The sequence below is a fragment of the Desertivirga xinjiangensis genome (assembly GCF_024436435.1).
GTDB lineage: Bacteria > Bacteroidota > Bacteroidia > Sphingobacteriales > Sphingobacteriaceae > Desertivirga > Desertivirga xinjiangensis.
This window is the reverse complement of record NZ_JAFMZP010000013.1, coordinates 1-115,343: the sequence shown is the minus strand read 5'-3', so window position 1 is coordinate 115,343 and position 115,343 is coordinate 1. Positions and strand designations below refer to the sequence as shown.

Below are 115,343 nucleotides of genomic sequence, written 5' to 3'. Positions count from 1 at the left end.
TAACATTACCTGCTTTTTTAAGTACATCCTTGTCATACAGAAAAAAGTAACCGGTTTGTTTCTGTACAGCAAGACATACTTGTTCTAAGCTTGTGTTTTTATACGACATACTTACTACCTGAGCAAGTCCTGAAGCGTTTACAGTAAGACATCCTGCGATCAATAAAAAGAGTGTTAGCCTCATAATCAATCCTGATTTTTTAATCAATAACATGCATGTCTCCCTGCTCATGCAGGGAAGAGTTTGTTTCATACCAATAAGGGGTGTTAAATTTTTATTTCTATTCTCATCATCCGGGCAACAGCATATTCCATCCCGCCATCCTCGAAAAATCATCAGGTCTGTTTCGGGGTCAGACCAAAGTAAAGTTAACTCATATTACACCCTTCCTTTCTTTTCTGTATACTCATCATACTTATTTTATGTTACTTAAAATCTATTTCGACAATTCTGTCATTAAGCTCAAAACTGGCTCCGCTTACCAGGTGGAGCATCTCTAAAACTTGTTGAAGGCTGGCCTGCATGCGGATAGTTCCGCTGAATTTGCGGTTGCCGGGATCGCCTTTCCATTCCGCCTTAACGTCGTACCAACGCTCAACCTTTTCCATAATTTCCCTTAAGTTGTCTTCGTTGAAGTAGAAGATGCCTTCTTTCCAGGCAATGGCTTTGTAAGTATCGGCTTCGGCGACACTAATTGCTGAACCGGAAGCGATGGCCTGGTAGCCAGGTTTCAGCAATTCGCTTTCTTTACCTTTGCTGATCCGCACTGATCCGTCAAGTAATGTGGTCTTACTTACTGGGGAGTAGGAATTAATATTGAAGCGGGTTCCGAGAACTTCAACCTCTGTGTTATTAAAGTTTATGATGAACGGAGCTTTTTTGTTGTCCTTCTTGTTCAGTATTTCTGCAACTTCAAAATAAGCTTCGCCTTGTAGTTCGATCCGTCTTTCAGCGCCAGAAAAACTTACAGGGTATTTAAGTACTGATCCGGAATTCAACCATACCTTTGATCCGTCGGGAAGGATCATTTTGTATTGACCTCCACGGGGAATGATAAGCGTGTTAAAAATATTGCCGGCTATCTTGTGACCGGCTTTGTCTTCATAAGACAATACACCTTTTTCACCATCTATAATGGTACCGTCTTTTTCCTTTAAGTGAACTTCGTTGTTCCCTAACTCAACCTGCGATCCGTCTGCAAGCTGAAGAATTGCTTTCTGGCCTCCGGCTTGAATGTCGACTGTTTTGTTTTTACGTGCTGTGGTGGGATTATTAGTAGTGTACTTATTTTTTTGCGACCACAAGCTTATTCCTAATGATAAGAGCAGAACAGCAGCGCTGCTGTAATACCAAAATCTGCGGGATTGATAAAACATTTCTTTACTATCAAACAGGCGATCTGAAAGCCCTTTCCATTCTGCATCAACATCGAGAGAATCAATAAAATCAATTTCTTTTTGAACTTTGGCCGTATCTCTGAAAGATTCCACCAATTCCCTGTTTGAAGGATCTTCATTGAGCCATTGCACGAAGGATTGCTCCTCCGATTCCGTCAGCTCATCCCTGAGATATTTTAAAATTTGTCCGGTTGTATAAACAACGTTTTCCTGCTTTTCCATGAAGATCTCTAAACTCTGATTCAATTGTACTCCAGATTAGCATCCAGTATCCGGGTCAATTTGTATATATAAAACTTGAAAAATGAAAGTGGGTGAAACGAAAGGAACTTTTTTTTTAAAAAAGTTCAAAAAGAGAGTTATTTTAGAAAAAAGAACAGAAAAATAGCGAAGCTGTCTGGGTTCATGCGCATTTTAAGCAACTGAAGTCCTCTTTTTTTCTGAGTTTTTACCGTATTTACTGAGATTCCCAGCTTTTCAGCAATCTGAGGATTTTTTAATCCTTCAAGATATCCCATTCTGAAAACGATCTGGCAATTAGGTGGCAGAGCGCTGATGTGTTTATGAATTTCACCAAGCACTTCTGAGCGAATAATGGAATTAAGAGCTACTGCATCTTCGGAAGGGTCGAGACTTTGCTTGTTGAGGTAGGTATGTTCCAGTTTCTGTCTTCTTAACCAGTTTAAGCAGGCATTTCGCACTGAAGCATATAGAAAGCCATTCGCCGACATATCTTCAGGCAAGGTGTCTTTGGTATTCCAGTAAGTAACAAATACTTCCTGAACGATATCTTTAGCTGAGTCTTCGTCCTTGATAAGCTGCACAGCGAAATAGCAAAGCTTTCGGTATTTGTCCCGGAACAATTCTTCAAACGAACCAATAGTGGTATGGGACATATTCAAAACCCTGCTCACCTAAAATTAATAGATCCTTAACTAAACCTATCAAAAATAATGTTTATCTGTCAGCAGAACAATAGGGGAAGGTTTTTCTGACAATTCTCTGGAACAGGTTAATTCATTTATTTGACTTCTTATAGTTTGAAGGTAATCACACGCGGCACGCGTGCGCCAGCAGGGCCTGCTATCCGAGTTTGCTAGCGCACGCGTACCCGCGTGTGCCATGGAATTGAGTTTCAGACTACCATAATAGCTACCAAACGACAAAATTCAATCACTGTTGTCCGGTAAAAGATTTTCGTAAAATGTTTACCGGACAGCCGGAATCAAAATGGCTGCGATATTCTGCGATAAAAACCTTTGAAAGTGCTGTATGGCAACCATAAGCGGTCAAACGCAGAAAAAAGGTGTGATTTGGTTAAATGTTTACCGGACAGCCGAATTTTAAATACGATTGTAATTTTTAAGATTTCGGGGGCTTGGAATCTAGTATGAACAAAAAAGGCCTCATTGGAGGCCAGAATAAGGGTTTTTAAATGCTACTTAAAACCTTACCGGACAACAGTGAAATTCAATAGTTATCGTCACTTCAGCTTCTCCATCATTTCGGCGGGCACGTTCTTCAGATCTAAAACCAGGAAACCATCCAGGCTATCTGAGAATTTAGGATCTATATTGAAACAGATAATTTTAGCATTTAAGGCTATGTAATGCCGAAGCAACACAGGAACTTTCATGTTTGAAAGTTCAAGTTCTGTGATCAGGCTATCCACATCCTTCAGCGTCTTTTTTGTTTCCAGCAGTACCTCCCCGTCTATCTTCGAAAAATCTGCTCTGAACTTTTTTCTGGGCTTAACTAATTTTGACAACTCTGCATCAAAATGATGCTTTAAGATATAGTTCACCATCAGTGACTTTGAGAAGCTAGAGAACTTGTTGCTTATGCTGACGGGGCCAATAAGATAGCTATAACGGGGATTGGCAAGCAGATACTTCATGATTCCTTTCCATAAAAGGAACATTGGAAGCGCTTTTTGCTGGTACTCCTTGCGCACCCAGGACCGCCCCAGTTCGAGGCTCTGGCTTAATAAAGGCAAGAGTTCCTTTTTTACCTTAAAAAGTTCTGCCACATAAAATCCTTTTTTACCCAGGCTATATGTTATTTCATTGCCTTTGCCAATACGGTAAGCACCTACCAGCAACTCAGCCTCCGAGTCCCAGATAAACAGGTGGTTATAATAAATATCGTACTTATCCAGATCTATCGACTTGTTGGTTCCCTCTCCAACTTCCCGGAAGGTAATTTCTCTCAGACGACCTATTTCCTGTAAAACAACAGGTATTTCTGATGCAGGTGAAATAAAGATCTCGTAATTTTTCTCCTGCATGACCTTTCTGAACGAGCGTAAGCCCTCTATCTCGGTCCTGAGTAAGCTGACATCCTGGGGTGGCACAATATCTTCTGGTTTCTTACGGATCTTAAACAAGTACTTATTACTAAAAAGGCGCTTCTGACCTTCCAGTCCTATGCCCAACACATAGGTCCGGGCTCTAAGATAATTTAACAGATCGCGGGCGTTTGTATGCTGTTCCTGTTCTGATGTCTGCACCGGTTTGCCAATCCTGAGCCTTATGGTATGACCCTGCTTGTTAAAAAGCTCAGAAGGAAGTTTGGCTGTACGCAAAGCCGGATGAATGAGGCCTAATAAATTAAACAACAAGCCATTATTTCCATGAAAATAAACGGGCAGCACAGGGACTCCGGCTTTGTTGATCAGTTTTCCAGCAACCGGATGCCATTGTTTATCTGTGATCTGCTGTACTCCGTGCTGAAAAGCAGAAACCTCCCCTGCAGGAAATATCGCAATGGGAACATCTTGATTTAACAACCTCAAAGCCGACTTTATACCGCTGATACTGGAGGGATGATCTATCTTATCAAAGGGATTTACAGCAATCAGATGTTTACTAATATTGGGAATTCGTTTTAACAGGAAATTGGCTATCAGCTTCGTCTCTGGCCGTATCATACACAAGACTTTCAAAAGGATTAATCCCTCAATGCCTCCATAAGGATGATTAGCTATTGCGATAAATGCCCCCGAAAGTGGTATGTTCTTTTTCAGCTCCTGCTCGTTCACTTCAATTTTTACCTGGAGGATTTCCAAAAGCTTGTCAATAAAGTCGAGTCCGTCCAGATGTCTCGTAGCGTTTAATACCTCGTTTACCTCATTGATCTTGGTTATTTCCATCAAAAATGAAGTGAGGCCGGCCAGTTGGAGCTTATCCAGATGAACAGCTTTCGCGAATTCCTTTTCAGTAATAACTTTCATGATTAAAAAGACTATTGTATATATTAAAAATGTAAAAATGATTTTACGCAAAAAGCACCCTTCCTAAACAGGAGGGTGCTTTTATGCGACTAAAATGCTTTAATCCTGCACAACTATCTTTTGTGAGCCAGCTCCTGCAACCGAAAGGATATATGTTCCCTGGCTGAGTTTCTGTTGTAATTTCAATTCTGCACGTCCGTTATTCGTATCCAAAACATTGCTATATATTAATTTTCCGCTTAAATCATAAAGGCTTACCGCACTCGTAACTTGCGAAGACTTTTTCAATTCCAGGTTCAGAGTAGTTCCCCTTAAAGGATTCGGATACACCACAAGAGCCTGCTGGTCCGCAAGCGATGCTACATTTATCCATTTAGTACGCGGCTCAGTTCGTGTACCGTCTTTATCGGTCTGGGTCAATCTATAGTAGTTTATTCCTGTTGACGGATTATGATCGGTAACCTGGTATTCCTGAGAGCTTTTTCCATCGCCTTTTGCCAGAACTTTTGCCAGCAAAACGAAGTTTTTACCATCGCTGCTCTTCTCAATGCTGAAGTAATCGTTATTTTGCTCCGATGCTGTCGACCATTTCAAAGTAACAACTCCGCTCTTTTCTAAATCTGCATCAAAGCTTAACATGTCGACCGGCAGTACAGAGCCACCCATTCCAAATACACTTACACTGCCACTTATCTCATTAGCTACCAGCAGATAAGGCTTGTTGTCAGGACTTTTATCTGCGGAGATATAGATGATTCCTTCCGGACCATGATCTCCAGCATAAGATGTAGTACTACGGTTATTTTTATAATCTACGAATTTGACGTTAGCCGGATCAGTAATATTATATACCATCACACCTCCGATACGCTCCAATCCAACAAAGGCATAAGTATTGCCTTGAATAGTTGCCACAGTTAGTCCTTCAGGCTCTGGTCCTTTTGAGCGACTTCTGTTCTTTAGTCCATTACTTTCACTGTCTGAATTAAACAAGCCTGCAAAGAGAGGGTGTTGCGAAGTGATCAGCTCAAAATCGTCTTTACTATCATAAACAATTGTCTTGGTATCGGCATCCCAAATGGAAAATGAGCGCGGTCCAACCATGATCAGTTCATCATAATCGCCATCATTGTCTGTATCTCCATTCAAACTGGTTATACGCAAGCGACCAATATTATGGGCTTCTTTTAATACTTCTGCGTTAGGAAAAGTGGCTGGATCCAGGTTTACGGCGCTTACCGTTGTACGCTCTTCAAAACCTTCATATTCTTTTTCATCGCCTTCATTGGCTGATACGAGGTAGGTTTTACCATTTGCAGTGAAGCTTGCAATAGCATCCGGCATAAAATATCCTTTAACAGGGTAGTTAGATATATGCACAAAGCCACTGTTATCAGATGCATCTAAGCCGCTGCCATTTACATTAAAATCTTTTTTACCCAATGGCCAGATACTGCTTATTGCATTGGTTTCAAGGTTGACTTCAGCTACCGCGTTGTTTTCCTGGAGTGTAACCCATGCTTTTTTAGAGTCTTCCGAAATAGTAATATACTCTGGTTCGAAATCCTGGGAAAGGGTACTGCTAGCTTTAGTTTTTCTTATTCCCGATGCGATCAAAGCAGCTTCCTGCGAATTAAAAGTAGTAAAATCAAGAGTAGTAACCTTGGATTGATCCACGGAAGACAAGCCGCCGGAAATATCGATGATACTGACAGAACCTTCAGGGTCGATAGAATAATCTGTGTTTGGCTGTCCTTCGTTCGCAGTCATAATTTTGTTCCCGTCGGGCGAAAACGTGATCATATCAGGCAGTGCACCTACTGTAACTTGATTTTGAAAATCGCCGTCAGTGTTAAAAAAGACCACCGATCCATTATTATGCTCAGGAGATGCGGGACTAGCTACAGCTACAATCCCATTTTTCACAGCAACACTAGTAACGCCTCCATAGCTGCTCATGTCAATATCCTTGATAAGTTTAATGGCAGCAGGGTCAGAGAAATCTGCAATGTCTAAACGATCCTGCACGGCACTGGTCATGAACAGACGTTGTGTTTGCGGATCGTAAACCACTATTTCGGTAGTACTTCCTGTGGTGCTGTTAGGCTTAAAGCTGTTTACATAGTTTAACTGGATTTCCTGAGTGGCCACAGGTGCCTTGCGATCGTTATCGCGGATATAAACGGTCAGATATTGGCTTCCTTTTAAACTTACACCGATAAGATCTTCAAGACTAAGTACAAAGTACTCATCCATCTCCTGAACATTGTCGTCATCTATTGAAATTGTGACGGTTTGTGTTGTTAAACTTCCAGCGCTGAAGTTAAGTGACTTGTTGCTGATATTGAAGTCAGACGCATCGGTAGTGCTAAAGGGTGCATCTTTTATCACCAGGCTTGCTGTTCCGGCATCCGGATTCTCCAGTAACAGTGTTACTGTAACCGAACCGGCCCCTTCGTCGACCGAAAGGAACTTATCTTTGAATGCGATAGTACTGGTATTTCCTGGTATTGAACTTCCCGGAAAAGCAAATGCAGGCCATGTTTGCGGCGCGGTGTCTTTATTGCTTGTCACCCAGTTTGCCGGATTTAAGATCAAAGCTCTTAGTTCGGCAGGGCTTCCCTGCTGAGCTCCGTTATAAAACGCATTTGCACTGACTCCAGCTGCATTACCCGGTGCAGAGCTTAACTGTATGGAGGATTTTCCATCCTCTAATGTTGCCGGGCGCATAGATTTACCGCCGGTACATTCCGTATTAGTTAGCTCCCAGTTGTTTGCACTCATTGCAGTTATATAAGTTGGGGTTTGCGCAGTTCCTGCATAGACAATAACCTGATCTCCGCCTGAACTCAATCCAAACTTCTTGCCGGCAATTGTTCCAACTGAAACCTTCGGTATATCATTTTCAATCCGTATAACATTGCCTGCACCTAAACCTGTCGCCGGCGCAGTCCACACCAAGCCTCCATCGCACTGGGCGATTGTATTAGCGGTGTATTTGGCGTCTGTAATAGTGATGGTTGTACCCGGCAGAATGTCTACCAGAGTTAAAAGTGCAATTTCATCTTCTGTACCCAGGGCGCTCATTCTGTAAGCAACAGGGACAAGATCTCCCGGCTGAAATTGAGTTTGAGCATGAGCATTCGCGAAAATGGAGCCAATAAAAAAGAGTAAAAGTTTCTTCATATGTTTTGGTTTGATTCTCTCATGTGTTTCAAGAGAGGTATTTAAGTTGGAACCGAAAGTATGGGTGAGAAATGTGATGAAAGTAAAGTTCAGATTATCTTTATGTAAATCGTGGGTTGGTTGGGAAGTTTTTCAACCACAGAGGTCACAGAGAAATGTTGGATAATCGGTAATCACCAGCCGCATTAAGCCTACTCACAAGACAGCTATGTCAATACGAAAATTTAAATCTTAACCTTCTTCGGTTCCATCAATTGCCTGCCGCGCAGCACAATCTTCATCCTTTGCCGTTTTAAGGATAGGTTTGTCGAAGCTTCGAGATCTTCCTTTAACTGTAACTTATAGGCGTTAAGTACTTCCTTGTACGTAAGGAGACCAATAACCACATTCTCTTCCGCAGGGGAAACTACCGGCAGGAACTCCTCTTCATAGCTCGACATCAACGCAACAGCCTTTGCTAACTAACAAATCAAAACATCATCGAATTATCTGGAAAAACCATCCGCATTCATAATGAGGAATTATTAAACGAAATCATAAAAGGGGCATAATTTGTAGAAACACAAAACTATTCGTTTCCAGATCTCTCCTGTATTTATTAGTTTTGTATAGACTAACCAAAATTCCAGGAGGAATTACCATTTTGACCACTAAACGAATAAACCGGACAGGCTACCTGATTCATTCATTTTTGATGATGCTGATGATTTTGGGCTTTAACGCTGTAAATGCACAAAATCAAATAAGTTTCGCACGGCTCACTATTGATGAGGGCTTATCACAGAATGCTGTTTTTTGTATCATACAAGACAGGCATGGCTTTATCTGGGCCGGCACTGAAGATGGTTTGAATAAATATGACGGTTATAAGTTCAATATTTATAAGCATGAGAACGCAAATCCCTCCACTTTAAGTAATAGTCAGATCAATGCGCTTCTCGAAGATAAATATGGTAACCTATGGATAGGTACCTCGGATGGCTTGAACATATTCAACCGGGAAAAAGAGACATTTACCAGAATCAATACCAGGGCTAATAGAATGTCAGAAGCCACTGATTTTATAACCTGCTTATTCCAGGATAGCCGTAATAACCTATGGATAGGAACCACAGAGGGCTTGAAACGCTTCGATTATAGAACAAAAAAGGTTAGTTCCTACAAACTCCCTGCCGCATCTAATGTAGCTGGAAGCAACAAAATACAAACCATTTATGAAGACAAGGATCAGGTCTTGTGGGTCAGTATCGGTAAAGATCTGAAACGCTTCAATCCGGTCGAGAAGAAGTTCGCCGATCTTCCGCAAGCCCTGGCTCAAAATAACGAACTTCGGAGAAGTACCGTCAGGGTAATACGGCAAGACACGAAAGGAAACTTCTGGTTCGGAACGGAAACCTCTGGATTGTTCAAATTTGATCCTCATTCGCTTTCTTTCCGGACCTACAAACACATTCAGGGAAACAATAACAGCCTGCCTATCAGCATTGTTCGGGAGCTATTTGTAGTTTCGAACAGCGAAATATGGGTTGGGACACGTGAAGGCCTGAGTATTTTTAATCCTGAAACAGAAGTTTTTTCAAATTACCAGTATAACCCTTATGATCCGAAGACGTTAAGCCACAACTCTGTTCGGAATATAATGAAGGATAAAGCGGGGAATATATGGATCGGCACCTTTGCGGGAGGTATCAATATATTTCATTCGAGCGGTAAAAATTTCTACCATATTGGCGAACAGGTGGGCAGACAGGCAGGCCTCAGCCACAGGGTTGTAAGCTCCATACTGGTAGCAGATAATGGTGTCTTATGGATAGGAACAGAAGGCGGGGGATTAAATTATATCGACAGAAAATCCTCCATTTACAAAAGTTACGTAATCAATAGCCGACAGCAGAATATCGTAAAGTCGCTGGCAAAAGATAAAAATGGTAACATCTGGATAGGAACCTACGACGGCTTAAGTCATCTTAATACGAAAACAGGAACATTCAAGAACTTTAATATCCCGGAGAACGATGAGAAACCGGGCAATAACCAGATCTATGCCCTGGCGGCAGATGAGGGCGGCGTATGGATTGGTACGGATGGCCGTGGGCTTAACTTTATAGACGAGCAAGGCAAGCAAAAAGCTACCTATGTGCACAATCCTAAAAACAAAGAAACGATCAGTAACAACAGTATTATCACCTTAAAAAAGGATAAGCAAAATAATATTTGGATCGGCACAGAAAGAGGCCTTAACTATTTCAACAAGAAAACCAAAAAATTCACCCAGTACCTGAATAATGTGAACGACCCTTATAGTCTCAGTCACAACTCCGTTATCTCCTTATTTTTTGACAATCAGAATCGGATGTGGATCGGTACTGAAGGTGGTGGTTTGAATTTGTATGATAGAGCTTCCAATCGTTTTTACTCGATTACAGAGAACCAGGGCCTTGCCAACAACGTGATTCATGCGATAAGACAAGATAAATCTGGCAGCCTGTGGTTAAGCAGTAATAAGGGCCTCAGCAAGATCTTATTTAAAGGGGCGAGTCTTCCTTTCCGGAAAGAGAACCTTGAAATTCTAAATTACACGGTAGAGGATGGTTTACAAAGCAACCAGTTTTCAACCGGTTCTGCCGAAGCGGGCAGCAATGGCGAGCTGTTCTTCGGCGGGATCAACGGCATCACTGCCTTTTATCCTGACAAGATCATCAAAAATCGCTTTAAGCCAAACGTTGTAATCACTGATTTTCTTATAAAAAACAATCCGGTAACTGTTGGTAAAAATAATTCAGGGGATTCGCCTCTCCAAAAACCGATAACAGAAACTGAAAGTATCACCTTAACACACGATCAGGCCTTCATCACCTTCAGATTTGCAGCACTGAACTATGAGAATTCGGATAAAAACGAATACGCTTATAAACTGAATGGTTTTGCCGACGACGACTGGCACTATGTGGGAAATCAGCGTACAGCCACTTATACTAATCTTGATGCAGGAAAATATGTATTTCAGGTAAAGGCTTCCAATAACGATGGTGTATGGAATGATGAAGTAAGAGAAATTACGATCCATGTTCTTCCGCCCTGGTGGAAAACCTGGTATGCCTACCTGATGTATACCTTGATCATCGCCGGCTTGCTTTACCTGTTCTATTATTACTCTCTTAAAACGGCTAAACTGAAAAACGACCTCGTTTTTGAGCACATGAGTCATGAAAAAGATCAGGAACTGGCACAACGAAAGCTGAGTTTCTTTACTAATATTTCGCACGAGATTAAAACTCCGCTCACACTCATCCTCGCTCCTATCGAAAAGCTGATAGGAATGGATGATGGCAATAATAAGATACAGAACCAGTTGATGCTGATGCAGCGTAATGGAGAACGTTTGATACGCTTAATTAATCAATTGCTCGACTTCAGGAAATTTGAGACGGGAAGTATGGCACTGGAGGCAGCCGAAGGCAATATTGTTCGCTTTATCAAGGAAGTACTCCTGGCCTTTGATTCTTATGCTAAAAATAGAAAGGTTAAAATATCGCTGAGCACTGAAAAAGACCGCATCCGTCTTTGGTTTGATCGCGATAAGATGGAAAAGGTTATCTATAACCTGCTTTCCAATGCGCTCAAGTTCACCCAGGAGAACGGCACAGTAAACGTTCGTATCAGAACTGAAAAAGGAGAAGACGGAGCAGGCTCTGTCATTATTGAGGTGGAAGACGACGGTGTGGGTATAGCTCCCGAGAACATCAAAAAAATATTTGATCCCTTTAATCATTTTGATCAAAGCGGCGTAAATCCTAACGGCACGGGTATAGGTCTATCCTTCTCGAAGGGCCTGGTCGAATTACATCATGGAGAGATCCGGGTTGAGAGCACGCCTGCGGTTGCCGGTGGGAAAGGATTAACCTGCTTTTCCATTAAACTTCCTCTTGGCAAAAAACACCTTGCAGAGACCGAGATTATACAAAATTATAAGGACAGCGAAAATATAAGCGCCTATTCTGAAACAGAAATACCCCTCAGTGCAAGTGTTAAACTGATTGAACGAAAGCAACATGTTACCAGCAGCAATGATAAAGAGAAGCTAATTATGCTCATTGTGGAAGATAACGAAGAAGTTCTAAACTTTGTAGGCTCGCACTTTGAAGACGATTTCGAGATACAAACCGCAACCAACGGGGTACATGGCCTTGAAAAAGCCCTTCAGTTTATTCCGGATATTATCATTAGTGACGTGATGATGCCTGAAATGACGGGGACAACCTTATGCACCAAGTTAAAGAGTGATGCACGCACCAGCCACATCCCTGTAATACTGCTTACTGCCCGTACTCCGCTGATATTTAAGATTGAAGGACTGGAAACAGGTGCCGATGATTATATAACCAAGCCATTTAACCTTAATATCCTCGAAGCGCGTGTATGGAATCTCCTGGAATCCCGGCAGCTTCTCCGTGAAAGGTATCGCAAAGAGATCAACCTGCAGCCTGTTAATGTGGCAATTACCTCTCCCGATGAGAAATTCCTGAGTAAGGCGATGAGTTATATTGAAAAGAATATCGCCGAATCTAATCTGAGTGTGGAAGATCTGGGAAGAGAAGTAGGCATGAGCCGGGTAACCTTGTATCGAAAGATCAAAGCGCTGACTAACCAATCGGCAGTGGAGTTTATCAGGACCATCCGGTTAAAAAGAGCTGCACAGTTATTGGAGCAAAACAAATTGAATGTAAGTGAAATCGCTTACATGGTTGGTTTTATGGATATCGACTATTTCAGAAGATGCTTCAAAGAACAGTATGGTTATACTCCGAAAGAGTATGCTCAGAATGCTGAAAAAGTATCATAAGTATTTAGCGTTTCAAGTGTTTTATTCGGTTTGATTCATTACTCAGGCTAATTTGCACGAAAACTCTGGCTGTAATGCGAGGAGTTGGAATAACTTTATATTTCAAAAATTGAATATGAAGTTTATTTCGTGGAGCATTTTATTACTATGTCTGACAGCGTCTGCACAACTGAAAGCTGCTAACTATTATATCAACAGCCGGACGGGTTCTGATTCTAACAACGGAACAAATAAAGACCAGGCTTGGAAAAGCTTACAAAACCTGGAAGAGCATAAGTTTCTGCCAGGTGATAGTATTCTTTTTGCTAAAGGCTCTTCTTATAAGGGTGGGTTTGTTTTCAGCAGTTCGGGTACCGAAAAAGCACCGATCGTTTTTTCATCTTACAGCGTAGGCGCGGATATAATTCTTAATACTGACCGCAAAGAACTGAGTCCTTTGTTTGAAAAATATGGCGCTGGTCCTGCTCCTTCGTTCACCAACCCCGATTGGAGCGTGTTAAACGGAAATATCTTCAGAATCCTGGGAAGCTATATTGTTATCGACGGTCTTTATTTCCATGACAACACCAACCCGCCCGGCTCAGATAAAAAAACAAAAAATGTACAAAAACTGGGTGCAGTATACTTCGCCCTGGGAACTCATCATAATACGCTTAAGAACTGCGAATTTTTCCATACTCCCGTAGGAGTTAAGGTGAAAGGCAATCACAATCTGATCACCCGCAATTACTTTCGCGACGCTAATATCATGATGGCTTATTCCTGGGGGCCTATTGCCATAATGATCGTAAAAGGAGACAACGAAATATCCTGGAACAAAATTGAAAATTATGGAGCTTATGGAGGGCCCTATGGCTCGGATGGCGGCGTTATTGAATTAGACGGTGTCGACGATGACTTCCAGGCCAACAATGTCAATATCCATCATAACATTTCGATCAATAACCACGGTTTTCTTGAGATAGCAGCCAGAAACGTCGAGAATATTACAGTCGCCTACAACCTCAGTGATGATAAAAACCAGTTTATTGGAGGCGGCTCTATGAAAAATGTCCGGGTGATCAATAATACGGTGATCAGAACCCGCGAACCGAATGTAGATCGCCATGTCTTCTGGACATTTTACCCGGAAGGCAGTAGCTATGTTGTCAGGAACAACATATTTGTGATCCCAAAAGACATGAAGGTCTTTGGTCCTTATAAAAAGCCTATTGGTCACGTACGCACACCGATCGGCGAACACCCTCATGATCATAATTTATACTACTCACCTGGAAATCCGGATCCGATAGGCATTTCTGCAGGTAAAGGCGATATCATTGCAAACCCTCTTTTTGCAGATCCTGAAAACCGGAATTTCCGACTGACCAAAAAGAGCCCGGCCAGAGGTAAAGGTGCAAAGCTGGGTTATACAGTAGATATCGATAATTACCCCGTTGAATCAGGATCTCCTGATATAGGAGCCTTTCAGTTCTAAAAAACAGAAATGATGATCAAAACCTCGTGTAGAAAACTTACTTCACATAGAAAACATTCCGGGCGCTCTTCGGCTGCATCGTTTCTGCTCCTGCTAAGCTGTATAAATCCAGGCTCTAGTCAGACCGGCACGAAAAAAAGCGATTCCCGGCCCAACATTATTGTCATCATGGCCGATGATATGGGCTATTCCGATCTGGGTTGTTACGGAGGAGAGATTAATACTCCCAATCTGGATTACCTGGCAAAAGAAGGAATACGATTTTCGCAATTCTATAATACCTCAAGATGTTGCCCTACCAGGGCTTCCCTCCTCACTGGTTTATACAACCAGCAAGCGGGAATCGGAAGTATGACCAGGGATCAGAAGCTTCCCGCCTACCGGGGCTATCTCACAGAAAATACAGTGACACTTGCCGAGGTTTTAAAGCAAGCTGGCTACCATACCGGCATGGTTGGCAAATGGCATGTTTCTAATACCATTGAACAGGACGGGCCACAAGAGCAACTTAAGTGGCTAAACCATCAGAGCGAGCATCCGGCGTTTTCACCCCTATCGCAATACCCTACTAACCGGGGATTTGAAAGGTTCTATGGAACTTTATGGGGAGTGATTGATTTTTATGATCCTTTCAGTTTAGTGAATGGTACGAAGCCGGTGAAGAGGCTTCCTGTGAATTATTATCATACCGATGCCATCAATGACACTGCTGCCTCTTACGTGAAGCAGTTCAGTGCCAGCAAGGCGCCTTTTTTCCTGTATGTAGCACACAATGCTCCGCATTGGCCGGTTCAGGCTTTGCCTGAAGATATTGAGAAATATAAAAATACCTATAAAGTGGGCTGGGATGCGATCAGGAAGTCCCGCTATGAAAAGATGCTTAAACTAGGGCTTATAAATGCTGATACTCATCCTCTATCCGCTGCTTCGTATGACATTGATTGGAACAACAACCCTCATAAAGAATGGGATGCCAGGGTGATGGCTGTGCATGCTGCCATGATTGACAGGATGGATCAAGGGATTGGAAGAATCATACAAGTTCTAAAAGAGACCGGTCGCCTGGAAAACACCCTCATTGTGTTTTTAAGTGATAACGGCGCCAGTCCGGAAGAAGCGCATACCCTGATTCCCGGTTTTGACCGTCCCGGAGAAACCCGGGATGGAAAGCCGATTGTTTATCCTAAAAATAAAGAAGTTTTGCCTGGTCCGCAAACAGTATTCGCGGGCATAGGGAAAGAATGGGCGAATGTTTCAAACACACCGTTTCGTTACTGGAAAAGGGAATCGTATGAGGGAGGAGTACGAACTCCCATGATTGCTTACTGGCCAAAAGGCATAAAGGATAAGTCGGGAAATAAAGTTAGCTCGCATTTAGGACATGTAATGGATTTCATGGCTACCTTCGTTGAACTGGCGCAGACAAAGTATCCGACAACGTATCAAGGCAGAAAGATTACGCCGACTAGCGGAGTTAGTTTATTATCTGCTATAACCAGCTCCCAACAGAAGCAAGACCGCACCTTATTTAACGAGCATGCTTACAGCAGATCTGTTAGGAGCTCCGATTGGAAACTAGTAAAACTTAAACCAGAAGATCCCTGGGAACTTTACAAGGCAGGCAGTACCGAAACGGTCAATCTGGCCGCAAAGTATCCTGAAAAGGTTAAGGAGCTTGAGGTTTTGTGGAATGAATGGGCGGTAAAAAATAAGGTATTGCCGAAGCCGGGGAAGTAAGGTATTCAACGCTCTACCATGTTGGCGCATGCGTGCCGCCTGTGCCTGAGAAATTGGATTTTAAGAACAAAGCTGGTTTTACAACTTTACCAGCTTAATAAAATAAATATCATTTTCCCTCAGCTCGAAAGACTTTTTGAAAGTACCATTCTTAACAGAGACTGTACTACTACTTACAGGTACTCCTGCAGAAGCTTTCTTAAGCTCTGCCATTTGAGCCAAAGAGACATCTGAAGGGCTGCCCATCTCAATGTACTTTGTAAAAGGATCGTTTATTTTATACCCTACCTGGTAAACTTCTGCCCGGTACTGGCCTTTATCCAGGTTTTCAATTTCAAAATACACCATTTCTTTTGCACGAGAGGGCTGATCTTTAATAAAATATCCCTGGTTATATTCTTTTTCAGTGCTTGCGAAAGTATAATTCCATATTAAAGCCTGTACATTGCTGTTATTTGATTTACATATATATGAAGACGCATCCGAATTCTTTAGCTCATTCTCTCCCAACTCATTCATAAATTTATACGCATAATAAGAAGGCTTCCGGATATCCTGAAGGTTCAGCAACCCGAAACCTCCATGAAAGGGAGTTGGTCCCGGACCAGCCTCTTCGAAGATATCGGTAAAGGTCCAGTACGACATGGAATTACTGTTCGCTTGAGCCTTTTTTAGCGTATTCAAAATGTAAGTGGCATTTTGATAAGTGTCATGAATAGGATCGCGGGAAGATGGAGAAGTGTTCCATTCAGTAAAATGCAATTCTGCATCTTTAAACTTCGAGGCATTGATCTGCTCGCGCACTTTTTTAACATTTATCGCAATGGTATCCTGATTATTTTTCAATTTCTGTTTCTTAGTTCCAAGCTCATCCAGAACAGAAGTAGTTCCATAATCATGGGTACTTACAAAATCGACAGGTAAATTATTGCTCTCACAATGCGCCAGGAAATCGCCGATCCATTTTGTAGCAGAAGTAGCGGGGCCTCCTACCCTGTAATCAGCCGATACACTTTTTACCGCTTTCACTGTATGAGCATACAATTCAAAATAATCTGCCTGGGTTGCATCAAAGAAACCTCTTAGATCCGGCTCGTTCCAAACCTCAAAGTACCAGGTTTTCACTTCATCTTTGCCGTACCTGTCCTGCCAGTGAGTAACGAGCCTGCGGATAAGTTCATCCCATTCATTATAAGATTTTGGTTTAGTTACATTTCCCTTCCACCAGAATATCGTTTTTGGTCCCGAAGCCAGGGCAGCAGGCATAAAACTGAACTCTACGAAAGGCTTCATATTGATACTCAGCAAGTAATCAAACAGCTTATCGACATATTGCCAGTTATAAATAAGTTTCCCCTGTTTATCCAAAGTATAAACAGCCATATCATCATGAAGCAGGCCATGAAAGCGAATATATCTGAACCCAATATCTTTTTTAACCATTGCCAGCTGCTGTTGCCAGTCGGCCCGAAGGCCTTCGTTAGCCCTCCCTGCACCGATACACTCATTAAAAACCGTAGACTTCTTTCCGGCAACCTGGTTTACGTTTGTCTTTATAATCCTTTCAGGAAGAGATTGCGCAACAGCCGCATTACTGAACAACACAGCCAGCAATAAATAGCAACAAATTCTTTTCATAAGTTAGTTTTTTGAAGGTAGATTTTTATACCTCATCATGGCCTCTACAAAGTAGTAATCGGCGTAAGTAAGCGGTACGTCGATCTTGTTTCCTCTCGGTAAATGACTCACACTGTGTTTTAAAAGATAACCTCCGTTTTCTCCTTTTTTTGCTTTATAGATTTCGCCTGACAAGGATCGTAAAATAGTTTCTGAAGTTTCAAGATAACGCTTTGAATCTGTCGCATCGCTGTATCCGGCCAGTTCAATTAAGGCAGATGCCATAATTGCTGCGGCAGATGCATCCCGGTAAGTATTTGGGATTCCCGGGGCATTATAATCCCAGTAAGGTATCTTATCTTCCGGAAGGTTTGGATGGGAAAGCAGGAAGTTGGCAATGTTCTTTGCTTGTTGCAGATACTCTGTTTTTCCAGTCTCCCTGTACATCATGGTATAACCATACAGTCCCCATGACTGCCCCCTGGCCCAGGCTGACTCGTCGGCCGCACCCTGAACTGTCTGTCTCCGGATCACCTCCCCTGTTTCAGAATTATAGTTTACCAGGTGATAGGTACTGTAATCAGGCCTGAAATGGTTCTTCATGGTAGTATTAGCATGAGTGATGGCAATATTAGCAAAGTACGGATCTCCGCTGGCTTTGCTTGCCCAGGTAAGAAGTTCCAGGTTCATCATATTGTCAATGATCACCCTGAATTCGCCGGGTTTGGATCCCCAGGACATGGTGCAACCTACATTTGGATTAAACCGTTTTGATAAGGTAGCTGCACTGGTAAGTAAAATATCCTTGTAAGGTGCCTGAGGTTTAATGCGATTGGCGTTGCCGTAGCTGCAGAACATCATAAACCCAATATCATGCGAATTGGCAAACTTCTGTTCCTCCAGAACTTTGAGTTTGCTCATCGCCTCGTCATACAAAGCTTTGTCTTTTGTAGCTTCATAAAGATAAAGTAAAGTACCCGGGTAAAACCCCGAGATCCAGCTTTTAGGCGGGTTACTGGTCCACTGGCCTTTTTCAAACGTTTCAGGAAGGCTGTCTTCTGGAATATGCGGCATCAGGATCTTGTATTGTTTGACAGCGTCCTTTAAATTCCGGTCGATGATTTTTACCAGATCCGGTTTTGCCTTTAATTTAGTCTGCTGTTGTGCAGAACTGATACCTGGTGAAAGTAAGAGAGCGACTATTAATACAGATACAGAACAATATCTCATATAATTCGATGGTTTGTGAAAGCAGGTTGATTAGTTGGTCTGATTAGCACTATTTGCCAGATTTTAATTTATGGTTGCTGGCAAGCTAAAGTTAACAAGCCCAATATTAAAGAAAACATGATGATTACTTCATTAGTACAGGATAAATGCTTCAAAAACTATCCAGCAGGAAACTGAGCCAAACTCTTTTGTCGACACAATTATCAGGCAAACTTGTACGATATGTCTTATAGGTACACTATTTCGTAGACTATCTTTACGGTTTAGCCAATCCATTTGGTGCGAGCACATCAAAATGGGTACCAAGCGATACTCACAAGGCAATGTGAATAGTATTGTTGGGCGAATCTTAGTTAACCTTTGCGCGCAAAGTTCGAACGGTTACTGTGTAACTACGAAGCCAATTATACTTGCCTCTTTTTATTAATAAATTATATGAGTAAGATTTTAGTTATTGGCAGTTCAAATACTGACATGGTTATTTTAACCGATCGTTTTCCTAAACCTGGGGAAACCATAATTGGTGGAACTTTTTTATTAAATCCGGGGGGAAAAGGTGCAAATCAGGCCGTTGCCGCAGCCAGGTTAGGGGCACAAGTTTCTTTTATTTCCAGATTGGGAAATGATCTGTTCGGAAAAACAGCTTTAGAAGGTTTTGTTAAGGAAGGTATTGATGTGACCCAACTGATTTTTGACACCGAGAAGGCTTCAGGTACAGCGTTAATAACAGTGAACGGCGAGGGAGAGAATACAATTGTTGTTGCGCCAGGAGCGAACGATTATCTGATTCCTTCCGATTTAACAACCCTGGACGAACAGTTATCGCAATGTGAACTTTTGCTCATGCAATTGGAAATTCCCTTAGAAACGGTAATGTACGCAGCAACTCTGGCAAAACACGCAGATAAAAAGGTGATTTTGAATCCCGCCCCGGCACGTGAGCTTCCTCAATCTTTACTAGAAGGGCTTTACTTAATTACTCCTAATGAAACTGAAGCGGAAATGCTAACGGGAATTGCTGTTACTGATGAGGAAACAGCCAGCAAGGCTGCCGAAAAACTGAAAAGTCTTGGTGTAGCCAATGTCATCATTACTTTGGGCAGTAAAGGAGCCTGGGTATGCGCAGGGGTTTACAACTGTTTGGTGCCAGCTCCAAAAGTAGAAGCTATTGATACCACTGCAGCAGGCGACATTTTTAATGGTGCGTTAAGTTATAGTCTTTCTCTAACACAAGATTGGATTGCAGCCGTAGATTATGCCTGCAAAGTAGCTGCAATTTCTGTAACCCGTGTGGGTGCACAGGCTTCCGCCCCCACTGCTAAAGAACTAAATTAACTTATATTAGATGTTTATTGTAGAAACTTACACCATTGCTATTGCCTTCTGTATAATTACCATGATTTGTTGGGGATCGTGGGCAAACATGCAAAAATTAAATTCCCAATCATGGCGGTTCGAGTTGTTTTATTGGGACTATGTCATTGGAATCCTCTTCATTGCTCTAATTCTCGCCTTTACAGCAGGTAGCAGCGGTAGTTTGGGAAGACCATTTTTAGCAGACCTTGCACAAGCGGACTCAGATAATTTGGGATCTGCTATTTTAGGAGGCGTATTGTTTAATCTGGCTAATATCCTATTGGTCGCTGCCATCTCCATTGCCGGCATGTCTGTTGCCTTTCCTACGGGAATTGGTATTGCCTTAATTCTTGGCGTAATAGTCAATTATCTGGCACGGCCGGAAGGAGATCCATTGATCTTATTTTCGGGTGTATTACTAATCGCTGTTGCCATAGTGCTTAATGCCAACGCCTATAAGAGGCTAAACAAAGCTACAAGTAACTTTTCGATGAAAGGGTTAATTATAGCGATTATTGCAGGTGTTTTGCTCGGCTTTTTTTATAAGTATGTAGCAATATCCATGGCTCCAGACCCTGCTCATCCCCTAGCAGGAAAATTGACCCCTTATACTGCATTGGTATTTTTTGCAATAGGCATTTTTGCCAGCAATTTTTTCTTTAATGGTTTTATTATGTACAAGCCTATCGCAGGTGCTCCAATTAAGTGGCATGCATGGTTTAAAGGTTCATTTAAAGATCATACGATGGGAATTATCGGCGGAGCAATTTGGTGTCTAGGAATGGCTCTTAATATCCTGGCAGCTGGAAAAGCGAGTCCCGCAGTATCATACGGCCTCGGACAAGGAGCCACTGTTATCGCTGCTATATGGGGTATATTCATATGGAAAGAATTCAAAAATGCAGACCGCAGTACAAATAACCAGCTCTATGTAATGTTAGCCTTATACGTTGCTGGAATTATCTTATTAATCGCTGCACGAAATTAGATGTAATGACTGAAAAAAACAGACTCTCTCGTAAAAACTTTATCAAAAGCTGCTCTGCCACCTTAGGCTTAATTGGAATTGGCCTGCCAGACCTGTTGGCAAATCCAACTACTGAAAAGGATGAATTTTATAAAGGATTTGATCAAGCTGGTAAAATTGAGGCTTCCTCAAAAATCAGGGGTTCATGGGTGCGTAAGGGCATTGCTCAAACAGGTGATGTGGAGCTGCACAGGTGCCAGATTGTTGTGGGTAAAGAAGAAAATAGCGCAGTACAACAGGCGGCCTTATTTTTGGCAGATGATATATTTAAAATCACTGGTCACAAACCGCCGGTCAACAGTTTAAAACAGTCCGATCGGGTTAGCATTATTTTAAGCACGCTGGGCGATACCGTGCCTAAAGGCATAAAAGTTGCTGGTTTAAAAAACAAACGTGAGGCCTTCCAAATCTTTACTTCCGGAGATTCGGTATGGTTGGCCGGTGCTGATTTCAGGGGTACAGCCTTTGCAGCATACACCTTAAGCGAAAGAATCGGAATAGACCCCTTGTATTTATGGACGGGTTATGAACCCTTAAAAAACGCCTCATTAACATTAAAGAAAACAGATTACTTTGCTGATAGTCCGACGGTAAAATATCGTGGCTTTTTCCACGATGATGAGGATGTTTTACCTCGGCCATTCGATAAATATGGCTTCCCTTTACGTATCGGCGATGTGCCTTTGGTCTGGTACCAGCGCTTTTTTGAAACAGCACTACGCCTACGCATGAATATGGTGGCGCCTTACGTCAGAGTCCATAGACGCTATGAAGTTCAGAAATGCGCAAGCGACTGGGGCTTATTTTTCACCTCTCATCATTATGACATCTTACTTTCCAATCCTTTCGGAATTGAGCGTTTCCATCTGGCAGAAAGAAGGGGCGTAACAACTTCCTGGGATTGGTTTAGCAACAAAGAAAACATGATCCGGTACTGGCGTGGTGGTGTCGAGGAAAACAAGGATGTTCATGCGGTTTGGCCGGTAGGTTTACGAGGCACGGATGACCACGCTTATAAATTCCCAAAAGGTACATCTGAAAAAGAACAGGCAAAAGTTTTTAAAGATGCAATTGACGCCCAGGTAAAAACAGTTAAGGACCTCGTTCCAAGTTCCGAAAAACCAGCGTTTCACTTTACTCTATATACCGAGATGCTTGAAAAATACAGGAAACATCCCGAAGATTTTAAAGTGCCGGAAGATGTGATCTTAGTATGGCCGGATAACAATGATGGTGTGATGAGAGATCTACCTGCAGAAAAGGATAAATGGAAGCATGGCGTTTATTACCACTTAGCGTATTTTGGAGGTCCGCCAACCAAACAGGGCACCCATGTAATAACGCCGATGCGGGTAGCCGGGCAATTTAAGCGGATTGTTGATGCAGGAGCGACAGAATTTATGTTGGTAAATGTATCAGAACTTCGCGAACATGTTATGGAAGCGCGAATGATCGCTGATATCTGTTGGGATGCTAAAACGTTCTTTGATAAGCCAAAGCCAGATGTAGCTTATATAAACTGGTGGATTCATGAATATTTTGATGCCAACATTGCTGATGCAATTTTCAATGCCTATCATGATTACTATAAACTAATAAATGGGTCTGAAAAGACTTATTTTGGTGCTGAACAGTTTGAGCTTATTTTACAACAATTGCACCAAAGGCTTACCAAGAAAACCATTAAAAAATTAGATCAGGAAAAAATCGAGGAGTTAACACGGAGAGCGAAACAATATGACCTGGCTTTCGAAAATATTAGCTTTATATTGTCTAAGCTGAAAAGAGAGCAAAAACAATTCTTTTTTGAACATGTCGCATTTGGACTAAGGGTTGATCAGCGGCCGACTGAGGCTGCTTTGATCTTATTGAAGGCCATGGCAGAACCAGACGATTCAAAAGCATGGGACTTAATTGCCGAAGCTATCGTTCCATTAGAGAAATTAGAGTTGGAAATATCCCGCGCCGAAAGACCGCCTTTTGACAAATGGTATATTTCAACATGGATCCGAACACCTGTTTCCCCTTTAAATATTCATCGTTCATATACCCAGCTTAGAGAATTTATTACTACAAACGGCGCCAAAACGCCTGTTAAACCGAAGATGACCTTTGGACATAACATAGAAGGCGCTAAGCTCTGGAGTAAATTTTTAGAAGATGCTGAACAAGTAAAAGCAACTTACTAATTCTTATATATGGTTCGGGTAATAGTTTGAAATAGTTGAAGAATAATAATAAATCCCTGTAGCACACGCTGCAGGGATTTATTATTATATATATATGATTTTTTATGGATTAAGCACGATGAGCGCGACAGAATTCCCTTCCAGCTTTAAGGGTACAGATAGGTTGGCTGAATAATCAAGGGCCTGTTCTGAAGCCGTGGAAAGGGAAGTTTGCGACGGATGACTATAAATATTATTGTTCTTTGAGTCAATGTAATAAATCTTCGCATTGATCTTGTCGGGGAAGTTTTCTTTTGGAATATTATTGATTTGGACATTAATCTCCTGGTCGGGGGTAAAGTTGGTATAGTTATAATTCCATACCAAAACGGCAACTCCTTTTCCATTGCCCATTGAGGCCAATGCATTAATTCCCAATCCTTGCGCAGATAATCTGGTTGAAGTGGCCTTGACCCGAGTACCCCTGTCAGAAATTTCTCTGCCAAACATTAACATATAACCGTAAGGATTCGGATAGGCATTGTTCAAGTCTGCCAACTCGCTTTTATGGATTATCTCGCCATGGCTAATTGCCCAATTGAACACCCGGTCAACTCCACCTTCATACAGATAAAACGCTTTTGCAAGTTGTGCCGGCGCCCAGGCAGTCATTAATTGTGCCTGCACCCAGGCCGCTGGAATAAACGTCCCGCCAGACAATCCATATTCTGTTACAAAAACTTGTTTTGCTGTGAGCCCTTTTGCATTTAGGGCGGCTGTAATTTGTGGTTTAGCGGTTTCAAAAAGTTTTGGATTAGTTTGCTCCGTGTAACAGTTCATGCTAAAGAAGTCCAGCCTTTTGTTAGGATCTGTATCTGCTGCGTAAAGGGCTAAAAATTGATTAGTATAAGCTACTAGAGCAGCAAAGTTAGTAGTACTGGTAAATGCCCCGTTACTGAGCATAATTCTCTCGGAACCGGCCAAGCCTAATTCGGCATTTGCAGCATTGATGGCTTTGTAATAATCTTTATAAACCTCATAATAATCTACCGCTGTTTCCCCGTTATAGTCCGGTTCATTACCTGCCTGAATGTATTTAATTTTAGGGAATTTGTTTTTGTAATAAATGATCGTTTGCTTAATGAAATTCTGGAAAGCGACTCCCTTTCCATTTCCAGGAAGTGGAGCATTTGCAGATGGCGTATAAGCCGTTAAGGCAATTAATAGCGAGTCGGCTACAGTGGAATAATAAGCCAATGAAGTTTCGGCACCTACATTTCCACTATATTTGTAATTGTAGCCTTCATTATTTATCGTTCTCAAGGCCAGCCAGGTTCTTACAGTCTTGTGCTTCAAAGCCTGCAACCACTTTCTGGCCTGCTCTCCCGGCAGCGCAGAAGTAGTAGAATGAACGTTTGCCTGCTCAATTCTCATTACATCACCCTGTTGCTGTCCACAATCAATGGTAAGCACTGCGTTTGATACAGCTCCTCCATTGCTTCCGGTCAATGCAGGCATATCAGGTATTGCAGGTTGCGGGCTATTTTTGGCGCAACCGAGACCCAAACTAATTACCAGCGAAAGGCCCAACAAATTCTTAGTTATCTTCATCATTTATTTTTTCTTAAAGTTATTTTTTAGCGTCAAAAAGCGCTTTTTGTACGCCGTAGTAAGCTGGCTTTCTATTATAGTTTTCATCGAACAATAATGGAGCTTGTCCGAACCGCCATCCCGGATCATTATTGTCTCTAACTCCCCAAAGTGAAATAAGATCCACTCCGGCTTCGATCGCCGCTTTTACAATAGTGTAATATTCTTGTTTTTGTAATTCTGCGAGCTGAGGTGTAAACACTTGTACAGCAGAATTTACTTTGGGAGTGATCACATCTAATTCGGTAAGGTAAACGTTAACGCCCAGATCCTTAAACTTCTTAATGGTATTTTTAAATGTCTCTACTCCCCCTGGCAATAAACTCCCTAGATTGTTGTGGCATTGTATACCAACCGCATCTACGGGATACCCCTTTGCTTTTAAATGTTTTACCAACTGGTAGAACGCCTTATGTTTAGTTTGATAAGCAGATAATGGAGTATTAAACTCAAAGTTATAGTCTCTTAGTTCCAATTTTGCATTAGTGTATAACCTGCTATATTCAAAAGCTTTTCCAATAAACACAGGGTGTTTCAAATTCACTTTATCCGTTCCTGTCAAACCAGAAGCATCATCCTCCCAGCCCATATCAGCCCACTTCATATCACTAGCTGCACGATACGTACCCTCATTATTAAATACTTCATTGGCTACTCCCCAGAAACCCACTTTACTTTTATTATCGTTAGTTTCCATAAATTCCTGCACAAGACCTCTTAAGAGTACATCCATTTGAGCGGGGGTGAATGTTCCGGTTTTAAACCAATCTGGCATATAGACATTAGGTCCTACTATTAACTGCGCGAAGACCTTCTCATAGTTTGCTTTGTTAAAATTGATGACAGCATTTACATCATTGAAGTCTGAGGGAGGTGTTTGTCTCCACCTTGTTCCGCCCCAGGACGCTTGACCGAAGTTAAATTCGTTTTTACAGATTCTTGTATAGATGCCATTTGGTGATCCGTCATTCACTACCCCATGAGTTGCCGCACTTCCATAACTGATCAAACTTCCAAATAATATTCCTTTAGCTGTTGCCAATTCTTTTAAACTGGCGGTAATCACCGTCTCTGTCTTTAGATCGGCGTAAAAGGTATCTATTGCGGCCACCGGCCTGTAAGAAGTTTGATATTGAAGGGTGGTCGATAGCGCACCAGGCTTGAAATTGTCGATCCTGGTTGTGTCTTTCCCGAAGGCGACCCGGCGCTTTTTAATATTGCCATCCTTGTCGGTATAAATGATATGGGTGGCCACCTCATCAGCAGCTGGACCCCAGTAAATAGTTGCTGTACCGTTCTCGTAGTAAATATCACTAACCGGACGGTTAGCCAAACCGTGGCTAAAGTCTGCGCCCAGCACTGTACCAGGGGTCCTGATCGGACTGGACGCAATGCCGTTTGCATTATAGGTAATTATCTCAAAGTCGTAGCTTCCCTCCGACAAAGGACCGATGATGGTGCTGGTAGTATCCGGCCAGCTGCTGAGGCTAATGGGTACTTCCTTAAATTCCTTACGGTTATTCCAAAAAACCTTCGCTCGGACGATTTCCTTATTCGGAACGGCGATCAGTACTTTTATCCTGTTATTGCCAGAGAATGTATGTACCGAATCTACCTTGTTACTGTAAGTACGTGCTTCATCATCACCGAAAAGGCTGTTTTTCTTACAGGAACCGAATATGCATATTGCTATCGCAATTGGGATTAACTGTACTTTGTAGTTCTTTTTTAATTTCATCACTTTAATTTTATCAATTAGTAACCCAGTACGCCCCTCCAGGTAGTTGCAATCCTAAGCCCGTCGATCGTTGCCCCAACCTCCGTTTCTGCCTGCCGTATAGCTAAGTCATTCAAACTGGCAGGTGATAAACCTGTGGCCAGGGAAACAGCTAACGGAGCGGCTGGCTCTGCATCGGGAAAAGTTCCATCAAACACATACATTGATGAGATCTTCGAAGTGAAATCATATTTTGCCACTACCAGGTATGTAGTGTTGTATTTGTGGTTGATTGTTGCATATTGAACGCTTGCATTTTTGCCAATGCCGAATGTCAGGTTATTTGCTCCAGCATCTTTTACGTATACACGGTTAAAGAACGTACCTCCTTCACGTGTAGCAAGGAAGAACTCTCCGGTGCCGGTTTTTGATAAATTCACTAAAACAGCAACATATATAGTTCCAGCTGTTTTCTGAGGGAAGGTCCGCGCCACATCCTCCCTGGAGAACTCACCATTTTCCATCTTAACCGCTCCGCCAATATTTGAGCCAGCGTACCGGTTAAATGTCAATCCTTGCGGAATATAGGTTACCGGGATCGAGCCCGCAGCTGAATAGGCTGTCCAGTCATTTGTTAATCTGGCCAGAAAATCTGAAGTAGTTCCATAATCAAAGTTTTCGTTTAACAAGGGTACTTCGGGAGTATATTCTATTTTACCTGATACACCAACCGACACATTCGCCACACCAGTAACTGTATGCGTGATACTAGCAACTACATCTAAATTAGTTTCAAGTGCAGGATTGAACTTTACATAGACCGTCGCATTTTTATTATTGACATCTGCAGAAACGGTCGAAGTGAAATTGACGTTATCTAAGGATACCTTGAAGTGGCTTGGAGCTGCCACCGTTACGGCTCCAGGCAAGTTAAGACCTGATAGCACATATGATTTTGAAGCGGAACTTGCATTTATCGTTAAAACCCCAAAATCATCAAGTGTGCTTACCGAGGTTGAAATCGTTGACTCAATATAAAGATTGCCACGCATAGTTACTATGGTCTCAAGTTTTTCATTATTTAAAACTGCACCACCTGTTGCTGCCACAACTTTAAAAGCAATGGTTTGATCGTTATCAAAATTATGCAGGGAGGTCAACTTAAAGGAAGCCTCTTTAGTTCCTTGAGGTAGATTAATCTTTAGTTTACCATCTTTAAATGCCGGATCTAACGAGAATTGCTCAGCCCTTGCTGTGGTACCAGCATCAATTTGCTGAATAGTAATGGACCCATCTTTTTCTAGCGGACGTGCCAATGTGAGAGTAATTTCACTGGCGCCAGCTTTGTCTTTTGCAATGTAAAACACCGCCTCGCTAAAGCTCACCCTTGTAGGAATAATCATTGCTGGAAATTGTTCTTCATCAGTACAGGAAGTAACCAGCAACAGGTTCAGAATTGCAATGGCGATACTTATGCAAAAACGGGGTGCAGATTTCGTAAAAATTAATATGTTTCTATTCATCGAAAGTCAAATTGAATCGTATCTTATTCTAATTTATGCTTCAGCTCCCTGCTTTAATATCAGAGAGCTGATAGTTCACTTATAAGCCTACTGCTTCTTTCCAGGAAGTGGCAATTCTATATCCATCTATTGTTGCTTCTAATGGCGTGTTGGTACTTTGCCTGATTACAATCCTGGTCATCGATGATGGATCAGCGGCTCCGCCATTGGATGTGGCGCTTGGCACAGGAGGTTCCGCAGATGGAATTCCGGCACTTAATACATACATGGATGAATTATTTGTTGCAAATTCATATTTAGTTACTACGAGGTAAGTTTTTCCATATTCCAGATTAGTAGCAAGATATACAGGCGATGTAGATGCATTTCTGCTCAAACCGAGTGAATATTGCGCACCGCTTGCTTTAGCATAAATCCTGTTGTAATACGCAGGTGTTGTACCTGCAGCTCCATTACCCAATGAGGCAAAGAAATCGGCACTGGTAGGTGCGGACGCTATATTTATCATCTGTGCGACATAAATTACTCCACTGGTTTGTTCCGGAAAATCCAGTCCTGCGTCCTCAGATGAAGCTTTGCTATTTTGCATTACCAATGCGCCCCCTACGTTAGAGCTCGTATAACCTGTATAAGTTAAACCCGAGCTGATATATTGAATAGGGTTAGAGCCGATGCCCGAAAACCCCTTCCACGCTCCGCCGCTCGCTGTTATCAGTGCTCCAGGCGTAGTATAATTAAGGTTTTCACTTTTTAGCAATACCCCTGGTGCTGCATTACCATATTCTACGGCACTTAGGTTAATGTTCGCCACTGGTAAAGTTCCCGACACATGGGTGATGGTTCCTGATAGTGTTTGGTTTGTACCTGTATTTGCGACAGCCCGGGCATAAATACTAATGGGTGAAAGATTTGCTGTTGCAAACGGGATTGTTAGTGTTGTTGCAAAACTGACATTATCCAGAGACACTTCGAAGTTTTCAGAGGCTGTAACTACTACATCAGCGGTTAGCTTAACACTGGTTAAAACATAATTTTTTGATTCAGAAGTTGTATTTGTAGTTACACTTCCAAAAGCGATGTCTGTTTGAGAAGTCCTCAGCTCTGGATTAATAATTGGATTCCCTTTTACCGTGATCGAAGTGCTGGCATCTACATTTGCTACCGATAAGCCGCCTGCTGCAGATTCAATTTTTAATATCAGGCTGCGCTCACCATCAAAATTATTAAGTGAACTCACTTTAAACGATAACTCTGTACTTCCCTCTGGCACGTTTATGCTTAAACCTCCCGCAGGGATAGCCGGTGTAATAGTATATTCACCAGGTAAGAGGGTACTTTGGTCATCAATACTAATTTTAACTATTGCATCTTCTTCTATAGGCAAAGAAAACGGCAAGGTTACTATCAAAGGATCAAGTGTATTGTTTTCGATAGTGTAGGCATTGGACACAAATCTGACCGTGCCTACATTGCCAGGTATGGTTAGTTTGTCTTTTTGACAAGAATTAAGCCCAATTCCAATCATCATTATCGCTAAGATAATTCGTGATTTGATGCTTGATAACTGTGAAATCATTAAATTCATAATGCTGGATTTTTATTATTACCACCCTGGGTTTTGTTCTAATTCAAAAGTTTTATTTACCTCACCTTGTGGAATTGGCCACAGATACCATTTTGGCGCTACGAATACAGGTGTTCTGATATTAATTAATTCGTATTTATATCCAGTCCCATCTGGCGTAATGCGCATACCGTGCAAGGTTTTGTTCGATACTTTTTCTGCAATTTTCCATCTTCTGACATCCCAGTACCGATGCTCCTCAATAGCCAGTTCTACTCTTCTTTCATTCTGTATCAAGGCCCTCATTTCTTCCTGTGTCAGGTTAGCCGGAATACCATAATCGCCATCCGGACCTGGCAAAATTCCTGCACGCTTTCGAATAGCAATGATCTGTTCGTAAGCCGTTTCTATATCGTCTGCTTCATTACTAGCTTCTGCATAGTTTAATAATATTTCCGCATAGCGGATAAGCGGGAAACAACGCTCTGTTGTAGAAGAAGTGGTACTTGCGATGGTGGTCTCGTTTAACATTTTCCTTAAATAATAGCCTGTTTTAGTAATCGGCATACCATCTTTTTCTGCACCTTGATAAGTATACACTTTCGATATAGTTCTACTCGTATTCAGCCTTTCTGCTTCGTTGAACAAAATTGTCCACTTAAATCTCGGATCTCTATTTTCGTATGGCTTCGCAGGATCATAGCCGGTTGGATTGGCAGGTGTTTTAAGATCTTCGGTAATAGGCTTTCCGTTGATGGTACCGAAGGCATCTACTAATTCCTGATAAGGCATAACGCTCCCACTCCCTGTCCGGCTCGGTGGATCCCATATAGCCTCCAGGGTTCTGTTATTACCGGCCATGGTGGCCAGGATGTATTCGCTGTTCTTACGTAAGTTAAATACTTTTTGAAAACCCTCGCCATTGGCCAATTCATAAAGAGAATAGGCCTGAAGATTGATTACATTCAATGCAGCTATTGCTGCTTTGTTCCAACGCGTTGCGTCGTAGGTCGGGTAGCCTAAAATTCCGCCCATTTCATCTCTGCCGTTAAATAATGGGCTAGCCGCATACAGCAACAACCTAGATTTAAGTGCTAAGGCCGCTCCCCGTGTAATTCTGCCATAGTCTGACGATTCGTGAATTGGTGGTAAAAGAGGTGCAACGGCATTACACTCTGATTCAATATAGTCTACAACCTCTTCAAAGGTTGCCCTTTTCCCTGGTACAGGATCTGTCGCCGCATATACAACATCCCCCACCAATGGCACCCCGCCATAGTGTTTAAGCAGGATAAAATAATACCATGCCCGTAGAAACCGAGCCTCTGCCGCTGTTCTTGTTCTTAGTTTCGATGAAAGCGGGGTATTTGAAAGGTGACTTAAAAAAACATTTGCTCTTCTGATATTCTGATAAGGCTTTGTCCAGGAGTCTGTTGGAATGTTCAAAGAGCTTACTGCCCCCGTTTGAAAGATGATATTAAATGCATTTGCACTTTGCAGGTTTGATTCTACCTCATCACCCAAAGTATAAATTCCAACACTACTCCCTAAATCTGCAAACCTCTTCGGATCAGCACTGAAACCAATATCGGTATACATCCGTGTTAAAAACTGCATGGTTCTGGCACTGTCGGCAAAAGTACTTTCTTCACTCAGATCGGTAGTTTTAACCTGATCCAGGATCCCATTCTTTTTACAGGAGATCATCATTATACCTGTAAAAACTGCGATTAACAATATTATTTTTTTATTCATGATTTTCCTGTTAAAATCCAACTTGTAACCCGACATTATATACTTTTTGAACAGGATATGTTCCTGCACTACCCAGACTGGCTATCTCCGGATCCTGACTATATAAATCGAAATTAGCCCAGGTAAATAAGTCATACCCACTTACATAGATCCTTGCAGTATTTATCTTGATCGCACTTAGTATTTTTTAGGTAAACGGTAGCCAATATCAACAGATTTAAGCCGGACGTATTTAGCATTTACTAACCAGAATGACGAAGCATTCGAGGGGCTGCTTGGTCCGGCGAGGTTACTGCTCAACCGCGGATAAGTTGCGGTTGCTGCTGTTTCCGGAGTCCAACGTTTCAAGGTTACTTCTTGTAAATTTCCCTGGAAAGGAATAACGCCAGCAGTAGCAATCCGGTAACTGTAATCAAAACTTCCCTGAAACAATACGCTTAGACTAAGCCCTTTATATTCGAACCCAAAATTCGTCCCCAATACGGTTTGTGGTAAATTCGGCTTACCGATAGCGCGCTGATCTTCTAAATCAATCACGCCATCCATATTTATATCTTCATATTTTATATCCCCCGGTCTTGCATTAGGTAAGTGCGCATAGTTATCTACTTCCTCTTGCGTCTGGAAAAAGCCTAGAGAATTATAGCCAAAAGGTTGTCCTATGGGTCTGCCTGTTTTAGCGAGATAGGCATATCGGGGTGCTGCCTCTCCCTGGTAAACAATTTTATTTACGGCAGTAGAAAATGTAAATGCGGCGTTGTAATTTATATTTCCAATTTTATTGCGGTAACTGACCTGCCCATCCCAACCCTTGTTTTCTGTAATAGCTGAGTTGGTATAGGGAAGTGTAACACCGATGATATTTAATACATCGTTTTTAATAAATAGCTGATCGTACCTGTAATCATAAAAATAATCGACTGTAAAATTGAGCTTGCCTCTAAACAACTGCGCGTCCAGGCCGACATCTGTCTTTTTAGATTTTTCCCAGGTGATATCTGAGTTACCTAAAGATCCCTCCTGGATACTTGGGGAAGTGGTACTGGTTTCTCCAAAATTGTAATTGTCGCCTATAGTATAAACCTGCTCTGTTTTGTAGGTGTTTCCTCGGGTAACATCAGAGCCAGTTAAACCATAAGAGCCCCTTAGCTTTAACAAGTCCAGAAATTCGAACCTGTTTTTAATAAACGGCTCTTCAGCGATATTCCACCCCACGGAAACAGCAGGAAAAAATCCCTTGGTTTTCTTTCCAACAAATTGACTTGTTCCATTATAGGCCCCACTAAAATCAATAAGATAGCGTTGCTTATAGTCATACCCCGCTTTGAAAGTGTATCCTTGGGATGCGACAGGGGCATATTCCTGTAATCGGTTAAGATCATCAGTTGTATTGTAATCTCCTCTAATTACATCATTTAAATTATATAATATAAAACCATAAGCGGTATGATTGCCAAAGGTCCTGTTGTAGTCAATTTTTGCGAGGGAATTTACTGTCCTCCTGGTGATTGTATTATTCGCAGAACTGCTACGGGTTAGGGGTTCTAAACGATATAGGTTATTGCTGTGAACGGTATAAGTATTTGAAGCAGGATTATAGTAAAATGCAGGAATATTTGACCTATAAAGATTTCTGTCGTAGGAAACATCACCTGCATAAGATATTCTGCCCAAAACAGACAAGCCAGGGGTAATGAAGTTTAATTTATGATTGGCACTTACCAATACGTTGAATTCATTTCTGAACGTCTTGTCGTAGCCTTGCAGAGCTAAACGACCAATTAAACTCGTTTCCTGAAAGCCCTGCCTCGACCTGAATCCCCATGGATAACTTCCATCCGGATTAAGCAAAGGCTGGGAGTATGGCGGTAAACGTTGAAAACTATATACCGTACTTAAGGGTGAAGTGCTAATGTGCGGTTCAGTAATATTTCCTATCCTGCCGGTTACGTCCAGGCGAAGCGCAAGGTCGTTAGTTGCCTGCATGTCCAGATTTGAACGGAAAGTAAAACGTTCATAAGCATAGTTATTTTTTGGAGCTTCGTAACCTCCTGTACTGAAATCCCTTAAAAGTCCTTCCTGAAAAACATGCCCGGTGGAAATAAAGTATTTAATCTTTTCACTTCCACCTGAGATATCAATGTTATTGCGTGTCTGAAAGGCGTTCTTTTTGAAAACTTCATTATACCAATCGACGTCCGGATGACCATAAGGATCATCACCAGTTCTCCAATGTTCCAGATCTTCGTCTGTAAACTCAGGAGCAAGGCCATCGTTTCTGAACGCCTCATTTCTTAAAGAAGCAACTGTAAATGCATCCAGGAAGTTAGGTGTGTTCACTGCAGATTGCAAGCCAGACTCGGTATTAAAATTCACCCTGGGTTTGCCTATTTTCCCTCTCCTGGTGGTAATTACCAGCACACCATTTGCACCCTTTATCCCGTAAACAGCAGTGGTAGAAGCATCTTTTAAGATCGTGAAGGATTCAATTTCATTCGCATCTATTTGAGCTACCTGATCGTAGGTGTATTCCACATCATCAACGATGATGAGTGGCTTTTGTGATTCGGATGACAGCGAATTTACCCCCCTGATAAAAAACTCGGCTCCACTCCTTCCAGGTTGACCGGAACGCTGCTGCGAAATAAATCCAGGAGCTCTGCCTGCCAGAGTATTCTGAATATTTGGCGTAGGCGTGTTTCGGATATCAGCGGCAGAAACGGTGCTTATTGCTCCCGTATTGGTAATTTTCTTAGTTGTTCCAAATCCTACTACAACTACTTCGTTCAATTCTTTGGCATCATCGACAAGAGTCACATCGACCCTCGTTCTGTTTCTAACGTTTACAGTCTGTTTGATATAACCTACTGCACTGATTTCTAAAATATTGGAAGTCCCTTTCAGAGTAATTATAAACTCTCCTTTCTCATTAGTTGTCGTTCCATTTCCACGTACATCTTTTTCTACCACACTTACGCCAGGAAGCACTCCTACTTTATCCTTAATCATACCACGAATAACTGTTTGTGCAAAACCAACAGCAGGTAATAAACAGCATGTTATCGAGAGTATCTGTAATAATTTCTTCATATCTATATCTTTAATTTATAATCACCGGTAATGATTATTGATAACCTTGATTCTGGGTTAAATTGGGGTTTTTAGAAATCTCTGAAAAGGGGATCGCATAACGATACATTCTTGGAGCAATGAATCGAAATGGTGTACCCAATTCTTCAACCTGATAGGTCAAATTATTACCAGATCTGGTGATCCTCATTCCATGAAGCGGTCTATTATAAACAGTCTCTGCAATCTTCCACCGGCGGATATCCCAAAAGCGCTGCTCTTCGAAAGCCATTTCAACCCTTCGCTCATTCCTGATTAATTCTCTCATTTGAGCAGTGTTTAACCCGTCTGCTACCCCATAGGTATTAGGTGCTGAACCAAGGGCTATACCAGCCCTGGCCCTGATTGCTCTGATGAAGTTGTAAACGGAATCTGTTCCACTGCCCGGACCATCTACCTCATTTTTAGCCTCCGCGAACATCAGCATAACATCAGCGTATCTAAAAATTGGAAAATTGTGCGTTTGATTCGCATAAGACGTTGTCCCTGCAAAATTCCCCATGAACTTGCTCATATAGTAGCCTGTTTTAGTCTGGGTACGTGAGCCTCCTGGTCTGTCTAAGCCACCGGTAAATGTTTCCACTCCCCTGCCTAACCATTGCGCTCCATTATAGAAAACAGTATAGCTTAAGCGCGGATCCCTGTTTGCATAAGGAAGGTTTGAGTCGTAACCAGTTAAATTACTTCCCGATTTAACATCAACCGAAATGGGGAGACCTTTAATTGTTGTAAAGGCATCTACCAGCTCCTGCGTGGGACTTGTTCTGCCGTTACTTGTGGTATTGCCACCTACATAGCCTACGGGTGCATTATTTGTCTCAACATCAAAGGTAACCTGACGTTGATAGGCCAAAATAATTTCTTTGTTCTGGCGCGCTAGAAATACGTTCGTGAAGGAAGGCTCTAAAGCGAACCCACCTTGTTCGCCATATCTAATAGCTTCAGCCAGCGCATTTTTTGCCTTTATCCATTTGCTTTGATCATTTGAGGGGTTATTCAGCGGACTTGCTGCGTACAATAATGTCTTTGCTTTTAATGTTAGTGCGGCCATTTTAGTAATCCTTCCATATTCGCCTGCATTAGCCGTTCCCAGTGGATCTGGCCTTAAGTCTGGCGTAATCGCATCGCATTCACTAACAATATAATTTACACATTCGTCGTAGCTATTACGAGGCAATTTCAGATCATCATTGATAGTTAATACCCGGTCGCCAAGTAATGGTACACCGCCATAACGTTTAATTAATTCATAGTAGAACATCGCCCTTAGAAAACGATTCTCTGCTCTCCAGTAGATGCCTTGCTGGGCTATATCTGATCTTAAATTTATCCGGTCAATATTCTGAACAAAAAGATTACACTTTCTAATGCTTTCATAATTGCTGGCCCATGAGTTGTCATCATTTGCATTTGCATTATAGCCTCCATTTGTAAAAAGTGCAATGGCTGTGTTATCTGCAGACGGAACCGCATCATCACTGGCTGCACAGAGCAGGTTACTTCCTATTCTATTATATCCGGTTGGTAAATCTGCATAAATGCTATTTAGAAAAAAGCTGGCGTTTGTGCCAGTCGGATCATTCGGATCCCATAAGTAACTGTCTGTAACTTTCTCTAAGGGCCTATCCTCCATTTCCTGACAGGCCGTGAACAGGGCTGCTGCGAAAGTGAGGATTGTTAATGAATAACAATATTTTTTCATGTCTTAGAAGTTTATAATTTAATATTCAGCCCCAGGTTGAATGTCCGGCGCAATGGGAAAATAGAATTGTTGTTTTCAGCGTCGTTATGATCCAGGGAGTCAAACGAATAGAGATTAAACCCATTGGCAAAAACGCGAACATTGTTTAACTTGATCTTTTGAGTGACTCTGCCTGGAATAGTATAGCCCAAATCGACATTTTGCAGGCGTAGATAAGCTGCAGATCGCACCCAAAAAGTCGAATTTCTCTGGTTATTTGCATTTGAACCAATAGAAAGCCTGGGATAAGTAGCATTGGCTGAATTAGTTGGAGTCCATCTATTTAAATGATGTTCATAAGCCTGCCCATTTCCTGAGCTTTGAAATTCCCATTCCTGCGCTCCCGTCAAAACAATATCGCGGTTAGCTACACCTTGTATAGAAACTGTTAAATCAAAGCGTTTGACATTGAATCCTGTAGTAAGACCATAGTAAATCATTGGCTTCTTCGTACCGATAGAAGTAATATCGAACTGATTAATGATACCATCGTCATTCAAATCGCGGTATTTCAGATCGCCAGGTTTCGGAGTGTATCCATCTACTACCGGACTTGCATCTATTTCTGCCTGTGACTGGAAAAACCCATCTGCTATGTAGCCCAGGTTATACCCCACAGGTAAACCAGTCCGTCTCTGGTAATCGAATTCCCGATACACTTCATCCTGGAATACTACTTTTGAGCGAAGTACAGAAATGTTTCCATTTACAAAATACCCTACAGAACTGGATCTACCATTCCAGGATATATTGTTCTCAAAGCCTGTGAACCTATTCTTTCCAAGGTTTTCTTCGGTAAAAGTTTGTCCGATAAGTTGAATAGAATTACCCCTTACTTGCATCAGATCGTAATAGCTGTCTCTAAAATATTCAGATGAAATTTTCAACCTATTATTGAAAAATCCTGCATCTAGCCCGATGTTTAGCTTGTTTGCTTTTTCCCATGTTGCGTTAGGATTTGACAGATCCTTTTCCTCGTAACCGCGCACTGCCGTGGGGGTAACACCAAAATAATAAGGTGATGCAGGACTTGTGGTGCCATAATATTGATCATACACATAGTAGCCTACGTTGGCATTTCCCGTTCTACCAAAGTTGATCCTTGGTTTGAGCGTACTAATCCATTTTATATCTTTTAAAAAATCTTCCTGTGCTAAGTCCCAGCCTAAGGCGGCGGCATAGAACAAGCCAAATCTCTTTCCTGGCGCAAAACGGTTATAGCCCCCATAACTTAAAGCAGCTTCCGCAAAATACTTTTCCTTGTAATTGTAGGTAGCACTTCCTGCCAGATTGGTGAACTTACTTGGCAGGTCTAAATCGAGTGTTGTCGCCTGGTTATCTCCTAACAACAATAAATTTAAATTATGCTCACCAAATGATTGACCGTAGCCGAAACTCAATTTTTCGTATAAATATGTTCTGCGTGCAGAAAGCGATAGCTCATTTGGCTGATTTGTATTAGTTCCAATTTGAGAATATACGGGTAGTCCAGAACCGATGTTTAAACTGTAAACAGCAAAATTCTTGGCCCTATCCACACTTTGATCCACTGTATTGTTATAAGAAACAGTAGCCTTGGCCCACAACCCCGGTAAAAGCTTATCTAATTTTTGCGTAACTTCTATATCTGCCGCCAAATCTCTCGAAGTAGCCTTATTATATCCGGCATTATTAAGCATCCCATAGATATTGTTAGAGAATGTACTGTTACCAGCCAGGGAGCCATCCGGATTAAAAATACTGTAGGCATTATTCGGCGTGTTATTAATGGCCTCGTAAATATTAGTCGTGGCCGAAGAGTTGTTCGAAACATCTCCTCCGGGTTCGTTGGCATTCTGTATCCTTCCAAAAATGTTCAGGCTAACGTTTAAAGCTTTGGTTAAATCTACACTCACATTTGAACGGATGATATACCTGTCTACACTTGAATTTGTATCGTATTCATTTAGATCTGCTGTATTGAAAAAGCCACCTTCCTTCTGGTAATCCATCGCCACGTAAAATCTCGCAATTTCATTCCCGCTTTGCACATTCAGGTTGTACCTGTCTAACGTTGCATTCTTTTTAAGAAACAATTTCCGGTAATCATTATCGGGGTGGAATAAAGGGTCGGAGCCATTCCGGTAAGCCAGGATATCTGCTGGGGTATATACCGGGGGTAAACCATCATTGTTTCTCGCTTCATTGTATAAAATAGCGTACTCGGCTGCATTTACCGCTTTAGACCTGTTTAATTGCTCCTGTAGACCATGTTGTGCAGTGAACGATAATTTAAATGGTGTAACAGTCGGTCTCTTTGTTGTGACCTGGATGATATTAGAGGACGAACGCTGCCCAAACATAACGGTTCCCAAGGCATCTTTCAATATTGTGATCGATTCTATAGATTCAGGTTCAATTGAGGCAAAGTCCCTCGGAACACCATCAATTAAAATCAAAGGGACCTGGCCACGGATTTTAAATTCCATAACAGAGGTCGGATTATCGGTATCCTGTATACCGCTACGTTGTCTTGTATATAGACCTGAAAGTTTTCCGGAAAGCGCTTGCAAGAATGAAGGAGCTGGTGTTGTAACTAATGAATTGGTGTAAACCGTCGATGTAGCCTGAAGCAAATTTTTCTTAGGTTGCGATTTATTCAATAGATTAATGCTCTTCGAACCTAAAAGCGTATCAACCTCACTTTCAGCTTTACTGTTTTGTGAAAAAACAGATGTGCTTCCAGAAACGAGTCCCAATATAAAAAATGAGTGTATTATCCTTCTTAAGTAATAGTTATACATAATGTTTTAATAAATAATCGTATGGATGTGACTACATGACTACTCTGGTAGGAATAATCATTAAATCAAAACGGTATAGCTGATATAGGTTCTGTGAATGCAGTACATTAATAAAAATGCGTTTGCCAGTTTTGTGAGACAGAATCTACAGCACCAGAGGCTATTGCAGGAGTATTCTTTTGATCATACTGTTTTAGTTTATTGGTTAATATTGGGTTTATATCTTTGCTTGCGTCAGATCAGTATACACATGACCTGAACCTATCACCGTGATCATTAATGAATAGCCAATATTAGGCTTTAAACACCTAATTAGAACCTGTCTATTCGTTCATATATACCTGTTACAAGATAAATCATCAAAAAAGAATATGTTTCTTTTTGGGTCGGTAAATTTGTTTTATGGCAAATCGAGTAAGCAAGAACATAGCTTTATCGCCGGCTTTCCAGGTGATTTATCGTTGTAGCGGATGCCCACTTGATGTTATGAGCTCTATTGCAGAGATGTCACGACTCCTGAATCGCGGAGATATGAATCATGTAAGTTCTTCAGAAAATTCTGTAATAATACATCGGCAGATCATCGGACCTTTATAGGTATATACTTAAGAGTCTCAGCACATGGAAAACGTAGGCAACAACGACAATTATGACAGGGCAGAACTTGAAAAATCCAAGCCACATATAACAGTTGAGATTATTGAATATGTATCGAATGCGGTTGTAGTTAAAACGATCATTAAAAAATCTACCGGAAATATAAGTGTCATGTCTTTTGATAGCGGAGAAGGGTTAAATGAGAAAACTTCGCCATTCGACACTTTTATTCAAATCATAGAAGGTAGGGCTGAAATAGTTATAGATTCTATTTGCAATCAGCTCGAAACCGGGCATGCCATTATTGTTCCGGCTCATGTCCCCAATTACATTAAGCCAAATGAGCGCTTTAAAATGATTTCAACTGTCATCAAGAGCGGCTACGAATGATCCCCCTTACCCATTAACAGCCGTGAATCATGTAATTTTAACATAAATTTATGTAACCCTTTCGGTATGATATGCCCGTATATTTAAACAGTATATAATAGGTTACCAATACAGGGAATCTTCCAATAATAGCCTCATGAAAGCTTTTTTGAAATTGCAACAACTACTGATGATAGTGATTTTAATGAGTGCCTGTTCATCTTATCATCACGCTCAAAAGCAAACAAACATTCATAATGGACCAAATAACTTGGCTGAAGACACCACTTCGATACAAGTAACCTCAGACAAGAGGATATTAAATGAAAGAGGCAGTGTTTATAGCGTTAGCGGTATAGGACTGGGATTTACAGGCGGCGAAACAGGCGACTTGTTAAAACCCGGATTTTCTACTAATCTCGGTCTTGACATTTCTTTAGGCGCTGGCAGCTTTTTCCTGTATCCTTCCGCTGATCTGTTGACTTTCCGTTACGATCAGCAAATCGCTGATAACAACTATTTATATAGTGCTCAAAAATCCAGAGCGTCTTATAAAATATTTACACTGGCATTTGGGTACCGGAAATCTGTAGGAAAGCTAAGGATCTACCAGTTTGCCGGATTTGGAGGAGGAGTAGTTGCCGAACCCAGGATTTCCGTGAGAGAGGATAGTCAGGAAGCTGTTTTACACAACAAAAAAAGCAGCACGTGGTCGGCAAAGGGCGGTTTGGGCTTTGACTATCAGATCGGGCAATTTGTAGTTTTTGCAGAAGGTACCCATCTTCACAACTTCAAATCACTTCAAGACCGTAAAATCCTTGTCTTTCCAGTGTATATCGGACTTAAATCGAATATCAGCAGTTTGTTTAAGCCTGTAAAAACGAAATAAAACGCCAGGATCAATACATCTGATGCGATTACGATAGATCGACGAGTCCTGAACGTCGATAATTTTTGAGGCGCTTAAAATGAGAGGTCGTCAATCCGGTAATCTTTTTAAATTGGTTAGACAGGTGTGCCACACTACTGTAATGCAGTTTATAAGAAATCTCTTTCAGGGACAGTTCGTCGTAAACCAATAGTTCTTTAACCTTTTCAATTTTATGTATGATGATAAAATGTTCTATAGTGGTACCTTCTACTTCAGAAAACAGATTAGCCAGATAGGTATAATCATAGTTCAGCTTTTCACTCAAATGATCTGAGAAGTTCACTTTCAGTTCTTCATCAGTATAATGAATAAGCTCGATTACTACATTCTTGATCCTTTCAATCAAAATACTTTTTTTATCATCCATTAACTCGAGCCCAAACTTTGCCAGAGCTATCTTAAAGTCCTGCTTTTGATCAGGCCTTATATCTTCGAGGACTTCTACTTCGCCTAGGTTAACTATGATAAAATGAAGCCCAAGTTTTTTTAACTCCTGTTTTACCACCATTTTGCAACGGATGCAGACCATATTTTTGATATACAGCTTCACTGTATTACTTGGAAATGGGATTGACAGCCATTACTAATCAAAATCAATTTTAAACGAAAAAAGTTTTAATTCAGATATGATAAAGGTTCGATACACCAGGTAATAGTAAACCAAGTTAATAACAATATCCAATATCCCCCTGATAGGTGGCTAGTTCAGGCAGAGAGCTTAGAATCAAATTTGTAATATGAGAGTCCCCATAGAACGAAAACAAGTAAGAGTATACCCTGATCCCCAGGATCTGAATGAATCTTGAGGGGGATAAGAAGTAACAAATAAGATTTCTGGTGTAGTACGTTATCACTTCTCATAATTTTTCGTACATTTTGGGGAGTATATCTACTTGTTTTTGTCAAGCTGCTTAGCAGCCAGCGCTTTTTGTGCTTCCGAGATTATTTCTTTTAGTTCAGCCTCATTCATATCAGAAGCCTCAAAGTCTGCAGATACGTAATCCTTATTAAGCGCGCTCTTATTCAGATCGGCATTCTGGGCAGCTTCCCGAGCCTTCCTTCTGAAGTATCCCCGGAAAAAAATATTGCCGTGCAGTGCTTTCATATTTTCACTGAAACCATAAGAGGCTTCGTTAATAGTCACAAGGGCAGCACTAGCCTTGGTAAGAGTGCTGTCAAGTCTGTCTGAAAGAGCATTCGTATACATCAGGTTACCTATAGAGCCCTTACCTGACTGCATTTGTCTGGCCATACCAGCAAGCGAGCCAGTGATGTTTTCGGCATTTCTGGCGGTCCCTTCCAAACTTTTCGATAAATTATCAGTGTAAAGTAAACTGCTGATACTTCCCTTCCCATCCTTTATCTGCATGGCCATACCTGCAAGTTCGCGGGTGATGATCTCTGCGTTGCCTGCAACATTGATCAATTTACCTACAACTCTGTCCACATCAACCGGGTTCACGGTCATAATCTGCGAGCCCGACCTTAGCAGTCTTGCTTCGTTGGCTGATCCGGATGCAATAGTCACCAGCTTGTCTCCCATCAATCCATCAGAACCAATAGAGGCCAGAGCATCCTTCTTCAAAAAAGGACGGACATCCGATTTCATGGTCATATCAACCCTGATCAGCGTATCTGATACTATGCGGATATCTTTTACAGTCCCCACAGTGATACCTGCGAAGCGGATATTGTTGCCAACTTCCAAACCTCCTATATTTTTAAAGGTTCCATAGATCATGAAGGTGTCGTCAAACATATTTTTCTTGCTTCCGATAAGGAAGATGCCGGCTACAAACAGGAGTATACCTGCTATGGTAAAGAAGCCTATTTTTATTTTTTGTGAGATGCTCGTTTTCATGATCTTCTATTTAAAAAAGGAACGGACCAATTCATTGGGGCCGTTTTCTAATTGTTCGTAATTACCTTCAGCCATAAATTCTCCATTACTCATCACCAGCATCCTGTCTGCCGTTATTCGTGCACAGGCCATATCGTGAGTGATAATTACCGAGGAGGTATGGTATTTTCGTTGCATTTCGAGGATGAGCTCGCTGATCTCGCGTGAAGTGATCGGATCAAGACCGGTGGTAGGCTCATCATACAACATTATTTCCGGTTTCATGATCAGAGTTCTTGCCAGGCCCACACGTTTACGCATACCGCCGGAGAGGTCTGAAGGCATTTTATCTATAGCATCAAGTAGTCCCACTCCCTCAAGCAGCTCTTCGATCCTGTGCCTTATCTCGTTTTTATCTGTCATTTTGAGAACCCTCGTCAGAGGAAATTCCAGGTTCTGTTCTACACTCATGGAATCGTAGAGTGCAGCGCTTTGAAACAGGAAGCCCACCTTGATGCGTAGGCTTTTCAAATCTTCTTCCGAAAGATCTTTTACTTCTTTACCAAATATTTTAAGACTTCCGGACTCCTGTGTGAGCAAACCAACCATGCATTTTATGGCTACAGATTTCCCTGTTCCCGACTTCCCTAATACTACCAAATTCTCACCTTTAAAAAGGTCCATATTGATGTCCGACAGAACGTGTTTCGAACCAAAGGATTTTTTAAGGTTCCGTATTGAAACAACCGCTTCTTTTGAGCCGACCGACACTTTATTTGCCAAAGATTCTCTATTTTGTATCATGTTGTTGTTCCTATTAATTATATGCAAAAACAGAGGTTAACTGGACTGCTATAGCATCTAAAACAATGATCCATAGCGAGGCAGATACCACGGCTGAGTTCGCCGCCACACCTACACTCTCTGTGCCGCGGTCTGAGTTATATCCTTTATAGCATCCTACAAATCCTATTGCGAAACCAAAAAATATGGTTTTACTAACCGCCGGAATGAGATCGGCAAAGCCCAGTGCGGAAAACGCCTTACTGAAATACAGTTGTATGTTTACTTCATTGCTGATATTTGATGCTGCAAAACCACCTAACATAGCGAGGGCATCAGCCATCAGGGTAAGCAGGGGTATCATAATGATGCTTGCCAGGATCCGGGTTACCACCAGATATTGAACTGGATTAGCACCTGAAACCTCCATAGCATCTATCTGTTCACTAACTTTCATGCTTCCGAGTTCCGCACCGATGCTCGAGGAGATCTTGCCGGCACAAATAAGGGCTATAATAACAGGGCCAATCTCCCTGATCACTGATATAGCAACCATGCTGGGTACAAAACTCTCTGCGCCAAACGCTTTCAGCGTGGGTTCTGACTGGAGCGTCAACACAAATCCAAGGATAAAGCCAGTTATTCCCACAAGGGAGAACGATTTATATCCAATGATATAGCTCTGCCGTATCAGTTCATTCCATTCAAAACCACTTCTGAAGATATTCCTGAAGAAAGCTCCCATGAAGATCATCTGATCTCCTGCAGCTGCAAAGTGCTTGGTCCATATTGTAGGCGAGTCGGTCATATCTGTTTAAGACGTTAAGCTATCCAGGGGAAAAACGATTATACAAGGCTTCTGGTTAATCCAGAGTATAAACATGTCAATTGTTTGATCTCGGGGCTTAGTAAAGATCCGCTTATATCAGGTGTAAGAGTTACATAATTTTGGGCATATATTGCAACATTCACAGGCTGGTTTTAGTTGAGGAGTACCCGGAATTATCACACCTTCACCCAATTAAGCAGGCCTATAAGCGAACGAGGATTTCTTGAAATTAGAGCACTTAGCAAACTGAAAGACTAAATCTAAAAGGAGACTTTCCAATCTGTTACTTGATTGGAAAGTCTTGTTAACAGTTAAGTGGTCAGGGAAGTATAAACGATATGCCGACAGCGCAAGCGGACGCCATCAGGCAATATAATCATGTGCCATCCCTGAAAAATGACAGCGATGGGCCTGGTGATCGGTACTAACGGTGCCGGTTCGGGAACGTTTTTCATAATAGTAGAAGAAGAATTTATTACGCAGTGCTTTTGCGTCTATTTGATTTAACTTGGAAAGAACGATATAGATATTTCTTTGGGTTTAAAACCTAGACTTAATTGCTGCGCCGATGGCATCAACAGGAATTGGTTCAGTTCCCGAAGGAATATTCAAACCCACCCATTCAGCATCATCACTCAATACAAGCTCGTATTTTCTTCCACTATGTTCAACCAGGTAATGTAGTTCCTGTCCTTGCGAGGTTTTTACGTTGTAATCAATACCATCCACATTTACTGTAAATTCCATAAGCGTTTAATTATCTTAGTATTAAAATTACCGTTTCAGCCAACATAAAAGTTACACAACTTCTTGTTAATGTTACAAAATTCACAGGAATAACAACAGTGGCGATCTGGAGCTCTACCTCAACGATCGGCGGTTAAGAAGTCACTTTTTTCTAAGATCTAAATAATGTCTCAATCTTTGCTTTACATAAACCCGGCTCAGTCATGCAAGTCTTCCCTGTGCCAGCTCATCGCTTACATATTATTAAAAACAAACTTGCACCAACAATAGCAAACATTTGCTGTTTTGTTATATTTTGCCAGAATACCTTGTATGCAATACTCAATGGAAGTTACTCACCCTATATATGCTAAGGGCGAAATGGCCGACAGAATCCGTTCGTTTAACTGGTCTGTCACACCCATCGGTCCTATATCAGTATGGCCGGAATCATTAATAACAACACTGAACCTCGCACTGGATTCAAGTTTTCCAATGTTCATCTGGTGGGGCGGAGATAATATTCAGTTTTATAATGATGCCTACCGGCAAATCCTGGGCACTGCCGAGAACAGCGGGCACCCAGGTTCGCTGGGCCGAAGAGCTGAGGAATGCTGGACTGAGGCCTGGCCAACAATCGGTCCGCTTATTGAGAGCGTCCTGCAAACCGGCGAAGCTGTTCATCTGGAAGACCAGCTTATTCCCATCTATCGAAACAACAAACTAGAAGAGGTGTACTGGACTTTTTCGTATAGCGCAATCAGGGGACAAAAAGGAAAGCCGGAAGGCATTTTTGTGGTTTGTACCGAGACTACGAGGGCCAGGCAGTTACTGCAAGAGAACGAACAGCAATTAAAACGGGTGTTGGATCATATGGCCGAAGGGGTTGGCATCACAGATACATCCGGCCAAATTGTCTACTCAAACCCGATGGCGCATCAAATACTCCGCACTGAAAGCGAGCGCTTTCCTGAAAGAAAGAGCAATTCAGCAGAGTGGTTCAATATTCACCTGGATGGCAGCCCCATGGGCGACAACGAACATCCTACAATGGTCGCTATGGCTACCGGAAAACCTGTGTTCAACTATGAATTTGCCATTGAACGGCCGGGACTCGATCGTATCTATCTGACCATGAATGCAGCGCCTATCACAAACACTGAGGGACATATCACCGGAGCGGTTGGCATGTTTAGTGACATTACGGAGCGCAAGCGTTTTGAAGAGGCACTCAAGGAGACACGTGATGATTCAGAGCAGCAAAGGCGGTTGTATGAAACTATAATGTCTGCTACCCCTGACCTTGTGTACGTGTTCGATCTAAACTACAGGTTCACCTACGCTAATAAAGCCTTGCTGGTAATGTGGGGCAAAACCTGGAATACGGCAGTGGGCAAAGGTCTGCGGGAAAACGGATATGAAGAATGGCATGCTCAAATGCACGAACGCGAGATTGATCACATTATAGCTACAAAACAATCTGTCCGGGGAGAAGTATCTTTTCCGCATGCCACCTTGGGGACACGCATATACGACTACATACTTATACCTGTAATTAACGAAAATGGCGAGGTAGACGCTGTGGCGGGTACCACACGTGACATTACGGATATTAGAAAGGCGGAAGGTGCAGTTGCTGAAAGTGAAGATCGCTTCCGCGCGATGGCCGAAGGCTCAGGAATCCTGATTTCAGTAGCTGATGAAAGCAGCAATGCCACGTACTTTAGTAAAGCCTGGACAGATCTCACGGGCAGACCAGTGGAAGAAATGTTAAAATTTGGCTGGTTAGATTTTTTACACCCGGAGGACGGAAGACGGTATAAAGAGATCTATTTGACTGCCTTCAAGCAGCGTGAGCCTTTCTCCTGCGAGTTCCGGGTGTTCACGAAAGAGGGAAATTACCGCTGGCTTTTGGCCAACTCCCCCCCAAGGTTCCATCCGGACGGAACGTTTGCCGGTTATATCACGGCCTGCCTGGACATTACCGAGCAGAAGCAAAACGAACAACGCAAAAATGACTTTATCTCGATGGTAAGCCACGAACTTAAAACACCGCTTACTTCAACGATCAGCTATGTTCAGGTTTCACAGAGGAAAGCGGAAGCGAATGGTGATACACTTACAGCCGGAATGCTTCAGCGGGCTGAGAAGCAGTTAGGGAAAATGACCACATTGATTAATGGCTTCTTAAACGTGTCTCGCCTGGAGGCGGGCAAAATCCACATTGACAGGAAACGCTTTGATATGGCGGTACTAGTGAAAGAGGTTGAGGACGGTGTTACGCCGGAAGCAAGTTCGCACCAGGTAATTTTTGCGCCAGTGGAAGAGACTTGGGTTAATGTTGATAAAGATAAGATTGAACAAGTAATCAACAATTTTATCAGCAATGCCATTAAGTACTCACCCCCCAATACCTCTGTTAAGATTGCCTGCGTCACTAAAGGCAATTACGCGTATTTAAGCGTGACGGATGAGGGTATTGGCATCCGCCCTCAAGACCAGGAAAAGCTTTTCAACCGTTTTTACCGGGTAGAGGGGCAAGAAACTAAGTCGATTGCGGGTTTTGGTATCGGCTTGTATATCTGTAAGGAGATCATCCAACGGCATGAAGGAAAGATCGGTGTTAATAGCCAACCAGGGAAAGGCAGTACGTTCTGGTTTACGTTGCCGCTTAATGCGAGTGAAGGGTAAGTGATTGATGATGGTTGATTTAAAGGCACACGCCGCACCGCGTGCGCCGGCAAGCGCGGGTCGAAGAACCTACAATAGGGCTTCGGGATAAGTATGTCGAAGAAGTGTGAAGAACCGTGACATTCATGCACCAGCAGGTGAATATCCCGAAAAACTGTTTCGGGATATTTGTACATTCACAAGAGACGTACGTGAACGTGAGCACGCGCATGCCGCGTGTGCTCTGAATATTTTATTTGCCAAGGTTCTTATACCGAAGCATCGCTTCTACGAAATAATAATCTGCGTAGGTAAGCGGAACATCGATCAACACCCCTTTTGGAAGATGTCCTACACTGTGTTTCAAAATAAAACCGCCATTATCGCCGTAGGCTGCCTTAAACTGAGGTGAAGAAAGGCTGCGTAAAATGGTTTCTGCCGCGGCAATAAACTTCTTACCTTCTTTTGCATCCACATAACCTGCCAGCTCAATGAGCGCGGAGGCATAAATAGCGCCAGCAGATGCGTCCCTCAAAGCATTGGGTATGCCGGGAGAGTTAAAATCCCAAAACGGTACTTTGTCTGTAGGAAGATTAGGATGGTTTAAAATAAAATTGGCAATGCCGGTTGCCTGCTTTAAATATTGCGGATCTTTTGTTTCGCGGTACATCATAGTAAAGCCATACAATCCCCAACCCTGTCCCCTGGCCCAGGCAGATTCATCGGCGAAGCCCTGAACAGTTTGTTTCCTGATGACCTGGCCATTTCCTGAATTATAGTTTACCAGGTGAAAAGAGCTATAATCTGGTCTGAAATGATTTTTCAAAGTAGTGTTTGCATGAGACACTGCCATTTTTGCAAATGAAGGGTCTCCGCTTGTTTTGCTGGCCCACATCAACAATTCCAGGTTCATCATATTGTCGATGATGACCCTGAACTCACCGGGTTTTGACGACCATGACATGGTACAACCTACATTTGGATTAAAACGTTTAGTCAGGGTAGTTGCACTGGTAAGCAGAATATCTTTATAAGATGGCTCAGGCTTAATGTTATTCGCATTTCCAAAGCTGCAATACATCATAAAGCCAATATCGTGCGAGTCAAGATATTTGATTGGCTCCATCACAGTTAGTCTTTTCAGCCCCTCCTCATACAAAGCCTTATCATTGGTGGCCTGATACAGGTAAAATAAAGTACCGGGATAGAATCCGCTCACCCAGTTCTTAGCCGGAATACTTTTCCATTTCCCGCTTTTTTCAAAGGTTTCAGGCAAGCTGTCTGCCGGGACGTGTTTCATTAAAAACTTATATTGTTCTGCCGCCTCTTTCAGGTTCTTGTCTATCAAGTTAACCAGATCCGCTTTCGGTCTGAATTTGTTGTTTTGAGCTTTGCCCGTATATGCAAGGATGCTCAAAAACATTGTTGCTGCTAAATATTTAATTTTCATTTGAATAATTTGTTTTTTAAAGGTAATGAACCTTGCATGAGCTATTCATTTCAATTTTTGAGCGGCAGCTCATGCCGGTTTCATATCTGTTTATATGTGTTTTTTCAATCAATCTGCGATGGCATGGTCAATCTGTATTATACCGCCATTCCAGACTTTCCTTGCTGTCCAATCCTCATCTTCAGCTTTCCAGAAGGGATCTGAAGCTGGTAAACCTAATACGAGAAAAGCCTGGGAGCACAAGTACAAACTGCCGGTAGAAATATAGTTCTCACCAAGGTTAGGTTGATGGCCGTAGAAGCCGATCCGGAGCCATCCCTTCTGATCAAAGGTGCCTGGTGCTTCAACTTGTCTCTTTATGACAGTATACAGGGCACAGCGAACTTGCTGAGGACTCACTTCTTGGGGAAGTGAATGCATTAATGCCATTTGAGACAACAGCTGAAAAGCGCCAAATCTGTAGGTCAGGGAACGTCCCAGAGGAGGATACGTACCCTCAGGCGAGATCAGTCTTTCTTGCACCGCGGCATAACGTTGCGCACGTTTTAATATCAGTTCGTAGTTGTTCTTAGGATCAAGCTTAGCATCCTTCATTACTTTAAGAACGTCGACAAGCATAGGCTGGATCACGAAGCTATTATAATAATCCCAGTGGAAGTTCGGCCCGTCACCGTAGGCTCCGTCGCCCTTGTACCATAACAGGTGTTGTTTGATTGCGTAGTCCAGGCGCATATTGTCCCCGGATTTATCAAAGCGTTGCAAAGCGGCTTCAACGGTTGCACTAAACATCAGCCAGTTGGTATACGATGGACTGATTACCCTGGAAGACCGTAAGGCAGCCAGAACGTTTTTCTTCGTATTATCGTCTAAACGTCCCCAAAGCTGGTTGGGAGAACGTAGCAATGCCTGCGCAAAAAATGCAGCATCGACCAATGGTTGCCTGCCTGTATTGAAGTTCAGAAAGTCGGGCGAAGAGGGATCTGTGCCGTTCTTAATGCATTTTATGGCCAGATTGATATACTTCTCCCGGAGCTTGCCCTCTTCTGTTTGATCGGGACCGAGTTCCAGCCAGGGCGCCATGCCTGCCAGCAGCCGACCGAAGGCCTCCAGGTAAGTGCTGTATGCTCTGTCCTGCGATACTTTAGCTTCCACCGGCATCAATTTTCTCAACTGGTTTGTGCTGAGGGCATTCAACACAGGGTCTGCTATACGGGTCAGAGTTTTGACGTAGTAAGTACGCTGCATCTTGCCATTTGCCACACCCTTCTGTGTTTGTGATATTGCTAATTGCGGAAGAAGGAAAATCACAGCGAGTGAAATTTTCTTGAAGATACCGCAACAGACTTCTTTTATATTCATGGCTCAACAATTAATCTCTTTTAAATTTTCTTTCTGAAAGCTGTTTCCAATATTACCAGCCGGCGATCTCCGGTATAGGTCATATTTACATTTCCAGAGTCAACAGGACTGTCCACACTTATCTTTTCTCCAGGGTTGATTGTTCTGCTAACCTCTGGAAGGTCATTAATCTTTATTTTTATAGTGAGTGGCTCAGTTCCCGGATTCCAAACCAGGGAACTGGCCATATCCTGTCCTTCAGGGATCCGGCACCAGAACTTACCGATACCTTCCGTTGATTTCTTATCAATCACAGTAGGCTGACCACCAAAGCTTTGAACAAATGGCCCGAAAGGGCGTCTGCCGTTTGCAACATACTGTATACCTGGCCTGGTATTGAAACCTGAACGGGCACCTCCTGCCAGCTGATAACCTTCTTTCATCACCACTATACCTTTCGTAAAGTTTTCAGGTAAACGTGGCGTAGAATTAACCAGGAAGCCACTGTAGATATCAGTAACCACACCCTTTTCGGTTTCATATTCTCCCCATACAATCGGGCTTGTGATTATAGGATACTGCTCATGGCCAACAGGAGAAGCTGTGTAGTTTAGTAAGTTTAGAAGAAATCTGGCCGCAACAGGGTCAATGTTTGTCCTCGAAGCGATGTCAAAGCCGCTGATCAGAATACTACCTTTTCCGGAGAACTGTTCTGCCAAAGCAACTCCCCTTAAGCCCGAGCTATAATTGGCAAGGATAGCTGTTGAGCCCACGTCTTCACTGTTTTCAAATGTAAATCCGTCTGAAACCGGTTGAATTTTAGGGAGTCCCTGAGATTTCGGATTCCAGCCGGTATAGTCAGACCAGATCCGGAAGTTTTCCCTGTGTATACCCGAAAAAACAGGATGATCGGGACGTTCCGGGTTTACATAGTATCCGGTACGGGGCGATTTTGTCACAACAGGATATTGAGGATCATCGATGTCTACATTGTTATTTCCAAGGGGGTTTGAAAGCAGCGCGTTTAAATTCGCCAGATGAATGCTGTCTTGCCTTAAAGCCAGGACACGTCCGCCTGAAGCAATAAACTTTTTAACCTGCGCAGCATTATCGGCCAGGTTTTTATCTGCTGAGTTTTCTCCAATCACAAGCACACTTTCTGAAGGGATACGGTTCAATGCACCTATTTCCTTATAGGCGATATTAAGCCCTGTCAAGGACTTTTTAGTACCGCCGGCAATATCATAGACTACTAATGGTGCTTTTGATCTGGGAGCAGATTGCGTATAGATCTTGTTGGCTATAAATATTTTGTAAAAGTTCTTGGAAACCACTTTTCCTCCACTTACGATCTGCCCTCTGAGCTCATAATTACCCGTGCTTACATTATCCGGAATTTTAATTTCCAGCTCTTTACTGGAAATCCCGTAATAGGGAACATCAGCTAATTTCAGGTTAGAACTGAATACAACCGAATTGGCTTTATCCCTTAATTCGTAGTTTAGTTCCGCATTCTTCAAATCCTTAAAATCTTCATCGTCGTTAATCACATGGGCCACAGGTTTAATCACAGAGCCTGCAAAAACATTGGGTGTCCAGCATTCCCAGCTTAGTAGAACCGGCTGATAAGAGATCTTTACCTGCTCTGTAACAGGTTTGGGATTCATATCATCAAATTTTTTAATTGTGTTCCAGTTGTAAAACAGAATGGTAAATGGAAAAACACCGCTCAGATCTGGATTCACAAACCTGAACTGCCTAAAAGTCTCTGTGGCCTGTCTTAAGGTAGAACTCTGATGTTCGTCAGCCAGGCGTGACTGCAGATCCTCCCGTTCATGTCCGGTCCATGCTAACTGAGAACTTGGATTTTTGTGCCATGGTGTAAATTGTAGCGCCCATCAGGTCCGGTATAATTGCCTACGCATTCTGTAAATGTTATTGGCTGGTCTTTTTTAGGAAAGGGAATGATCGCAGAATTGTCGCGAATATTTAAGAAGGTATAAGGTGAATTATAATACCATCCCCAATACCTGTGAATGTCGCATATATCACCTGCTTTACCATAGCCGTATCCTGCATTTGCAATGTAAACACGGGTCTCATCCCATTTTTTTAATTTGTCGAAGGCATAAGAAAGGAATTTCTCCCATTGCACTGCCCGGCTGCCTTTAAACGGGGTTTCGTTGGTCATCGCATAAACCATCAGGCTTGGATGATGAGCTATCAATCCCAGCTTATCGTTCTGATACCAGGAAACTCCTCTGTCATAATCGCTCGGAAAACCGCCGTCTGTCTCGTCCCCTACGGCTTCAACCTTTTTTACCTTTTCCCCGCCTGCAACTTTACCGCTGTAATTACCCCCGAAGACCATCATTCCTAATTCGTCGCATACGTCAAACCAGGCTTCTTCATCAGGAATCCGGATGATATTGACATTTATGCTTTTCATATACCTGACGTAGTCAAGCGCAAACTCCCGGCTTGTTTCCAGCTCGTCCGGAATTCCTCTTCCCGGAGGGTTAATTGCAATTCCTTTCAGGAAAATGGGTTTATTGTTCAGGTAAAGGTTTCCTCCCCTGCGCTCGAACATGCGGAAGCCAGCTCTCTCTCTAAGCTGCCCTTTCAACCCTCCTTTGTTATACTGCTTCAGAATAATTTCATATAAGTAGGGATTAGTAGGCGACCAGAGCGTTGGCTTGAGGTTCCTGACTGTAAAAGCAAGTTGTTTTGGACCTGAATTTATTGCAGGTTCTGCAGTAACGGGCCCTTCCCATAACACTTTTCCACCCTCGATAGCCTTTATGGTAACTTTGAAACTATTTCCTGTTGTCTCCCTGTATCTTTCATCAACCACTATGCGAACATAGTCCATCCCCGTAAATGGGGTGATCTTCCAGGCTGCTTTTTCATTGGCAGCTAAATCAAAAAACGTAAAGAAAATAGCAAACGTTAAGAATAGTACTCTTTTCATTGTGTGTTTATTTTTGTTAGTTTATTTCGATTGGTTATTACATTGGTTATTTCATTGGGTAAACGAAGATGTCGTATCTTTTTAAATTAATCCAGTAAACTTTGGTTGGTCAGCCCATATTTTTTTGTAAAGCGTCCAAAATCATCGGAACCAGTCAGGATAAATACTCCCTTGTCTAGATTACTTTGCATAAACGAAACGAACTCTTTTATTTGCTTATAAATCTTCTCCCTTGAAGCACCTGATACTCTGGCGTATTGTATTTCCAGATCGCGGTCCAGATAGTCATACATCAACAATAATCTTGAAAAATTTCCATCTAATCCCTTCCCGGGGTTATTATCCCGTGATCTTTTGATGGCAATTATTTGCCTACCTACTTTTTCCTGAGCTTCCTTTATCTCTTCCTTAGTTTTGAGGCTTGTGAAAGGAATACTTCCATACAATCGTACGGTTTCTTCAAGCAATTGATATGAGTCTGCAGCAACGGCTTGTTCTTTACCATAACGCGCGCTGAAAAATTCACTTGATAAAGAATCAATATTTATGTCAGGATTCCAGCCAAGCCGTCCAAGCGCAAAATGGTTCAGTTCATAAGTAAACCAGTCGTTTGTTTCCGCATAACATGCAATCCCCTGCATGGGAACACTGGCAAAATATTGCATGTCTTTTTGCATATAAAAGGGAATAACGACGGGAGCTGAACGCCAGGCCTGCTTTCGGTAATAAGAATACAAGGTGATGTTGCCAGAAAAGGCATCTCTCCACTCTTTGATCGCCCGGATATATTCAGCATTAGTTGAAGCCGAAGGATCATCGATCTGCTTTTCAAAACTTTGGTTGATCGGACAGATCTCCAGAAGGATATCCTTATGAAGAGTGGTTTTTTCCGGGGGGAACAAGGCATTTGAATAAGCGATGATCTCCATCCTGATATCTGGCCGCACTTTTTTGATTTCCTGATATACATGGTTAGCCAGGCGCACCTGCCGCTCCTGCGGAGTGCCAAACTTGGCCTGGTCCGGGCAATCCTGCCAGTGACCCACGTCAGGCGGCCATAAGTCGAAAATATCTATCTCAGGCCTGTTCTTAACAACCTGTATGATCTTTTCAGTAAAATATTTGACAGCCTGAGGGTTCTCTGTGTTAAATACCAGCCTGTCAGAAGGGCTTGGCTTGCAAGTACTGTCCTTTCCAAACCAGTCGGGATGGTTTTTAAAAAGCTCACCACTCTCCATTTTCCCACTTAAAAAATGCTGATAGCCATGACCGCCTACTTCAATTAAGATTCCTCGCTTTTTTAACTCCGGAGTCAATTCCAGGCGATACTTGTCCCATTTTACCGGTTTACCATTTTCCCTGTCCATAGCAAACCTCAGGGTATTATAACGCCCTTTAGGCATCCATTCGATGAGTTTTTTAAGCTTCTCAGTCGCAAGTGTCCTGCTGCCCGCAACATCCAGCTTCCTGTACTCCATGTCGGGACTTTCGCTCACCTTATGGTTGAGAGTAAAAACAAGGTTATTTTTTACTGGGATTACCTCGCCCGAATGCTCGTAATATTCGAAATTGGGCGCGATCCAATGGCATCCCAGCCTTTCCAGGAAATCATAAACCGCATATAAGGTGGCCCGATCAGAGCCAGCCGCCAATACCACATCCTTTCCTTTTATTTCAATATCGTAAGCCTCGGGATTTGAAAAGTTGCGGGACACCAAACGAATTGAGGGCCGGTCTGACTTGTCTTTTAGATCGAACTTTGCCTTACTGATTTTACTCAAGTATTTATTGAGCTCAGAAATGGCATATAACTGATTTTTAACAGATCCTTCAGCAATAATATCCGCCATTGCTTTCCCTTTACTTGCAAGCAGGACGCGATTAACCTCAGCCGCATGTCCCTTGTTAGTACTTAGTAAGAGAAACGCCAGTAATACTAAACCGGCCGAAATATTTGTCAAATGATCTTTCATATTATTTGGAGGCGGTCCATATTTCCAGCATCGGCTTGGCATCACTTTTCAAAGAATTTAAGAATACTTTCCTGCCTTTATCTTCATCATCACCCAACTGTCGTGTTTCACGGATGAATACAAAGGCTACACCCTCGCCCGCATGTTTCTTAAGCATATCTGTCACATCCAGATGATGGTATTTAGCGACTGAATCAAAGGCCAGCTCACCCGCCACAAACGCTTTACGCCCTACTTCACTGATCAAAGCTTGCTGAACATCCAATAGTGGTGCCCTTGTTTCACTTAGTTCTTTAAGGTTGAAAAACTGGGATGGAATCCCGTAAACATGCAGCCGGTAGGGTCTCTCGCCTCCGTCGTTCTGGCCGTTAACGCCCAGTACGATCTTTTTCGAAGCGGCGATCTGAGAAGGAGACATATCAAAGTAAATGTAAGATACTTTGTTGTCCTCTGGTTTTGAAGCGTCGAGCTGTACTTGCAAGCGATCACCAGCACGGTTTGCTACGGAATTCCTAGCTCCGAACACCGTTTTTTCTGCCAGAGCTGAAATGACTTCTTTCTTCACTTTACCGGATGGAATGGTCAGCAACACAACACTCTGAGGGCGGAGTATCAGGTTAAAAGTCTTGTCGGAACCTAAATTGTCGATATTATTTAGCTCACCATAATAGTCGGCACTAACAGTCTCGGCAGTAACCGGCGTTCCCGCGAAAACGTTCAGCGATGCAAGATTAACACTTAAGTTATAATCAAATAAACCCCTCTGAACTAGCCACATATAGTAGTTTCCTGACTTCTCATCATAAGAGGTATAAGTGTCAAGATCATGATCACTTACAGAAACCCTAGTCTCCAGTAAAGGCCTTTCATTTTTAAAGCCCTTAGCGAACAAGCGCACCACCTCACCTGTACGCTGAATCCCGGAAACATTATAGTTTGATGTTTCTTTAGGGCCATCGCCCGCTGCAAACAGCTTTATTTCACGAACCTTTAACCTTCCTTTATCTGTGCTAATGAACCGGACTTTACTGGCTTTTACGGGTTGCTTAAATACTGTAAATACCTGGGAATACCTGCATTCTTTTTCTGAGGCTCCTGGAATATCTTTCCAGCTGCCAGCGGACAGGTATTGCAATTTGAAGTTTTTGATTCGATCGGGGCTGGTATATACCCCATACGCTGAGCCTGTATAAACCACAGCACTGCCGATAAGCTGCTCCTTCAGCAGATCAACTTCAACCCACTTTTCTGTACTTAGAGAATCGGCTATCCATACCGACTTATCCGACTTGTCCCCATCAGTGACCAACCCAGCACTATTTGTTATTTGATTCGATCTAACTGGTTTATTTAAAGCTATATTACGATAAGCATCTTCAACAATACGTTTACCTTGCCAAATATAATGATGACCCGATTTTATCCCCCGTGGATAAGTACTGCTGGCGGTATTGGCGAACTTAAATGCCCACATTCCATATCCGCCGTTTTTCATATTGTTGCTATAGATACCTGCCCATTCAGTAAACAAGGAAGGTGAATCCATGGTCTCCTCTTTGTCGATCAGGTAAGCATTCATCCAACGACCTATTTCGGTGTAGACGATCGGCAATGCTTGCCCTTTCGGATGATTGTCCGTGATTATTTTACGGATGTTATTGATCCTTGACTGGTATCCAGCTGCAGGCGAATTGTAGGAGTGCGTGGAAAAGATATTCAACAGGTCTTTATCGACGGTCTTGCCATGATAGTCTGTCCGGATGGCTTTAGATACCGCAGCCCACCAATCCGTGTTCTGTCCGGCAGTCACGGGACCTACAAATCTTGCTTCCAGTTTCTTCCCATATTTCTTATTTACATCCTCTACTGCTGCATGTATGGCGTCAGAAGTAACCTGCATACCCATGATCCATTGATCGAGCTTCATTGGACCTGAATGCCGGTGATTTGGCTCATTCTGCATAGCAAACATAGCTACGTCTCCGGTTTTGGCCGAATGATATGCAATAGCGTAATAACGCTGCCATTGCTTCCATTTATTTTCCCAGGTATCTTTAAAATCCGTAGAACCTAATTGAAGGATGGTTTGTATGCCCAGGCGCTTTAATTCAGTAATAGCATAGTTATAGATCATAGCGTTCGTAGAGGACGAATCAGGCTTGTCATATAAGGGATTCAGCTCCGTCCACTTTATGAACCTGTTGTTTTCCGGATCAGACCTTAGCTGCGTCTTCCGCTTGTCAAACTCCTCAACCGTTCTCACATTCTTATCTACCTGAACCGACTTCTCCGGAACAAACGAATTCAAAGTGGCCCATACCCTTACGCTGTTTACATTGCTATACTCCAGCCAGCCCGAAACATTGCTGCCGGGAAAATAATATCCTTGATTGTAGCCAACAAACTTCATGCTTTTGCCTGCCTCCTTGTTATTAACGGTTACGGTGGCTTTGCGGGAACCTGTAAAAGCAGGCGCTTTGCGCATTTCTGAGCCTAATACCGGAGGAGCAGGCATATTTAACGCCTCTCTTCCAAAGACTTCAATTTCCATGATGTTTACCGGCTCTCCGTCGTCACAGATCAAACGCACTTTAAAGGTGGTTACAGAGGGACTGAATTTAAAGGCTGCACTAGTAAGACGGTTTTCGAGCACCTCACTTTTTGGAAAATCACTCCAGTTGGCATCATCCCAGTACTGCAACTTAAAATTTTTCAGCGACCAGAAGCCAGCTGCCTGAGACATTTCATCTGGTCGCTTTTCGGCGTCCATTATACCGCTGTGAACCCTGATCTCATTTATGACATGGTATTTCTGGAGATTAATCTCCAGGATATGCGGAGCCCGGTTAGTAGACGCAACCCACCTGGAATTTCTCGAAATCTTTCCGTCGACTACATTCTTTGCCGGATTCTTCGGAACCTCAGAGTTTGCAGAAACGGGCTTATTGAGAGCAATATTTCTATCCTTATCCTGAGCCTGCACATTCGAGGAAAAGAGCAGGGATACAGTAAGGAATTTAGCAACTAGTCGATTTTTTATTAAACTCATATTCAGCTATCTATATTACTTTGCTTTTACCTTTATACCACTTAAAATGGCTTTTCCTTTTTTGGCTTCGAAGGTCACATTTATCCCTTCTCCTTTGTCCGCGGTGATCATATATTTTTTCTTCAGCGCCACTGCAAAACCGCATTCAGAAGAAAGGTCGAGGTTCTGCAGAACTTTGTCGCCGTTAATGGCCACATCAAATATCCTCTCTCCTCCGGCTATCTTATCATTCTCAATGAAACAAAGCTCTACTTCGTACTGTCCGTTTGGTACATCCAGGCGGTAAGCCTTAATATCGTTATGATAAGAATAAAAAAGCGGCATGTCTTCGGTGTTCTTTTTTACCGTCTTGATATTAAGGGTTGCCGGGGCACCACCTATATACCCAAAACTGCCTTTTTGATAGGGACGATCTTCAATCCAAATGTTTTTGGCCTGGTCAAGGTATTGACTGTTTGAGCCTGCGTTGATGAAAATACCACGAAAAGGCGCATGCGGATCTTTAAGATTTAAAGAATAAGTATGGTAATTTATAACCAGCTGATCACTCACAACGGTGTTTCCCACTTTTCCTGATACATGGACAATATTGGCTCCTTCCCTCAAAGCGACCTTCCATATACATTTTTTGATAGCGTCCGGGCTCTTTGTTCCAAAAGACTCTCCATCTACAGTTAAAGTAACTTCGTTCAAATTGCTGTAAACCTCAATAGTAGATTTAGAACCAGCTTGCCCTGCCCTGTCCTGCCAGTCGCGACTCGCAACATAGACCATCGGCTGAGGATTCCAGTTCGCTTTATACAAATAGTAAGAATCCTTGGGCTTCCTGTCCCAGGTGATCATACCCTTCTGGTTCATATTATTGCTGACCCCACCCACGTTAGGCTGCGAGAAATCGAACTCGTTCCAGATAGCTGTACCTGCCAGATATGGTCTTTGATTAATTTGAGATAGGTAGGATTCATGATAATACCTTTGATACTGCCCTGTAAAGTCAAAACGTACCGGATTTTCAGAGTTCACCCGGTTATCCGCTTCTGCTCCGTATTCGCTGATAAAGAGAACCTGTTTGGGGTTGACCCGGTGTTTTTCATCCATGGCTTTCCCGAAATCTTCCACTACATTGCTGTACCAGCCGTCGTAAATATTATAAGCTGAAATGGCAGGAATACCGGAAAGTTTATACCGATCATAATCATCACTCATATGCATGGCCATGGTACTATAGCGGAGAGGATCCTCGGCTCTTACAATGCTATCCAAATGAAGCGCATACGTCCTCACTTTTTTTAGATATTCTGCGTTGGTCTGAACCTGAATCCTCTCTGCCATGTCGCTCCATAGCAAGACCTCATTCATAGAGCCCCATATGATCACAGAAGGGTGATTATAGTTCTGTCTGATCATTTCGCGGATCATATTGGCAGAGTTTTGAAGAAACTCAGGTACAGGGTTCATGTAATTAACAAGTGGTATTTCTTCCCATATCAACAAACCCATTTCATCTGCCAGGCGCAACACTTCAGGATCCTGCGGATAATGGGCCAGCCGTAAAAAATTACAGCCCATATCTTTGATAAGCTTCAGATCACGATAGTGATCTTCATCAGACAAAGCATCCCCCCGCTCTTTGAAATCTTGGTGCCTGTTTGTACCCTTCAACTGGAGTCTTTTGCCATTAAGGCTGAATCCTTTGTCAGGATCAAAGCTGAACCAGCGAAACCCGAGTGGATTTATTAGTTCATCCGTTACTTGTCCTTTTTCAGTGATCCTGCTTTTTACCTTATACAAGTTCGGATGATCCGGAGACCATAGAAGAGGCTCATTGATCCTGCTGCTTAGCATACTCACTTCAATCTCGCCCCCTGCCGGAATGCGAACCTCCTCACGCAACTTCGCTATTTCCTTCTGGTTGGCATCGTAGATCTGATGTATCAGTTCAACTTTCTTCTCAACTTCGGTATCATTGCTTAGAATACTTCTGATCTTTACTTGTGCTGTCTTTTCGGATACTTCGGGCGTTGATATATAGATACCCTTGGAAGCGTGGTCAAGCGTTTTAAAATGGATCTTATTAGTTGCAAGAAGCCAGACATCCCGATAGATACCGCCATACGAAGCATAGCCGATCGACAATGGCGGAATGAAATTATCCTGGGCATTGTTTAACTGCACGGCGATGAGATTTTCAACCGGTTTGTCTCCTAGTTTAATCAGTTTAGTGATATCAAAACAAAAAGCAGTATAACCGCCTTTATGCTGGCCTGCAAAAACTCCGTTTACATATACATCCGCAACCTGGTATGCACCTTCAAAATACAGATAAAGGTTTTTACCCTTAAACCGGTTATCTAATACCAGTTTCTTTCTATACCAGCTAATACCTCTTCTCGAAATTTCATCATCATCAAAGGGATCAAATGCATTCCAGGTATGTGGTAATCTTACCAGTTCCCATTTGCCGTCATCGATCTTAGGCCGGTGTACAAAATCGGCACCCTGTGGTAAAAACCTCCAGCTGTCGTTCGCAGACCATTGTATCCTCGCAGGCTGACTCTGTGAGTAAGAATTTAAAGTGAGATTAACAAGAAGCAAGCCTGCCAGGAACTTCAAAATCATATAAAACGGTTTTAGTTGATTAGATGTCGCAAGTTATACCCAATAACAAAAAAGAATACGGGCTAAATGAAGCAGAAATACGGTACAAAATGAACGGGCCTGAAATCATCATATTAGGGCAGGGCCTACTGTAAAACGTCTTACATAAGCTTTTAACAGCGCATTCTTCGGGTACTTACGATATAAATGACAGGTTTTTCCAGGTCGATTATCCGTACATTTAATTATAGCAAGAACACTATTCAAATCCTAATTCAATGAGCTGTATTCGCATTTTCTTCTTATACTCAGTGCTGTTGTATGCCGAAGCTGCCTTCTCTCAAAATAAAGCAGCTATTCGTCCCAATGTCATAATCATAAATATGGATGATATGGGGTACGGCGACACAGAGCCATATGGGATGACGGGAATCAGTACGCCTAATTTTAATCGTATGGCGAGAGAGGGAATGAGGTTTACGCATTTTAATGCAGCCCAAGCTATCTGCACGGCATCGAGAGCGGCCCTGCTCACCGGATGTTACCCTAACCGGATCGGCGTTCACGGTGCGCTTATGCCTTGGTCGGATAGAGCACTGAACCCCTCCGAAGAGACTATTGCATCCTTGCTTAAAGAAGCAGGTTATGAAACCGGCATGCTCGGCAAATGGCATCTCGGAGCAAAACCTCCATATTTCCCGACCTATTATGGTTTCAATTCTTTTTATGGCCTCCCCTACTCTAACGATATGTGGCCGGTGGACATTGATGGAAATGCGGTAACAGACAGCAGCCAGAAAGTGGCTAAATTTCCATGGCTGCCCGTTATTGACGGAGAAAAACAAGTAGGAACTATCCGAACATTTGCAGATCAGGAACAGTTAACTACGACCTTAACCAAAAAAGCTGTTTCATTTATAGAAAACAATAAGAACAAACCATTCTTTCTTTACCTGGCACATCCAATGCCCCATATTCCCCTGGCGGCTTCAGCGAAGTTTAAGGGCAAAAGCGAACTGGGCACCTTCGGAGATGTGATCATGGAGCTTGACTGGTCGCTTGGGGAAATTATCAATACGCTCGACAAGGAACGCCTTTCTGAAAAGACGATTTTGATCGTTACCAGTGATAATGGCCCATGGCTGATCTATGGAAATAATGCTGGTTCGTCGGGTGGTTTTAAGGAAGGTAAAGGCACGATTTGGGAAGGCGGCACACGAGTTCCATGTCTCATTCGCTGGCCCGGTAAGGTTGAAGCAGGCGGAATCTGCAGTCAATTACTCACGAATATGGATCTCTTGCCTACCATATGTTCATTTACCGGCGCAGGTTTACCTGTGAAAGAAATCGATGGAATAGATTTTTCGGCCTTGCTTCTCGGGAAGACTAGAAAAGGTCCCCGGGACGTATTTTACTACTATTACGAGGCGAACAACTTGAAAGCGGTACGTTACAAGACCTGGAAATTGGTATTTCCTCACGACTCGAGGTCGTATGCATTGGGTACACGGGCCAAAGACAGGCATTCGGGTTCGACTGTAAAAGTTACGGTACCACAGGCGCTTTACGATCTGGCTCATGATCCGGGGGAGGCATATGATGTTCAGAAACTCTACCCTGACACCGTAAAAAAGATCCTCCGCTTTGCGGAAATCGCCCGCGAGGATCTTGGTGATGACCTTACACAGAGAAAAGGGAAGAACGTAAGGGCCGCAGCGAAATTGCGACGCGGATTGTAAGCACGCCATAAATACTGATATCCCGGTTGCTCGGGAAAAAAGCAACGCTCTTATTAAAAATTCTTTCAGGCTATTCGTCAGTACCTTGCTACTTCCCAGCTTTACTTCGCAACCATACCGGATCTTTACTGAAAATCGCCCTTACACGTTCCATATCAAACTTTGGCGTTCGGTCATAATTATAAATACCATTCTGCTCCTGCTCCACATTGGTCAGTTGAGTAAAACAGTAACCGCTGATATGATCAAACTTTAGTATGGTGTTAGTAAGTCCTTCCATTCTCTTGAACACCTCTTCTATATTTTTCGGAGCATTACCGTAACCCCAGGAATTCTTATAAGCAGGATCCGTCGCCCATTTAATCCCGCCATATTCGCTCACCATAAAAGGCTGTCCATTATAATGAGCCTGCTTTACGACATGATAAGGGCTAAAATCCGGGACTTTATCTTTCAGCTTTAAATTTTCGTATAGAAGGGAGTCGTTCTGTGCATAGTCATGCACCGTCCAGATATCAGAAAGATAAATATCTCCTCCCGCAGCTGTGATAACCGGTCTGCTCGTATCAAGAAGTCTCGTCAGCTTGTAGATCGACTGATTGAAGTGGATATAATCTGTATTGTCTGTATTCCAAAGTTCATTTAATGGGGTCCAGCCAATAATAGCAGGATGATTAATGCGTTGATTGAGGGTTTCTGTCCACTCATCAGTCAAATTTCGCCTGGTTTCTGTCTTTGTACGGTCGGGTCCCCAATCAGACGCCTCGGCCCAGACAAGGTATCCCAGTTTATCGGCCCAATAGTGGAAGCGTTCTTCAAAAACCTTTTCATGCAACCTTGCACCATTAAAACCAGCCTTCATAGAAAGCTCTATATCTCTTTTTAAAGCTTCATCCGTGGGTGCCGTCCAAATTCCGTCGGGGTAAAATCCCTGATCAAGCACAAAACGCAGATAGTACGGTTTGTTGTTGAGATACACCCAGTTCCCCTCAATGTGAACTTTGCGCATGCCAGCATAGGAAATAACCCGGTCAAGCAATTGTCCTGTTTCTCCCCGGACCTCTAGTTCCAACGTGTAGAGGAAAGGATCCTCAGGAGACCACGTCCTTGGAGATTTCACAGGCAATATCACAAAGGAAGAATGACTGGCCTTAACCTTTTTTTCACTTACAACTTTGTTACCTGCTTTCAATCTGACAATCAGATTGCCTTTCGCGAGGTTATAAAATTCCGGTTGTATAATAAATTGCTTCTGGTCGAGATCCGGGGTGATCTTACAAGTTTTTAAACCGAAGGATGACACTGCCTCCATCCATACCGTCTGCCATATTCCTGTTGTACGTGTATATCTTGCGCCGCTGGATGCATACCTGAACGACTGCTTTCCGAGCGGCTGCGTCATGGAAAGGACATCGTCCTTCACATAAACCACCAGGTTGTTTGAGGATCCAGGCTTTACAAAGCGTGTGATATCCACACTGAACGCTGCCGTGCCACCTGTGTGCGATCCGGCAAACAGACTGTCTATATATATTTCGCAACTGTAGTCTACTCCTCCGAAGTTTAGTAGTATTTGCTTTCCAGCCCAGGATTCGGGGACACTGATCTGCCGCTGATACCACATGTACTTGATAAAGTCGGTGTGTCGCAGGCCGGATAATTTGCTTTCCGGGCAAAAGGGTACCGTTATCTTTGAATCGAGCCCACGACTATTGAGTAGCCCCCGCTCTTTCCCCGAATTTCCGGGATCAAATGTACAGCTCCAGACACCGTTAAGGTTTATCCATGAACTTCGCTCAAACTGGGGGCGAGGATATTCGGGCCGGGGAACATCTTGCGAATGCGCAGAAACAAATCGTATTAGAAAGTAGATCAGAAACAGATACCTCATGGTTTATCGAAGTTTTTGGTTTGAGGCAAGATATAAAACTGATTTCCTTTTAAGACAGGATGAATGGTTCACATATACCGGACAAACGTATGAGGTGGGTTTTAGCGATTGTATCAATATACATGCAAATGTGCACGAAACGTCTCCAGGGATTAAAAGACATAGAGCTAACTTTATAAAATCTGGTTATAACCCACATTATCATGAAACTTTTATTTCCGCTGACGCTGAGTATAACAGCTTTCTTTTCTTTGTCTGCGCAGGAAAAAAACCTTGATAAGAAACCTAATATCATCCTGATCATGTCCGATGATATGGGGTATTCGGATATAGGAACTTATGGAAGCGAAATTGAAACACCGAACCTTGACCGTCTTGCGAAAGGCGGTTTGAAGTACACTCAGTTCTATAACGCAGCACGTTGTTGCCCGACAAGGGCGTCATTGTTGACTGGCCTCTATCCCCATCAGGCCGGTGTGGGATGGATGAATGGTACAGATTATAATCTTCCCGGTTATGAAGCAGAGCTGAATGATCGCTGCGTCACCATTGCTGAGGTATTAAAAAGCGCTGGTTATTCAACCTATATGACCGGCAAATGGCATGTTGCCAAAGAAATTCAAAAAGGTGAAAAATACAACTGGCCCCTGCAGCGAGGCTTTGATAAATACTATGGTATACTTCATGGGGCAAGCAGCTACTACGACCCTTCAGCTCTTTGTCGCGACAACCAATTGATCACCTCAGAAACCGATCCTGTCTATAAACCCACAAACTATTACTTCACCGACGCTATCTCGGATAACAGCGTCAAATACATTGCAGAGCATAATTCTGACAAACCCTTCTTTATGTATGTGGCCTACACCGCTGCGCACTGGCCGATGCAAGCACCTGAAAATGCTATAAAGAAATATAAGGGTCGATATGACAAGGGTTGGGACAATATCAGAAAAGATCGCTTTGAAAAAATGAAACAATTAGGAGTTATAAGTCCAGATGCCAGACTATCACCATCGGAACAAAAACCATGGGAGACTGAACAACATAAACCTGCAATGGCCCGGCGCATGGAGACTTACGCTGCTATGGTCGACGTAATGGACCAGGGGATAGGCAGGATCGTGGATGAATTAAAAAAAGAAGGGATTTATGAAAATACGATCATTATATATTTGCAGGACAACGGGGGCTGCGCAGAACTTATTGGAAGCGGCGCTACTGGTGCACTTGCAGCATACTCACCTTCCTTAAAACCACCTGCAAAGGGAGAGATACAATACATGAATAACCCGCCTCTTACCCGGGACGGCAAAATTGTGATGCAGGGTAAGGATGTGATGGCGGGCCCCGCCGACACCTATGTATCCTATATGCAGGAATGGGCCAATGTATCCAACACACCATTCAGGCTTTATAAACATTGGGTTCATGAGGGCGGTATTGCTAGCCCATTGATAGTGCATTGGCCGGCTGGTATCAGTGATAAAAACCAGATCAGAAATCAGACAGCGCATATTATCGACATTCTTCCCACTCTACAGGAACTAGGTAGTGCCAAGTATCCTATAAAGGCCGGCAACAAGACAATTACACCAAAAGCAGGAATAAGCCTGGTGCCTTCGTTTGCAAACTCTCCGCTGATTCGCAAAGCTCTTTATTGGGAACATGAAATGAACAGAGCTGTCAGAATGGGTAAATGGAAACTGGTAGCTTCAGGAAAATTGATAGATAGTAAAAAAAGGAGAAGGGAATATTACAGCAATGATCCGTGGGAATTATATGACATGGAAAAAGATCGCAGTGAACTTAATAACCTGGCATCAAAGCACCCTGAGCTAGTGAAACAAATGGCCCAAATGTGGCTAGGTTATGCGGAAAGCTCCAATGTGTTCCCTAGTCCATGGAAATTAAAAGACCTGCCAAATTCGACTTTAATACATGACAAGTGAATATAGGGCCACAAGCTAGCTTTCATTCAAGGCCCTGTTTCAGGATTCTAGCCTGCACTATTCCGCATGTGTTTCTGACTGAAATGACAGGCACCGATATTAGTTTATAGACCTAAATTAGACGTCACAAAAGCTACCTAACCGGCTACTGTACCAAAAACCCAATAATTAACCAAATAATCAACATCCCAATCAACCACGTATGAGACGATTTTGTAAAAATTGGATCAGGCTTTTACCCTTGATCCTTTGTATTATGACTCAGCTTACTCTTTCGGCTCAAGAAAGAACAATTACAGGGAAAGTAACCGCATCGCGGGATAAAGCTCCTCTGCCCGGTGTAACTGTTACCGTAAAAGGAACGACTACCAGGGCGGCAACGGATATTAACGGAAACTTTCGGATTGCTGCCGGCCAAAATGATGTACTTGTATTTACTTATATTGGCTTTTCCAACAAAGAGGTCCGTGTCTCTGAAGCGAACGGCAACGTCCTGAACGTTGCCATACAGGAAGATGCCGCTAAACTGAGCGAGGTGGTAGTGGTAGGATACGGTACCCAGAAAAGAAGTGATGTAACCGGTGCCGTCGCCTCCGTTGATAAAAAGCGGCTTACTGAAGTCCCTAATACAAACTTCGCCCAGGCCTTGCAAGCCTCCGTTCCGGGCTTAAGTGTCGATCAAAACGCCGGCGGTGCCGAGGGTAACGACAACGCTATCCGTATCCGGGGAAGGAACTCCATTTCTGCTGAAACTTCCCCATTGATCATCCTGGACGGCGTACCTTATAATGGCAGCATCTCTGACATTAACCCTACAGATATTGAATCAATTGATGTACTAAAAGATGCCTCTTCCGCTGCAATTTATGGTTCCCGAGGTGCAAATGGGGTGATTCTGGTGACCACTAAAAAAGGAACCCGCGGTAAACCGGTAATATCTTATGATGGCTTCTATGGCGTGCAAAACCTAGCAAACCTGCCAAATACTTTGTCCCCGGAAGAATTTTACGAGTTTAAAAAGATCCGTGAGCCCAACTCTATCACTCTCTCAGAACAAGCAGTGTACGATTCGAAAAACTTCCCTGACTATCTTGATCTGACTACCCGTCAGGGTAATAAGATGCAACATACACTCGGCGTAAGCGGAGGAGGAGAAAATTCCAGGTACTATGTCTCTGCGAGTTACCTTGATGTAAAGGGAATTGCTGTAAATGACGATTTTAAAAGATTGTCTTCCCGGATAAACCTGGAAACGAATATAAAAAGCTGGCTTACTTTTGGAACGAATACCCAATTAGCGTATAGCAACCGTGACGGACTTCCGGCTACTTTTGCGGGTCAAACCGGAGCTTATAACTTTAACCCCCTTACCACTCCTTTCGAGGATGACGGAAGCCAGAGGATTTATCCATGGCCTGAAGATGTGTTTTTCGGAAACCCACTGGCAGCAACTCTGGCTAATAACGAGGATAGAACCTCAAAGATCATATCAAATAACTATCTGGATTTAAAGATCCCTTTTATAAAAGGACTTTCATACCGCTTGAACACTGGTATTGAACATACTACCAGGGACGTGAATACTTATTACGGCAGAAACACGAGGACAGGCTTACAGGCAAAAGGCGACCTAGCCATGAGAGCAAGTACCAACTCGAACCTCCTGATCGAAAATATCGTTAACTACAACCATACTGTAAAGAAACACTCCATTGCTGTAACTGCTTTATACAGCATGCAAACCGACAAGATCCGCACGGATACCTTAGATGCTACGGGCTTTCCGAATGACGTGTTAACGTTTTATCAGGCAAAGGTAGCTTCAGGAATAATACCTGCAGCTGGGTACGCGAAACAAACACTTCTTTCACAAATGGCTCGTATAAATTACAGTTATGACAGCAAGTACCTCATAACTCTTACTGGCCGCCGAGACGGATTCTCTGCATTCGGAGACAATAACAAGTACGCCTTCTTCCCTTCCGTTGCTTTAGGTTGGAATATAGCTAAGGAAGATTTTCTGAAGGACCACAAAATAATCAGCGACCTTAAACTCCGGCTTTCATACGGAAGTAACGGAAACCAGGCCGTAGATGCCTACTCCACATTAGCTAAACTGTCCACACGCAGTTATGTTGAAGAGGCAACATCTTTGCCGGGCTATGTACCTACATCGCTGGCCAATGAAGATCTAAGTTGGGAAACTACCAACCAGCTGAATGCAGGTGTGGATTTCGGATTACTCGACGGCAGGATCCAGGGATCTCTGGATGTCTACACCAAAAACACCTATGATCTGCTCCTGCTCAGAGCCATCTCATCCGTTCATGGGGTAAGCAAAGTCCTTCAAAACATTGGTGAGACTTCAAATAAAGGACTTGATCTTGGGGTTAACAGCACTAACCTGAAATTGAAGGATTTCAGCTGGTCAAGCAACCTCTCATTCTCATTCTATCGCAATAAAATCAAAGATCTGTATGGCAACGGACAGGACGACATTGCCAACAAATGGTTTATAGGCCATCCGATCGATGTTAACTACGGTAAGATATTTGGAGGAGTATGGCAACTGACAGACGACCTTAGTACATCACCGCAACCCGATGTAAAACCCGGGTATGCGAAGGTTGTCGATCAGAATAATGATGGAAAAATTAATGACCTTGATAATGTGATTTTTGGCAGCAGGCAGCCAGACTTTATCTGGGGACTGGGTAATAACTTCAGATATAAGAACTTTTCGCTGTATCTGTTCTTCCAGGGGGTACAGGGCACCAGCCGAAATAACCCCCTTTTATCTGACAATGTACAATCCGGCGTGCGTAACAATACTACCAGGAAAAACTGGTGGTCGCCAACCAATCCAACAAACGAATATTATGCAAATGCATTGGGCGTAAATATTCATGGCGTAGGTATACTTGAAAGCGATAGTTATGCAAGGCTGAAAGATGCGTCTTTAGCATACGATGTGCCGGCAAAGATCTTAAACCAAATAAAAATTAGCCGCCTGAAGGTCTATGCAAATGCACGCAACCTGTTGACAATAACCAAGTGGACAGGCACAGACCCCGAATTAAATGAACAGAACTCTATCCCTCTGCAAAGAGAATTTGTCTTCGGTTTAAATATTGGCTTATAAATAAATCGGTAAAAAATTATGAAAACATATAAAAAAATTATAGTATCCCTGATTATGGCTCTAGCTTTCTCAAGCTGCTCAAAAGATATGCTTGAAGAAGATGCCCCGGCCGAAATATCAGCAAATAACCTTTATAAAGATAAAGCCGGTTTCGATGCCGGTATCAACGGTTTATACGACGAAGTACGTCGCTCACGTTCCGGAAACACACTGAATGCAGTAAATGCGATGATGACAGGTCCGGCCTATCTTGGAACCGACAATGCATATGCAAACTGGAGAGACGGTTTAGAAGACATTTACAATCAATGGGGCGCAATCAATAATCCCACGGTCGAACAGTTCAGATTAGAATGGGCTTGGCTTTATGAGACCATAAACGCTGCAAATACGATCATCAACAGGGCTGAAAATCCGGCTGTAAATTGGACGAGCGATGAGAAAAACATGACCCTCGCCGAAGCAAGGGCCATACGGGCTTGGTGTTACCGGCACCTTACCTATATGTGGGGCGATGTTCCACTTACCCTTGAAGAATCTTCGGAAAGTAAGATCAAAACTGATTGGGTAAGAACCCCAGTCGCGGAGGTGAGAGCTGCAATGGAAGCCGACTGGCTATTTGCAGAACAGCATTTGCCTGTAACGTCTACACTTAATGGCAAAATGCTTAAGGGGGTAGTTCAACATTACCTTGCAGAACTTTATCTAGCACAAGGCAGGGATGAAGAAGCCAGAGATTTCGCATTAAAAGTGACTACCAATCCGCAATATGCGTTGGTAACTGCCCGCTACGGGGTGAACGCAAGCAAGCCAGGTACTGCCTTTACCGATATGTTCCTGAACGGAAACTCCAACCGCAGCCAGGGAAATACTGAAGCCTTATGGGTTTTACAATCTGAATTGAATGTACTAGGTGGTGAATCTCATAATGTGATGCGTCGATATTGGGTAAACCGGTATTACTCATTTACAATGAGAGGTACCGACAATGTCGCAAAAAGTCCTTTCATTGTAAGTGAGGAATTTGGAGGCCGGGGCATAGGCCGCTATGGACCGACAAAGTGGGCTTTAAGTATTTACCCTCCAGGAGATGATCGTGGATCAGACTTTGCATGGCGGTTCTCATATACTATAAATAACCCTAAGGGGGTTCCTACGGGTTACAATTTGGGGGATGTGGTACATCTTGACAGAACATCCAATGAAAAAACCCTGAATCCTAACTGGCCTTCCACCCGGAAATGGGATTATGCAAGTCCCGTGGACCCAAATGTTGATAGGGCTTATAACGATCAGGTATTCTTACGTGCTGCAGACACCTATCTGCTGTTAGCAGAAGCGTATCTTAAACTTGGGGAACCTGGAAACGCTGCATCGGCTATAAACGCTTTACGCAGACGTGCTCACGCACCTGAAATTGGCGAAGCTGATGTTACTCTGGACTTTATTCTGGATGAGCGTTCCCGCGAATTATTCTCAGAAGAAGAGCGGAGATATACCTTGTTACGCACAGGAAAGTTTCTGGAACGGGTAAGGGCCCACAATGTACTCGCAGGACCAAAAGTTACTGAACGGGATCTGTTGTATCCAATACCGCAAGCTGTTATCGATGCGAACATAGACCTGAAAATGCCGAACAATAAAGATTATTAAAAACCTGTGTTCTTTTGTGTTTTTGTTTATCAAAACCCCGGCAAAACCGGGGCTTTTTATTTGGACTCTTTCTGGGATCTTGTTCTGTCTTAGGTAAGTTCGGCACACGCGGCACACGTGCGCCAGCGGACAGACAAAAGTTTAAATAACGACATTGAGCGCACACGTGCCGCGTGTGCTTAGAAACCTGTCTATCGAGCTTTCCTAAGGGATGCTAAGGGAACAGGCTACGAACTACTTACAAGAACTTAAACTAAAAACTTATTATAGGAGTATCATTAAGGCCTGTTAACGCGCCCTTGCCAACTCCAGCCCTTTAGTTGTAGTATAATATTTAGCGATCATATTTGGCACCTCCCATTCCGGAATATTCTTATTCTTAAGATACTCCAGGAATTTTTCCATAACCCTGGCAAAATGCGCTTCATGACCTTCCTTGTATTTTTCGGGCACCACAACTTCCCAGCCCTTGCCAAGCTTTTTCACCGAAATACCCGGATACTTCGCCTGAACCTTAGCCAACTGCGCATTAACGACATCTTCAGATATAGAACCACTTGCAGGCTCTATATACAACACAGGTTTGTAGTTCTGCTCTGCGCCCTGTCTGATCACCAGGTTTGCTTTGGTACCACGCATAATCGAATAATGGGTATCCCCTGTGCCTTCAGGCGCCTGGAAAGCCCAGTTAACAGAAACCCTGGCATGAACTCCTTTAAGCTGATAATTGATCTCCCCATTCGAGTAAACACGGAGAACGCTGTCATTAACCACATCCTTCTTTAAATAATCCGGAAATTTATCTTGTTTAGTGATGGATTTAAACTGGCTCAGGGTCATTTCAGTGTACCAACGTCGCGCAGAGTTTACCTTAACGTCGTTCTGGTATCTAATGATTTGATCAGGGAAACATTCCCATTGAATCAGATCGACAAGATGGGTGGTTACATCTACGATCCCTTCGCCTTCCTGGGTTACATCCATAAACCAGGCTGGTCGTGTTAATACCTTTCCTGACACATATTTATAGAAATGATGCGTACTTTCCTTCGTTACCGAAGGGTTGTCGGGTGTTCCCTTTTCCAGGGAGCCGAAAAGCTCCGGCAACATAGAAAACTCCCGCTGCAGCATTGTAGTGATCTCATAACGTTCGGTCATGATATCATATAAGAGCAGATCCTTCTTCTTTGCTGTTTCAAATGCAGCTTCCAGCGCCTTGAAAGATTTCCCGTCTATGGCCATAGGCTTATCAGCCAAAACATTTAGTCCGGCATCAACCGAACGCTTAATGTATTCGGTTTTCTGCCTGTTATTACCGGCCAGCACCACAACATTACCCTTCTTCTCCTCCAGCATCTTTGTAAAAAAATCGCTTCCGGTATAAACTTGTTCATTCCAACGGGTAGGATCAACAGGTTGCTCGTTGTACGCTTTTATCTTTTCAAGATGCAATTGTACGTCCGGCGTTTCAGGTGCATAAACGAATACCGTTGAGTCAACATCCGGATACATCTTTTTTTGCACCAGAGCTGCGTGAAAATGCCCCGGATCCAATGTTACAAGGCGAACTTTGCTACTATCTGCAGCTCCTTTCTCTGCCCGGCTGTTACAAGCCGCCAGCGCAATAAGCAATATTAATTTAGACGACATTATGGGCCATATACTTTTCATTGGCAAGATATTAAATTTTAACATAACTAGTACCGTACGGATACCTTTGAGGCCTAGACAACAGCTTGTTTGCTTCCTCATTATTTTTAAACTTTTCTTTTTTAGGATCCCAGTACAACTTTCCCGGTATTTTCATTGCTGCATGGGCAACCAGGCAGGCACTGCATGAACGATGTGCAACCTCTGCAGGACTTATAGTTTGTTTTTTACTTTGTATGCAATCAAGCCAGTTCCCATGCTGTTCCAGACTTTCATAGAGGTGTATTTCCTTTGGTCCGATCTGAGAATTAAGTATTTTCGGATCACTGGCATTAAATGCTTTACTCGGAGCTGCGCTTGCTCCCGGATCTGAGGCGGTTACCCCTACATTACCCCGCGACACAAATATCCAGCCATCAGTGCCTTCAAACTTAACACCATTAGGATTTTGACTGCTCATCAGCATATTTACTCCATTAGCGTATTTCGCCTGGACCTGGTATCTACCATGTACATTCCAAAGACCGGTTTTTGGAAACTCAGCGGTCGCTTCAACTTCAATAGGGCCCGTATATTCGGTATCCATACCCCAGTGTGCGATATCTATATGATGTACGCCCCAGCCAGTGATCATACCTGCACCGAATTGCTCACACCGCAACCATCCTCCCCTGGATGTCGGATCTGTCTGCGAATGAACGCGGTCGGCAGTATAATAAATATATGGCGTAGAGCCAAGCCACATGTCATAATTTAACCCTTCGGGAACGGGCATTTCCATTACATTTCCACCTGCGGGATCCGATGGCAGGCCTACATGCACCGTATGCAGTTTACCTATCCTTCCGTTTCGTACCAGCTCACAGGCCTTTTTAAACTGCGGCCAGGGATTTACCGATCTCTGCTGACTTCCGAGCTGGAAAACAACACCTGTTTTACGCACAATATCGCTCATTACACGTCCCTCCTCAATTGTTAGGGAGGTTGGTTTTTGAAGATAAATATGCTTCCCTGCAAGGGCAGCCTCCATAGCCGGTTGAGCGTGCCAGTGGTCCGGAGTACTGATCATTACGGCATCAATATCCTTATTGGCGAGTAATTCATGGTAATCCTCATAAGTCTTCACGTCGAGGTATCCGGTCTTACCCATTTTCTGGTCGTACCAGCCTTCAATTAAAGTCTTTCCGCTTTGCAGCCTGCCCCGGTCAACATCTGCAACAGCAATGATGCGTGCCACATCGTATTTAAATGTTTCGGCAAGATCATGCCCTCGCGCGATCCTGCCGCAGCCTATCTGCCCTATGTTGATCTTATTGCTGGGTGCGTTTTTACCGAATACTGAAGAGGGAACAATACTTGGGAAACCGAAGGCTACAGTAGACACAACTGCGCCTTTAACCGCAGTTTTCACAAAGTCTCTCCTGTTATAATTTGGTTTTTCGTTCATAATCGATAAGTTTGTTTATATGGATGTTTTTATTAATATCGTACTGGTGTGTCTCTTGAATCTGCGTATGCTTTCGAATAATCGAGTTTTTTCGTTTCCGCCGCAACGAATTTGATTCCCTGGAGGATATGTTTCATAAATACAGGTTCCTGGTAATACTCTTTATTATGCCCCAGGGTGCTGATCCAGATATTGCCGCCATCAAACTTTTGATACCATACTGCCGGATACAGGTCCTTAAACGGACTCGAAAACTGGGCGATTTTCTCGGGATCTCGTGAATCCAGTGTAGTAAGGTCGTGAGCCATCGTCACTTTGATTCCCGGATACAGTTCTTTTGTAAAGTAGCATTCATCGCCGAAACTTCTTTCCCATACCAGGGGAAGCCCCTTCATGGTCACATGTGAGGGATCGATCACTTTAACCTTGAATTTCTGGTTTTTTGCATGCCAGGCGAAAGTCCCTCCCAGCATTTGTTTAAACCATGTCCATTTCCTCTCTGTACCAGTCACAGAATGAATGCCGATAAAGCCGCCTCCGGCCTGGATATATCTCCTGAAAGCCAATCGCTGAGCATCTGTATCAAACACATCGTTATTAGTGCTCGTAAATACAAGCATGGTATACTGCTTAAGATTTTCTTCGGTATAAACTCCCGGGTCATCACTTACATCTACCTTGAAGCCGTTGTCTTTACCGAGCTTCTGGATGCTCTGTACTGCCGAAGGAATATTATCATGCACATAACCTTTGCCGTTTTTAGTGTACACCAGTACTTTTACATTCTTCAATTTAGGCTCTTTTTCTTTAGCTGTTAACCCGGAAAAACATAGTACTGATACTAATAGCGACAATAGTAGTCGCCTGCAATTGCTTTTAAAAATTAAAGTATTCATTGGTTTATTTTAAGATTTTTTTTATCACAGGTGGATTTGCGAAGGCCTGCCAGGCAGCTTCGGCTTTTTCTTTATTATTATGTCCGTTGAAAACCAGGAAGCGGTATTTGAGTGTATAATCCTGCCCCGGTTTGAGCATCCAATCCCTATCACGTGTGGGTGAAAAATTTGCATAAACGTCTCCCCGCTTGTTTGCTGTTTCAGGCCATATTCGCAAGGGCTCGGGATGGTTATAATTCGTTGGATAAGACATCATCACCGAACCTCCAAAATCCTCATCCAGGCTTCCCTGTACCAGTACCCAGCGCGCCTTGCTGCCGTCCGCGTCTTTGCGTGTTTTCCCTTCCGATGTTACCGTTTCACTATTTTCCCTGTTCCACTTTTCAGTTGCCCGCCAGCCTAAACCTCCATACCGGTATTCTTTTAGTAGTACAGGGCTATTCTTTGCACAGTTTAAGCGGATGGTGATGTCCATGATATAATGATCTTGCTTATCTTGAGGCTCATAGATCCGGACTGTCTGCAATTCATTCATCGCAATTACACGACTGCCATCCTTTTTAAATACTACATGTTCATGCAGCGCCTGGAATTCCGCGTATACAGGTCCCTTTGTCACGGAAACGAATTTTGCAAATTGAACAGTTCCCAGCTTGAGCTTCAGGTTCCAGAAATCCACGGTATCGCCTTCAAAAACCACATGAGTCCATGGGTTCCACAAACCAAAATGATGGTAATGATCACGGGCATTTATCCTGGTAAGCGCCTGCCCGTTTGGAGTCCAGAGGGGATGAATAAAGCCGCTCCTTTTGAAAACAGTATCGACGCCTGCTGGGGGATACATGGTTTTAAAATTATATCTTAACAGGTCTTTGTCTTTAAAACTTATTGTCAAAGCGCCATCCTGAACCGCCACATTCATACTCTCTGCTGGCTTTCCCGGTGATTCCCTGCGAAGTTCAAATATCTTTTTCTGAGGCTTTTGAACGCCGCTTACCATCCAATACATGAACCGCTGTCCCCTGTTTTCGAGCTGATGATCTACTTCAATTCTTTTCCCATCTCTCAATTCCACAAGATTTAAAACAGAATCAGGCAATAGAGTTACCTCATCCAGGTTAAAATAAACCGGTATAGCTGCGCCAATTGTCTGCTTAGTAATTTCAACTTCAAACTTTGCAAGGGTCTGGCCATAAGCACCCTGAGACGATAAATATTGAGCGCAAATGAGAAGAAGCCAAAAGGAAATTGTCTTAAAATTCATAACAATACTATTGAGCTTTAATAGGTGTCATTTTAGGAACCAGTAAGCCGAACATTACAAACCATGCTATAAGGTAAGACGCACCGCAGATAACAAACATGATATAATAGCCCGTTTGTATATGACCGAGACTTTTGTAATGATCGAATAGAATCCCCGCCAGCTTTGCCATGACCATTCCTCCGGCACCACCGGCCATTCCGCCCATTCCAATAACTGAACCTACCGACTTTTTGGGAAACATATCTGATACGGTCGTAAAAATATTAGCCGACCAGGCCTGATGTGCTGAAGCTGCGATTCCAATGATGATCACCGCATACCACATATTGTAGCTGCCTGCTTGCTGTGAAAAGACTACCAATACGGGAAACAAAGCATAAATAAACATAGAAGTTTTGCGGGCTCTTACAATGTTCCATCCTTTATTTTTTACGAACCACATCGGCAGAAATCCCCCCAGAACACTTCCAAAACAAGTCATTGTATATACTACCGCGATAGGAAAGCTGATCTGCATCCCCCCAAGACCATACTCAGCGATTAAGAAAGCTGGTAGCCAGAACAAAAAGAACCACCAGATACCATCAGTGAGAAATTTGCCCAGGATAAAAGACCAGGTTTGTTTATACGTAAGGAGTTTTGTCCAGGAAACGGTTGGCCCCTCTTCTTGTATGCTTTCTGCATGCTTTTCATCTTCGGTATGAATATAATTGTATTCTGCCTCAGACAAGCGTTTATGTTTAGCTGGTACTTCATACATGATAAACCAGAACACAAGCCATAGCAAACCTACAGCCCCGGTGACGATAAAAGCCATTTGCCAGCCCCAGTTAACGGCTAGCCAGGGAACCACTACCGGAGCAGCAATCGCGCCGACATTTGTGCCTGAATTGAAGATCCCTGTAGCAAGAGCTCTTTCTTTTCGTGGGAACCATTCAGCTACAGTTTTAATAGCTGCAGGGAAATTACCTGATTCTGTAACTCCTAATAATGCCCGGTAAACTCCGAAGCTAAGTGTGCTGGTAGCAAATGCATGCAGAATTGATGCAATGCTCCAAAGGAGTAAAGAAAGTGCATATCCAAGCTTACTGCCAATTTTATCGATTATACGGCCGATGCCTAGCATTCCTATGGCATAGGCCAGTTGAAAAGCGATAACTATATTTGAATAATCAGATTCGGTCCAGCTGAATTCCTTTTCCAGTATTGGCTTAAGCAAACTGATCACCTGCCTGTCGAGGTAATTGATGGTTGTAGCGAAAAATACTAATGAACAGATTGTCCATCTATAATTGCCAACACGGGATTTGGTCTTTGGCACTTCGGTTACTAATTGGTTTTCCATATGTAAAGGAACCCATATCAGCCTAAAATTTTAAGGACATATGTTGCAAGTATGCCCGTCTATTCAATCAAACACCCTACTGTCTGGCTATGCTGCATGAATCTCATTTCCCTGCAATCCGACGTAATTCTCGGGTACATTCGACTTAAACGTCGGGCTCAAAATCCTGACCCAACCTTTATTTTTACAAAAATTTACTTCATGAAATTATTTAGGAGCAACAAAACAACATCAGGACTCCCCCTGAATCTTGTGAGCATCGCGATGATCTTGATTTTAGCGATCTTATTCATTTTCAAAATCATCTTGTAACAAACTATCACGCTAAACAGGAGACCTCTTATCTTTCTTAGCGGCTAAGCAACTCCTTAACAATCAAAGGGACCCCGATTCCAGCTTTCAGAGCCAATACCCGCATATTCTTTACAGAAAGCGATTCTGCCTTGGGGTCTATAACAATTTTCTCCGAATCGTATGGCACAAAATCTATCAAACCTGCTGCTGGATAAACGGCCAGGGACGTCCCTACTAAAAGAAACAAGTCTGCAGTGCGACAGATACTTGCGGCGGCTTCTATCATCGGCACAGCTTCACCGAACCAAACAACATGCGGTCGCAATTGAGAACCTAGGGCACAGGTTTCGCCCATCTTCAACTCCCAGCCTTCTATGTCATATAGCAGATTCGGATTTTTGTCCGACTGGGCTTTCGTGATGAGCCCGTGTAAGTGTACGATGTTAGATGAGCCGGCACGTTCATGAAGATCGTCTATATTCTGAGTAATAACAGTAACATCATATTTTTGCTCGAGCTCCGCTAAAGCGTAGTGAGCAGCGTTTGGTTGCGCTTGCAAAACAGACTTACGGCGCATATTATAGAAGTCCTGTACTAAAACAGGGTTCCTTTGCCAGGCTTCAGGCGTGGCAACTTCATAAATATCATATCCTTCCCACAGGCCGTCAGAATCGCGGAAAGTTTGGAGACCGCTTTCTGCAGAAATGCCTGCTCCGGTTAGTACTACCAGTTTCTGTTTCATATTAATTTATTACAATAAATATAGCTCACCCTTGTTTAACATTATTGAAAAAATTCTCTTTCTTTTTTTAAACTTGCAATATGCCCGGCACGGTTCAAAATAATAAATAGCAAAAGATAGTAAATGAAAACACCTGATAGCCTGATCTTCGACATGGATGGTACTCTCTGGGATGCTCTTAATACTTATGTAAACTCCTGGAACAGCGGATTAGTAGAAGAAAATATTGACAAAAAAGTAAGCGCAGAGGAGATCAGCTCGATGATGGGACTTGATTCGCAGAAAGTGTTGGACAGAATACTTCCTGAGTATAGTCGCGAAGAACAACATAGGATCTACAAGACCATAAATCAGCACAGGGCCGAACAAGTTGAAACCATTGGCGGAACTTTGTATGATGGAGTTGTTGAGGGACTCAAGAAATTGTCCGAAAAATACAAGCTGTTCATTGTGAGCAATTGCCCCGAAGGCATGATCACTCTTTTCATGAAATGGGCTAACATCACAGAGTATATCACGGATGAAATGGCTTATGGCGTAAACAACATGCCCAAGAACCACAATATTAAACATCTTATAGATAAATATCAGCTCCAAAATCCGGTATACATAGGAGATACAGAGGGCGACAGAGTTGAAAGTGAGCGGGCCGGAATTCCTTTTGTGTACTTTAGTTTTGGGTTTGGAAATGTTGAAAAATATGATCTAAAGTTCAATGACTTCAATAGCTTTACCGCCTACTTTTTAAATCTCCCCTAAGCCGCTCATATTTTAACCTCTATCGTTATTATAAGCCTTGTAAAAAATGACATAAATCACCTTGGATTCAATATGGCAAAAAAATGACGCTCCATCTATAGCTCATAGACAATCTCAATACCTATCCGCTAAAAGTTTTACTATCTTTGTATTTAGAATTAGTAAAAATTTCATTTGATATGAATCTTCCAATATATTTAGACAATAATGCTACAACTCCGATGGATCCACGGGTGCTGGATGCTATGGTTCCTTATTTCACTCAGAAGTTCGGGAACGCAGCAAGTAGAAACCACGCCTTTGGATGGGCCGCAGAAGAAGGGATTGATTATGCCCGCGAACAGGTTGCTAAGCTTATTGGCGCAAACGAAAAAGAAATAATCTTCACATCCGGAGCGACAGAAGCCGATAACCTTGCTATCAAGGGTGTGTTCGAAATGTATAAAGAGAAAGGTAACCATATTATTACTTGTGTTACTGAGCATAAAGCCGTTCTTGATACCTGCAAACACCTTGAAAAAGCAGGAGCATCTGTTACCTACCTTCCCGTTAAAGAAGATGGTTTAATAGACCTTCAGGAACTGGAAAATGCCATTACTGATAAAACTATATTAGTTTCTATCATGTATGGAAACAACGAGATCGGCGTAATACAACCTATCAAAGAAATAGCTGCAATTGCACACAAACATGGTGCCTTGTTCTTCACCGATGCTACTCAGGCGGTTGGAAAGATACCAGTTGATGTTATTGCCGACGGAATAGATCTTTTAGCGTTTTCTGGCCATAAAATGTACGGGCCAAAGGGTGTTGGCGCTCTGTATGTTCGTCGTAAAAATCCACGGGTTAAGGTAACAGCCCAAATGGATGGCGGTGGTCATGAGCGTGGCATGCGTTCAGGAACACTCAACGTTCCGGGAATCGTTGGTTTTGGAAAAGCGTGTGAACTTTGCCGCTTGGAAATGGCTGAAGAGTCTAAAAGACTTTCTGCTTTACGCGATAAATTAGAGGCTTCTTTAACCACACTGGAAGAAAGTTATGTAAACGGTAACCGAGAGTTCAGACTTCCTCACGTCGCTAATATCTCTTTTAAATACGTTGAAGGAGAAGGATTGATGATGGCAATGAAAGACATGGCTGTTTCTTCCGGTTCTGCCTGTACCTCAGCATCTTTAGAGCCCTCTTATGTATTAAAAAGCTTAGGACTGTCGGATGATCTGGCACACTCTTCGATACGTTTTGGACTAGGAAGATTTACAACTGAAGAAGAGGTTGATTTCGCAATAGAGCAAACCAAAAAAGCTGTGAATCATCTTCGCGATCTGTCACCTCTTTGGGAAATGTTCAAAGAAGGAATTGATCTTGATAAAGTAGAATGGGTAGAACACTAGGCCTTATCCAAGATAAAAGATTTAACAGTATTCATTAATATAAATAAAACAAAAAGCTATGGCTTATTCAGATAAAGTTATTGATCATTACACTAATCCCCGCAACGTTGGAACACTTGACAAAAGCAGCACCAAGGTGGGAACAGGTTTAGTGGGCGCCCCTGAATGTGGCGACGTTATGCGTCTTCAAATTGAAGTTAATGAGGAAAATGTAATCACCGATGCAAAGTTTAAAACTTTCGGTTGTGGTTCTGCAATCGCATCTTCCTCTTTAGCTACAGAATGGTTAAAAGGTAAAAGCATTGACGAAGCAATGAGTATCGATAATATGGATATTGTGGAAGAACTTGCTTTGCCTCCGGTAAAGATCCACTGCTCTGTATTAGCAGAAGATGCTATTAAAGCAGCCATCAACGATTACCGTATAAAGAATGGCTTAGAGCCAATTGTAAGCGAAAAGGCACATCACTAATTTGATGAGAGAAGGTTTTCGATAAAGCGATCATTTGTCTCAAATCTCAAATTTCATAACAATGGTAACAGTAACAGATAAAGCAAAAGAAAAAGTTGAAGATCTGGTGCGTAATGCGGGTCTGGATTCTTCTTATTTTTTGAGAGTTTCTGTACAAGGAGGCGGTTGCTCTGGATTATCGTACAATCTTGATTTCGATAACGAAGAAAAACCAGGTGACCAGTTTTTCGAAGACAAAGGAGTAAGAATGGCTTTAGATATGAAGTCGTTTTTATACCTTGCCGGAACAGAACTTGACTTTTCAGACGGACTAAACGGGAAAGGTTTCAACTTCCATAACCCGAACGCCACACGTACCTGTGGTTGCGGTGAAAGTTTTTCTGTATAACAGGATCTTAAATAAATAACGAAAATGGGGCTTATTGCCCCATTTTTCGTTTAAAACTATTCCCTGCTCAAAAATTTGTCTAAGTTTGTAAACAAAGAGAGATACAAACGGACCATAATCATACCGTTCTTGTTTAGTGCAAATCGTCATGCCGAATTCATTTCGGCATCTCTTGAATATGCACAGAAGGACCTGTTAAGCAAGAGATCCTGAAACAAGTTCAGGATGACGAAAAGGGAAATTTGGCCCCCCGTTATTATTGTGTAATATAAACTTACCATTTATACCAAATGAATTTGAAAAGCGAATTCAATACTATACCTAAGCTGCTAAGGAATGTGGTAGCAAACATTCACTCCCCTTCCCACACCTTTTTACTCCATAAACCTAAAGACAAATGGGAGGAGATCACTTACCAGCAAACACTCGACACAGCCGATGCAGTTTCTGCATACCTGCTCGCAATGGGCATTCAAAAGGGCGACCGTCTCGGTTTTATAATTGAAAATTCACCGCAATACATTTTTTACGACCAGGGCCTGCAGCAAATAGGTGCTGTAAACGTTTCCATATACCCTACCCTTTCAGAAAGTGATATGGAATATATCCTGAATGACGCAGGAGTAAAAACCGTACTTATAGGCAATCCCTTCCTCCTTAAAAAGGTTGTTAAGATAGCTAACAATTGCCCTGCACTCGAACGGCTCATTCCGGTGTTTGAAGACTACAAAAAATACATAGAAAATATAAACCTGAATGCCGGAGTGATCGACTTCGAATCTTTGGTGAAGGAAGGCCTTAAATGCCTGCCTGATTATAAGGTTAGAATTGATATTGCCAGAGAAGCTGTTATTCCTTCCGACCTTTCATCTCTAATATATACATCCGGAACCACAGGAATCCCGAAGGGCGTCATGCTTTCACATGATAACTTTGTCAAAAACGTCAAATGCTCTTTAGAACAGATTCCGGTTGTCACCAAAGACGAAACTTTTTTATCCTTTCTTCCGCTCTCTCATGTTTTTGAAAGAACTGCCACCTATTATGTCTGTTGCACAGCCGGTTGTAAAATAGCCTTTTCTCAAAGTCTGGAGTTGCTCGCCCGCAACATGGAAGAAATAAAACCAACGGTAATGAGCTGTGTACCGCGACTGCTTGAACGCATTCACGACAAGGCAATAAAAAGTGGCACCAACGCCGGAGGTACCAAAGCAAAAATATTTTTATGGGCATTAAATACAGGTAAGCGTTATCGCGAAGTATTTGAATCAGGCAAACAACCTAACCTTTATCTATCATTACAACAAAAGCTGGCAGACAAACTAGTTTTTTCCAAGATCAAACAAAAAACAGGCGGCCATCTAAAATTTATGCTTTCGGGTGGCGCTGCCTTGCCGCAAAACGTTGGTGAATTCTTTGGAAACCTGGGCATCAAAATCTTAGAAGGATTTGGCCTGACCGAGACATCGCCGGTAATGTCTGTTACAGAATATCACCGGCAGATATATGGTACGGTAGGAAGGATTATCCCTGGCATAGAAGTGGGTATCCAGGATGTGGAGACAAAAGTATTTTATACCATTCAAACACATCACACCTTCAATGAACACTTCGAATGTGAAGAAGGTGAAATTGTAGTTCGTGGTCATTGTGTAATGAAAGGGTATTGGAACAAACCGGAAGAAACAGCACTGGTGATTGACGGCGAGGGATGGTTCCATACAGGCGATATAGGCCGGTTTTACAAAGGCAATCTGAAGATCACTGATCGTCTTAAAAACATGCTGGTAAACTCTTTTGGCAAAAACATTTACCCCACACCAGTAGAAAACACCTACTTAAAAAGCCCGAAAATTGAGCAGATCTTTTTGATCGGCGATAAACGCGAATACGTAACCGCTATAATTATACCACCAAAAGATACCTTAATGGAGACATTTAACCTCACAGAGGAATTCTTTCAGCGCCCTGAAATCTTCGTCGAACAACAGGAAATTACAGACTGGGTTAGTCAGGACATTAAGCGCCTCTCTGCTGAACTTGCAAAGTTCGAGCGTATTAAGAACTTCAAGGTGAAACGAACGCCTTTCACTATAGAAGAGGGGGAAATTACCCCCTCTCTGAAAGCCAAGCGGAAAGTTATTGAAAAAAAGTACGCAGATGCTATAGAAAAAATGTATCTAGAACCAGTAAGTGTAAATTGATCAAATGATCAGGCGGCTTAACTTATACATAGCCGCCCTCATTACCGGCTCATCTACATTTGAATAATTGAGCCGGAGTGTTCGGTAGTCGGGATCAGATGCGTAAAAGGAATCTCCCGGAACAAATATTATCTTTTCTTTCAATGCTGCCTGAAGCAGTTCGCGTGCGGTATTTCCCTCCGGCAGGGTAAGCCAGGTGAACATTCCCCCTCTTGATCGCGTGAATTTAACCGACTCCGGAAAATAGTTTTGCAGGCAGCCCATCATTGTCGTCCGTTTTTCCTTATAGGCCGTTATCAGGTTTTCGACATGCCTGTCCAGGCTGTTATTCTGCAGAAAATCGTAAAGGATATATTGCGATAGATTTCCAGATTGCAGGTCGGAAGCCTGCTTCATCACGGTAGCTTTCTTGATGATCTCCCGGTTAGCCACCATCCATCCCAGGCGTAGGCCAGGTGCAATGATCTTAGAAAAAGATCCTAACATGATCGTCTTCTCAGGATAAAAAGAATATAATGGCGGCATGTGATGTTTGTCAAACGTGATTTCTCCGTAAGGATCGTCTTCAATGACAATCGTCCTGTGCCTTCTTAAGATCAGAGCTGCCATTTTACGCTTTTCTAGACTGTACTGAACTCCGGTCGGATTCTGAAAGTTCGGTATACAGTAGAACAACTTTACTGACGTCTCGTTCAGGAGATCTTCCAGTTCTGCGGTATCAATTCCGTCGTGCTCAAGGTTTACCTCTTTGAATACCGGCTGAAACATGGAAAAACACTGAAGTGCTCCTAAGTATGACGGACGCTCGAGCATCACATTGTCTCCGGGATCAATGAATATCTTACCAATGAGATCGACAGCCTGCTGAGAACCATTGGTGATAAGGATTTGCTCTGCAGAGATATTTAATTTAAACCGTCGCCTGTATCGTTCTGCAATATATTCCCTAAGAGGCAAATAGCCTTCTGTAGATGAGTATTGTAATGCCTGCCCTCCCATTTTGCTAAACACCCGTTTAGCCGACTCTCCCAAAGCTTCTGCAGGAAATAAAGCCGGGCTGGGTAATCCCCCTGCAAACGATACAATATTGGGATCGGTGGCTACTTTTAAGATCTCACGGATAAAGGAAGCTGGCACATTCTGAACACGTGCTGCAAATTGCTGGCTGTTGGTCTGAATAATCATGTTGAGTATAAATTTTAGTCAAAAAAAAAGCCTCCCGGTTAGCGGGAGGCTGATAATTATCTTATTTGAGCATTATCAATCTACCCGCCGCTTATTCACGACAGCCACTGCCACTGCGATAGCTACCGCAACGACAACGAATAAACTGATATATAATGCTTGTATTTTCATATTCCAATAAACGAAGAAAGCCCGTTTTTTGACGGGCTTTCTTTATTCATATTTTTTAATAAATACTATCCCTCCACAGTCGTTTTTGCGACCGCTGCGACATAGATAGTATTTACTTTTTTGGTGCTCATGTTATTTTCAAATATAGAAAGCATTTTTTCACTCTCCAAATTTAAATCAAATCAGACTTAAGATAATTTCTGTACCACTCACCTAAGCCCAATGCCTCTTCAGAAACACTGTCAGACTGGAGGTAAACTTTTATAATTTCTAAACACCTTGCTCGCAAATCGGGTTCAGGCCTGCCATATTCCAGGATAAGATAGGCCGACCATAAACGGATCAGATACCTGCTCTCAGAAATATACTCAGCAAGTTGATCATACATATTGGCTTCAAAGTAAGATTTTGCTATCTGCACTACCGTTTTATATCCTTCAGCCTCTTTTCCTTTGATATCTGCCGGGAGGATACCAGCGAAATAGTTCTCTTTACATGCAAATAAAAATGACGTGTTTTTAGGAGGGATTTCAGAAGCTTTCATCTTAGATCATTTTGACCATTAAAGATATCTACTGCTATGTTAAGAGAAGATTAAGCTTTCATAAAAAAAGCCCCTTTCGGGGCTTCAATTTACTTTGCAAGTCTAGTCTTGCTATGCTAGCGCGCGTGCCGCGTGTGCTAAAAAACTAAGTTCGGACAAGACACTATTCTGCCGGTGTAGTACCTTCAGTTTGTTTCTCTTCTTTGCTTTCCGGACGCGGAGGACGCGGAAGAAGTGCTTTACGTGATAATTTCAATTTACCTTGTTTATCAACATCGAGCAATTTCACTCTCACCTCATCGCCTACCTGGAAGATTCCATCCATAGATTCATACCGTTTCCAGTCGATCTCTGAAATATGCAATAAGCCATCTTTGCCTGGAAGAATCTCAACAAACGCCCCAAACGGCATGATTGATTTCACTTTACCTTCATAGATCTCGCCTACTTCAGGTTTTGAAACAATACCTTTAATACGGGTAGTTGCTTTGGTGATGGATTCTTTATCCGGAGCAAAGATACTTACGATACCCTGGTTATCTTTCTCCTCAATAGTAATGGTTGTACCAGTTTCGCGTTGCATCTCCTGGATAACTTTTCCACCTGGCCCGATAACTGCACCGATAAATTCCTTATCAATTTTGAGAACTTCAATACGTGGCGCATGAGGCTTAAGATCAACATTAGGTTGAGCCAACGTTTTCTTCATCTCATTTAGGATATGAAGACGCCCTTCTTTAGCCTGCTCAAGCGCAGCGCGAAGAACTTCCCAGCGCAGACCGTTGATTTTTAAGTCCATCTGACAGGCAACGATACCATTTTCAGTACCTGTAACCTTAAAGTCCATATCACCCAAATGATCTTCATCACCCAAAATATCAGAAAGAACCGCATATTTTCCGGTTTTCTCATCAGTGATTAATCCCATAGCAATCCCAGATACAGGTGCTTTTAACTTAACCCCTGCATCCATAAGGGCCAAAGTACCAGCACATACAGTAGCCATAGATGAAGAACCATTTGACTCTAAAATGTCTGATACTACACGCAATGTGTATGGATTCTCATCTTGTGAAGGCAATACCTTTTTCAAGGAACGCTGTGCTAAGTTACCGTGACCTATTTCACGACGGCCAGCACCACGGTTAGGACGAACCTCTCCGGTTGAAAAGCCCGGGAAATTGTAATGCAGGATAAACTTCTCATATCCGTTGATGAAAGCACCGTCGATCATCTGCTCGTCAAGTTTAGTACCTAATGTAACAGTAGTTAGTGCCTGTGTTTCACCACGGGTAAAAACAGCCGATCCGTGAGCTGCCGGTAAATAACCAACTTCACTCCAGATTGGGCGTACAGTACGTACATCACGTCCGTCTAAACGTATACCTTCATCAAGGATCAGGTTACGGATAGCATCGTATTGAACATCATGGAAATATTTTTTAGCAAGTGATTTGGTAATTTCATCTATTTCCTCACCTAAGCTTGCTATAAAAAGAGTTTGGATCTCTTTGAATTTATCAGAGCGCTCATGTTTAGATGAACCTGATTTTGCAATTTCATAGACCTGATCGTAAGTAGCGGCAAACACCTGCTCTCTTAGCTCAGGATTGCTGTGTTCGTGAGAATAAACACGTTTTTCAGTTTTGCCTGTAGCTTCGGTTAATTCTTTCTGAACCTGAACCTGCACTTTAATAGCTTTATGTGCAAACTCAATAGCTTCAATCATTTCCTCTTCAGAGATCTCGTTCGATTCACCTTCCACCATCACGATATCATTCTCAGAACCCGCAACAATAAATTCTAATGAAGCTCTTTCCAGCTCGTCACGATATGGGTTGATCACCAGCTTTCCATCAATCTTGGCAACCCTAACTTCCGAGATCGGACCGTTAAAAGGGATATCAGATACTGCCAAAGCAGCAGATGCAGCAAGACCCGCTAATGCATCAGGCATTATATTTTTATCTGCTGAGATCAATGAAATCATCACTTGCGTATCGGCATGATAATCCTCAGGAAATAGAGGACGTAATGCGCGGTCAACCAGACGGGAAATTAATACTTCATAATCAGACAAACGGGCTTCGCGACGAAGAAAGCCTCCCGGGATTCTGCCGGTAGCTGCGTATTTTTCCTGGTAATCTACTGATAAAGGCAAAAAGTCAACACCTTCTTTTGCTTCCTTGGAAGAGACAACGGTTGCCAGAAGCATGGTATCACCGGTTTTTACTACAACAGAACCGTCAGCCTGTTTAGCAAGCTTACCGGTTTCGATTTCGACTATTCGGCCATCGCCCAGGTCGAATGTTTTTTTAATTACATTATAACTCATTTTTTGTTCATTGCGGCCGCTTTTTCGTCTTTTAAGAAGCAGCCTATTATTTACTTTATTTTTGGCTAAATTAAACTAAAAAAGCCATTCCCAGCAGAGAATGGCTTTTAATTTTTTAAAGAAGAATTATTTGATAATATCTCTTAACTCTAACGCTTTAATAATAGCACGGTATCTGTTGATGTCTTTCTTATATAAATAAGCTAACAACGCACGACGTTTACCTACTAATTTTTGAAGCGCAAGCTGAGTTGAAAAATCTTTCTTGTTTTTCTTCAAATGCCCTGTTAAGTGGGCAATACGAGCTGTAAATAATGCTACCTGACCTTCTGCAGAACCTGTGTCTGTAGCGCCTTTACCATGTTTGGCAAAAATCTCTGCCTTGTACTCTGTACTTAAATACATTACCTGAATAATATTAAAGCTGTTAAAAATTTGTTTATTAAACCGCAAAAGTACTGATTATATATTAAAAACCAAATTATTAGCGTTTAGTTAATGAATACTTATATTAGCAACCTTTGCACAAACAGCAATACTATAAATGCACTCAGATAAAACCTATAGCAAATTCAGTTCAGAGTTGAAAGTGAGACCAGATGATATTGATATGTTCAACCATGTTCATAACAGCAAATATTTCGATTACGTCCTTGCTGCCCGTTATGAACAAATGGAGACCAGTTATGGTATGTCTATGGAACAATTTATGGAGCTTGGTTATGGTTGGGTGGTAAAAACCGCTCACGTCGAGTTTAAACGACCACTCACTCTCGGAGAGCGGTTTACCGTAACTACCGGGATATTATCCATGAATGAAAAGAGCAGCAAAGTAGCCTTTGAAATAAAGAGTTTAAAAACCGGAAAGATCTGCAGCGACGGCTGGTTCGACTATGTACTTATTGATATTAAAACGGGGCGCGGCATGAAGATCACCTCTGAGATGATTGAAAAATACTCTATTTAGATTAACTCAGAATAATATCAACACTGCAAAACAATTTCCCGGTTAAATGGTTTGCTAGTATTTTGTTCTATGATGAGATTCGGATTTTATATTCGAAATTAACTGTTTAATCTGATATATGATTTGCTAATAATATATTTGTCAAATCAGAAACTTAACGCTTAAGAATGATTCTTATAGTTGATGATAAACCTGAAAATATATTTTCTCTAAAAAAGATACTGGAAGTAAATAACTTCGACGTTGACTCTGCTTTATCAGGAGAAGAAGCTTTAAAAAAGATTTTAAAGAACTCCTATGCACTGATTATTCTTGACGTACAAATGCCTGGTATGGATGGATTTGAAGTTGCTGAGATCATTTCCGGCTATAGCAAGTCAAAGGATATTCCAATAATTTTCCTTTCAGCAGTTAACATCAATAAACGCTTTATTACTAAAGGTTATGCTTCAGGAGGTATTGACTATATTACCAAACCTATAGATCCCGATATTCTCCTCTTGAAAGTAAAGACCTTTTCGAGGTTGTATGAGCAAACCCGAGAACTGAATGAGATTCAAAAAACTTTACGTGAAGAGATTGAATTCAGAAAGCAGGCGCAGATGGAATTGAAAGAAAGGGTTCAGGAGTTACGATCTACCTTGGAAACTATCCCGCAGATTGCTTTCACAGCGAAACATGACGGCAGCATCGAGTTTGTCAATCAACAGTGGCTAAACTTTGCAGAAGACGAGGAAACCTTCCCGCCTTCTCATCCCGAAGATGTAAACATCCAGGAAAAATGGGAAGAAGCTGTTGCAGAAGGTATTCCATTAAATATGGAAGCCAGAATAAAAAGGGTCAAGGATCAGGAATATTATTGCCATCTGTTACGGGCTACTCCCATTAAAGAAGGCGACAAAGTTGTAAAGTGGGTAGGGACTCTAACAGATATCGAAGAACAGAAAAAAGCCGAAAAAAGAAAAGATGAGTTTTTAAGTATTGCCAGCCACGAACTTAAAACCCCTCTCACCAGTATTAAAGCTTATATGCAATTATTAGAGCGGTCTATCGGCGATGGCCCAAATAACGAGAACTATGAGGTAAACAAATATTTGAGCAGAACGCAATCCCAGCTGGATAAATTACACAGTTTGATTGTCGACCTCCTCGACATATCGAAGATTGAAAGCGGAAAGATGGTTTTCAATAAAAAGCCATTCTATTTTGGCACCCTTATCGATTCTGCTCTGGACATTATAAGACAGACCAATCCTGATTCTAATATAATTCGTAAGGGCGCTCATAATCCCGAAATACTTGGTGATGAGATGCGCATCGAACAAGTACTTGTAAATTACCTCACCAATGCTATCAAGTACTCTCCGGACAGCAAAGAAGTTATCGTGGAAACTAAAGTCAATGGCAGTCACATAAAAGTAACTGTAACCGACAAAGGGGTAGGAATTCCTCCTGAAAAAATAAATGATATCTTCAAGAAGTTCTACCGCGTAGAAGAAAATTCACATCGCTTTCAGGGATTAGGAATCGGATTATACATTTGTTCTGAAATAATTCGCCGGCATAACGGAACTTTCGGTGTAGAAAGTGAAGTTGGCAAAGGCTCGCAGTTTTACTTTAGCTTACCTGTTATCACAAAATAGTACATATGAATAAAATTTTCAAGAAGCTCACGTTTCCTGTTAAGCTTATGCTTATAGGCCTGATTCCTCTTATTTTTCTGATATATTTTGCAGTGCAGATCATCAATGAAAAAAATGACCGGGTACAGGTAGTTAATAATGTCATCAAAGACATCAACAGTTCTCTCGCTGTTATGGAGGTGGCGTCCCAATTACACCTTGAGCGTCGCCTAGCTTTTTCATATGCCTACGACAAAACAGTCCCAGCCCAGCTTACCACCCAGTTCTCAAACACGGATAATGCTCTGTTGGAAATCGATAACCTGCTTCCGGAGACGACCGGTAATTATCGAAAATATTCCTTATTGGACATTCTCAAGCCGCTCAGAAAACAAATAATCAGCAAGCAAGTATCTCCGAACGAAATATTAAATTATTATTCAAATATCTTATCCAGGATCCCTTCCGTTTCAAATAACTCTGTAGAGAACATTCCTTACTTAAGCTCCATCAGCAAAGACCTCAAAAGCCAGGGGATTATTTTTCAAATGACTAACTATTACGGCTTAATGCGTTCTTCTGTCTATTCAACAGCACTTACAAGAACGACCTCTACCCTTGCATTTGAAGACATCACCAAAAACTCGCAGATGGCTACTTCTTATTGGGATGAGTTTTTAGCAAAATCAGACTCAGGCACCATCCCTGGTTTTTCTGCAGTAAATAGCTCTCCTGAGGCTGTTTATGTCAGAAATACTTTAGAGCAGATCTCAGATATCAAAGCTATTCCCGCAAACTTCGACGCCGACAAATGGTGGGAGCTTTCTGAAAAAGTTGTTGACGAAATGAAAAAAGTTCACACCAAACTGATCATTAAAAACAGGGAACATGCGGAGCTCTTACAGAAAAATGAAAAAGACACCTTAAATAAATACATCTTTTTTTTAACCATGGTGATTTTGCTCGTGGTGCTGATAGTGTTTTACACAATAAAAAGCATTACTTCACTGCTTCTGCAAATAAGGATGGCTGCAGAGAAAATATCCCTTGGAGAAAGTAATATCAGTCTTGACATCAGTACCTCAGATGCCATAGGCAGTTTGGCAAGATCAATCAAAACTATCGACAGCAGTAACCAGGATCTGTCGCGCGCCGCAGACGCTATTGGTAAAGGAAACTTTGACATTGAAGTTACCCCTCGCAGTTCGAAAGATATTCTTGGGTCGGCTATCCTTAAAATGAAGAATGATCTTCAGATCTTTGCTGCAGAGAGTGCGCAAAAACTTTGGACCCAGCAAGGCCTTACCCTAATAAATGACAGCGTCAAGGGTGAACAAACGATTTCCTCCTTAAGCAATTCTTCCCTGAATGCATTGGTAGAATACCTTGGAGGACAAATCGGTTTATTGTACATCTCCTATAGCGACACCTTGCAGTACACTGCTGGCTATGCTATCCCACCCGGATACACGGCGCAAAACCAGATCGAGCTTGGGGAAACAATGGTAGGCCAGAGTGCAAAGCTGAAAGAGATCCTGTTCCTGGAAAATATTCCGGAATATCATGTTAAAATTACTTCAGCCTCCGGCGACAGCAGTCCCCGTTATCTCGCCATCATACCTCTGGTACATAACGATATAATTGAAGGGGTTATTGAAATTGGCTCAATTAAACCTTTTCCCTCTGCAGCTAAAGCTTTAATTGAAGACGGATCAGTCAATATTGCTATTGCCATTCACGCAGCCAAAAGCAGGGCTAAGTTGCAGGAACTGCTTGAGGAAACTCAGGCTCAGTCTGAAGAATTACAGGCTCAACATTCAGAACTCGAAAATCTTAATACAGAACTAGAAGCCCAGGCGCAAAAACTGCAGGCTTCAGAAGAAGAATTGAAAGTTCAGCAGGAAGAGCTACTGGAAGCTAACCAGGAGCTGGAAGAACGGAGTAAATCTTTAGAGGAGAAGAACCAGCTGATAGTGGAGCGGAACCTCGATATTCAGAAAAAAGCTGAAGAGCTGGAGCTTAGTACCAAATATAAGTCAGAATTCCTTGCCAACATGTCCCATGAGCTGCGCACCCCGCTTAACTCCATCCTGCTGCTGTCAAGGCTAATGTCTGAAAACACCGAAAACAACCTTACCGAAGACCAGATAGAATACGCAAAAGTTATTCAGAACTCAGGAAATGGCTTGCTTTCTCTTATCGACGAGATCCTGGATCTCTCTAAGATCGAAGCTGGCAAAATGGACCTTGAGCTTTCTGACACCTACATCAAAGATGTAATAGGTGATATGAAGTCACTCTTCGCTCCTATTGCCAAACAAAAGAACCTTGAATTTATTGCAGAATCAGCACCGGATACTCCTGAGAAGATTGTTACCGACAAAATGAGGTTAGAGCAGATCCTGAAAAACCTCCTTTCCAATGCTTTGAAATTTACGGCAAAGGGCTCCGTAACCATAACCGTAAAACCTGGTGAAAACAGTGCATTTACCGTATTTAGTGTAAAAGACACGGGTATAGGTATTCCTGCCGACAAACAAATGCATGTATTTGAAGCGTTCCAGCAGGCTGACGGTTCTACCCGGAGAAAATATGGCGGTACGGGTTTAGGTCTTTCTATCAGCCGCGAGTTAGCCAAACTTCTGGGCGGCGAGATAAGCTTAATAAGTGAATCGGGCATTGGAAGCGAATTTATCGTGACCGTTCCTGTAAATCCGAATACGGTACAATTAAAAGACGAACAGGTAGTTATTCCCCGGAATGTTGTCGAAGCCCCAAGCTTAGCTCCGAAACCAGAACCTGAGGAAAGACCTAAGAAGTTCGTAGTATCTGATATCCCCCAGCCTATTCCGGACGACCGCCATGAAATCATTAATGGAGAGAAGCCTGTGCTTATCATTGAGGACGATACAAACTTTGCCAAAGCCCTGTTAGAGTTTACACGAAAAAGCGGATACAAAGGCCTGGTGGCCGAACGCGGCGACCTCGGTATTGAACTGGCTTTAAAATATAAACCAATAGCTATTCTATTGGACATTCAGTTGCCTGTGAAAGATGGTTGGGAAGTGATGGAGGAGCTTAAGTCAAATACCGATACGCGGCATATACCGGTGCATATCATGTCGTCGATGGAGGTAAAAAAAGAAAGTCTTACAAAAGGAGCTGTCGACTTCATTAATAAACCGGTTGCCCTTGAACAAATGCAGCTTATGTTCCAGAAATTGGAAGACGCACTGAACAGGCATCCAAAAAAGGTTTTGATAATTGAAGAAAACACCAAACATGCACAAGCACTGTCCTCATTTCTGTCCACATTTAACGTCAGCTCCGAAATTAAAGGCTCGGTAAAAGACGGCGTGACAGCCTTAAAGGAAAACGGTCTGGATTGTGTGATACTCGATATGGGAATTCCGGATCAGAATGCCTATGAGACATTGGAAACGGTGAAGCAGAACAAGGGCCTTGAAAATCTCCCTATTATCATCTTTACGGGCAAGAACCTGAGTACCGCAGAGGAAAGCAAGCTTAAGCAATATGCTGACAGTATTGTAATGAAAACAGCTCACTCTTACCAGCGTATTCTTGACGAAGTAGCTTTATTCCTCCACCTTGTCCAGGAAAAAAATGTTTCTGGAAAGGAGCGGAACCGGCAGAATTTGATAGAGCTGAATGAGATCCTTAAAGATAAAACAGTGCTGATCGCTGACGATGATGTGCGCAATATCTTTTCGCTTACCAAGGCGCTTGAACAAGTAAAAATGAAAGTGCTTTCAGCTACAGATGGCAAAGAAGCATTGCGTATATTGGAAGAAAATCCAAAGACCGATGTCGTCCTTATGGATATGATGATGCCAGAAATGGACGGTTACGAAAGCACTGCTTTGATCAGACAAAATCCTAAGTTCAAAAAATTACCTATCCTTGCGGTTACCGCAAAGGCCATGATCGGTGACCGTGAAAAATGTATTAAAGCAGGCGCCTCCGATTATATCTCAAAACCAGTAGATATAGACCAGTTGGTATCGCTGCTAAGGGTATGGCTATACGACAAGCACTTTTAAGTGAAAATGAAACAGATTCTTTTAATCGACGACGACTCCAGAAATATTTTTGCCTTAAAAGCAGTCCTTAAAGCCAAAGGTTTTTCATGCTTGACCGCTACCGCCGCCAGTGACGGTCTGTCACTTTTATTTTCCAATACTAACAACATTGGCATCATTCTTATGGACATGATGATGCCCGACATGGATGGCTATGAGGCAATAGCTGAGGTCCGGAAAAACAAGGAATTTCAATCTCTTCCAATCGTAGCGGTGACAGCCCAGGCTATGGTTGGTGATAAGGAAAAATGCCTTGATGCCGGAGCGAATGCCTATATATCCAAGCCCATCAATGTGGATTTGTTAATGGAAATTTTAAAAGAACATCTATAAGGACAATGATAGACTATAAAGTTGTACAAGACGAAGAAGTTACGGTTTTGTTGGATGATCTGTTAGAACTTTATGGTTATGACTTTACAAACTATTCAAAGGCTTCAATTAAAAGGCGGGTGAACCGGCTTTTTTCGCTTGACCGCTTCCCCAGTTTTGCTGAATTCAGGTATCGCATTAAAAACGACCCCGGTTACCTCCGGAGATTTATTGAGCAGATCACTGTTCCTGTTACAGAGATGTTCCGTGATCCGGCGTTTTACCGGACACTGCGTGAAGAAGTCCTTCCGATATTGGGAACTTATCCTTTAATCCGGATCTGGCATGCGGGCTGCGCAACTGGCGAAGAGGTTTATTCGATGGCGATTATGTTGAAAGAAGCAAATTTGCTTCACAAATCCCTGCTATATGCTACCGATATTAATCCGGAAGTACTGGAACGTGCAAGGAAAGGAATCTTCCCTTTAAGCCAGATGAAGCATTATTCGGAGAATTACATTAGTTCAGGAGGCAAGAACGACTTCTCTTCTTATTACTCCGCCAATTATGACATGGCTAAATTTGATACCGTTCTAACCGGAAAAATGATTTTCGCTACTCATAACCTCGTCTCCGACCGTTCCTTTAATGAGTTCCAGCTTATTTTGTGCCGTAACGTTCTGATCTATTTCGATAAGGATCTGCAAGCCAGGGTATTTCAGTTATTTGATGAAAGCCTCGATAACCTTGGCTTTTTGGCGTTAGGATCTAAAGAGACGCTGCGATTTTCTGCAATTGCTTCAAAGTTCAAACAAGTAAGTGCAAAAGAAAAAATATGGAGAAAGATGGCTTAAAAAAAGTTGAAGCGATATTGATCGGAGGATCAGCCGGGAGTCTCGATGTGATCCTGCGTATGCTTCCTGATCTGAGACGCGATCTATCCCTCTCTATTATCATCATTTTGCATCGAAGTACAACTGTCGATAATACACTGGTCGACCTCCTCTCCTCCCGCACCTCTCTAATGGTGAAAGAAGCCGAGGAAAAGGAAAAGATCCTTCCGGGGATAATCTATATCGCGCCACCGGATTATCATTTATTGGTGGAAAACGACCGTAGCTTTTCACTGGATTTCTCTGAAAAGATCCTTTACTCACGCCCGGCCATCGATGTTACCTTTCAAACCGCTGCCGATGTTTATAAGAGCTTTCTGGTAGCTATTTTGTTATCAGGCGCTAACGCAGATGGCTCCGAAGGGCTTGTAGCTGTTCAGAACGCTGGTGGTATCACAATTGTTCAGGATCCGGCAGATGCCGAGATCAATTATATGCCCCATCAGGCACTCTTAAAGCTGACTCCTGCCCATATAATGAAAAAGGCAGATCTTGCTGGTTTCATCAACAGACTGCCTTTCTAAGCCTTCAAGTTTAATCCTGGTCAGGCAATAATTCTTAGCACATGCGGCACGCGTGCGCTTAACTAATCTGATACAAAATCAAATTTATTTACTATAAACACTTTTCACCTGATCTCTCAGGTTATATTTAGAAGCCATTACTTCGCCATATGCCCCAGCGCTCCGGATAGCGATCATATCCCCTCTGAAAGACTGTGGCATTTCCACTTCTTTTCCAAAACAATCCGTCGATTCGCATATAGGTCCAACGATGTCGTATTTCACAACATCACCTTCAACTCTGGAAATGTTCTCAATTTTATGATACGCCTGATACAGTGCTGGCCGCATTAGTTCGGTCATTCCAGCATCCAGGACCAGAAAATGTTTCTTTATCCCGTTCTTTACATACAAAACCCTGCTAATCAGAGTACCAGAATGGGCCACTAATGCCCGTCCCAGCTCAAAATGAACCTCCTGCCCGGCTTTACGTTCAAGGAACTGATCAAAGATCCGGAAGTATTCTTCAAAATCAGCAACCGGCTTTTCATCAGGCTGATGATAGTCAATACCCAAGCCGCCACCTACATTTAATATCTTTATGCTGTGCCCTCTTTCTTCAAACCACCTGTGAATCTCATTAACTTTAACACACAAACTTTTGAACACACTCAGATTAGTGATCTGAGAACCGATATGAAAGTGAATACCGATCAAAGTAATGTTTGGTAGTTCTTTCAAAGCTTCCACACAATCATGTAACTCCCAGTGATTGATGCCAAATTTATTCTCCTCCAACCCCGTGGTGATATTATGATGAGTATGCGCATCAACATTTGGATTGATCCTTAGGGCGATACCAGCATTTTTGCCTGCGGCTGCAGCCAGCTCATTAATAACACCAAGCTCCTGAACAGACTCGACATTGAAACAGAAAATATCGTTTTCGAGTGCTTCATTTATCTCCCTGTCTGATTTTCCTACCCCCGCGAAAACTACCTTGTCTTTGGCAAAACCAATTTCAATGGCCTGCTTGACTTCATTTCCACTAACACAATCAGCACCAAATCCCGCATCCTTGATCTTTTCAACTACTTTCTGATTGAAATTTGCCTTCATGGCATAATGCACATGGAAGTTGTATCTATCAGCCGCCTGTTTGCAAACGTCAAGGGTTTCTTGCAACAGGGCAAGATCGTAGTAATAAAAAGGTGTTTCCTGATCCTGAAAAGTGGATAGAATTGAAGAATTAAACATTTTAATTTTGTTAATTCCCCTCTCTTTAAAGAGGGGATTAGATGAGATCTTTTAAAATAAACGGTTATGAAGACTTCTTAGTGCTTCCGTCTTATCATCCGCGTTAATGAGCAATGAGATATTATAATTGCTTCCTCCATAAGAGATCATCCGGATGGATACATGTTTCAATGCGTCAAAAACCCGTGAAGCAAAGCCATGAGCCTCATAAGAAAAGTCTCCTACAACACAAACGATTGTTTGGTTATGATCAACCTCTACTGTTCCAAAATCCTGAAGTTCTTTTAAGATCTCTTCAAGATATTTGGTTTCATCAATAGTTACAGAAACCGCCACTTCAGATGTAGTGATCATATCGATCGGAGTTTTATACCGCTCAAATACTTCAAATACACGTCTTAAGAATCCATAGGCAAGCAACATACGGCTCGATTGCACTTTAATAGCGGTAATACCATCCTTAGCAGCAATTGATTTTATTTTACCCTTCTCACTTTCATGAGTGATCAGAGTTCCGGGAGCCGATGGCTCCATGGTATTTAACAGGCGTACAGGAATTTTATATTTTTGTGCAGGAAACACACTCTGAGGATGTAAGATCTTTGCACCAAAATACGCTAGCTCAGCTGCTTCATCAAAAGACAATTGAGCAATCGGCCTGGTTCCCTTAACAATCCTTGGATCGTTATTGTGCATGCCGTCAATGTCGGTCCATATCTGAACCTCTTCAGCAGAAATTGCCGCTCCTATAAGGGACGCCGTATAGTCACTGCCTCCGCGTCTCAAATTATCAATCTCGCCGAAAGAGTTACGGCAGATATAACCTTGCGTAATGAACAAGTTAACCATCGGAAATTTATCAATAAGAGGTTGAAGGTGATTACATATATATTCAACCAAAGGCTCATTATCTTCATCTATCTTCATGAAGTCCAAAGCCGGTAATAAGGCTGATTTCACCCCAAGTTCAGTCAGATAGAAATGGTATAAAGTAGTCGACAATAATTCACCCTGAGCCAGTACTATCTTTTCTTCAACCGGTGTAAACAACTCTGTATCAAGGCTGCCTATCAAAGTGAAATGATAAGCGATCAGTTCATTACCTTTTTTCTTTCCTTCTTCAGTATTAAAAAGTTCTTGTACAAAAGTTTTATATTTATCGTAAAGAACATCAGTGAGCTGTTTGGCTAAGCGCTTATCGCCGTTTAAATAAGCTTGTGAAATTTCCACAAGGCTGTTAGTTGTGCCAGAAACAGCCGACAATACAACTATTTGCTTCTCTTCAGGACGGATAATGTCAAGCAATTTTTTCATCCGCTCCGGACTACCTACAGATGTTCCTCCAAATTTTAAGATCTTCATTTAAATTATGTTTTAGTACTCTGACTCTTCCCTGTCGCCTTTTACTGCGTATGGGCGAATCATTTTTTACGGCTAATTAGTTTTAACAGGTATTATCCTGAAATTATTTGGGGCCAAAATTACTCAAAAGCTTGACATTTTTACATTAATGACTAATTAATTTGATCAGCAGCAAAAGCCCATTAGAACCAAAAAAATATTTTTTTTTCTAAAACAATTTTCAGCCGTTTGAACTTAACTCTTAAAATGCTCCCTTTATGAACAACACAAAAGCAACACCAAAATTGGATCAAGAATTAATTAGCATGTTTGCTGACGATGAAGTGAATTACTGGGCTACCAAATGGGGTGTAACCAGAGAAACCGTTAAAAGCGCCGTCAAATTTTCAGGCAGCAACGCGGTATCCACTGTCTATTCTTATCTTCTAAACAGCAATAAGGTAAGATTAAGCTAAGTCCTGAAGGATGAATTAGGAGTTATGAATAAGGAATTTCAGATCATTCATAACTCATAATTCATCACTCACAACTCACTTTTCCAGCTTTTCTTCAGCAATCTGCTCTTCCTTTTCATCCGCTTGCGGCTCTTCCTGTTCCGAAGGCGCCGATTTCTCATATTGAAGCTTCACATACATTGGAAAATGGTCTGATCCGGCTGCTGGTAGCTTACTGATATGCATGAGCTTAAACTCATTAGAACAAAAAATATGATCAAGAGGAAACCTCAGTATCGGATACCTGGCATGAAAAGTATTAAAAAATCCTCTTCCCTTACGGGGATCAAGCAAACCACTTATTTTTGAAAACAATTTAGTAGTATAACTCCAGGCCACATCATTCAGGTCACCCATAACGATCACCGGCAGCCGGTTGTTTTTGGCCCGCCTTGCTATAAGCAGCAATTCCTTATCACGTTCGGTAGACCTCGGGTTTTCATTTGGCACTGGAGGCGTGGGATGTACACAATAAAGCTGTACATCTTGTCCGGATGGCAGTTTGATAACCGCATGAATGGAAGGGACATCAGCTTCAACAAGGTATTGAACGGAGGACTCTTCAATCCTATACCTCGAATACAATAACATTCCGTAGGTGTTTTCCAGGGGCACCTCCACCGAATACGGATATCTTTGTTTTAATGTCTTCGTCGACTGGTGCCACCATTTATCGGTCTCCAGTAGCAAGATCACATCGGGATCCGCCAAAGCAATATTAGCCAGCGTCATCTTATCATTCCGGTTATACTGAAAAACATTGGCTGTTAACAATACAATGGATTGCCCTTTTATGATCTCACCGGCATGCAGCACCTGTTTCTTCGCGATCCGTAAGAACGGATATACCTGGTAGAAAAGATATCCTATATTTAGGCCCAGCAGCGCCGTAATTACCCTATTCAGTGTATTGGGATCCGCAAACTCCATAATGCAAAGTCCCGCAAACAGAAAAATGCTTATCATCAATTTTTGAAAGCGCGGATATTCAAAGACACGGAAAATCCAGTAATCATTCCTTATTAGAGGAATGACAGACATCAAAATAGTGACAACGGCAGATACCTGAAGAAAAATACTTACTTTATTCAATGTGTGGTTTTCTTGCTCAACACATTCACAGGCCCAATAGTTTTACTCCCTTTGCTTGTTGTTCCATAAAATCGATACCTTTAAACACACCAGCCTCTTTATCTGTTGCCTTTAATATGCATAAATCACAGCTTTTTGGAGAAAAAACCGACTTAGAAAGAAAGTTAGGTCTTACCGAAACCCTCTCCATTGTAGTCAACCGGATCATCGGTTCAGGTATCTTCCGAACCCCAGCTCCTATAATGCTGATCACTGCTTCGGTCAGTATGTTTTATGGGGTGTGGATATTGGGTGGAATCGCTACCATACTTGGTGCTCTTTGCTATGCGGAGCTTGTTGCGATGATGCCCAAATCAGGAGGCCCTTATGTTTTCTTAAAAGCGGCGTATCCGCCGGTAATAACCTTCCTGAGGGGATGGGCAATGTTTTTTGTATCTGAAACCGGGGCAATTGCAGCTGTCGCCTTGTTTTTTTCCGAAACGGCGATGACGTTGTTATTTCCTGGATCCGATAATTATTTTGTGGCTGTTATAGCTATCCTGCTTGTTTTCCTTTTAACAATAGCCAATTGCTTTGGTATTGAATTTAGTGGCACTCTTCAAAACATCTTCAGCTTCTTAAAAATATCTATTCTGGTCATCATCGTTATTATCAGTTTCTCCTCGGGGGTCCAGACTGCTAATTTTTCCGACCCCATAGATCATCCTATAAGCTGGGCCGGAATACTGTCGATATTCACAGCCATGAGGTATGGCTTTTTTGCTTACAGTGGTTGGGAAGGCGCAACCTACGTAGCTGAAGAGGTTAAAAATCCGGGAAAGAACCTGCCCCTTTCGCTATTCATAGGGATCGGATTTGTGATGCTTCTTTATCTGCTCATTAATTCAGCTTACATAAATATGTTAGACCCGATTGAAATGGGAACATCAAAAGTTGTTGCCTCCGATGCCATGCAAGCGGCGATCGGTTCTGTTGGAGCACTGTTAGTGACAGTAGCCATAAGTATAAGTACTTTCGGAAACGTAAACACTCAGTTGCTGGTAAAAAGCCGCACCTGGTATGCTATGGCTAAGGATGGTTTATTTTTTAAACGTTTGGCCGGCATTCATCCCCGGTATAAAACTCCCAACAATTCTTTAGTGGCTCAGGCATTGTGGGCTTCGGTTCTTATAGTCTTTTCAACCCTGGCCGAAAGTGCCTATGAAGCGATCATCGATTATTTTTCGTTCACCTCTTCGGTGTTCAATGTATTAACCTTTGCATCAGTCTTTGTCCTGCGTCAAAAGTTCCCCGATGCCGTCAGGCCCTATAAAACCTGGGGATATCCATACACCCTCATTATTGTTCTGCTCATACAGCTGGCTTTTATGTTCACCACGTTATACACTGCATTTATCCCTTCACTTTTAGGTATTCTACTAAGCCTAAGCGGCCTAATTTACTACAAATTCAAAATACCGGAAGCAGCAAAAGAATAGATTTACGATTTGAGCGAACAACCGATTTGAGACACACTGTCCGATGAGTTCCGAAGGATCTCTACGGATTCACAAATAAATAAGAGTCTCCGACTCGCTAAAGCGCAAACATAAACTTACCTCGCTCAAACCGAAAATCGCTTATTACATTTGTAAACGAAGCTATCTACAAAAATCAACTCATGTATACCAAAGACCAGGCATCGCAGATCAGAAAAGAATTTTGGACTACCTTTGGCAATTACATGTCCATGTCTCTGTCTGCCGAAGGCTTAAAAACAAACTGGCTCAATTATAAAACCGGCTTAAAAAACGTATACTTCAGGTTAGACGCTGATAAAACCAGGGCATCTGTTGCTATAGAAATAACACACGCGGATCCTGGCATTCGCGAATTGTTTTTTGAACAGTTTACAGAACTTAAATCCCTGTTAAATGGTTATTTAAACGAAAACTGGGAATGGGAATTAAATTCACAAGATGAAAACGGAAAAATTATAAGTAGAATTTATAAAGATTTGCAAGGAGTTAACGTTTACAATAAACAAGACTGGCCAGCTTTAATTTCGTTTTTTAAACCACGGATTATTGCTCTCGATGAATTTTGGAATGACGCGCAATATAGTTTTGACAGCTTAAAATAAAATCAAATAATGAACATCAGGACGCTAAGACAAGGAAGTCTCATAAAAATCAGCCCAAGGGAAAACGAAGAAGGGCTGTTAGCGATTCAGGAAATACAGAAAGATAATATTATCGGCGAAATGCTTGTCCCCCGGCAAGGTTATCATTTCCGTATAAAATTCTATGAAATTATGCCCATTGCAATCACAGAAAAATGGCTCGAGAAGGCTGGCTTTATAAAAAACAGCGACAATAACGGCCAATGGAATACTCCGGACAACAATATCGGCTTCCATTTTACCGAGGGAGGCGAAAAAAAATTCAGCAGTAACGGTGTCTTAATTGGCTCTCATCCTGTAGAATTCGTCCATGAGCTTCAGAACGGATATCAGTTTTTAACAGGAAAAGACCTTTCCATAGACATTTCAAGTTAAATTTTAACTGAGTAATTCCAACTTATTACTTAACACCCAATACTTACGACTTAAAACTTCCTACTTACTACTTAAAAAACGTAAATTCGCAGCTGTGATTGCGATTAACAACCTTACGTTCGAGATTGGTGCCAGAGCATTGTACGACGACGCGAACTGGCATATTAAACCAGGTGAAAAAATTGGCCTGATTGGAGCTAACGGAACTGGAAAAACCACTTTACTAAAGATCATTGTAGGTGCCTACTCGCCTACCAGCGGAACCATCTCAATGGCGAAGGACCTGAAAATAGGCTACCTTAACCAGGATCTTCTTTCTTATCATTCCGACAAAAGCATCCTTCATGTTGCTATGGAGGCTTTTGAACGTCAGAATCAACTTCATACTGAGATCGAAATTCTTCTTAAAAAGCTGGAAACAGACTATTCCGAAGATATACTTCATAAATTAAGTGACAAACAGCATGAGTTTGAGGCTCTTGACGGATACAATATTGAATTCAGGGCTCATGAAATCCTTGCCGGTTTAGGTTTCAGCGAGGACCAGCAAAACCGTCCTCTCGCTGAGTTTTCCGGAGGCTGGAGAATGCGTGTAATGCTTGCCAGGATACTTCTTCAGGCACCTGACATATTATTGCTGGATGAGCCGACCAATCACCTGGATCTACCTTCTATTAAGTGGCTGGAAACTTACCTTCAGGCTTTCGAGGGTGCAATAGTTATTGTTTCACACGACAGATATTTCCTTGACCGCGTTGTAAACAAGATAGTTGAATCGCGCAAAGGAAAATTGATCCCATATGCAGGAAACTACAGCTTTTACCTGGAAGAAAAGGCCCTGCGCGAAGAAATTCAGAGCGGGCAATATAAGAACCAGCAGGCTAAGATTCGCCAGGAAGAACGTCTTATTGAACGGTTCAGGGCGAAAGCCAGTAAAGCTAAGATGGCGCAGTCGCGAATTAAGGCGCTTGAAAGGATGGAAAGGGTTGATGACGTCGATGATGACAATCCTACGGTTAACTTTAGCTTTAAATTTAGCAAGCAATCAGGGCGCCATGTTGTCCGGATGGAGCATGTGAACAAATCATATCCTGGTCTTGAGATTTTGAAAGATGCCCATGCAGTGATCGAAAAAGGTGACAAGATTGCCCTGATCGGAGCTAACGGGCGCGGTAAATCAACTTTGCTTAGGATAATCGCCAGAACCGATAAGGACTTTACAGGCCTTGCTGAAACAGGACATAATGTAACAACTACGTTTTTTGCGCAACATCAGCTCGAATCCTTGCATTTGGAGAATGAGATCCTGCGCGAGCTTCAGGCATTTGCGCCGAAACATACCGAAACAGAGCTCCGTTCGATCCTGGGCTGCTTTCTCTTCACAGGTGACGATGCCTTTAAAAAGATCAAGGTCCTGTCTGGAGGTGAGAAATCAAGGGTTGCCTTAGCCAAAGCCTTAACCGCTGACGCTAACTTTTTAATCCTGGATGAGCCTACCAACCACCTTGACATTCAATCGGTAAATATCCTGATCCAGGCCCTGCAGCAGTTTGAAGGAACATTTATCGTGGTTTCTCACGACAGGTACTTCCTGGATAATGTTGCTAACAAGATCTGGTACATTGAAGATCAAGAAATTAAACAGTATCCTGGCACTTACCAGGAGTATGAGGAATGGGCCTCTAAACGCGTGGTTTCAGCTACTAAGCCAGCTCCGGCTCCTCAGCCTAAAAAAGAAGAGAAGCCTAAAGAAAAAACTCCGCCTTCCGAGGACAAGAGCAGGCAACTGAAAAAACTTAATCAAACCCTCCAGCAGCTTGAAGAGAAGATCACTACTTTAGAAAAGGACCTACAACGTTGCGAAATAGAACTTGGTGACGAAAGCTTATATGCTAACCCGGCCAAACTGGCGGAGGTAAATGAACGTTATCAAAAAACCAAAACGGAACTTCAGGCCGTGCAGGCAGATTGGGAGGCTCTAGCCGAACAAATTATGGAACTGGAGAGCGCTTAAGGCTTCGTTAAACGTTCACAAGGTATCAAAACGATATGAAATACGGCTCCATTGTTCTTTTATTGCTCATAAATATTACCTGTCTGGCCCAAAAGCGAAACAAACAGGCTCCCTCTGGCGGAACTCCCGATCAGAAGCTGGTCTATGCCGACTGGGTTTATGTGCCGCAAATAAGAACGATAGAGTTTTATAACCGAAGTAAAGAGCAGTCACTCCCCGTAATAACTCTGGGCTCGAACGATGAATTAACACTGGCTTTTGATGACCTAAGGGCGGATAGCCGCAATTTCTATTATACCATTGAACATTGTGACAACCAGTGGAACAGCAGCCGTCTCTCTCCTATGGATTATTTAGAGAACTTTACTGAAGACAGGATCAACGACTACCGTTTCTCTTTTAACACCCTCCAAAAGTATACACATTACGAACTGATCCTTCCGAATTACAGCGTGAAACCTAAAATATCGGGTAACTACCTTCTCAAAGTTTATGAGGATGCCGACCAGCGAAAACTTATCTTAAGCCGCCGGTTCTTTGTGGTCGATCCAAGGGTCAGCATTATACCCGAACTTACTGCATCAAACCAGGTGGCCAGCAGAGAAAGGAATCATAAGATTAACTTCTCGGTAAATCACCAGCAGGTGGCTATTCAAAATCCCTATCTCGATGTTAAGGCTTTGGTGATGCAAAACGGAAGATTTGATATCTCTGTTTTTGCAGACCGGCCAACCTTCGTCAGGCAAAATCAGTTATTGTACAACGACATCCGCACTTTTGACTTTCCTGCCGGAAATGAGTTCAGGCACTTTGATATCCGTAGCCTGCGATTCCAGTCTGAACGGGTGGCCCGGATTACACGCGATTCCATTAATACCGTTCAGCTCATCCCCGACCCCATCCTCAGCAATGCAGGATATACATTCAACTACGATGAAAACGGAAGTTTCTTTATCCGGAACCAGGAAGGGCGGGACAATCGTACCGATGCAGACTATGCGCATGTAAACCTGATCCTGGCCTCGGAACCTCCTTCAGAGCAGGGAGAAGCTTACGTAGTTGGCAAATTTAACAACTACGATCTAAAGCCTGAGAATCGCTTAACTTATGTTCCCGAAAGAAAATACTTCATTGGCAGCATGTTTGTAAAACAGGGCGTTTACGACTACCAATACGTTTGGGTCGACCGCACAATACCAAAGCCAGTAGTGGACCATACGACATTCGAGGGCTCCTTTTATCAAACCAATAACACTTACCAGTTTTTCTTTTACTACCGTAAACCGGGAGCACGCTGGGACGAACTTCTGGGCTATTCGGAGTTAAAACGATAGTTCAAAATCTTATATCTATTTATTACCTTTGCAGGCGCAATGAAGAAAAACCAATCTGCATATTTATATCCAGTTTTATATCCACTAAGTTTCTTCTAATACCTTTATTTTCATTATAATAATACCTTGCGCTTCGTCGTACATTAAAATATCATGAGCATTCATCCCGAAATAGAAAAAAGAAAAACCTTTGCGATCATCAGTCACCCCGATGCTGGTAAAACCACATTAACAGAGAAATTTCTCTTGTTTGGTGGAGCAATTAACACCGCCGGTGCCATTAAAAGGAATAAGGCTAATCAGAATACTACCTCCGATTTCATGGAGATCGAGAAGCAGCGTGGTATATCTGTTGCTACTTCGGTGATGGGTTTTGAATACAAGGGTAAACGTATTAATATCCTGGATACTCCTGGTCACAAAGACTTCGCCGAAGATACCTACCGCACGCTCTCCGCAGTGGATAGCGTTATCCTGGTGGTCGACAGTGTTAAGGGTGTGGAAGAGCAAACACAGAAACTTATGGAGGTTTGCCGGATGCGTAACACCCCGGTAATTATCTTTATCAACAAGCTTGACCGCGAAGGGAAAGACCCTTTTGATTTGCTGGACGAACTGGAAGATATCCTTAAGATCAGTGTATGCCCGCAGTCATGGCCTATCGGTCAGGGATATACCTTTAAAGGAGTTTACAACATTCATGGAAATCAGCTGAACCTTTTTGAGTCAGATAAGAGCAAGGTTACCGAACCCGTTATCCAGGTAAAAAACCTGGAAGACGACTTATTGAAACAATACCTTGCAGAGAAACCTCTTGAGAAATTAAAAGAAGACCTCGAACTGGTTGAAGGAATATATGGCGAGCTCGACAAAGAAATGTACCAGGAAGGCTTACTGGCGCCTGTATTCTTCGGCAGCGCCATCAATAACTTCGGTATCCGCGAACTATTAGACACTTTTATCAGCATCGCCCCCAGCCCCTCACACCGCGAAGCTGAAACAAGGGACGTTAAAGCGGACGAAAAGGCTTTTACTGGTTTCGTATTTAAAATACATGCCAACCTCGACCCGAATCACCGCGACAGGATTGCCTTCCTGAGGATATGTTCTGGAAAATTTGAACGTAATAAGTTCTACTACCATACCCGCCTGGATAAAAAACTGAAGTTCTCGAATCCTATGGACTTCATTGCCAATGAAAAAAGCCTCGTAGAAGAAGCCTGGCCTGGAGATGTAGTAGGTCTGTATGATAGTGGAAACTTTAAAATTGGCGACACACTGACTGAAGGCGAAAAGCTTCAGTTCAAAGGAATTCCTAGCTTCTCTCCCGAGATCTTTAAAGAGGTGGAGAATCGCGACCCTATGAAAACCAAACAATTGGAAAAAGGGATTCAACAACTTACAGAAGAAGGTGTTGCTCAATTGTTTATACAGCAACCCGGTAACCGGAAGATCATCGGTACGGTTGGGGAACTGCAATTCGAGGTGATCAGTTTCAGACTGGAACAAGAGTACGGCGCCAAATGTGCTTTTCGTCCGCTCAACTTTAAACGCTCCAGCTGGATCACTTCCAAAGACAAAAAAGATCTGACAGAGATCATCTACAGAAGAGGCTCAAACATTGCCTACGACAAAGACAACAACGCCGTATTCCTGGCAGATAATGACTGGGTGATCAATACGGCGAAAAGGGATTTTCCTGAAGTAGAGTTTCATACCACATCAGAGTTTAACCGAAGAAATCAGGATGCTTAAGCCCGAAAAATAATGACATTTTTATCCTCCCAAAAAACTATCTTTGCCGTTCAATGAAGCATATTCGTAATTTTTGCATAATTGCACACATCGATCACGGAAAGAGTACATTAGCTGATCGCTTACTAGAATATACCAAAACCATTACTCAACGTGAAGCTCAGGCCCAGTTACTTGATGATATGGATCTCGAGCGCGAGCGTGGTATCACTATAAAAAGCCATGCTATCCAGATGAACTATCAGTTGGATGGACAGGATTATGTTTTAAACCTGATCGACACTCCCGGACACGTAGACTTCTCGTACGAAGTTTCCCGTTCTATCGCCGCCTGCGAAGGTGCGCTATTGATCGTTGATGCCGCTCAGGGAATCCAGGCTCAAACAATTTCTAACTTGTATCTTGCACTGGAACACGATCTTGAGATCATTCCTATCCTTAATAAAATGGACCTTCCCGGCGCAATGCCAGAGGAAGTTAAGGATCAGATCATTGAATTGATCGGTTGTAAACGTGACGATATCATACCGGCATCTGGTAAGACCGGCATGGGCGTTTTTGATATTCTCAGAGCGATCATCGAACGCGTTCCTGCTCCAGTGGGTAACCCTGAAGGAGAACTGCAGGCTTTGATCTTCGATTCAGTTTTCAACTCATTCAGAGGTATCATCGCTTACTTCAAGGTTGTGAACGGCGAGATCCGTAAAGGCGATAAAGTAAAATTCGTAGCTACCGACAAAACGTATATTGCGGATGAAGTAGGTACTTTAAAACTCCAGCAACAACCCAAAGACGTAATAAAAACGGGGGACGTTGGATATATCATCTCCGGTATCAAAGAAGCCAGGGAAGTAAAAGTGGGTGATACGATCACCCATGTTGATCGCCCCTCTAAAGAAGCCATTCAAGGTTTTGAAGAGGTAAAACCGATGGTTTTTGCCGGCATCTATCCTGTTGATACAGAAGATTATGAAGAACTTCGTGAAAGTATGCACAAGTTGCAGCTTAACGATGCCTCCATAGTTTTCGAACCAGAATCGTCAGCAGCCTTAGGCTTTGGCTTCCGTTGCGGATTCCTTGGAATGCTTCATATGGAGATCATCCAGGAACGTCTGGAACGCGAGTTCGACATGACGGTGATCACCACGGTTCCCAACGTTTCTTACAAGGCCTTTACAACTAAGGGAGAGGAAATTCCGGTAAATAACCCTTCCGATCTTCCCGACCCAAGTAAGATCGATTTCGTTGAAGAACCGTATATCAAAGCCAACATCATCACCAAATCAGAATTCGTTGGTCCGGTGATGTCTTTATGTATTCAAAAGCGCGGTGTTATAGTTAATCAGTCGTACCTTACTTCTGACCGTGTGGAGCTCGTTTTTGAAATGCCAATGGGTGAGATCGTATTCGACTTCTACGACAGGTTAAAAACTATTTCCAAAGGTTATGCTTCATTTGATTACCACCAGATAGGTTACCGCCAGTCAGACCTGGTTCGTCTGGATATCCGCTTAAATGCGGAGCCCGTAGACGCACTTTCTTCATTGATCCACAGAAGCAACTCTTACGACTTCGGTAAGAAGATCTGCGAAAAGCTTAAAGAGCTTTTACCTCGTCAGCAGTTTGAGATCATCATTCAGGCCTCTATCGGAGCCAAGATCATAGCCCGCGAAACGGTTAAGGCCCTCAGAAAGGACGTTACCGCGAAATGTTATGGTGGTGACATCTCCCGTAAGCGTAAGCTATTAGAAAAGCAGAAAAAGGGTAAAAAGCGTATGCGTCAGGTTGGAAACGTAGAAATCCCACAATCGGCGTTCATGGCAGTTTTGAAATTAGACTAACGAGCAGCTTGAATATAATTCAAGCTTAAACCAATATCAAAATAACATCTCTCATGCAATTACTTGACGGTAAATTCGTATCAGAAAAACTAAAAGAAGAAATAACGGCTGAAGCAGCTGCTGTATTGGCCAGCACTGGTCGTAAACCTCACCTGGTTGCTATATTAGTGGGCAACGACGGAGGCAGCGAAACTTATGTGGCCAGTAAGATGAAAAACTGCGAAAAGGTAGGCTTTAAATCTTCCTTGTTCCGTTACGATGACTCAGTGTCTGAAGAAGAGCTGCTTGCAAAAATCGAAGAGATTAACCAGGATGAAGATGTGGATGGTTTAATTGTTCAATTACCTTTACCTAAACATATTGATCCAGAAAAAGTAACAGAAAAAATAGACTACCGTAAAGATGTAGACGGCTTTCATCCGGTGAACCTGGGCAGGATGATGCGCAATCTCCCCTGTTTCATTCCGGCAACACCTTATGGAATACTTTTGATGCTGGAGGAATACAAAATAGAAACCTCGGGTAAACATTGTGTAGTAATAGGAAGAAGCAATATAGTGGGAAGTCCAATGAGCATTTTAATGGCTCGCAACGCTTTCCCCGGTAACTGCACGGTTACTCTGACCCACAGCCGCACAAAGAACCTGGAAGAGATAACCCGCTCTGCCGATATCATCGTTGCCGCTATCGGAAAGAAAAACTTTGTTACTGCCGATATGGTTAAAGACGGTGCCGTGATCATCGACGTTGGTATCAACCGCGAAACTTCGACCACTACAAAATCAGGCTACAAACTATACGGAGATGTCGATTTCGAAAACGTGGCGCCCAAAGCCTCCTGGATCACACCGGTACCCGGCGGCGTAGGCTTGATGACCATCATCGGATTATTAAAAAACACCTTAGCATCAGCTAAGAAAGAAATCTATAGATAATTATGGATGATGAGTTATGAATGATGAATGCTTGTAAAATTCATAACTCACAACTAATTACTCCCTCCTGTCCAGAGATCTCCGAAGGGTGTCTCTGGATTCATCAATAAAATAGATTATCCGGCTCGCTAAAAGCGCCCGGCAATCACTCGTAATCCTCATTTCATGACTCCAGATACTCCTCCGGTATCTTTTGATCTACCTTCTCATCATTCCACAACATCGAAACAATTTTCCAGTGCCCGTCAACCAAAATGTATTGAATGTGGTTAACTCCCCGCTTCCACGGTTCAGTATTTTCTGCTGTAAAAGAATATTCATACACACTTAATCGCTGGGCCGTTTTACCAAATACCTCTGTAATATCCGAAATTTCCTGCTGAGAATAAAAGCTGGCATTCCCCTCCTCAATCTGATGCATAAGGGCCTGGATATAACTCTGCACGGTAAACTCCATAGGTCTGTCAAAATTACTATTGATCAGCTTACCATCGCCGTAAAACAAGCTTTGCAACTGGTCATATTTTGGAAAATGTTCAGGATGAAAACAAACACATTCGTAAAAAGTACGGGTCAGATTATCTATTTCTTCGTTAGTCATATCTGGTTATAATTATAGCTCCGGAATAATCTAGAAATAATCTATAACGATTCTTTCAATTATTCTATAACTGCCATCTGCACAGATAAGTTTTATTCATTATTACACTAGACGTAGATTTAACCTTAGAATTTTATCTAAGTTTGCGGATTAATTTTTAAGATGTCACATCAGGTACCAGACGACGGAACGCAACTTCCTTTAATGGAAGAATTTTATACTATTCAAGGTGAAGGATTTAACACTGGTAAAGCCGCTTATTTTATTCGTTTAGGCGGATGTGATGTGGGCTGCCATTGGTGCGACGTTAAAGAAAGCTGGGACGCCGAACTTCACCCGCTCACACACGCTGATCTCATTGTCGAAAATGCCTCAAAGTTTCCTGGAAAAGCTGTAGTAGTGACCGGCGGCGAGCCTTTAATTTATAACCTCGATTACCTAACTGCCCAATTACAGCAAAAAGGAATTAAGACATTTATTGAAACCTCCGGCGCATATCCACTATCAGGCTCCTGGGATTGGATCTGCCTCTCACCTAAGAAGTTTAAAGCGCCCGTCCCTTCTATTGGACAGGCGGCTCACGAGCTAAAAGTAATCGTGTTCAATAAAAGTGATTTCGAATGGGCAGAAAAACATGCTGAGATGGTAGGTCCGGACTGTAAGCTTTATTTACAGCCTGAATGGTCAAAGTCCAAAGAGATCACGCCCCTCATCATTGATTATGTAATGCAAAATCCCAAATGGGAGATATCTTTACAGACACATAAATATCTAAATATCCCGTAACTTACTGTAACTTGAAACGCAATTAATACGTTTCAGATACAGTATGAAATTTATATGTTCCCTATTCCTTTGTGTTTTGTCGCTTTTTGCAACTGCACAACAGAATATCAGGTCAGCAAACAGAGGTGCACAACGGCATTACGACGATGCAAACCAACTCCTCACTTACAATCAATATGAAAAAGCTATCGAAGAGCTTAAAATTGCCGTAAGTATCGACAAGCAGTTTTTAGCAGCATATCAGCAGCTGGGCGACATATACAGGAGATTGCAACAATATCCGCTGGCAAAAAGCAATTACCTGCGCGTACTTGAAATTAACCCTGATTTTCATCCCGGCACATATTTTGGTCTCGCCGAATCAGAGTTGTACTCGGCCGAATACGAAGAAGCGTTAGCGCATTTTCGCAAATATGCAAGCTTTTCAAACTTACCGGAGAGCAGCAAAAAAATTACATCCAAATATATCGCCGACTGCGAATTCAGTTTAGAGGCTATTAAAAAACCGATTTCATTTAAACCACAAAACCTCAAAGAGGGAATAAATACCGCCGCAGATGAGTATCTGCCGGTTGTTACTGCGGACGAAGAGACGATCATATTTACGAGACGGGCCAATAATAACGAGGATTTTTACCAAAGCCAAAAAACAAATGCCGCATGGTCGCTTTCAAAAGGCCTGGGACCCAACATCAACACCACAACCTTTAATGAAGGAGCACAGTGTATTTCACCTGATGGTATGTACCTGTTTTTCACCGGATGCAACCGTCCCGACGGGCTGGGCCGTTGTGATATATACGTATGCAAACGTGAAGGCGGGGAATGGAGTAAGCCATTCAATCTTGGTCCTCCCATCAACACATCCGGATGGGAATCTCAGCCTTCTATAAGTGCCGATGGCCGAACGCTATATTTTGTCAGTGCCCGCGCCGGAGGCATCGGAGGCAACGATATCTGGAAGACCACCTTGCTAGGCAACGGCGAATGGACTTCACCTGTTAACCTTGGTCCCAACATCAATACGCCCTACGACGAACATTCACCGTTTATCCATCATGATGGGAAAACTCTGTATTTTGCGTCAAACGGATGGCCTGGTTTCGGCAAAAATGACCTCTTCATAAGCAGAAGGGATGAGTCCGGAAAATGGCTGAGCCCTCTTAACCTGGGTTACCCTCTTAACAATGCAGGAGAACAGAGCGGGCTAACCATTAGCTCCGACGGCCACACCGCCTACTTTGCTTCAAATATTCAGGGAGGCCTGGGAAACATGGATATCTATTCTTTTGAACTTCCCAAAGCACTCAGACCCGGTCTGGTCACTTATGTAAAAGGGAAAGTATTCGATGCGCACACCAAAGAACTCCTGGAAGCGACCGTAAAGATCTCCGAGCTGAAGCAAGATTCCTTAATCTTCGATGACCTTTCCGATATTACAAACGGCCAATTCCTGGCAACAATGCCAGCGGGCAATAAATATGCACTTTCTGTAGAAAAGAGCGGCTATCTGTTTTATTCAGAAAACTTTTCTCTGCTGCAAATGACAGCGAACAAGCCGTATTTGCTTGATATTCCTCTTCAAAAGATCGAAGCAGGCCGAATGGTCGTGCTTAACAACATCTTTTTTGACACCAACAAAGCCACAATCCTCGAAGAATCAAAGACTGAACTAAACCACCTTATCCGTTTCCTCAACAATAATCCAACCCTGTCCATCGAGATAAGTGGTCATACAGATAACACCGGAGACGATAAAGCCAACCAACTTTTATCCGAAAACAGAGCTAAAGCCGTACAAAGCTACCTAATCAGCAACAAGATCCCTGCCAGCCGCCTAAGCTACAAAGGCCTCGGCAAAAACGCACCAATCGCCGACAACACGACTTCGGAAGGCAGGCAGAAAAACCGCCGCACGGAGTTTAGGATAATAAAGCTTGATTGAGAGCTATAAGTGGCAAGCAATTTTTTGTTTCTGTCCAGAGAGGACAGGAAAGGTCTTGAAACTAAGCCCAAAGTTCACACACATTATGTTCCCCGTCATCCTGGATGACGATAGGCGTTAACATGCTTAGTCCCAACTTTTCAGCTTGATCCAATACTACTATCCAAAAGAAGCTTCTTTTAAAACAAAAAAGCCCGTTAGTATAACTAACGAGCTTCTGTTTTTAATAAAGATTTGGCACCGACCTACTCTCCCACATGTTACTGCAGT

78 protein-coding genes (1 of these 78 running past the window's edge) are annotated in these 115,343 nt (G+C 42.5%); 35 read left to right on the top strand and 43 right to left on the bottom strand.

What is annotated here, in order from left to right; all coding sequences use genetic code 11:
- The 6 genes from J3P37_RS21770 to J3P37_RS21745 form a co-directional block, all read right to left on the bottom strand.
- Positions 1–184, bottom strand: the 5' end (the start) of a protein-coding gene (locus J3P37_RS21770) for a SusC/RagA family TonB-linked outer membrane protein (protein WP_256013963.1). Its footprint begins 3,011 nt before the window's first position; the window shows 184 of its 3,195 coding nt (coding positions 1–184); it begins with the start codon at positions 182–184; its stop codon lies off the left edge, out of view.
- A gap of 242 nt (positions 185–426) precedes the next feature.
- A complete protein-coding gene (locus tag J3P37_RS21765; RefSeq protein WP_256013961.1) occupies positions 427–1,620 on the bottom strand; it encodes a FecR family protein in 1,194 nt (397 codons plus the stop codon).
- 137 nt (positions 1,621–1,757) lie between these two features.
- Positions 1,758–2,294: an RNA polymerase sigma-70 factor gene (locus J3P37_RS21760; RefSeq protein ID WP_256013959.1), complete on the bottom strand. Its 537-nt coding sequence runs from the start codon at positions 2,292–2,294 to the stop codon at positions 1,758–1,760.
- 587 nt (positions 2,295–2,881) lie between these two features.
- Positions 2,882–4,630 (bottom strand): bifunctional lysophospholipid acyltransferase family protein/GNAT family N-acetyltransferase, encoded by a 1,749-nt coding sequence (locus tag J3P37_RS21755; RefSeq protein ID WP_256013956.1) that lies wholly within the window; start codon positions 4,628–4,630, stop codon positions 2,882–2,884.
- 99 nt (positions 4,631–4,729) lie between these two features.
- On the bottom strand, positions 4,730–7,816 hold the full coding sequence (locus J3P37_RS21750) for a choice-of-anchor I family protein (protein WP_256013954.1): 3,087 nt from the start codon (positions 7,814–7,816) through the stop codon (positions 4,730–4,732).
- Positions 7,817–8,040: 224 nt separating this feature from the next.
- A complete protein-coding gene (locus tag J3P37_RS21745) occupies positions 8,041–8,256 on the bottom strand; it encodes a CBS domain-containing protein (protein ID WP_256013951.1) in 216 nt (71 codons plus the stop codon).
- Positions 8,257–8,420: 164 nt separating this feature from the next.
- Here J3P37_RS21745 and J3P37_RS21740 point away from each other — a divergent pair, with 164 nt between their 5' ends.
- From J3P37_RS21740 to J3P37_RS21730, 3 genes are all read left to right on the top strand, one after another.
- On the top strand, positions 8,421–12,659 hold the full coding sequence (locus J3P37_RS21740; RefSeq protein WP_256013948.1) for a hybrid sensor histidine kinase/response regulator transcription factor: 4,239 nt from the start codon (positions 8,421–8,423) through the stop codon (positions 12,657–12,659).
- A gap of 115 nt (positions 12,660–12,774) precedes the next feature.
- The gene (locus tag J3P37_RS21735; protein ID WP_256013946.1) at positions 12,775–14,136 is read left to right on the top strand and encodes a polysaccharide lyase domain-containing protein; all 1,362 of its coding nucleotides are present in this window, start codon (positions 12,775–12,777) and stop codon (positions 14,134–14,136) included.
- Between the two features lie 9 nt (positions 14,137–14,145).
- Positions 14,146–15,873 (top strand): arylsulfatase, encoded by a 1,728-nt coding sequence (locus J3P37_RS21730; RefSeq protein ID WP_256013943.1) that lies wholly within the window; start codon positions 14,146–14,148, stop codon positions 15,871–15,873.
- A 78-nt stretch (positions 15,874–15,951) separates the two neighbouring features.
- On the opposite strand, the gene J3P37_RS21725 is transcribed toward J3P37_RS21730, so the two are convergent.
- Both J3P37_RS21725 and J3P37_RS21720 read right to left on the bottom strand, forming a co-directional pair.
- Entirely contained in the window at positions 15,952–17,511 is a 1,560-nt protein-coding gene (locus J3P37_RS21725) for a GH39 family glycosyl hydrolase (protein WP_256013941.1), read from the bottom strand.
- A 3-nt stretch (positions 17,512–17,514) separates the two neighbouring features.
- A complete protein-coding gene (locus J3P37_RS21720; RefSeq protein WP_256013920.1) occupies positions 17,515–18,720 on the bottom strand; it encodes a glycoside hydrolase family 88 protein in 1,206 nt (401 codons plus the stop codon).
- A 435-nt stretch (positions 18,721–19,155) separates the two neighbouring features.
- Here J3P37_RS21720 and rbsK point away from each other — a divergent pair, with 435 nt between their 5' ends.
- Genes rbsK through J3P37_RS21705 form a run of 3 tightly spaced genes read left to right on the top strand, consistent with a single transcriptional unit; the run spans position 19,156 to position 23,292 of the window.
- Entirely contained in the window at positions 19,156–20,055 is a 900-nt protein-coding gene (gene rbsK, locus J3P37_RS21715; protein ID WP_256013919.1) for a ribokinase, read from the top strand.
- Between the two features lie 10 nt (positions 20,056–20,065).
- The gene (locus J3P37_RS21710; protein WP_256013916.1) at positions 20,066–21,064 is read left to right on the top strand and encodes a GRP family sugar transporter; all 999 of its coding nucleotides are present in this window, start codon (positions 20,066–20,068) and stop codon (positions 21,062–21,064) included.
- Positions 21,065–21,069: 5 nt separating this feature from the next.
- Complete coding sequence (locus J3P37_RS21705) at positions 21,070–23,292, top strand: glycosyl hydrolase 115 family protein (RefSeq protein WP_256013913.1); 2,223 nt, start codon at positions 21,070–21,072, stop codon at positions 23,290–23,292.
- Between the two features lie 102 nt (positions 23,293–23,394).
- Here J3P37_RS21705 and J3P37_RS21700 read toward each other — a convergent pair whose 3' ends face one another.
- The 8 genes from J3P37_RS21700 to J3P37_RS21665 all read right to left on the bottom strand — a co-directional run bounded on the left by J3P37_RS21700 (position 23,395) and on the right by J3P37_RS21665 (position 39,133).
- Complete coding sequence (locus J3P37_RS21700) at positions 23,395–24,885, bottom strand: hypothetical protein (protein ID WP_256013911.1); 1,491 nt, start codon at positions 24,883–24,885, stop codon at positions 23,395–23,397.
- Between the two features lie 16 nt (positions 24,886–24,901).
- Entirely contained in the window at positions 24,902–26,659 is a 1,758-nt protein-coding gene (locus tag J3P37_RS21695; protein ID WP_256013907.1) for an endo-1,4-beta-xylanase, read from the bottom strand.
- Positions 26,660–26,676: 17 nt separating this feature from the next.
- Positions 26,677–28,161, bottom strand: a complete 1,485-nt coding sequence (locus J3P37_RS21690; protein ID WP_256013904.1) for a hypothetical protein — start codon at positions 28,159–28,161, stop codon at positions 26,677–26,679.
- A 79-nt stretch (positions 28,162–28,240) separates the two neighbouring features.
- The gene (locus tag J3P37_RS21685; RefSeq protein ID WP_256013902.1) at positions 28,241–29,689 is read right to left on the bottom strand and encodes a hypothetical protein; all 1,449 of its coding nucleotides are present in this window, start codon (positions 29,687–29,689) and stop codon (positions 28,241–28,243) included.
- Positions 29,690–29,764: 75 nt separating this feature from the next.
- Positions 29,765–31,480, bottom strand: a complete 1,716-nt coding sequence (locus tag J3P37_RS21680) for a RagB/SusD family nutrient uptake outer membrane protein (RefSeq protein WP_256013900.1) — start codon at positions 31,478–31,480, stop codon at positions 29,765–29,767.
- A 177-nt stretch (positions 31,481–31,657) separates the two neighbouring features.
- A complete protein-coding gene (locus J3P37_RS21675) occupies positions 31,658–34,570 on the bottom strand; it encodes a SusC/RagA family TonB-linked outer membrane protein (protein ID WP_256013897.1) in 2,913 nt (970 codons plus the stop codon).
- Between the two features lie 34 nt (positions 34,571–34,604).
- Complete coding sequence (locus J3P37_RS21670) at positions 34,605–36,311, bottom strand: RagB/SusD family nutrient uptake outer membrane protein (RefSeq protein WP_256013894.1); 1,707 nt, start codon at positions 36,309–36,311, stop codon at positions 34,605–34,607.
- An 11-nt stretch (positions 36,312–36,322) separates the two neighbouring features.
- A complete protein-coding gene (locus J3P37_RS21665) occupies positions 36,323–39,133 on the bottom strand; it encodes a SusC/RagA family TonB-linked outer membrane protein (protein WP_256013891.1) in 2,811 nt (936 codons plus the stop codon).
- A 621-nt stretch (positions 39,134–39,754) separates the two neighbouring features.
- Between J3P37_RS21665 and J3P37_RS21660 the strand changes: the two genes are divergently transcribed.
- Together J3P37_RS21660 and J3P37_RS21655 are read left to right on the top strand one after the other, a co-directional pair.
- Positions 39,755–40,120, top strand: a complete 366-nt coding sequence (locus tag J3P37_RS21660) for a cupin domain-containing protein (RefSeq protein WP_256013888.1) — start codon at positions 39,755–39,757, stop codon at positions 40,118–40,120.
- Positions 40,121–40,289: 169 nt separating this feature from the next.
- Positions 40,290–40,988 carry a hypothetical protein gene (locus J3P37_RS21655; protein ID WP_256013886.1) on the top strand — a complete coding sequence of 233 codons (699 nt, stop codon included), beginning with the start codon at positions 40,290–40,292 and terminating at the stop codon, positions 40,986–40,988.
- A gap of 28 nt (positions 40,989–41,016) precedes the next feature.
- Here J3P37_RS21655 and J3P37_RS21650 read toward each other — a convergent pair whose 3' ends face one another.
- The 5 genes from J3P37_RS21650 to J3P37_RS21630 all read right to left on the bottom strand — a co-directional run bounded on the left by J3P37_RS21650 (position 41,017) and on the right by J3P37_RS21630 (position 45,229).
- Positions 41,017–41,538: a helix-turn-helix domain-containing protein gene (locus J3P37_RS21650; protein ID WP_256013883.1), complete on the bottom strand. Its 522-nt coding sequence runs from the start codon at positions 41,536–41,538 to the stop codon at positions 41,017–41,019.
- Between the two features lie 381 nt (positions 41,539–41,919).
- Complete coding sequence (locus J3P37_RS21645) at positions 41,920–42,891, bottom strand: MlaD family protein (RefSeq protein ID WP_256013881.1); 972 nt, start codon at positions 42,889–42,891, stop codon at positions 41,920–41,922.
- 6 nt (positions 42,892–42,897) lie between these two features.
- On the bottom strand, positions 42,898–43,674 hold the full coding sequence (locus tag J3P37_RS21640; protein WP_256013878.1) for an ABC transporter ATP-binding protein: 777 nt from the start codon (positions 43,672–43,674) through the stop codon (positions 42,898–42,900).
- Positions 43,675–43,687: 13 nt separating this feature from the next.
- Complete coding sequence (locus tag J3P37_RS21635) at positions 43,688–44,461, bottom strand: MlaE family ABC transporter permease (protein WP_256013876.1); 774 nt, start codon at positions 44,459–44,461, stop codon at positions 43,688–43,690.
- A gap of 561 nt (positions 44,462–45,022) precedes the next feature.
- On the bottom strand, positions 45,023–45,229 hold the full coding sequence (locus tag J3P37_RS21630; protein ID WP_256013873.1) for a hypothetical protein: 207 nt from the start codon (positions 45,227–45,229) through the stop codon (positions 45,023–45,025).
- A 312-nt stretch (positions 45,230–45,541) separates the two neighbouring features.
- On the opposite strand from J3P37_RS21630, the gene J3P37_RS21625 reads away from it, so the two are divergent.
- Positions 45,542–47,899: a PAS domain S-box protein gene (locus J3P37_RS21625; protein ID WP_256013871.1), complete on the top strand. Its 2,358-nt coding sequence runs from the start codon at positions 45,542–45,544 to the stop codon at positions 47,897–47,899.
- 232 nt (positions 47,900–48,131) lie between these two features.
- Here the strand turns inward: J3P37_RS21625 and J3P37_RS21620 are convergent, their stop codons facing one another.
- The 7 genes from J3P37_RS21620 to J3P37_RS21590 form a co-directional block, all read right to left on the bottom strand.
- Positions 48,132–49,328, bottom strand: coding sequence for a glycoside hydrolase family 88 protein (locus tag J3P37_RS21620; RefSeq protein ID WP_256013868.1), 1,197 nt, complete (start codon positions 49,326–49,328; stop codon positions 48,132–48,134).
- A 108-nt stretch (positions 49,329–49,436) separates the two neighbouring features.
- A complete protein-coding gene (locus tag J3P37_RS21615; protein ID WP_256013866.1) occupies positions 49,437–50,687 on the bottom strand; it encodes a DUF2264 domain-containing protein in 1,251 nt (416 codons plus the stop codon).
- A 20-nt stretch (positions 50,688–50,707) separates the two neighbouring features.
- Entirely contained in the window at positions 50,708–52,333 is a 1,626-nt protein-coding gene (locus J3P37_RS21610; protein WP_256013863.1) for a hypothetical protein, read from the bottom strand.
- A gap of 182 nt (positions 52,334–52,515) precedes the next feature.
- Positions 52,516–53,637, bottom strand: a complete 1,122-nt coding sequence (locus J3P37_RS21605; RefSeq protein WP_256013860.1) for a glycoside hydrolase family 2 TIM barrel-domain containing protein — start codon at positions 53,635–53,637, stop codon at positions 52,516–52,518.
- A gap of 86 nt (positions 53,638–53,723) precedes the next feature.
- Entirely contained in the window at positions 53,724–55,610 is a 1,887-nt protein-coding gene (locus tag J3P37_RS21600) for a DUF4838 domain-containing protein (RefSeq protein ID WP_256013858.1), read from the bottom strand.
- A 1-nt stretch (position 55,611) separates the two neighbouring features.
- Positions 55,612–58,659: a discoidin domain-containing protein gene (locus tag J3P37_RS21595; protein ID WP_256013856.1), complete on the bottom strand. Its 3,048-nt coding sequence runs from the start codon at positions 58,657–58,659 to the stop codon at positions 55,612–55,614.
- Positions 58,660–58,674: 15 nt separating this feature from the next.
- The gene (locus tag J3P37_RS21590) at positions 58,675–61,278 is read right to left on the bottom strand and encodes a glycoside hydrolase family 2 TIM barrel-domain containing protein (RefSeq protein ID WP_256013853.1); all 2,604 of its coding nucleotides are present in this window, start codon (positions 61,276–61,278) and stop codon (positions 58,675–58,677) included.
- Positions 61,279–61,535: 257 nt separating this feature from the next.
- Between J3P37_RS21590 and J3P37_RS21585 the strand changes: the two genes are divergently transcribed.
- Positions 61,536–62,996, top strand: coding sequence for a sulfatase family protein (locus J3P37_RS21585; protein ID WP_256013851.1), 1,461 nt, complete (start codon positions 61,536–61,538; stop codon positions 62,994–62,996).
- Positions 62,997–63,084: 88 nt separating this feature from the next.
- Here J3P37_RS21585 and J3P37_RS21580 read toward each other — a convergent pair whose 3' ends face one another.
- Positions 63,085–64,887 (bottom strand): glycoside hydrolase family 2 protein, encoded by a 1,803-nt coding sequence (locus J3P37_RS21580; RefSeq protein WP_256013848.1) that lies wholly within the window; start codon positions 64,885–64,887, stop codon positions 63,085–63,087.
- 203 nt (positions 64,888–65,090) lie between these two features.
- On the opposite strand from J3P37_RS21580, the gene J3P37_RS21575 reads away from it, so the two are divergent.
- The 3 genes from J3P37_RS21575 to J3P37_RS21565 all read left to right on the top strand — a co-directional run bounded on the left by J3P37_RS21575 (position 65,091) and on the right by J3P37_RS21565 (position 71,634).
- A complete protein-coding gene (locus J3P37_RS21575; protein WP_256013845.1) occupies positions 65,091–66,839 on the top strand; it encodes an arylsulfatase in 1,749 nt (582 codons plus the stop codon).
- A gap of 256 nt (positions 66,840–67,095) precedes the next feature.
- Complete coding sequence (locus J3P37_RS21570) at positions 67,096–69,981, top strand: SusC/RagA family TonB-linked outer membrane protein (RefSeq protein WP_256013842.1); 2,886 nt, start codon at positions 67,096–67,098, stop codon at positions 69,979–69,981.
- Positions 69,982–69,999: 18 nt separating this feature from the next.
- Positions 70,000–71,634, top strand: a complete 1,635-nt coding sequence (locus J3P37_RS21565) for a RagB/SusD family nutrient uptake outer membrane protein (RefSeq protein ID WP_256013839.1) — start codon at positions 70,000–70,002, stop codon at positions 71,632–71,634.
- A gap of 288 nt (positions 71,635–71,922) precedes the next feature.
- Here J3P37_RS21565 and J3P37_RS21560 read toward each other — a convergent pair whose 3' ends face one another.
- The 6 genes from J3P37_RS21560 to J3P37_RS21535 form a co-directional block, all read right to left on the bottom strand.
- Positions 71,923–73,305, bottom strand: coding sequence for a putative oxidoreductase C-terminal domain-containing protein (locus J3P37_RS21560; protein ID WP_256013837.1), 1,383 nt, complete (start codon positions 73,303–73,305; stop codon positions 71,923–71,925).
- Between the two features lie 10 nt (positions 73,306–73,315).
- Positions 73,316–74,731, bottom strand: coding sequence for a Gfo/Idh/MocA family protein (locus J3P37_RS21555; protein WP_256013834.1), 1,416 nt, complete (start codon positions 74,729–74,731; stop codon positions 73,316–73,318).
- Positions 74,732–74,763: 32 nt separating this feature from the next.
- Complete coding sequence (locus J3P37_RS21550) at positions 74,764–75,627, bottom strand: ThuA domain-containing protein (RefSeq protein WP_256013831.1); 864 nt, start codon at positions 75,625–75,627, stop codon at positions 74,764–74,766.
- Positions 75,628–75,631: 4 nt separating this feature from the next.
- Positions 75,632–76,891, bottom strand: coding sequence for a DUF6807 domain-containing protein (locus J3P37_RS21545; RefSeq protein WP_256013829.1), 1,260 nt, complete (start codon positions 76,889–76,891; stop codon positions 75,632–75,634).
- Between the two features lie 7 nt (positions 76,892–76,898).
- Positions 76,899–78,239, bottom strand: coding sequence for an MFS transporter (locus J3P37_RS21540; RefSeq protein WP_256013826.1), 1,341 nt, complete (start codon positions 78,237–78,239; stop codon positions 76,899–76,901).
- 349 nt (positions 78,240–78,588) lie between these two features.
- Positions 78,589–79,275 (bottom strand): SIR2 family NAD-dependent protein deacylase, encoded by a 687-nt coding sequence (locus tag J3P37_RS21535; RefSeq protein ID WP_256013824.1) that lies wholly within the window; start codon positions 79,273–79,275, stop codon positions 78,589–78,591.
- Between the two features lie 123 nt (positions 79,276–79,398).
- On the opposite strand from J3P37_RS21535, the gene J3P37_RS21530 reads away from it, so the two are divergent.
- From J3P37_RS21530 to J3P37_RS21510, 5 genes are all read left to right on the top strand, one after another.
- On the top strand, positions 79,399–80,034 hold the full coding sequence (locus tag J3P37_RS21530) for an HAD family hydrolase (RefSeq protein ID WP_256013822.1): 636 nt from the start codon (positions 79,399–79,401) through the stop codon (positions 80,032–80,034).
- 179 nt (positions 80,035–80,213) lie between these two features.
- Positions 80,214–81,425: an IscS subfamily cysteine desulfurase gene (locus J3P37_RS21525; RefSeq protein ID WP_256013819.1), complete on the top strand. Its 1,212-nt coding sequence runs from the start codon at positions 80,214–80,216 to the stop codon at positions 81,423–81,425.
- Between the two features lie 58 nt (positions 81,426–81,483).
- A complete protein-coding gene (gene iscU, locus J3P37_RS21520) occupies positions 81,484–81,897 on the top strand; it encodes a Fe-S cluster assembly scaffold IscU (RefSeq protein ID WP_256013816.1) in 414 nt (137 codons plus the stop codon).
- Between the two features lie 61 nt (positions 81,898–81,958).
- Positions 81,959–82,285 carry a HesB/IscA family protein gene (locus tag J3P37_RS21515; RefSeq protein WP_256013813.1) on the top strand — a complete coding sequence of 109 codons (327 nt, stop codon included), beginning with the start codon at positions 81,959–81,961 and terminating at the stop codon, positions 82,283–82,285.
- A 290-nt stretch (positions 82,286–82,575) separates the two neighbouring features.
- Positions 82,576–84,489 carry an AMP-dependent synthetase/ligase gene (locus tag J3P37_RS21510; RefSeq protein WP_256013811.1) on the top strand — a complete coding sequence of 638 codons (1,914 nt, stop codon included), beginning with the start codon at positions 82,576–82,578 and terminating at the stop codon, positions 84,487–84,489.
- Here J3P37_RS21510 and J3P37_RS21505 read toward each other — a convergent pair whose 3' ends face one another.
- From J3P37_RS21505 to rpsO, 4 genes are all read right to left on the bottom strand, one after another.
- A complete protein-coding gene (locus tag J3P37_RS21505) occupies positions 84,490–85,674 on the bottom strand; it encodes an aminotransferase-like domain-containing protein (RefSeq protein ID WP_256013808.1) in 1,185 nt (394 codons plus the stop codon).
- A 343-nt stretch (positions 85,675–86,017) separates the two neighbouring features.
- A complete protein-coding gene (locus J3P37_RS21500) occupies positions 86,018–86,389 on the bottom strand; it encodes a hypothetical protein (RefSeq protein ID WP_256013806.1) in 372 nt (123 codons plus the stop codon).
- A 163-nt stretch (positions 86,390–86,552) separates the two neighbouring features.
- Complete coding sequence (gene pnp / locus J3P37_RS21495; RefSeq protein ID WP_256013804.1) at positions 86,553–88,724, bottom strand: polyribonucleotide nucleotidyltransferase; 2,172 nt, start codon at positions 88,722–88,724, stop codon at positions 86,553–86,555.
- A gap of 126 nt (positions 88,725–88,850) precedes the next feature.
- Complete coding sequence (rpsO, locus tag J3P37_RS21490) at positions 88,851–89,129, bottom strand: 30S ribosomal protein S15 (protein WP_256013801.1); 279 nt, start codon at positions 89,127–89,129, stop codon at positions 88,851–88,853.
- A 139-nt stretch (positions 89,130–89,268) separates the two neighbouring features.
- Between rpsO and J3P37_RS21485 the strand changes: the two genes are divergently transcribed.
- The 6 genes from J3P37_RS21485 to J3P37_RS21460 all read left to right on the top strand — a co-directional run bounded on the left by J3P37_RS21485 (position 89,269) and on the right by J3P37_RS21460 (position 97,142).
- Positions 89,269–89,691: an acyl-CoA thioesterase gene (locus tag J3P37_RS21485; RefSeq protein ID WP_256013798.1), complete on the top strand. Its 423-nt coding sequence runs from the start codon at positions 89,269–89,271 to the stop codon at positions 89,689–89,691.
- Between the two features lie 167 nt (positions 89,692–89,858).
- A complete protein-coding gene (locus tag J3P37_RS21480; RefSeq protein WP_256013796.1) occupies positions 89,859–91,334 on the top strand; it encodes a sensor histidine kinase in 1,476 nt (491 codons plus the stop codon).
- A gap of 5 nt (positions 91,335–91,339) precedes the next feature.
- Positions 91,340–95,374: a response regulator gene (locus J3P37_RS21475; RefSeq protein ID WP_256013793.1), complete on the top strand. Its 4,035-nt coding sequence runs from the start codon at positions 91,340–91,342 to the stop codon at positions 95,372–95,374.
- A 6-nt stretch (positions 95,375–95,380) separates the two neighbouring features.
- Positions 95,381–95,746, top strand: coding sequence for a response regulator (locus J3P37_RS21470; protein WP_256013791.1), 366 nt, complete (start codon positions 95,381–95,383; stop codon positions 95,744–95,746).
- Between the two features lie 5 nt (positions 95,747–95,751).
- The gene (locus tag J3P37_RS21465) at positions 95,752–96,579 is read left to right on the top strand and encodes a CheR family methyltransferase (protein WP_256013790.1); all 828 of its coding nucleotides are present in this window, start codon (positions 95,752–95,754) and stop codon (positions 96,577–96,579) included.
- Entirely contained in the window at positions 96,561–97,142 is a 582-nt protein-coding gene (locus tag J3P37_RS21460) for a chemotaxis protein CheB (protein WP_256013789.1), read from the top strand. Before J3P37_RS21465 ends, J3P37_RS21460 begins: the two co-directional genes overlap by 19 nt.
- Before the next feature lie 84 nt (positions 97,143–97,226).
- On the opposite strand, the gene lysA is transcribed toward J3P37_RS21460, so the two are convergent.
- Positions 97,227–98,378: a diaminopimelate decarboxylase gene (gene lysA, locus J3P37_RS21455; RefSeq protein ID WP_256013788.1), complete on the bottom strand. Its 1,152-nt coding sequence runs from the start codon at positions 98,376–98,378 to the stop codon at positions 97,227–97,229.
- A gap of 51 nt (positions 98,379–98,429) precedes the next feature.
- The gene (locus J3P37_RS21450; RefSeq protein WP_256013787.1) at positions 98,430–99,740 is read right to left on the bottom strand and encodes an aspartate kinase; all 1,311 of its coding nucleotides are present in this window, start codon (positions 99,738–99,740) and stop codon (positions 98,430–98,432) included.
- Positions 99,741–99,997: 257 nt separating this feature from the next.
- Between J3P37_RS21450 and J3P37_RS21445 the strand changes: the two genes are divergently transcribed.
- The gene (locus tag J3P37_RS21445) at positions 99,998–100,195 is read left to right on the top strand and encodes a DUF3606 domain-containing protein (RefSeq protein ID WP_256013786.1); all 198 of its coding nucleotides are present in this window, start codon (positions 99,998–100,000) and stop codon (positions 100,193–100,195) included.
- A gap of 75 nt (positions 100,196–100,270) precedes the next feature.
- Here J3P37_RS21445 and J3P37_RS21440 read toward each other — a convergent pair whose 3' ends face one another.
- A complete protein-coding gene (locus J3P37_RS21440; RefSeq protein ID WP_256013783.1) occupies positions 100,271–101,200 on the bottom strand; it encodes an endonuclease/exonuclease/phosphatase family protein in 930 nt (309 codons plus the stop codon).
- Positions 101,201–101,442: 242 nt separating this feature from the next.
- Between J3P37_RS21440 and J3P37_RS21435 the strand changes: the two genes are divergently transcribed.
- The 8 genes from J3P37_RS21435 to J3P37_RS21400 all read left to right on the top strand — a co-directional run bounded on the left by J3P37_RS21435 (position 101,443) and on the right by J3P37_RS21400 (position 111,741).
- The gene (locus J3P37_RS21435; protein ID WP_256013780.1) at positions 101,443–102,804 is read left to right on the top strand and encodes an APC family permease; all 1,362 of its coding nucleotides are present in this window, start codon (positions 101,443–101,445) and stop codon (positions 102,802–102,804) included.
- Between the two features lie 182 nt (positions 102,805–102,986).
- The gene (locus tag J3P37_RS21430; protein WP_256013777.1) at positions 102,987–103,448 is read left to right on the top strand and encodes a DUF4268 domain-containing protein; all 462 of its coding nucleotides are present in this window, start codon (positions 102,987–102,989) and stop codon (positions 103,446–103,448) included.
- Between the two features lie 9 nt (positions 103,449–103,457).
- Positions 103,458–103,862: a hypothetical protein gene (locus J3P37_RS21425; protein WP_256013774.1), complete on the top strand. Its 405-nt coding sequence runs from the start codon at positions 103,458–103,460 to the stop codon at positions 103,860–103,862.
- 94 nt (positions 103,863–103,956) lie between these two features.
- Positions 103,957–105,876: an ABC-F family ATP-binding cassette domain-containing protein gene (locus J3P37_RS21420; RefSeq protein WP_256013772.1), complete on the top strand. Its 1,920-nt coding sequence runs from the start codon at positions 103,957–103,959 to the stop codon at positions 105,874–105,876.
- 35 nt (positions 105,877–105,911) lie between these two features.
- Positions 105,912–107,210: a type IX secretion system plug protein gene (locus tag J3P37_RS21415; RefSeq protein ID WP_256013771.1), complete on the top strand. Its 1,299-nt coding sequence runs from the start codon at positions 105,912–105,914 to the stop codon at positions 107,208–107,210.
- Between the two features lie 153 nt (positions 107,211–107,363).
- Positions 107,364–108,965, top strand: coding sequence for a peptide chain release factor 3 (locus tag J3P37_RS21410; RefSeq protein WP_256013770.1), 1,602 nt, complete (start codon positions 107,364–107,366; stop codon positions 108,963–108,965).
- A gap of 53 nt (positions 108,966–109,018) precedes the next feature.
- On the top strand, positions 109,019–110,806 hold the full coding sequence (gene lepA / locus J3P37_RS21405; RefSeq protein ID WP_256013769.1) for a translation elongation factor 4: 1,788 nt from the start codon (positions 109,019–109,021) through the stop codon (positions 110,804–110,806).
- A 53-nt stretch (positions 110,807–110,859) separates the two neighbouring features.
- On the top strand, positions 110,860–111,741 hold the full coding sequence (locus tag J3P37_RS21400) for a bifunctional 5,10-methylenetetrahydrofolate dehydrogenase/5,10-methenyltetrahydrofolate cyclohydrolase (RefSeq protein ID WP_256013768.1): 882 nt from the start codon (positions 110,860–110,862) through the stop codon (positions 111,739–111,741).
- Between the two features lie 163 nt (positions 111,742–111,904).
- Here J3P37_RS21400 and J3P37_RS21395 read toward each other — a convergent pair whose 3' ends face one another.
- Complete coding sequence (locus J3P37_RS21395; protein ID WP_256013766.1) at positions 111,905–112,342, bottom strand: hypothetical protein; 438 nt, start codon at positions 112,340–112,342, stop codon at positions 111,905–111,907.
- Between the two features lie 162 nt (positions 112,343–112,504).
- Here J3P37_RS21395 and J3P37_RS21390 point away from each other — a divergent pair, with 162 nt between their 5' ends.
- Positions 112,505–113,128, top strand: a complete 624-nt coding sequence (locus tag J3P37_RS21390; protein ID WP_256013762.1) for a 7-carboxy-7-deazaguanine synthase QueE — start codon at positions 112,505–112,507, stop codon at positions 113,126–113,128.
- A gap of 43 nt (positions 113,129–113,171) precedes the next feature.
- Entirely contained in the window at positions 113,172–115,073 is a 1,902-nt protein-coding gene (locus J3P37_RS21385) for an OmpA family protein (RefSeq protein WP_256013759.1), read from the top strand.
- Positions 115,074–115,343 lie beyond the last annotated feature (270 nt).

Excerpts from the sequence above, each read along its gene's own strand:
- J3P37_RS21615 (WP_256013866.1), bottom strand. The coding sequence starts at position 50,687 with ATGAATATAAAAGAAGTCTGTTGCGGTATCTTCAAGAAAATTTCACTC.
- J3P37_RS21445 (WP_256013786.1), top strand. The coding sequence starts at position 99,998 with ATGAACAACACAAAAGCAACACCAAAATTGGATCAAGAATTAATTAGC.
- iscU (WP_256013816.1), top strand. The coding sequence starts at position 81,484 with ATGGCTTATTCAGATAAAGTTATTGATCATTACACTAATCCCCGCAAC.
- lepA (WP_256013769.1), top strand. The coding sequence starts at position 109,019 with ATGAAGCATATTCGTAATTTTTGCATAATTGCACACATCGATCACGGA.
- J3P37_RS21590 (WP_256013853.1), bottom strand. The coding sequence starts at position 61,278 with ATGATTTTGAAGTTCCTGGCAGGCTTGCTTCTTGTTAATCTCACTTTA.
- J3P37_RS21585 (WP_256013851.1), top strand. The coding sequence starts at position 61,536 with ATGAGCTGTATTCGCATTTTCTTCTTATACTCAGTGCTGTTGTATGCC.
- J3P37_RS21505 (WP_256013808.1), bottom strand. The coding sequence starts at position 85,674 with ATGATTATTCAGACCAACAGCCAGCAATTTGCAGCACGTGTTCAGAAT.
- J3P37_RS21570 (WP_256013842.1), top strand. The coding sequence starts at position 67,096 with ATGACTCAGCTTACTCTTTCGGCTCAAGAAAGAACAATTACAGGGAAA.
- J3P37_RS21610 (WP_256013863.1), bottom strand. The coding sequence starts at position 52,333 with ATGAATCCCAAACCTGTTACAGAGCAGGTAAAGATCTCTTATCAGCCG.
- J3P37_RS21545 (WP_256013829.1), bottom strand. The coding sequence starts at position 76,891 with ATGAATTTTAAGACAATTTCCTTTTGGCTTCTTCTCATTTGCGCTCAA.
- J3P37_RS21685 (WP_256013902.1), bottom strand. The coding sequence starts at position 29,689 with ATGATGATTGGAATTGGGCTTAATTCTTGTCAAAAAGACAAACTAACC.
- J3P37_RS21730 (WP_256013943.1), top strand. The coding sequence starts at position 14,146 with ATGATGATCAAAACCTCGTGTAGAAAACTTACTTCACATAGAAAACAT.
- J3P37_RS21550 (WP_256013831.1), bottom strand. The coding sequence starts at position 75,627 with ATGAATACTTTAATTTTTAAAAGCAATTGCAGGCGACTACTATTGTCG.
- lysA (WP_256013788.1), bottom strand. The coding sequence starts at position 98,378 with ATGTTTAATTCTTCAATTCTATCCACTTTTCAGGATCAGGAAACACCT.
- J3P37_RS21535 (WP_256013824.1), bottom strand. The coding sequence starts at position 79,275 with ATGAAACAGAAACTGGTAGTACTAACCGGAGCAGGCATTTCTGCAGAA.
- J3P37_RS21575 (WP_256013845.1), top strand. The coding sequence starts at position 65,091 with ATGAAACTTTTATTTCCGCTGACGCTGAGTATAACAGCTTTCTTTTCT.
- J3P37_RS21440 (WP_256013783.1), bottom strand. The coding sequence starts at position 101,200 with ATGATAAGCATTTTTCTGTTTGCGGGACTTTGCATTATGGAGTTTGCG.
- J3P37_RS21600 (WP_256013858.1), bottom strand. The coding sequence starts at position 55,610 with ATGAAAGATCATTTGACAAATATTTCGGCCGGTTTAGTATTACTGGCG.
- J3P37_RS21625 (WP_256013871.1), top strand. The coding sequence starts at position 45,542 with ATGCAATACTCAATGGAAGTTACTCACCCTATATATGCTAAGGGCGAA.
- J3P37_RS21435 (WP_256013780.1), top strand. The coding sequence starts at position 101,443 with ATGCATAAATCACAGCTTTTTGGAGAAAAAACCGACTTAGAAAGAAAG.
- J3P37_RS21705 (WP_256013913.1), top strand. The coding sequence starts at position 21,070 with ATGACTGAAAAAAACAGACTCTCTCGTAAAAACTTTATCAAAAGCTGC.
- J3P37_RS21635 (WP_256013876.1), bottom strand. The coding sequence starts at position 44,461 with ATGACCGACTCGCCTACAATATGGACCAAGCACTTTGCAGCTGCAGGA.
- J3P37_RS21655 (WP_256013886.1), top strand. The coding sequence starts at position 40,290 with ATGATAGTGATTTTAATGAGTGCCTGTTCATCTTATCATCACGCTCAA.
- J3P37_RS21720 (WP_256013920.1), bottom strand. The coding sequence starts at position 18,720 with ATGAGATATTGTTCTGTATCTGTATTAATAGTCGCTCTCTTACTTTCA.
- J3P37_RS21745 (WP_256013951.1), bottom strand. The coding sequence starts at position 8,256 with ATGTCGAGCTATGAAGAGGAGTTCCTGCCGGTAGTTTCCCCTGCGGAA.
- J3P37_RS21470 (WP_256013791.1), top strand. The coding sequence starts at position 95,381 with ATGAAACAGATTCTTTTAATCGACGACGACTCCAGAAATATTTTTGCC.
- J3P37_RS21480 (WP_256013796.1), top strand. The coding sequence starts at position 89,859 with ATGATTCTTATAGTTGATGATAAACCTGAAAATATATTTTCTCTAAAA.
- J3P37_RS21485 (WP_256013798.1), top strand. The coding sequence starts at position 89,269 with ATGCACTCAGATAAAACCTATAGCAAATTCAGTTCAGAGTTGAAAGTG.
- J3P37_RS21560 (WP_256013837.1), bottom strand. The coding sequence starts at position 73,305 with ATGAAAAGTATATGGCCCATAATGTCGTCTAAATTAATATTGCTTATT.
- rbsK (WP_256013919.1), top strand. The coding sequence starts at position 19,156 with ATGAGTAAGATTTTAGTTATTGGCAGTTCAAATACTGACATGGTTATT.
- J3P37_RS21680 (WP_256013900.1), bottom strand. The coding sequence starts at position 31,480 with ATGAATAAAAAAATAATATTGTTAATCGCAGTTTTTACAGGTATAATG.
- J3P37_RS21700 (WP_256013911.1), bottom strand. The coding sequence starts at position 24,885 with ATGATGAAGATAACTAAGAATTTGTTGGGCCTTTCGCTGGTAATTAGT.
- J3P37_RS21400 (WP_256013768.1), top strand. The coding sequence starts at position 110,860 with ATGCAATTACTTGACGGTAAATTCGTATCAGAAAAACTAAAAGAAGAA.
- J3P37_RS21410 (WP_256013770.1), top strand. The coding sequence starts at position 107,364 with ATGAGCATTCATCCCGAAATAGAAAAAAGAAAAACCTTTGCGATCATC.
- J3P37_RS21530 (WP_256013822.1), top strand. The coding sequence starts at position 79,399 with ATGAAAACACCTGATAGCCTGATCTTCGACATGGATGGTACTCTCTGG.
- J3P37_RS21465 (WP_256013790.1), top strand. The coding sequence starts at position 95,752 with ATGATAGACTATAAAGTTGTACAAGACGAAGAAGTTACGGTTTTGTTG.
- J3P37_RS21525 (WP_256013819.1), top strand. The coding sequence starts at position 80,214 with ATGAATCTTCCAATATATTTAGACAATAATGCTACAACTCCGATGGAT.
- J3P37_RS21650 (WP_256013883.1), bottom strand. The coding sequence starts at position 41,538 with ATGGTGGTAAAACAGGAGTTAAAAAAACTTGGGCTTCATTTTATCATA.
- J3P37_RS21415 (WP_256013771.1), top strand. The coding sequence starts at position 105,912 with ATGAAATACGGCTCCATTGTTCTTTTATTGCTCATAAATATTACCTGT.
- J3P37_RS21735 (WP_256013946.1), top strand. The coding sequence starts at position 12,775 with ATGAAGTTTATTTCGTGGAGCATTTTATTACTATGTCTGACAGCGTCT.
- J3P37_RS21395 (WP_256013766.1), bottom strand. The coding sequence starts at position 112,342 with ATGACTAACGAAGAAATAGATAATCTGACCCGTACTTTTTACGAATGT.
- J3P37_RS21670 (WP_256013894.1), bottom strand. The coding sequence starts at position 36,311 with ATGAAAAAATATTGTTATTCATTAACAATCCTCACTTTCGCAGCAGCC.
- J3P37_RS21390 (WP_256013762.1), top strand. The coding sequence starts at position 112,505 with ATGTCACATCAGGTACCAGACGACGGAACGCAACTTCCTTTAATGGAA.
- J3P37_RS21750 (WP_256013954.1), bottom strand. The coding sequence starts at position 7,816 with ATGAAGAAACTTTTACTCTTTTTTATTGGCTCCATTTTCGCGAATGCT.
- J3P37_RS21645 (WP_256013881.1), bottom strand. The coding sequence starts at position 42,891 with ATGAAAACGAGCATCTCACAAAAAATAAAAATAGGCTTCTTTACCATA.
- J3P37_RS21630 (WP_256013873.1), bottom strand. The coding sequence starts at position 45,229 with ATGGAATTTACAGTAAATGTGGATGGTATTGATTACAACGTAAAAACC.
- J3P37_RS21620 (WP_256013868.1), bottom strand. The coding sequence starts at position 49,328 with ATGAAAATTAAATATTTAGCAGCAACAATGTTTTTGAGCATCCTTGCA.
- rpsO (WP_256013801.1), bottom strand. The coding sequence starts at position 89,129 with ATGTATTTAAGTACAGAGTACAAGGCAGAGATTTTTGCCAAACATGGT.
- J3P37_RS21515 (WP_256013813.1), top strand. The coding sequence starts at position 81,959 with ATGGTAACAGTAACAGATAAAGCAAAAGAAAAAGTTGAAGATCTGGTG.
- J3P37_RS21710 (WP_256013916.1), top strand. The coding sequence starts at position 20,066 with ATGTTTATTGTAGAAACTTACACCATTGCTATTGCCTTCTGTATAATT.
- J3P37_RS21660 (WP_256013888.1), top strand. The coding sequence starts at position 39,755 with ATGGAAAACGTAGGCAACAACGACAATTATGACAGGGCAGAACTTGAA.
- J3P37_RS21755 (WP_256013956.1), bottom strand. The coding sequence starts at position 4,630 with ATGAAAGTTATTACTGAAAAGGAATTCGCGAAAGCTGTTCATCTGGAT.
- J3P37_RS21555 (WP_256013834.1), bottom strand. The coding sequence starts at position 74,731 with ATGAACGAAAAACCAAATTATAACAGGAGAGACTTTGTGAAAACTGCG.
- J3P37_RS21430 (WP_256013777.1), top strand. The coding sequence starts at position 102,987 with ATGTATACCAAAGACCAGGCATCGCAGATCAGAAAAGAATTTTGGACT.
- J3P37_RS21580 (WP_256013848.1), bottom strand. The coding sequence starts at position 64,887 with ATGAGGTATCTGTTTCTGATCTACTTTCTAATACGATTTGTTTCTGCG.
- J3P37_RS21425 (WP_256013774.1), top strand. The coding sequence starts at position 103,458 with ATGAACATCAGGACGCTAAGACAAGGAAGTCTCATAAAAATCAGCCCA.
- J3P37_RS21500 (WP_256013806.1), bottom strand. The coding sequence starts at position 86,389 with ATGAAAGCTTCTGAAATCCCTCCTAAAAACACGTCATTTTTATTTGCA.
- J3P37_RS21690 (WP_256013904.1), bottom strand. The coding sequence starts at position 28,161 with ATGAATAGAAACATATTAATTTTTACGAAATCTGCACCCCGTTTTTGC.
- J3P37_RS21565 (WP_256013839.1), top strand. The coding sequence starts at position 70,000 with ATGAAAACATATAAAAAAATTATAGTATCCCTGATTATGGCTCTAGCT.
- J3P37_RS21475 (WP_256013793.1), top strand. The coding sequence starts at position 91,340 with ATGAATAAAATTTTCAAGAAGCTCACGTTTCCTGTTAAGCTTATGCTT.
- J3P37_RS21675 (WP_256013897.1), bottom strand. The coding sequence starts at position 34,570 with ATGAAGAAATTATTACAGATACTCTCGATAACATGCTGTTTATTACCT.
- J3P37_RS21760 (WP_256013959.1), bottom strand. The coding sequence starts at position 2,294 with ATGTCCCATACCACTATTGGTTCGTTTGAAGAATTGTTCCGGGACAAA.
- J3P37_RS21460 (WP_256013789.1), top strand. The coding sequence starts at position 96,561 with ATGGAGAAAGATGGCTTAAAAAAAGTTGAAGCGATATTGATCGGAGGA.
- J3P37_RS21640 (WP_256013878.1), bottom strand. The coding sequence starts at position 43,674 with ATGATACAAAATAGAGAATCTTTGGCAAATAAAGTGTCGGTCGGCTCA.
- J3P37_RS21765 (WP_256013961.1), bottom strand. The coding sequence starts at position 1,620 with ATGGAAAAGCAGGAAAACGTTGTTTATACAACCGGACAAATTTTAAAA.
- J3P37_RS21510 (WP_256013811.1), top strand. The coding sequence starts at position 82,576 with ATGAATTTGAAAAGCGAATTCAATACTATACCTAAGCTGCTAAGGAAT.
- pnp (WP_256013804.1), bottom strand. The coding sequence starts at position 88,724 with ATGAGTTATAATGTAATTAAAAAAACATTCGACCTGGGCGATGGCCGA.
- J3P37_RS21605 (WP_256013860.1), bottom strand. The coding sequence starts at position 53,637 with ATGAAAAGAGTACTATTCTTAACGTTTGCTATTTTCTTTACGTTTTTT.
- J3P37_RS21665 (WP_256013891.1), bottom strand. The coding sequence starts at position 39,133 with ATGTATAACTATTACTTAAGAAGGATAATACACTCATTTTTTATATTG.
- J3P37_RS21695 (WP_256013907.1), bottom strand. The coding sequence starts at position 26,659 with ATGAAATTAAAAAAGAACTACAAAGTACAGTTAATCCCAATTGCGATA.
- J3P37_RS21725 (WP_256013941.1), bottom strand. The coding sequence starts at position 17,511 with ATGAAAAGAATTTGTTGCTATTTATTGCTGGCTGTGTTGTTCAGTAAT.
- J3P37_RS21595 (WP_256013856.1), bottom strand. The coding sequence starts at position 58,659 with ATGAGTTTAATAAAAAATCGACTAGTTGCTAAATTCCTTACTGTATCC.
- J3P37_RS21450 (WP_256013787.1), bottom strand. The coding sequence starts at position 99,740 with ATGAAGATCTTAAAATTTGGAGGAACATCTGTAGGTAGTCCGGAGCGG.
- J3P37_RS21385 (WP_256013759.1), top strand. The coding sequence starts at position 113,172 with ATGAAATTTATATGTTCCCTATTCCTTTGTGTTTTGTCGCTTTTTGCA.
- J3P37_RS21540 (WP_256013826.1), bottom strand. The coding sequence starts at position 78,239 with ATGGAAAACCAATTAGTAACCGAAGTGCCAAAGACCAAATCCCGTGTT.